Annotated in this window: 66 protein-coding genes and 1 tRNA gene (1 of these 67 running past the window's edge); 34 read left to right on the forward strand and 33 right to left on the reverse strand. The window is 34.9% G+C overall.

The window, feature by feature from the left end:
- Positions 1-129: the 5' portion of an SGNH/GDSL hydrolase family protein gene (locus tag J2W95_RS14215; RefSeq protein ID WP_310008157.1), read on the reverse strand. Its footprint begins 969 nt before the window's first position; 129 of the gene's 1,098 nt are visible here — the first part of the coding sequence; it begins with the start codon at positions 127-129; the stop codon falls past the left edge of the window.
- 167 nt (positions 130-296) lie between these two features.
- Positions 297-728, reverse strand: coding sequence for a DUF1573 domain-containing protein (locus J2W95_RS14220; RefSeq protein WP_310008159.1), 432 nt, complete (start codon positions 726-728; stop codon positions 297-299).
- A gap of 155 nt (positions 729-883) precedes the next feature.
- Between J2W95_RS14220 and J2W95_RS14225 the strand changes: the two genes are divergently transcribed.
- Positions 884-2,143, forward strand: coding sequence for a sensor histidine kinase (locus J2W95_RS14225; protein WP_310008160.1), 1,260 nt, complete (start codon positions 884-886; stop codon positions 2,141-2,143).
- Entirely contained in the window at positions 2,143-2,829 is a 687-nt protein-coding gene (locus tag J2W95_RS14230; RefSeq protein WP_310008162.1) for a response regulator transcription factor, read from the forward strand. Before J2W95_RS14225 ends, J2W95_RS14230 begins: the two co-directional genes overlap by 1 nt.
- 43 nt (positions 2,830-2,872) lie before the next feature.
- On the opposite strand, the gene J2W95_RS14235 is transcribed toward J2W95_RS14230, so the two are convergent.
- The 4 genes from J2W95_RS14235 to J2W95_RS14250 all read right to left on the reverse strand — a co-directional run bounded on the left by J2W95_RS14235 (position 2,873) and on the right by J2W95_RS14250 (position 8,946).
- Complete coding sequence (locus J2W95_RS14235; protein ID WP_310008164.1) at positions 2,873-4,414, reverse strand: acyl-CoA carboxylase subunit beta; 1,542 nt, start codon at positions 4,412-4,414, stop codon at positions 2,873-2,875.
- 3 nt (positions 4,415-4,417) lie between these two features.
- Positions 4,418-5,860: an acetyl-CoA carboxylase biotin carboxylase subunit gene (accC, locus tag J2W95_RS14240; RefSeq protein WP_310008166.1), complete on the reverse strand. Its 1,443-nt coding sequence runs from the start codon at positions 5,858-5,860 to the stop codon at positions 4,418-4,420.
- Between the two features lie 150 nt (positions 5,861-6,010).
- Positions 6,011-6,496, reverse strand: coding sequence for an acyl-CoA carboxylase biotin carboxyl carrier protein subunit (locus J2W95_RS14245; RefSeq protein ID WP_310008168.1), 486 nt, complete (start codon positions 6,494-6,496; stop codon positions 6,011-6,013).
- A 263-nt stretch (positions 6,497-6,759) separates the two neighbouring features.
- Entirely contained in the window at positions 6,760-8,946 is a 2,187-nt protein-coding gene (locus J2W95_RS14250) for a B12-binding domain-containing radical SAM protein (RefSeq protein ID WP_310008170.1), read from the reverse strand.
- Between the two features lie 159 nt (positions 8,947-9,105).
- Between J2W95_RS14250 and J2W95_RS14255 the strand changes: the two genes are divergently transcribed.
- Entirely contained in the window at positions 9,106-13,164 is a 4,059-nt protein-coding gene (locus tag J2W95_RS14255) for a DUF7948 domain-containing protein (RefSeq protein ID WP_310008172.1), read from the forward strand.
- Between the two features lie 129 nt (positions 13,165-13,293).
- On the opposite strand, the gene J2W95_RS14260 is transcribed toward J2W95_RS14255, so the two are convergent.
- Positions 13,294-14,577 (reverse strand): MFS transporter, encoded by a 1,284-nt coding sequence (locus tag J2W95_RS14260; protein ID WP_310008174.1) that lies wholly within the window; start codon positions 14,575-14,577, stop codon positions 13,294-13,296.
- A 108-nt stretch (positions 14,578-14,685) separates the two neighbouring features.
- Here J2W95_RS14260 and bshC point away from each other — a divergent pair, with 108 nt between their 5' ends.
- The 3 genes from bshC to J2W95_RS14275 all read left to right on the forward strand — a co-directional run bounded on the left by bshC (position 14,686) and on the right by J2W95_RS14275 (position 18,134).
- Entirely contained in the window at positions 14,686-16,299 is a 1,614-nt protein-coding gene (gene bshC, locus J2W95_RS14265; protein ID WP_310008176.1) for a bacillithiol biosynthesis cysteine-adding enzyme BshC, read from the forward strand.
- Between the two features lie 33 nt (positions 16,300-16,332).
- Entirely contained in the window at positions 16,333-17,604 is a 1,272-nt protein-coding gene (locus tag J2W95_RS14270; RefSeq protein ID WP_310008178.1) for an acyltransferase family protein, read from the forward strand.
- A 110-nt stretch (positions 17,605-17,714) separates the two neighbouring features.
- Entirely contained in the window at positions 17,715-18,134 is a 420-nt protein-coding gene (locus J2W95_RS14275) for a nucleoside-diphosphate kinase (RefSeq protein WP_035625955.1), read from the forward strand.
- A gap of 111 nt (positions 18,135-18,245) precedes the next feature.
- Here the strand turns inward: J2W95_RS14275 and J2W95_RS14280 are convergent, their stop codons facing one another.
- The 13 genes from J2W95_RS14280 to J2W95_RS14340 all read right to left on the reverse strand — a co-directional run bounded on the left by J2W95_RS14280 (position 18,246) and on the right by J2W95_RS14340 (position 28,564).
- The gene (locus J2W95_RS14280) at positions 18,246-18,542 is read right to left on the reverse strand and encodes a DciA family protein (RefSeq protein WP_077376378.1); all 297 of its coding nucleotides are present in this window, start codon (positions 18,540-18,542) and stop codon (positions 18,246-18,248) included.
- Positions 18,523-18,966, reverse strand: a complete 444-nt coding sequence (locus tag J2W95_RS14285; protein ID WP_310008181.1) for a lipocalin family protein — start codon at positions 18,964-18,966, stop codon at positions 18,523-18,525. The genes J2W95_RS14280 and J2W95_RS14285 overlap by 20 nt, the downstream gene beginning before the upstream one ends.
- Positions 18,967-19,596: 630 nt before the next feature.
- A complete protein-coding gene (gene ftsY / locus J2W95_RS14290; RefSeq protein WP_310008183.1) occupies positions 19,597-20,577 on the reverse strand; it encodes a signal recognition particle-docking protein FtsY in 981 nt (326 codons plus the stop codon).
- Positions 20,578-20,754: 177 nt separating this feature from the next.
- Positions 20,755-20,907: a DUF4295 domain-containing protein gene (locus J2W95_RS14295; RefSeq protein WP_100429907.1), complete on the reverse strand. Its 153-nt coding sequence runs from the start codon at positions 20,905-20,907 to the stop codon at positions 20,755-20,757.
- Positions 20,908-20,952: 45 nt separating this feature from the next.
- On the reverse strand, positions 20,953-21,135 hold the full coding sequence (rpmG, locus tag J2W95_RS14300) for a 50S ribosomal protein L33 (RefSeq protein WP_007805817.1): 183 nt from the start codon (positions 21,133-21,135) through the stop codon (positions 20,953-20,955).
- Positions 21,136-21,162: 27 nt separating this feature from the next.
- Positions 21,163-21,399: a 50S ribosomal protein L28 gene (rpmB, locus tag J2W95_RS14305; RefSeq protein WP_024980263.1), complete on the reverse strand. Its 237-nt coding sequence runs from the start codon at positions 21,397-21,399 to the stop codon at positions 21,163-21,165.
- A gap of 72 nt (positions 21,400-21,471) precedes the next feature.
- Positions 21,472-22,725, reverse strand: coding sequence for a CinA family nicotinamide mononucleotide deamidase-related protein (locus tag J2W95_RS14310; RefSeq protein WP_310008189.1), 1,254 nt, complete (start codon positions 22,723-22,725; stop codon positions 21,472-21,474).
- A gap of 99 nt (positions 22,726-22,824) precedes the next feature.
- On the reverse strand, positions 22,825-23,169 hold the full coding sequence (locus J2W95_RS14315; RefSeq protein WP_310008191.1) for an Hpt domain-containing protein: 345 nt from the start codon (positions 23,167-23,169) through the stop codon (positions 22,825-22,827).
- Positions 23,169-23,780 (reverse strand): fumarylacetoacetate hydrolase family protein, encoded by a 612-nt coding sequence (locus J2W95_RS14320; protein WP_310008193.1) that lies wholly within the window; start codon positions 23,778-23,780, stop codon positions 23,169-23,171. Before J2W95_RS14320 ends, J2W95_RS14315 begins: the two co-directional genes overlap by 1 nt.
- 48 nt (positions 23,781-23,828) lie before the next feature.
- Positions 23,829-24,599: an exonuclease domain-containing protein gene (locus tag J2W95_RS14325; protein ID WP_310008195.1), complete on the reverse strand. Its 771-nt coding sequence runs from the start codon at positions 24,597-24,599 to the stop codon at positions 23,829-23,831.
- Positions 24,600-24,732: 133 nt separating this feature from the next.
- Positions 24,733-26,043, reverse strand: coding sequence for a dihydrolipoamide acetyltransferase family protein (locus tag J2W95_RS14330; RefSeq protein ID WP_310008197.1), 1,311 nt, complete (start codon positions 26,041-26,043; stop codon positions 24,733-24,735).
- 83 nt (positions 26,044-26,126) lie between these two features.
- Positions 26,127-27,290, reverse strand: a complete 1,164-nt coding sequence (locus tag J2W95_RS14335; RefSeq protein ID WP_310008199.1) for a glycosyltransferase family 2 protein — start codon at positions 27,288-27,290, stop codon at positions 26,127-26,129.
- A gap of 83 nt (positions 27,291-27,373) precedes the next feature.
- The gene (locus J2W95_RS14340) at positions 27,374-28,564 is read right to left on the reverse strand and encodes a BamA/TamA family outer membrane protein (RefSeq protein ID WP_310008202.1); all 1,191 of its coding nucleotides are present in this window, start codon (positions 28,562-28,564) and stop codon (positions 27,374-27,376) included.
- 429 nt (positions 28,565-28,993) lie between these two features.
- On the opposite strand from J2W95_RS14340, the gene J2W95_RS14345 reads away from it, so the two are divergent.
- The 5 genes from J2W95_RS14345 to J2W95_RS14365 all read left to right on the forward strand — a co-directional run bounded on the left by J2W95_RS14345 (position 28,994) and on the right by J2W95_RS14365 (position 34,594).
- Positions 28,994-29,944: a T9SS C-terminal target domain-containing protein gene (locus tag J2W95_RS14345; RefSeq protein ID WP_310008204.1), complete on the forward strand. Its 951-nt coding sequence runs from the start codon at positions 28,994-28,996 to the stop codon at positions 29,942-29,944.
- A 324-nt stretch (positions 29,945-30,268) separates the two neighbouring features.
- Positions 30,269-31,669 carry a hypothetical protein gene (locus J2W95_RS14350; protein ID WP_310008206.1) on the forward strand — a complete coding sequence of 467 codons (1,401 nt, stop codon included), beginning with the start codon at positions 30,269-30,271 and terminating at the stop codon, positions 31,667-31,669.
- A gap of 150 nt (positions 31,670-31,819) precedes the next feature.
- Positions 31,820-32,719 (forward strand): toprim domain-containing protein, encoded by a 900-nt coding sequence (locus J2W95_RS14355; protein ID WP_310008208.1) that lies wholly within the window; start codon positions 31,820-31,822, stop codon positions 32,717-32,719.
- Between the two features lie 229 nt (positions 32,720-32,948).
- On the forward strand, positions 32,949-33,341 hold the full coding sequence (locus J2W95_RS14360; RefSeq protein WP_310008210.1) for a plasmid mobilization protein: 393 nt from the start codon (positions 32,949-32,951) through the stop codon (positions 33,339-33,341).
- On the forward strand, positions 33,326-34,594 hold the full coding sequence (locus J2W95_RS14365) for a relaxase/mobilization nuclease domain-containing protein (RefSeq protein WP_310008212.1): 1,269 nt from the start codon (positions 33,326-33,328) through the stop codon (positions 34,592-34,594). Before J2W95_RS14360 ends, J2W95_RS14365 begins: the two co-directional genes overlap by 16 nt.
- A gap of 579 nt (positions 34,595-35,173) precedes the next feature.
- Here J2W95_RS14365 and J2W95_RS14370 read toward each other — a convergent pair.
- Positions 35,174-39,211, reverse strand: coding sequence for a glycosyl hydrolase (locus J2W95_RS14370; protein WP_310008213.1), 4,038 nt, complete (start codon positions 39,209-39,211; stop codon positions 35,174-35,176).
- Between the two features lie 314 nt (positions 39,212-39,525).
- Between J2W95_RS14370 and J2W95_RS14375 the strand changes: the two genes are divergently transcribed.
- The 5 genes from J2W95_RS14375 (at position 39,526) to J2W95_RS14395 (ending at position 49,803) form a co-directional block, all read left to right on the forward strand.
- Positions 39,526-41,184, forward strand: coding sequence for an alpha-L-rhamnosidase-related protein (locus J2W95_RS14375; RefSeq protein ID WP_310008215.1), 1,659 nt, complete (start codon positions 39,526-39,528; stop codon positions 41,182-41,184).
- 254 nt (positions 41,185-41,438) lie between these two features.
- Positions 41,439-42,482: a GntR family transcriptional regulator gene (locus J2W95_RS14380; protein ID WP_310008217.1), complete on the forward strand. Its 1,044-nt coding sequence runs from the start codon at positions 41,439-41,441 to the stop codon at positions 42,480-42,482.
- Positions 42,483-42,656: 174 nt separating this feature from the next.
- A complete protein-coding gene (locus J2W95_RS14385; RefSeq protein ID WP_310008219.1) occupies positions 42,657-44,993 on the forward strand; it encodes a glycoside hydrolase family 3 N-terminal domain-containing protein in 2,337 nt (778 codons plus the stop codon).
- A 221-nt stretch (positions 44,994-45,214) separates the two neighbouring features.
- Positions 45,215-48,274, forward strand: coding sequence for a SusC/RagA family TonB-linked outer membrane protein (locus J2W95_RS14390; protein WP_310008221.1), 3,060 nt, complete (start codon positions 45,215-45,217; stop codon positions 48,272-48,274).
- Between the two features lie 26 nt (positions 48,275-48,300).
- Positions 48,301-49,803 (forward strand): RagB/SusD family nutrient uptake outer membrane protein, encoded by a 1,503-nt coding sequence (locus J2W95_RS14395; protein WP_310008223.1) that lies wholly within the window; start codon positions 48,301-48,303, stop codon positions 49,801-49,803.
- Between the two features lie 491 nt (positions 49,804-50,294).
- Here the strand turns inward: J2W95_RS14395 and J2W95_RS14400 are convergent, their stop codons facing one another.
- From J2W95_RS14400 to rhaT, 7 genes are all read right to left on the reverse strand, one after another.
- Positions 50,295-50,888, reverse strand: coding sequence for a LutC/YkgG family protein (locus J2W95_RS14400; RefSeq protein ID WP_310008226.1), 594 nt, complete (start codon positions 50,886-50,888; stop codon positions 50,295-50,297).
- Positions 50,881-52,275 carry a lactate utilization protein B gene (locus J2W95_RS14405; RefSeq protein ID WP_310008228.1) on the reverse strand — a complete coding sequence of 465 codons (1,395 nt, stop codon included), beginning with the start codon at positions 52,273-52,275 and terminating at the stop codon, positions 50,881-50,883. The genes J2W95_RS14400 and J2W95_RS14405 overlap by 8 nt, the downstream gene beginning before the upstream one ends.
- Positions 52,265-53,008 (reverse strand): (Fe-S)-binding protein, encoded by a 744-nt coding sequence (locus tag J2W95_RS14410; RefSeq protein WP_310008230.1) that lies wholly within the window; start codon positions 53,006-53,008, stop codon positions 52,265-52,267. The genes J2W95_RS14405 and J2W95_RS14410 overlap by 11 nt, the downstream gene beginning before the upstream one ends.
- 94 nt (positions 53,009-53,102) lie before the next feature.
- On the reverse strand, positions 53,103-54,473 hold the full coding sequence (locus J2W95_RS14415) for an FGGY-family carbohydrate kinase (protein ID WP_310008232.1): 1,371 nt from the start codon (positions 54,471-54,473) through the stop codon (positions 53,103-53,105).
- 2 nt (positions 54,474-54,475) lie between these two features.
- A complete protein-coding gene (locus J2W95_RS14420) occupies positions 54,476-55,750 on the reverse strand; it encodes a sugar isomerase (protein ID WP_310008234.1) in 1,275 nt (424 codons plus the stop codon).
- A gap of 136 nt (positions 55,751-55,886) precedes the next feature.
- Positions 55,887-58,028 (reverse strand): bifunctional aldolase/short-chain dehydrogenase, encoded by a 2,142-nt coding sequence (locus tag J2W95_RS14425; protein WP_310008235.1) that lies wholly within the window; start codon positions 58,026-58,028, stop codon positions 55,887-55,889.
- Positions 58,029-58,073: 45 nt separating this feature from the next.
- The gene (rhaT, locus tag J2W95_RS14430) at positions 58,074-59,123 is read right to left on the reverse strand and encodes an L-rhamnose/proton symporter RhaT (RefSeq protein ID WP_310008237.1); all 1,050 of its coding nucleotides are present in this window, start codon (positions 59,121-59,123) and stop codon (positions 58,074-58,076) included.
- An 811-nt stretch (positions 59,124-59,934) separates the two neighbouring features.
- Between rhaT and J2W95_RS14435 the strand changes: the two genes are divergently transcribed.
- The 4 genes from J2W95_RS14435 to J2W95_RS14450 all read left to right on the forward strand — a co-directional run bounded on the left by J2W95_RS14435 (position 59,935) and on the right by J2W95_RS14450 (position 64,446).
- Complete coding sequence (locus J2W95_RS14435) at positions 59,935-60,171, forward strand: MerR family transcriptional regulator (protein WP_310008238.1); 237 nt, start codon at positions 59,935-59,937, stop codon at positions 60,169-60,171.
- Positions 60,172-60,312: 141 nt separating this feature from the next.
- Positions 60,313-62,175: an ABC-F family ATP-binding cassette domain-containing protein gene (locus tag J2W95_RS14440; RefSeq protein ID WP_310008241.1), complete on the forward strand. Its 1,863-nt coding sequence runs from the start codon at positions 60,313-60,315 to the stop codon at positions 62,173-62,175.
- A gap of 271 nt (positions 62,176-62,446) precedes the next feature.
- Positions 62,447-63,706: a BamA/TamA family outer membrane protein gene (locus J2W95_RS14445; protein ID WP_310008243.1), complete on the forward strand. Its 1,260-nt coding sequence runs from the start codon at positions 62,447-62,449 to the stop codon at positions 63,704-63,706.
- A 257-nt stretch (positions 63,707-63,963) separates the two neighbouring features.
- Complete coding sequence (locus tag J2W95_RS14450) at positions 63,964-64,446, forward strand: FKBP-type peptidyl-prolyl cis-trans isomerase (RefSeq protein ID WP_310008245.1); 483 nt, start codon at positions 63,964-63,966, stop codon at positions 64,444-64,446.
- Positions 64,447-64,563: 117 nt separating this feature from the next.
- Here the strand turns inward: J2W95_RS14450 and J2W95_RS14455 are convergent, their stop codons facing one another.
- Positions 64,564-66,114: an SDR family NAD(P)-dependent oxidoreductase gene (locus tag J2W95_RS14455; protein WP_310008247.1), complete on the reverse strand. Its 1,551-nt coding sequence runs from the start codon at positions 66,112-66,114 to the stop codon at positions 64,564-64,566.
- 217 nt (positions 66,115-66,331) lie between these two features.
- Between J2W95_RS14455 and J2W95_RS14460 the strand changes: the two genes are divergently transcribed.
- The 8 genes from J2W95_RS14460 to J2W95_RS14495 all read left to right on the forward strand — a co-directional run bounded on the left by J2W95_RS14460 (position 66,332) and on the right by J2W95_RS14495 (position 76,173).
- On the forward strand, positions 66,332-67,111 hold the full coding sequence (locus tag J2W95_RS14460) for an O-methyltransferase (protein WP_310008249.1): 780 nt from the start codon (positions 66,332-66,334) through the stop codon (positions 67,109-67,111).
- 18 nt (positions 67,112-67,129) lie between these two features.
- Entirely contained in the window at positions 67,130-67,759 is a 630-nt protein-coding gene (locus tag J2W95_RS14465; RefSeq protein WP_310008251.1) for a carbonic anhydrase, read from the forward strand.
- Positions 67,760-68,629: 870 nt separating this feature from the next.
- Positions 68,630-69,346, forward strand: a complete 717-nt coding sequence (locus J2W95_RS14470; RefSeq protein ID WP_310008253.1) for an ABC transporter ATP-binding protein — start codon at positions 68,630-68,632, stop codon at positions 69,344-69,346.
- Positions 69,347-69,419: 73 nt separating this feature from the next.
- Entirely contained in the window at positions 69,420-70,277 is an 858-nt protein-coding gene (locus tag J2W95_RS14475; protein ID WP_310008255.1) for an ATP-grasp domain-containing protein, read from the forward strand.
- A 64-nt stretch (positions 70,278-70,341) separates the two neighbouring features.
- Positions 70,342-70,911 (forward strand): cob(I)yrinic acid a,c-diamide adenosyltransferase, encoded by a 570-nt coding sequence (locus J2W95_RS14480; RefSeq protein ID WP_310008258.1) that lies wholly within the window; start codon positions 70,342-70,344, stop codon positions 70,909-70,911.
- 182 nt (positions 70,912-71,093) lie between these two features.
- Entirely contained in the window at positions 71,094-71,315 is a 222-nt protein-coding gene (locus J2W95_RS14485) for a DUF2795 domain-containing protein (protein ID WP_007138072.1), read from the forward strand.
- A 95-nt stretch (positions 71,316-71,410) separates the two neighbouring features.
- A complete protein-coding gene (secA, locus tag J2W95_RS14490; RefSeq protein ID WP_310008260.1) occupies positions 71,411-74,752 on the forward strand; it encodes a preprotein translocase subunit SecA in 3,342 nt (1,113 codons plus the stop codon).
- 128 nt (positions 74,753-74,880) lie between these two features.
- Positions 74,881-76,173 (forward strand): DUF389 domain-containing protein, encoded by a 1,293-nt coding sequence (locus tag J2W95_RS14495; RefSeq protein WP_310008262.1) that lies wholly within the window; start codon positions 74,881-74,883, stop codon positions 76,171-76,173.
- A 252-nt stretch (positions 76,174-76,425) separates the two neighbouring features.
- On the opposite strand, the gene J2W95_RS14500 is transcribed toward J2W95_RS14495, so the two are convergent.
- A complete protein-coding gene (locus tag J2W95_RS14500; RefSeq protein ID WP_310008264.1) occupies positions 76,426-77,892 on the reverse strand; it encodes an aminoacyl-histidine dipeptidase in 1,467 nt (488 codons plus the stop codon).
- 147 nt (positions 77,893-78,039) lie between these two features.
- Between J2W95_RS14500 and J2W95_RS14505 the strand changes: the two genes are divergently transcribed.
- The 3 genes from J2W95_RS14505 to J2W95_RS14515 all read left to right on the forward strand — a co-directional run bounded on the left by J2W95_RS14505 (position 78,040) and on the right by J2W95_RS14515 (position 80,511).
- Positions 78,040-79,101, forward strand: a complete 1,062-nt coding sequence (locus tag J2W95_RS14505) for a DUF3810 domain-containing protein (RefSeq protein ID WP_310008265.1) — start codon at positions 78,040-78,042, stop codon at positions 79,099-79,101.
- Between the two features lie 256 nt (positions 79,102-79,357).
- Positions 79,358-79,861, forward strand: a complete 504-nt coding sequence (locus tag J2W95_RS14510; protein ID WP_111409049.1) for an RNA polymerase sigma factor — start codon at positions 79,358-79,360, stop codon at positions 79,859-79,861.
- Positions 79,858-80,511 (forward strand): hypothetical protein, encoded by a 654-nt coding sequence (locus tag J2W95_RS14515; protein ID WP_310008268.1) that lies wholly within the window; start codon positions 79,858-79,860, stop codon positions 80,509-80,511. The genes J2W95_RS14510 and J2W95_RS14515 overlap by 4 nt, the downstream gene beginning before the upstream one ends.
- Positions 80,512-80,541: 30 nt before the next feature.
- Here the strand turns inward: J2W95_RS14515 and J2W95_RS14520 are convergent, their stop codons facing one another.
- Together J2W95_RS14520 and J2W95_RS14525 are read right to left on the reverse strand one after the other, a co-directional pair.
- Positions 80,542-81,351: a lysophospholipid acyltransferase family protein gene (locus J2W95_RS14520; RefSeq protein WP_310008270.1), complete on the reverse strand. Its 810-nt coding sequence runs from the start codon at positions 81,349-81,351 to the stop codon at positions 80,542-80,544.
- A gap of 97 nt (positions 81,352-81,448) precedes the next feature.
- Positions 81,449-82,102: an NUDIX hydrolase gene (locus J2W95_RS14525; protein WP_310008271.1), complete on the reverse strand. Its 654-nt coding sequence runs from the start codon at positions 82,100-82,102 to the stop codon at positions 81,449-81,451.
- Positions 82,103-82,194: 92 nt separating this feature from the next.
- Between J2W95_RS14525 and J2W95_RS14530 the strand changes: the two genes are divergently transcribed.
- The 3 genes from J2W95_RS14530 to J2W95_RS14540 all read left to right on the forward strand — a co-directional run bounded on the left by J2W95_RS14530 (position 82,195) and on the right by J2W95_RS14540 (position 83,924).
- Positions 82,195-82,632: a DUF4268 domain-containing protein gene (locus tag J2W95_RS14530; protein WP_310008274.1), complete on the forward strand. Its 438-nt coding sequence runs from the start codon at positions 82,195-82,197 to the stop codon at positions 82,630-82,632.
- Positions 82,633-82,673: 41 nt separating this feature from the next.
- Positions 82,674-83,315 (forward strand): endonuclease III domain-containing protein, encoded by a 642-nt coding sequence (locus tag J2W95_RS14535; RefSeq protein WP_310008276.1) that lies wholly within the window; start codon positions 82,674-82,676, stop codon positions 83,313-83,315.
- Positions 83,316-83,393: 78 nt separating this feature from the next.
- Positions 83,394-83,924, forward strand: coding sequence for a 2'-5' RNA ligase family protein (locus J2W95_RS14540; protein ID WP_310008278.1), 531 nt, complete (start codon positions 83,394-83,396; stop codon positions 83,922-83,924).
- 79 nt (positions 83,925-84,003) lie between these two features.
- Here J2W95_RS14540 and J2W95_RS14545 read toward each other — a convergent pair.
- Positions 84,004-84,089, reverse strand: a tRNA-Leu gene (locus J2W95_RS14545).
- Between the last annotated feature and the right edge of the window lie 2 nt (positions 84,090-84,091).

Raw genomic sequence — 84,091 nt, forward strand, 5'->3', positions numbered from 1 at the left:
ATTATCCTGAATTTTTTCGACTCTTCCATGGTATTCAAAAAATGACTTGGTTTCAATCTTTTTTTGAGCAACCGAAACGAACGAAACGGAAACCAATAAAAATAAAAGACCTTTTTTTATATAATTCATAATCCTTTGGGGCTTTTCACAATAGTATAGATAGCAAATATAAAACGATTGCGATTTAAGATTAGATACTATTTTTTCAAACTATAATCAAAAATTTACATCGCTCTTATTACAAATAAAAAAAACCACCTTTTCAGGTGGTTCAATATCATTTAATGAATATGAAATTAGCTTTTCACGGCAGTAGATGCCGCAACAACTGTTCCTTTTATAGTTAAAACTTTAGGTGCAGTTTCAATATTAGTAGTTACTGATACTGTTTTGGTAAAAGCACCAGCATTTGCCGCATTGTAAGTAGCTGTAACCGTCCCTGATTTCCCTGGAGCGATTGGTGTTTTGGTATAATCTGTTGCAGTACACCCACAAGAACCTTGTACATTGGTAACTATAACAGTGGTTTTCCCAGTATTTTTAAATTCAAAAACAATAGGTTTTGGAGTATTTTGAGGAATAGACCCAACATCTATACTCTCACTTTTCCATACGATAGAAGAAGCAGTAGCAGCCACTTTTGATACTAAATTTTTCACGGGAGCAACAGCCGAAAATGACATTAATCCTAGAGTTAATGCCAACATTGAAATTTTAATCATTTTCATATTATTGTGTTTTAAAGGTTATCGTTTGAATAATCCAAAAGTAGATTAGAAACACGCACACCTTTGTTAAGCGGTATTCAATCTTTGTTAACGACTTGTTAATGCAAAAAAGACAGCTAAATTTTGATTAATATTACACTCAATAAATTGTTTTTATGAAACTAACCAAACTCAATAGTAGCATCTTAATTGGATTAATCGCAATTATAGGAATCCTGATAGCGCAATTGCTTTGGACTAAAGAAGCCTTTACTATTGAAGAAAAAAAGTTCAGCCAAAAAGCACACGTCGCCTTACTGGAAGTAGCAAAAAAATTATATCAGGGAACCAATCAAGAACTTCCCGGCAAAAATCCAGTACGAAAAATCTCCAATGATTATTATATTGTCAATATTGATAACGATTTTGAACCCGAAATTTTAGAATTTTATCTAATCTCCGAATTCAAAAAAATGAATATCACAACGGATTTTGAATATGCAATGTACAATTGCCAAAGCGACGAAATGGTGTATGGCAACTACATCTCACTGTCCGAAAAGAAACAAACCAAGCATTCCGTACATTTTCCCAAACACAAAAATCTTGTCTATTATTTTGCTGTTCGATTCCCTCATGAAACAGGGTATTTATTCAGTTCATTACGATTTTGGTTTTTGCTTTCGATAGCGCTTATTGTTATTTTGCTGGTCTATGTGTATTCAATTTTTACGCTTTTACAGCAAAAGAAATACTCCGATTTGCAACGTGATTTTATTAATAACATGACCCATGAATTCAAAACGCCTTTGTCATCCATACTAATTGCTTCCAATTACCTCATCAAGCAAAATCCAATTCAAGAAGATGAAAAACTGGAAAAGTACACCCATATCATTATTGACCAAAGCAACAAATTGAATCAACATATCGAGAAAATTTTAGCGGTTGCAAAATCTGACAATGCTCCTTTAGTCTTGAATAAAAGTCAACTGAATGTTTTACCAATTTTAGAATCTGTAATTGAAAACATTAAGCTAAAACATCCTGAAACCCAAATCGAAATTAAAACTGATTTAGCGTCTATCACTATTGAAGCTGATGAATTTCATTTCACCAATTTGGTTTACAACCTGCTCGATAATGCGATAAAATACTGCGAAAACAAACCTGAAATCATTATCGCTATTGCAAAAGTTGGAAAGCATTTACAATTAAACTTTACTGACAACGGCATTGGAATTTCTCCCAAAAACATATCTTTTATATTTGATAAATTTTACAGAGTTCCAAGTCAAAAAAGCAATGAAGTAACTGGGTTTGGGCTAGGTTTATACTATGTCAAGAAAATTTGTGATCTTCATCAATGGAAAATAACTGTAAAATGTAATCCAGAAAAAGGTTGTACCTTTTCACTACTAATTCCACAAAATTAATGAGCCCTGTTCGAATATTATATACCGAAGACGATGCAACCTTAGCATTTCTAACCAAAGATAATTTGGAACAAAATCATTATGAAGTAACGCATTGCGAAGATGGAAAATCTGGTTTTGAAGCTTTCAAAAAGGGAGCTTTTGACATTTGTATTTTGGATATAATGATGCCAAAAATGGATGGATTTGAATTGGCAACCGAAATCAGGAAACTCGATACCGATGTTCCGATAATATTTCTCTCTGCCAAAACCCTAAAAGAAGACCGCATCAAAGGACTTCGATTAGGAGCCGATGATTATCTCGTAAAGCCTTTTAGTATCGAAGAATTACTTCTTAAAATTGAAATATTTTTGAGGCGTTCCCGTAAGAATAATGCGATTGACAAATCAATTTACGAAATTGGGAAATACCAATTCGACACCAAAAATTTCACACTTTTTAATGAATCTGAAAAGATACCCCTCACCCAACGTGAAGCCGATCTCTTAAAATTATTTCTGGACAATAAAAATGTAGTCTTGAAACGAGAACAAATCCTAACCTCTCTTTGGGGTGACGATGATTATTTTATGGGACGCAGCCTTGATGTTTTTATTTCCCGCTTGCGAAAAATTTTGGCAAACGAAAAAGAAATTGCCATTGAGAATTTACATGGTATTGGATTTCGTTTTACTGTAAAATAAAAAACCACCGTCATCAGGTGGTTTTTCAATTCTTATAAAATAACTACAATGGTATATTCCCGTGTTTTCTATCAGGCGTTACACTTACTTTATTCTCTAACATACTAAACGCTTTTATCAATTTGCGTCTCGTGTCTTGTGGAAGGATAACCTCATCAACAAAACCACGTTGAGCAGCAGTGTACGGATTCGCGAACAACTCGGCGTACTCAGCTTCTTTTTCTAGAAGTTTGGCTTCATGGTCTTCGGCATCGTGAATTTCTTTTTTAAAGATAATTTCAGATGCGCCTTTAGCTCCCATTACGGCTATTTCTGCTGTAGGCCATGCAAAATTCATATCGGCACCAATATGTTTTGAATTCATTACATCATAAGCACCACCATAAGCTTTACGAGTGATTACGGTAACTCTTGGCACTGTAGCTTCGCTTAAAGCGTAAAGCAATTTTGCTCCATGAACAATGATTCCGTTCCATTCTTGGTCGGTTCCCGGCAAAAAGCCCGGTACATCCACCAATACTAATAACGGAATATTAAACGCATCGCAAAAACGAGTAAAACGTGCCGCTTTTATCGAGCTGTTTACGTCCAAACAACCAGCTAAAAACATTGGTTGGTTCGCTACAATTCCTATGCTTCTACCTCCCAATCGGGCAAAACCCACAAGGATGTTTTCGGCATAATTTTTATGGATTTCAAAAAACGAATCTTCGTCTATAATCCCTCCAATCACGCTGTGCATATCGTAAGGCTTATTCGGATTATCCGGAATAATATCGGCTAATTGCAAACGCACTTCATCTTTAAGTTCGTATGGCAAATTGCGTGCTGTTTCTTTGTTGTTTTGAGGTAAATAACTCAAGAGTCGTTTGAGGTCTTCCAGACAAACTACATCATTTGTCGAAGTGCAATGCGCCACACCCGACTTAGTAGAATGTGTACTTGCCCCTCCCAATTCCTCTGAAGTTACGGATTCGTTGGTTACTGTTTTCACCACATTTGGCCCAGTAACAAACATATAACTGGTGTCTTCAACCATCATCGTGAAATCAGTCATAGCAGGAGAATACACTGCTCCACCGGCGCAAGGCCCCATAATTGCTGAAATTTGCGGAATCACACCACTGGCTTGTACGTTTCTAAAGAAAATATCGGCATAACCACCCAACGAACGAACACCTTCCTGAATACGTGCCCCACCCGAATCATTCAGTCCAATCATAGGCGCTCCCATTTTGACAGCCATATCCATAATTTTACAGATTTTCTCAGCGTGTGTTTCAGAAAGCGAACCTCCAAAAACCGTGAAATCCTGAGCAAAAATATAAACCAATCTTCCATTGATGGTTCCGTATCCCGTGATAACACCATCACCGTAATACATTTCATTTTCCATTCCGAAATCGGTAGTTCGGTGTGTCACCAACATTCCAATTTCTTCAAAAGAACCTTCATCCATCAAATAATTGATACGCTCTCTTGCAGTCAGCTTTTTGTTCGAATGCTGTTTCGCAATACGCTTTAGTCCTCCACCCAAATGGGCTTCGGCAATTTTATCGTTTAGTGTTTTTATCTTGTCTTGCATAATTTACTGAATTGGTAAGCGTACGATTTTTTGATCTTCAAAATACTGTTTCAATGCCACCAAAGCAGCAATTTCGGCTTCCTGAGCCATTTGATTTTTCAACACATCAGCATTGTAATATTTCTTAACAAAATGTGTGTCGAATTTCCCCGAGCGAAACGCCTCGTGCTCAAAAACAAATTTCCCGAAAGGCAAAGTTGTATAAACACCTTCTACTTGATAACTTTCAATCGCTTTAATCATCAATTGGATTGCTTCTTCACGAGTTTGTCCGTAAGTGATTAATTTGGCCAACATTGGGTCATAATAAATCGGAATATCCATGCCTTGTTCAAAACCGTTATCTACGCGAATTCCTTCGCCAACTGGCAATTGATATACATCCAAATGACCTACACTCGGCAAGAAATCATTCATCGGATCTTCAGCATAGACACGCAATTCTAATGCATGTCCTTTTATTTTCAAATCTTCTTGTTTGATTGTCAACTCTTCTCCCCTTGCCACTCTGATTTGCAATTCAACCAAATCGGTACCGGTAATCAATTCCGTAACTGGGTGTTCTACCTGTAAACGGGTATTCATTTCAAGGAAGTAGAAATTATTGTTTTCGTCCAATAAGAACTCAACAGTTCCAGCTCCAAGATAATCACAAGATTTAGCTACCAAGACAGCTGCCTCACCCATTTTCTTGCGTAATTCCGGTGTTAAAACTGCCGAAGGCGCTTCTTCAACCACTTTTTGGTGACGACGCTGAATACTACATTCTCTTTCAAACAAATATAAAATGTTACCGTGACTGTCTGCCATCACCTGAATTTCGATATGTCGTGGAGAAGCCACATACTTTTCTATAAAAACCGAACCATCGCCAAATGCAGCAACTGCTTCACTTATGGCGCGATTCATTTGAGATTCAAAATCGGCTTCGCTTTCTACCACACGCATTCCTTTTCCACCACCTCCAGCCGAAGCTTTAATCAAGATAGGGAAACCAATTGTTGTTGCAGCTTGTTTCGCTTTTTCGATATCGGTAATCGCTTCATCAATACCGGGAACCATCGGAATATTGTATGCCTTAACAGCATCTTTGGCCGCCAGTTTACTTCCCATAATTTTGATGGCATGCGACTTTGGACCAATAAATACAATACCGTTTTTTTCGCATTCCAAAGCAAAATCAGCATTCTCACTCAGGAAACCATATCCTGGATGAATCGCATCAACGTTCAAAGATTTGGCCACTTCAATAATTTTACTTCCCAACAAATACGATTGGCTAGATGGAGCTTCCCCAATCCAAACGGCTTCATCAGCAAATTTTACGTGAGGTGCATTTCTATCGGCTGTAGAATAAACTGCCACGGTTTTAATGCCCATTTTTTGTGCGGTTTTCATCACCCTAATGGCGATTTCCCCTCTATTGGCAACTAATATTTTCTTCATATTTTAATAGATAAAAAGAGGAAAGACTTCAATAGATAAAAGAAGCAAGACCGTTTCACTACAAGAATCAAGACAAAATACTTCTATCTCTCTTCTTCCCTCTTGTTTCTTTCTTCTTGTCTCTTTCTTCTTGATTCTTACTTGTCCTCCTTATTCAAATTCAATTAATAACTGCCCTTTGTCTACCGCATCTCCCGTACTCACCGAAATGGATTTGATTACACCATCACGAGGCGAAAGAAAACTGTTTTCCATTTTCATGGCACCAAGAATAATTAAGTTATCATTCTCTTTCACAGTTTGCCCGACAACAACGCTAATTTCCAAAATTAATCCCGGCATAGGCGCCTTGATTGCATTAATCTGTTTGGTCAATCCAACTTCAAACCCCATTTCCTTAATCAAAATATCCAAAGGATTTGAAATGGCGACCGTATAATTTGTATTGTTTACCTTAACCGTATAGCTTTTATGATTGAAATCCGAAGTGATGATTTCCGCTTTATAAGGTGTGTTTTGATGCAGTATATGAAATTCATTAACTCCCGTAGGTATTGCATCCAGTTGAGAAATACTTTCCTTTTCAAAATCAAAATGGAAAGCATCGTTTACAGTTACTTTGTAATTATCACTCATTCTTGGTCTTTTTAGGGGAGTAAAAGTATGAAAAGAAAACGTTTTCGTAAACAAAAAAACAAATTCTAGACAAAATCATCCAAAGAGCATCAATTAGGGCGTGCCTCCAGTAGAAAATGGCCCTACTTTACTTTGCGCATATACGGCCCATTCTCTACTGGAGTCGGGCTATCCGCATTACTTCGGTAACTTGCTTCTATCCCTCACGCAAATCTGCTAGACAAGAAAATTAAGTGGTAAATTGTGATTCACACTAGAAAAACCTACAACACCAACAATCCAAATTCCCTCAAAGTATTCACAGGTTTTGAATACCAAAACAACTCAAAATCTTCTAGTTGCTGTTCAAAATCGGTTTTTACTTCCTGAAAAGAATAAGTTTTTGCATTCGAAACTGAGATTTTCTGAAGCATTTCAACAAGCCATTCTCCTTCCGCTTTATTGGTCTGAATAGTAAAACTTTCTTTTTTGTCGTGAAAAGTTAGAGCCATCATTTCCCAAGAATTACCTTTTTTGGATTTGGTAAAATGTTCTACAGTTGGTTTCCCTCCTAGCCAAACGATTTTGGCAGTAGGTTTAATATTAAAATTAGTTTCTTCCTGCAAGGCGTCAAAAATAAAATCAGCTCCAATTTTTGTCTTCGGAATTTTGAAATCAAACCAATCCTGCAATTCATAGTCAAAACAGATCCCATGCATAAAATTGAACAGCGATTTCTTGAGTCCAAAACTAAATTTATCGTGATCAATTCCTGTCGAATCAACAAAATTAATATCGTTATTAGCAAAAGTGCCAATGGCTTCCGTTTCTTTTACGGCTCCAAATTGCTCCGGAAACATTCCCACCGGGCTGTGTGCCGTCATCGCAAACTGATGCCAAAACCCCGATTGCAATACTCCCGCTTCAAACAATTGGCGCACCATTTCGAGGCTGTCAACCGTTTCTTGAATTGTTTGTGTTGGGTAACCGTACATCAAATACGCGTGTACCATTACGCCAGCTTCGGTAAAATTCCGAGTAACTTTCGCCACTTGTTCTACCGTTACGCCTTTATCAATCAATTTCAATAATCTGTCCGAAGCTACTTCTAGCCCTCCAGAAACGGCAATACAACCCGAAGCTTTGAGTAACAAACACAAATCTTGAGTAAAACTTTTTTCGAATCGAATATTTGTCCACCAAGTGACAGCCAATTTTCGGCGAAGGATTTCGAGTGCCAAAGCGCGCATCAATGCTGGTGGTGCGGCTTCATCGACATAATGGAAACCATTTTCTCCAGTTTGAGCAATCATTTCTTCCATTCGGTCGCATAACAAACTTGCTGCGACAGGTTCGTAAACCTTTATATAATCTAAAGAAATATCACAAAATGTGCATTTCCCCCAGTAACAGCCATGCGCCATTGTGAGCTTATTCCATCGGCCATCGCTCCACAAACGGTGCATCGGATTCACAATTTCGATAACCGAAATGTATTTATCCAAAAGCAAATCCGAATAATCGGGCGTTCCCACTTGGGATTGTTTGTAATCGTGTTGAGTGGAATTATTTTTATAAACTACTTTTCCTTCTTCTAGAAGAAATGTTCTTTTGTATGAATTGTGATTTGGATTTTCAATATTGACAATCAATTCTTCTATTGGTGTTTCGCCATCATCCAAAGTGATATAATCAAAAAACTCAAAAACTCGTGCATCCGAAAGCGAACGCAATTCAGTATTGGGGAAACCGCCACCCATTGAGATCTTGATATTTGGATAATGTTTTTTCACCCATTGTGCAGAACGAAAAGCAGAATATAAATTCCCCGGAAACGGAACCGAAATCAAGAATAATGTTGGCTGAATCGTTTCGATTCTTTCTTTCAAAATCGAAAGAAGAATGCTATCAATATATGTCGGTTCCTGTTGCAAGGCATCGTACAATTCATCAAAAGAATTGGCGCTTCTTCCCAGTCTTTCCGCATAACGGCTGAAACCAAAATTTTCATCAACACATGCGACTATAAAATCTGAAATATCCTCAAGATACAAAGTCGCCAAATGCTTGGCCTTGTCCTGCGTTCCCATCGTTCCGAAAGCCCAATCAAGTTCTTCCAATTGCGCAAATCGAGAAGCTTCCGGCAAGAAATCTTCCTGACAAATTTGAAGTGCCAAGGTTGGATTTTTTCCCTGCAAAAATGCAATAACCGAATCGATGGTTTTGATGTATTCGTCCTGTAAAGCTAGAATTCGTTTGCAGTTGTCCGTTGTTGGTTGTTGGTTGTTGGATTGAAATAAACTCTTCAACCCTTCTTTCGAAAACAATTTCAAAATCACTTCAATCCCTAAATCCCCCTGGACCGATTCAATATTTTTGGTATTTAGAAACCCTTTGATATAAGCCGTCGCTGGATAAGGCGTATTCAGTTGAGTAAACGGGGGTGTGATAAGGAAAAGTTTGGTTTTCAAGGGATATTATTTTCTACAAAAATAAGGGATATTTTTAGTTTCTCTCCATAAAAGCGAATTGCTATTTTTTATTTGTTGATTTATATCAAATTAAAAAACTGGATTGGATAATTTATAAATATTTAAATACATTTACAAAGTCATCCAAATTTGCATATAGTGAACCTAAAATTACTCTTCTTAATAGTATTAATTACAATTTCTTCATTTGCCCAAAATAAAAATAAGACTATTGGCTTTAAAGAAAATAAAGGTCAGATTATAGATCAAAAAGGCAAACCCAACAATGCCGTAAAATATCTTTTGAACTCTGGCGGATTAAATGTTCAGTTGAAAAAAAATGGTTTTTCGTATGATGTTTATGAAGCAAAAAAACATCCTATCAATCATTCTCACGACGAAAAGAAAAAACCTTTACCATTTCCATCAAAAGACAATGATAAACTTCCCGATTATACTTTAGAATACCAATTTCACAGAATTGACATTGATTTTGTAAATTCAAATCCAAAGGTAGAATTGACAACCGAAGAAAAATCTTTGGATTATGACAATTACTATAATGTACCCAACAAACCCGAAGGAGTTTTGATGGTGCATCAATACAAACAAATAACCTATAAAAATATTTATCCTAACATCGATGTGGTTTTCACGGTCCCAAAAGACACATTAAAAACGGTAGAATACAATTTTGTAGTTCATCCAAAAGGGAAAATATCAGATATTCAATTAAAATTCAGCGGAGCTCAAACAGAATTGATTGATAATAAAATCCGAATGAGTGTGCATTTTGGTGAAATGGTGGAAACCCTTCCAGCAAGCTGGACAGAAGATGGAGAAACCAAAAAGGAAATTGTGGTTGGATATACTCAAATCAAGAAGAATGTTTACGGTTTTGAAAGCTCGGAAAATGTTTCTAACAAAACGGTGATTATTGATCCTGTTCCTGTGAGACTTTGGGGGACTTATTATGGAGGAGAAAAATTGGACAGTCCATCTTCTGTTTTTGTCAAAGACGGTTTTGTTTATTGGGCTGGACAAACTTACAGCACTAACAATATTGCTTCAATAGGTGCTCATCAAGGTAACTACTCTGCAGAATGGGATTATGATAGTTTTTTTGCAAAGCTTAATTCTGATGGAACAAGAATTTGGGGAACTTATTATGGAGGAACTTATGCAGATGGAATTAGTCAAATTAAAGTTTCAAATAATGATAATATTTATATAGCCGGGACAAGTAAAAGCTATACTAACATCTCAACAAATGGAAGTTACCAACCTGTTAAGAGTGATTACTTTGACGGCTTTTTGGCTAAATTTGACACTAATGGTATCCGACAATGGGGGACTTATTATGGAGGATTAGACAACGACAAATTCTCTTCAATTATAATTGATTCTGATGAAAAAATATATGTTTCTGGTGAAACTGGTAGTAAGGAAAATATATCCTCAAATGGAGCATTTCAAACTAATTTTTTAACAACTATTTCAAACAATACTAACGGTTTAGTATATAATGGTATGATTATTAAATTTGATGCTAATGGAAATCGAATATGGGGAACCTATTATTATCCAGGAACCCTTTTTGATTCAAAAATAAATTCCAATGGAGAATTATTTTTTTTAGGAACATCTTTAGATTTATCGTTACCACAATCAGAATGGAGAAGAAAAGGGTTGCTAATAAAACTGGATCCAAATGGAAACAAAATTTGGGATAAGTTTTTTGGAGGTAACAGTGAGGATGTTTTTATTAACCTTGGAGTAGACGCAAATAATAACCTGTACTGTTCTGGGAATACTTATAGTAACTCAGGGATTGCAACTACTGGGGTTTATCAAGAAACTTATATACAAAATCATATATCTACTAATAGTGGATGTATTTTAAAATTTAATCCAAATGGAGACAAAATTTGGGGTTCTTATTTTTTTCCAGAAACACTTGGAGCATCCGTTTCTAAAAATGGTGACATTTATTTTACAGGAAGAGTAGAAAACGGATTTGTCGCTACTCCAAATTCATATCAAGAAATCCCTTTAAGTAATAATGCTGGCACCGATTCCTATTTAGTAAAATTTAGCACAAATGGACAAAGAGAATGGGCTACGTATTATTCAGGAGAAAGTGCTGATAATGCATACATTACAGCAGTTGACAATGATTCTTACATTTATTTGTCTGGTATGACAAATAGCCAAACAAATATAGCAACACCAAATACATATCAGCCAAACCTTTACCCTAGTAGTGTAAGTTATCTACCAAATGTAGCAGATGCTTTCTTGGTAAAATTTAAAGACTGTTATTCTTTAATTAAAGCCTCCTCCAACTCTCCAGTCTGTATTGGAAAATCTCTTGAACTAAAAGCATCTGGAGGAACAAACTATTTGTGGACAGGCCCAAACGGTTTCATCTCAATAGATCAAAATCCAACAATTCCAAACGCAACAGCTTTAAATAGCGGACAATACAGTTGTAACATTACAGGAACAGGAACTTGTGATGGTGTTCTTACTGTTGATGTAATTGTTGGCGATACAGTTGCTCCCATTCCCAATCTCACAACTCTCCCAACAATCATAGGAGATTGCCACACCTTAATAACAACAATTCCAACCGCCACAGATACTTGTGCAGGAGTAATTACAGCTACTACCTCAAGCCCACTTTTCTATAGTTTACCAGGAACTTATACAGTTGTTTGGAATTATGATGATGGAAATGGAAACTCGATTACTCAAAACCAAACCGTTACGATTAGCAGCCAACCATTACCTACGGCATTATCCCCGCAACCGTTCTGCATTCAACAAAATGCAACTTTAAAAGATATTACAATAACAACTGGCCAAAACATAAAATGGCATGATAAATTAACAGCTGGAATGTTTTTATCGAATACAACTCCTCTTCAAAACGGTATCTCTTATTATGCTTCACAAACAATAAATGGCTGCGAAAGCGAAAGAATCCCTATTGTCGTTAACATTCAAAACACAATCGCTCCAACAGGAGATGCTTCTCAAAGTTTTTGTTCCAGTCAGAATCCAACTTTGAGTACTATAGCAGTAGTTGGGTCAACTATAAAATGGCATGACAGCTCAACTCTTGGTAATCTTTTAGCAGATAACACGGCTTTAGCGAACGGTAAAACCTATTACGCTTCACAAACAGAAAACAATTGCGAAAGCGTTAGTAGATTGGCGGTAACTGTTTCTTTGATCAGCACTTTGCCTTCCAATAATTATGACTTCTCTGTTTGCGATGATTTGAATGATGGTACAGAATACGTAAAACTGGACGACTTTAATTCATTTTTAATTTCAAACAGTGCCAACTATAGTTTCAGTTATTATAAATCGCTGCCGGATGCCGAAAATGATTTGGTCGCTAATAAAATAAAAAATGCTCCCAATTACAAATTAACATTGGGAGAAAATAGAATCTACGTCAGAATCAATTCAAGTACGCCTTGCTATGCAATAGCCGTTTTAAAAATTTCTCTTTTTCCAAAACCAATTATTCCTATTCAGGATATTGTGCCTATTTGCGAAAACAAAAGTATTTTGATAGATGCTGGCTCGGGTGCCGACAGTTATTTATGGTCTAATGGGAAAACTGACCAAACCATCACCATAGACAACCCTGGAGATTTATCGGTAACTGTTACCAAAACTTACGGTGCTCTTTCTTGTTTCAGTGATAAAATATTTATGGTAAAAACATCCAATATTGCTAAAATAACTTCAATAGAAACCAAAGACTGGACAGACAATGATAACACGATTACGGTGTTTGTAACTGGATCCGGGGATTTTGAATATTCAATTGACGGAACTAATTACCAAAACAGCAACCAGTTCTCTGGTGTAAATAGCGGCGAATATACAGTACACGTAAGAGACAAAAATGGTTGTGGTACAGCAACCGAGGAAGTGTATTTATTGATGTACCCAAAATTTTTCACTCCAAATGGTGATGGATTCAATGATACATGGAAAATCAAAGCTTCGAACACTGAAAAGGATATTACGCTAAAAATATTCGACCGGTTTGGAAAATTACTCAAAGAACTGGATTCAAATTCCAATGGGTGGGACGGAACTTTTATCGGACAAACTCTCCCCTCCACTGATTATTGGTTTGTTGCTACACGAAAAAACGGAAAAGAATATAAAGGCCATTTTAGCTTAAAGAGATAAAAACATATTATAAAAAAAGCCCATTCATTGGACTTTTTAAAATATGAGAGTAAAACACTAAAGTTATAAATCAAAAAGATTTGCAAAACGTTTTTTGCAAATCTTTAATAAACTGTATTGTTATTTAATTTAAAATTTGTGCTCTTTCTTGCTAATAGCCAACAAAGAAAATAAAGAAATGCAAGCTGCTAATGTCAGATAAAAACCAACATAAGTCAAACTGTAAGTTGATGCAAGCCAAATAGCAATCATAGGTGCAAAAGCTGCCCCAATAATTCCAGCCATATTAAAGGTCAATGAAGCTCCCGAATATCGAACGGCAGTAGGAAATAATTCAGATAAAAACGTTCCTAAAGGCCCATAAGTGAATCCCATCAAAGCCATTCCAGTACACAAAAAGAAAGTTACCATTACTGTACTACCGGAATTTAAAAAATGGGAAAAGAAAAAACCAAAAATTGCAATGGAAATGGTAGCAATAATCAACATTTTGCGTCGTCCAATTTTATCTGCTACTATCGCTGAAACCGGAATAAAAAAAGCAAAAAACAATACCGAAAACAACTGGATCAATAAGAAATCTCTTTTCTCATAACCCAAATCTGAAGTAGCCCAACTCAATGTAAAAACGGTCATTAAATAAAACACCAAAAATGTGGTTATAGATGCCAAAGTTCCAAAAAGCAATTGGTTTTTATACGATTTAACCAAAGTAAGAAAAGGGATTTTAACTTCTTCATGTTCTTTTTTAGAATTTTCGAAAGAAGGAGTTTCTGTGATTTTAGTTCGGATATAAAAACCAACAACTACCAAAAGTGAGCTGGCAATGAAAGGAATTCTCCAACCATAATCCATAAAATCCTGATTATTCATTGAGTCTGTTAACAATAAAAATGTCCCTCCGGAAAGCAGTAAACCAATTGGCGCTCCTAATTGCGGAAACATTCCATACCAAGCGCGTTTGTTGGGTGGTGCATTTTCAATTGCCAATAAAACAGCTCCTCCCCACTCGCCTCCAAGCCCAACTCCCTGCCCGAATCGACACAACATCAATAACAAAGGAGCGACAACACCAATACTGGCATAACTTGGTAAAAAACCAATGGTCACAGTAGAAATCCCCATAGTCAGCAAAGCTGCTACTAAAGTAAATTTACGACCAATCTTGTCACCATAATGTCCAAAAAATGCTGAACCCAATGGACGTGATATAAAAGCTATCGAAAAGGTTGCCAACGATTGCAAGGTTGCCATCGTAGTGTCTGAACTTGGAAAAAACAATTGCGGGAATACCAAAACGGCAGCGTTGGCATAAATATAAAAATCAAAAAATTCTATTGTGGTACCTATTAAACTGCCAAAAAGAACATGTTTTAAAGAATTTACTTTGCCAGGTTTGCTTGTTTCTACCATGTGGATTTTATGTTGTTAAACTAATTAATAACTGAATTTAATTTTCAAAAGTAACAAAGATTTTGTTCCAATATTTTTTGGTAATTTAGCATCAAATAAACTTTGAATATGCCAACAGACTGTATTAGCTACCAAAACTCTGGATATTTCTCTCCTTTGATGAATGATTATTTAAACCAAAAAGAGCCTACACAGTTGTTTTACAATCGATTTCCAAATCTTGAAAATTTCGAAGAACAAATAAAGGAAAAAAAAGAAAATTTCGATTGTAACAGTATTAACAATTTCAACACAAAAAGATCTGTTTTAGTTACGGTTCTGAAAAACCAATATTCAAAAATTCCCACATCAGATCTGACGAAACAAAATATTGAAGCTTTGGCTAGTGCTGATACTTTCACAATTACCACAGGACATCAGCTGAATTTGTTTTCCGGCCCATTGTATTTTTTGTATAAAATTATTTCGACAATCAATCTGACTAAAGAATTAAAAACAAAATATCCTTCCCAAAACTTCGTTCCCATTTATTGGATGGCAACCGAAGATCACGATTTTGAAGAAATCAATTATTTTAGTTTTAAAGGGAAAAAATTCAACTGGAATAGAGAAAGTAAAGGACCTGTCGGAAGGTTATCTACAGAAGGTCTTGCAGAATTCCTAGAGATATATGCCCTTGAAATTGGCTCCAGCACCAATGCCAATACTATCAAAAAACTATTTAAAGATTCCTACATCAAGCATGACAACTTAGCCGATGCAACGCGATTTTTAGCCAATGCTCTTTTTGGAGCATCAGGTTTAGTTATTTTGGATGCTGATGATCAGAATTTGAAGCGCAATTTTATTCCTTATATAAAAGAAGAATTGCTTCAACAAACATCTTTCAAAACGGTAACCGAAACCATTGAAAAATTAAACGATTATTTCGTTCAAGTGAATCCGCGCGAAATCAATTTGTTCTTCATTGAAGACGATTTACGCGAAAGAATTATTCTCGAAAACGGAATTTATAAAGTCAACCACACGAAAATCGAATTTACCGAAACTGAAATACTGGCATTATTAGAAAGCAATCCAGAAAAATTCAGTCCCAATGTTATCATGCGTCCGCTGTATCAAGAAGTCATTTTACCCAACTTATGCTACATTGGTGGAGGAGGGGAAATTGCTTATTGGCTGGAATTAAAGTCTTTTTTCGCTTCCGCAAAAGTCACTTTCCCAATCTTATTGTTGAGAAACTCTGTTCTTTTGGCAACTGAAAAACAGAACAAGAAAGTCGATAAATTAAACCTGTCTTGGGCTGATTTATTTACCAAACAAGCAACTTTAGTAAATCGTATTACCCAAAAACTATCAGATTTTCCGATTGATTTTACTGAACAAAAGAAAGCTTTAAAAAAACAATTTGAAATGCTTTTAGAATTGGCTAACCATACAGACAAATCATTTTTGGGAGCTGTAAAAGCACAGGAAACGAAACAAATCAAAGGATTGGAAACTCTTGAAAAGAGATTATTGATTGCTCAAAAAAGAAAATATCACGATGAATTGAAACGCATCATTGACTTGCAAAACGAATTATTTCCTAATCAAAGTTTGCAGGAACGTCAAGCTAATTTTTCTGAATTTTATCTGGAAAACGGAGAACGCTTGATTCCTCAAATAGTGAGCCAACTTAAACCATTAGAACAAAATTTCAATACAATAGTTTTAGACTAAAATATAAACCACCCAAAACTAACCACAAAACCAATGACCAAAGACCGCCTTATTTCGCTTGATGTATTTAGAGGATTAACAATTTTTTTAATGACCATTGTCAATAATCCTGGTAGCTGGGCAGCAATTTACCCTCCATTAGAACACGCTGAATGGCACGGCTGCACACCAACCGATTTGGTTTTTCCTTTCTTTATTTTCATCATGGGAGCAGCAATTTCATTTGCAATGCCTAGTAAAACCTATGACAGTACCACTTTTAATAAAATATTCACTCGTTCGCTTCGTATGATATGTCTAGGAATATTTTTCAACTTTTTTAGCAACATACAACTCTTCGGAATAGAAGGTATCCCCTTAATTATTGGTCGTCTAGTAATTACCGCTTTAGTTGGTTATGCCTTAATGGGAAATTTTGATGCTAAACTAAAAACGTATTTGGCAGTTGCAATTTTTATCATTTACATGATTCTTGCGTATAGTGGCATCGAAGCGTATCAATCAGTTCGTTTGCCCGGTGTTTTGCAACGTATCGGAATTGTCTATTTTATTGCTTCTCTTTTGTATTTGAAAACTACCCAAAGAACACAATTACTCACAGCTATCGGAATTTTGCTAGGATATTGGGCAATCATGACACTAATTCCGGCACCTGGATTCGAAATTACAAACCTTGAAAAAGGAACCAATCTAGCGGCCTGGGTTGATAACATTTTCTTAAAAGGACACATGTGGGAATCCTCCAAAACCTGGGATCCAGAAGGAATACTGAGTACCATTCCTGCCATTGTAACTGGAATAATAGGCTTATTGATTGGACAATTGCTAAACAGTACATTATTAAAAACCGAAAAATTTAAAAAAATACTCTTTATAGGAGTAATTCTAATTGGTTTAGGACAAATTTGGAATATCTTTTTCCCTATAAACAAAGCACTTTGGACTAGCTCATATGTTTTATACACTGCTGGACTTGCTACACTTACATTATCAGCTTTATACTACATCATTGACATTGCCGATTATAAAAAAGGAACCAAATTATTCCTCATTTGGGGAGTAAACCCAATGATAGTTTTCTTCCTTTCTCAAATTGTTCCGCAGGCCATGGTTATGATTTCGCTTACAAACCCAAAAACACCAACAGAGCAAATTAACCTTTTGGACTATTTATATGCTTTTGGAGTTCAGCCTTTTTTCAGTAATCCAAAGACAGCTTCATTAATGTTTGCCTTACTTTATGCTGGTATCTGGTCTATACTCTTGGCGTATTTCTACAAAAAGAAAATGTACTTCAAAGTATAAAAAAAAGAAAAACAACAGTAATAACAGATTTTCATCATTAAATTGACGATTTGCTAAAATCATTCGATAAAAAAAGTATATTTTTGCACAAAATTTTAAAACACAGAAAAATGGCAACTAATAGAACTTTTACAATGATTAAGCCTGATGCAGTTCAAAACGGACACATCGGAAATATATTAGCAATGATTACAAACGGTGGTTTCAAAATCGTTTCTCTAAAATTAACTCAATTAACAGTTGCAGATGCTCAAGCATTTTATGCTGTACATGCTGCAAGACCTTTCTACGGAGAATTAGTAGAATTTATGTCTCGTGGTCCAATCGTTGCTGCTATTTTAGAAAAAGATAACGCTGTTGAAGATTTCAGAACTTTAATTGGTGCTACAAACCCTGCTGAAGCTGCTGAAGGAACTATCCGTAAAGCATATGCAACTTCAATCGGAGAGAATGCAGTTCACGGTTCTGATAGCGATGAAAATGCTGCTATCGAAGGTGCATTCCACTTTGCTGGAAGAGAACAGTTCTAGTATTCAGATTGCAGATTATATAAAAAATCCCATTCATTTTGAATGGGATTTTTTTTTTATAATCTATCGGGTCTTTACTCACTTTTTCTGCAATCTGCCTTCTTATTTCTGCTATCTGAGAACTACATCCCTTACCACATCTCTACGCAGTTCCTCATTAATCATTTTAATAATCTTAGATTTTCCGTGACTTAGCTCCTCTCGCAAAACCGCTGATGTCAACTGAACATACAAAGTCGAACCTTTTAAAACCACATTATTGGTATAACTGTTCACACCATTCCCCATCAAATTTCGCCAGGCATCTTTCACATCAATCTCATCCATTCCAGACTGCAGTTTATTGACCTCGATAATTTGCTTCAAAACGTCCCCTATCGAACTTTGATTATTTAGCCTTTTTGCCATAGTCATCTAGATTTATTGGTCCCGCTTTTTTATAATGATATTCCTTTTTCTCTGCATTCAAAACAACTAACTCTTTATCTGTCAAAGTCAGTATTTCCTCGCTCCATTTCATGTAAGGCGTACTGTAATCCAAAAAAATCTGGTCATCTGCAAAACGCACTTTCACATTTTCAAACGTATCGTTTACTAAAAAAGTACCGTCCAATTGCGGCATTACTTTTTTGCGAATCCCAACATTCTTTTTATCTATTTGAAAATAATCAAACGATTCATTCGCTCCATATTTTTTCTCATTTCCATCTTCAAAGACCACTTTTTCAATTTCCCAATAACCGCTGATTTTAGCAACGTCAGCAGGATTTATTTTTTGCTTGCACCCAACAAATAAAAGTGCAATTAGTAAAACACCAAATACTTTTTTCATAAAATAATTATTTTTTTAGGAGCTATTCCTGCTATCCGCTTGTATCTTTTTTGGTGAAGAAAAATCACCCAAAAAAGGATACCGCTGCTATCAGGGCTAGGGCATCCCGTTAATCTACATCTTCAACTAATACAACAAAGTTAAACTTTAAAAATCCAAAGAAAATAAAAAAAACTTCCCCTTTAAACTATTTTCAATTTTTTGAAAAAGAAAAATGACAACAATTATGTTTACAACAGTATACAAGAAATTATGACATATCTTGCCTTACTGAAGATCGATAAAGAAAAACGTAAGTTATCTATGCTTTTAAGTAAAAAAATATATGGTTCTCTACAAAAAATGAGATTCATACTAATCGAAGAGGTTACAGATAACGTAAACCTCGCTTTATACGATTTCGACGAAACATATAGTCAAAAATAAGTGCTTTACATTTGTAAAAACAGCTTTCTATTTCTTTTGAGTCCTTTTAATAATACCCAAAACAAAGAAAACAACACCAATAATCATTAAGAAATAATACAAGGGAATACTTTTCTCTCTAAAGATGTTAGCCAATACAAATGCAATAATACTAACAAAGTAAAAGTAGATAGGATTATATTTTTTCATAAAAACCCAACTCAATTATTTAAAAAAACTATCCACAAACTCGTATTTATTGAAAACCTGCAAATCTTCAATTCCTTCACCAACACCAATGTATTTAACCGGAATTTGAAATTGATCTGAAATACCGATAACGACACCTCCTTTGGCAGTTCCGTCCAATTTGGTAACCGCAAGAGAAGTCACTTCGGTAGCTGCAGTAAATTGTTTAGCTTGTTCAAATGCGTTTTGTCCTGTAGAACCATCCAAAACAAGCATTACATCGTGAGGAGCATCACCAACCACTTTCTGCATTACTCTTTTCACTTTTGAGAGTTCGTTCATCAGATTAATTTTATTGTGTAAACGACCGGCAGTATCAATAATAACAATATCTGCATTTTGAGCTACTGCGGACTGTAAAGTATCAAAAGCTACTGAAGCAGGATCACTTCCCATATCTTGACGAACAATAGGTACGCCTACTCTATCTGCCCAAATTTGCAATTGGTCAATGGCTGCCGCACGAAAAGTATCCGCCGCACCAAGAACCACTTTAAAACCTGCTTTTTTAAATTGATAAGCCAGCTTTCCAATTGTTGTTGTTTTACCTACTCCATTCACACCAACTACCATCAAAACATAAGGTTTGGTATTTACTGGAATAACAAATTCCGTTCCTTCCCCAGTGTTAGTTTCCGATAATAATCCTGCGATTTCGTCTCTCAAAATTTGATTGAGTTCGTCAGTTCCAAGATATTTATCAGCTTCTACTCTTTTTTCAATACGGGTAATAATTTTAAGGGTTGTATTGACTCCTACATCAGAAGAAACAAGAATTTCTTCTAAATTATCCAAAACATCATCATCTACTTTTGACTTTCCAGCCACTGCTTTGGTTAACTTGGAAAAAAAAGTAGATTTTGTTTTTTCTAAACCTTTATCTAATGATTGCTTCGCCTGTTCGCTTAGGTTCGAGTCTTTTTTCTCTGAGGAGAATATTTTTTTAAAAAAGCTCATGGAGTTTTATGATTTGGAATTTACATTTGTCAACTTAAACAAGAAAAATCAATTAAAAACAATCTATTTTGTCTTTAAAGAAATTCTCAAAAAGCATTTTAATTTCAAGGTGTAAATATAGAAAATAAAAAAGCTACTTCCGAATGAAAGTAGCTTTTCTATAAAATGTAATAGTTATTATTTCTTTTTCAAGAATTCATCAACTTCTTCAGGAGCCATAATAGATTCAACGAATGTATATGCGCCAGTTACTGGAGATTTCACCATTTTGATGGCTTTTGATAATCTCTTAGAAGATGTTTGTAACGATGCTACGGTTTTCTTTGCCATGATTCAAATGTTTTACAAAACTTTTACTTAAGTAAAAATCTCTAATTATTTAATTTCTTTATGAACAGTTACTCTTTTCAAGATTGGATTAAATTTTTTAATCTCTAATCTGTCTGGAGTATTTTTCTTGTTCTTAGTAGTTATATATCTTGAAGTACCTGCAACACCAGTAGTTTTGTGTTCAGTACATTCTAAAATTACCTGGATTCTATTTCCTTTCTTTGCCATCTTGCTATTTTTTTATTTTGGAAAAGATTATTTAATAAATCCTTCTGACTGCGCTTTTTTCAAAACTGCAGCGATTCCATTTTTATTAATTGTTTTTATCGTAGATGCTGCTACTCTAAGAGTAATCCATCTATCTTCTTCTGGAAGATAAAAACGCTTTTTAACTAAGTTTACAGAAAATTTTCTCTTAGTTTTGTTCATAGCGTGAGAAACGTTATTTCCTACCATCGCTCTTTTACCTGTAAGGTCACAAACTCTTGACATTATACTTATCTTTTATCGTTATTCAAAATCAGGGTGCAAAGAAAAGAAAAATAAACCTATAAACCAAAATATTTATTGTTCTTTTTTTGAAATTTCTTTAAGCAATATTTCGAGGCCTTTAACTGAAGCCCTATCTATCACTTTTTCACGTGGTTGACCAAAATTAAACTCCTCAACCAGAATTTGATTTGGCGTAGCCAATGCTATAAATACTGTCCCAACTTCTGCTGCTTCATCACCTTTTGAGGGACCAGCATTTCCTGTCGTTGCAATTGCATAATCCGTTTTTAGCAATGTTTTTACATTCAAAGCCATCGCTTTTGCAACTTCCGCACTCACAACACCATACTCATTTATTAAAGACTCAGAAACACCAAGTACATTTATTTTCACTTCAGTCGCATATGCCACAACACTTCCTTTAAAATAATTGGAAGCCCCAGGAACCGAAGCAATCATTTCGGCAATTTTACCTCCGGTACAACTTTCAGCAGTTGACAACGTAAGATTTCTCCTGGACAACATTCCTCCCAAAATCACTTCTATCGTTTCATCTTCCTCAAAACCAACAATTATATCATGAATAATAGCATCCAAAGATTTTACATATTCATCAATTGCTTCTTCTAACCTTAATTTATTTTTTCCTCGGCCAGAGATACGTAAACGCAATTTCCCGGGTGATGGCAAATAAGCCAATTTCAAAAACTCAGGCAAACTATTTTCCCATTCCTCCAAACGTTCAGCAACCAAGCTTTCGCCCTGCCCATAAGTCAATATAGTTTTATGCAAAATATAAGGTCGCTCGTATTCTTTTACCAACTTTGGAACAATTTCATTTTCAACCAAATATTTCATCTCGAAAGGAACTCCTGGAAGCGAAACAAAAACAGTATTTTCTTTTTTTATCCACATTCCCGGCGCAGTACCTACTTGATTATGAAGAACAGTGCACTTAGAAGGAACCAAAGCCTGATCTTTATTGATCTGAGTTATTTTTCTTTTGAAATACCCCTCGATGAGTTCCGTAACATGAGCTAAAACAACTTCATCAACCACTAAAACATCTTCAAAATAATCACAAAAAGTTTTTTTGGTAACATCATCTTTTGTAGGCCCCAACCCTCCTGTGATTACAACTAAATCCACTTTATTTTGAAGTTTAGAAAAAGTTTCCAATATATGTTCAGCCGAATCGCTGATCGAAATAATTTCATCTATTTCAATACCAATCTTATCCAATGATTTCGCTATAAAAGCCGAATTCGTATCTACTATTTGACCAATTAAAATCTCATCTCCAATAGTGATAATGCTTGCTCTCATATATTTATTGTTATTAAATAAAAAAATCCAACAACTGCACACTAATACAGTTGTGGATTATATGATTAAAATTCTTGTAACTATATAAAAAACTAAGGATTAAAGATCAAAATCTTTTCTCAACTCTTTAATAGCATCTTTAACCTGAGTCTTAACACTTTTGTAAGTCTCAATTATTTCTTTCTTTTTACCTTCTGCTTTCGTCCAAGCTTCTATTTGCAGAATTTCCTCGAAAGCCACATTTAACCCTAACAAATCTAATGTTGGTTTTAATTTATGGGCAAAGGCATAAGTATGTTTGTGATCTTTGTTCTTAATTCCCTCTCCAATTTGCATTAAATCTTCAGGAACTTCGGTAACAAATAAATTCAAAATTTCATTCACAAACTCTGGATCATTATCCGAAAGTGCGTACACTTTTGCTAAATTGTATTTTAAAGCCATTATTTTACTTGTATTCTAAATAGTTTTTGTCCTTCTAAAAATCCTTCTAAAACATCATCTGGTTTTACTGCCGCAACTCCTTCTGGTGTTCCCGTAAAAATAATATCACCAATCTTTAAAGTAAAAAATTGAGAAACATACGATACCAACTCATCAATATTCCACATCATCATGCTGGAATTCCCCTTTTGTACCGTAACATTATTGTTCGTTAATTCAAAAGTAACATTTTCTAACGAAACAAACTGGCTTTTAGGCAAAAATTCTCCAATAACCGCCGAACCATCAAATGCTTTGGCTTTTTCCCATGGAAGTCCTTTTGCTTTCAACTTCGCTTGTAAATCCCTTGCAGTAAAATCAATTCCAACACTAATCTCATCATAATATTTATGAGCAAACTTAGGCTCAATATACTTTCCTACTTTACTTATTTTCACAATAAGTTCAATTTCATGATGAATATCCTCCGAGAATTCTGGAATTACAAAAGGATGCTGTTTTAATAAAATAGCCGAATCCGGCTTCATAAAAACAACTGGCTCCGAAGGGCGCTCGTTCTTTAATTCTTCAATATGATTGGCATAATTTCTACCGATACAGATTATCTTCATTTTTTCTTTAAGTTGCTGAATTACTAAGATTCCAAGACCCTCAGTACCTTACTTTGTATTTAATTTTCTTAATTTTATGGCCGTCAAAACTTTTTTGGTGTACAGAGGAAAATCTGCATTCTGAATCCAACTAAAATAACCAGGCTCTGTTTCCAGAATTTTATCAACTTTGGCTCCTTTATGCTTTCCGAAAGTGAAAATTTCTTCATTATCGGCATCAAAAGCAATCATTCCTGCAAAATCAGCTATTTTTTTTCTAGTACTAAACTCTGATAAAGATTTCATATCGTTTTCCAATTCGGGATAACGATCCAGTTGCGCCATTAGGATTTCGTAGGTCGCCATCGTATCTGCTTCGGCTGAATGGGCATTTTCCAAACCTTTTCCACAGTAAAATTTTAAAGCTGCACTCAAAGTACGCTCTTCCATTTTATGAAAAATAGTTTGCACATCTACAGAAACTCTATTTTTCATATCAAAATCAACCCCAGCTCTCAATAATTCTTCAGCCAATAACGGAATATCAAAACGATCTGAATTAAATCCCGCCAAATCACTGTCCTTAATCATATTATAAACCTGCGGAGCCAACTCGTTAAAAGTAGGTTCATTAGCCACTTTTTCATTGCTGATCCCATGAATAGCCGTTGACTGTGCTGGAATTGGAATAGTTGGATTCACCAACCATGTTTTGCTTTCTTTATTGCCGTTTGGAAAAACTTTAAAAACTGATATTTCCACAATCCTGTCTTTTCCGATGTCAATTCCTGTAGTTTCAAGATCGAAAAAACAAATTGGCTTATTGAGTTTTAGTTCCATTTTTTGTATTTGAATTGGTGCAAATATAAAGATTTGACATTGATTTCATTTAAAGTCAAGACTAAAAATACCAAAAAAAGAAAACCCGAAAAACTATAAAAATTTGTCGGGTCTATTTTCAATTTAAACTGAATTAATAATCTCTATTTATATCAAATGCCTCAAGATATTCGGCTACTCTTTTCACAAATGCACCTCCCAACGCACCATCAACCACTCGGTGATCATAACTATGAGACAAGAACATTCTTTGACGGATACCTATAAAATCACCTTCTGGAGTTTCAATTACTGCAGGCACTTTACGAATAGCTCCCAATGCTAATATCCCTACTTGCGGCTGATTAATAATTGGAGTCCCAAAAACACTTCCAAAAGTCCCCACGTTTGTAACTGTATAAGTTCCTCCTTGAGTATCGTCTGGTTTTAGTTTACCCATTTTTGCACGGTTCCCTAAATCATTAACAGCTTTTGCCATACCTACCAGATTCAATTGGTCTGCATTTTTAATAACAGGGACGATTAAATTACCATTTGGCAAAGCTGCTGCCATTCCAAGGTTGATGTTTTTCTTTTTAATGATAAAATCACCATCAACAGAAATATTCATACCTGGATAATCTTTCAACGCCTTAGCAACTGCTTCCATAAATATAGGAGTATAAGTCAATTTTTCGCCTTCTCTTTTTTCAAAAGCGTTTTTAACTTTATCTCTCCATTTTACAATATTAGTCACATCAACTTCGATAAATGATTGTACGTGAGCCGAAGTTTGAACCGAAGCTACCATATAACCCGAAATCAACTTACGCATTCTATCCATTTCTACAATTTCATCACCACCATTTACAGAAACAGGAGAAACGGTTTGAGATGGAGTAACTACTGAAGCTTTTGGAGCTTCAACAGCTTTAACAGGCGTCGCCACTACAGTTCCAGGTTGAGAACCTCTATTTTTTACGTAATTCAATATATCTTCTTTAGTAACACGTCCTTCTTTCCCAGAACCATTGATACTTACTAATTCACCTAAAGAAATCCCTTCTTCTTTTGCAATGTTTTTCACCAATGGAGAAAAGAATTTATCACTTTCAGAAAAATCAACTGGAGTTGCAACCGATTCTTTGGCTACCTCAACCGTTTTTTGTATTTCCTCAATAATTGCTGGCGCTACTTCTGAACTTACAACCTCAGCATTTCCACCCTCTGTCTCTATAATAGCTATGGTTTGTCCCACTTGAACCAAATCGTCTTTTCCAAACAATTTTTCGACAAGAACACCTGAAACCTCCGATGGAACTTCAGAATCTACTTTATCAGTAGCAATTTCCAAAACTGCATCATCTGCTTCAATTTTGTCTCCAACTTCTTTTAACCAATTTGTGATGGTTGCTTCTGCAACGCTTTCTCCCATTTTAGGAAGCTTTAATTCAAATCTTGCCATATTGTTAATCTAAAAGGTGATTTTGATTTTCAGTTTGCGAAATTATTAAAAAATATCAATATAAATTTCACTAAATGTAATTTTTATTTGATTTTTACAATTTCACCTGTATCATTAAAAGAATCACTTCCAATGATAAAATTTGCCTTTTTGGGAATAATTCTAAATGTAATTCCTTTGTTTCTATGCTTTTCATGAATATTAATGCATTCTTTAAAGGAAACAAACTCATTATCCAGAATAATCTGTGACCCATTTCTTATTGAAATTGATGACAAATTTACCTCTTTTTCTGTTTTCAAATCGAGAAAATCAACCTTTTTTTGGACAAGTAGCGCTATTATTTTTACCAATGCATCAGATGCCGATACAAGCAAATAATTTTCAGGAATAGTTTTAGCTTTTGATCTGCCTTGAAATCTTTTTATTAAAGAAAAAAACACAATTCCAATTTTCATGAATACAGAGAAAAGATATGAAACACTAAAATGCTTTCTATAGAAAAACTCCATAGCTTCTTGAAAACGTTTCATATAAATACCGTCCTTAATTGTACTTTCACCTTTATAATGTATTATAGTTGTTTCATGAAAATAATAATTGATTTTTCCTTTCAGCAACACCCTATATGACAAATCAATATCATCTGAATACATAAAGCAGTTTTCATCAAAACCACCTACTTCCTTATACAATTCTTTTTTTAGAACCATAAAAGCACCAACTAAAATTTCCACTTCCCCTGTTTGGTTCTCGGATAGATCTTGGGCATAATATTTATTAAAAAATGGAGACTTTGGAAATATCTTATACAGACTCGTAATTTTGGTAAAGGCTACCCAAGGCGTGGGAATTCCTCTTTTGCTTTCAGGAAGAAAATTACCAGCTCCATCTATCAATTTTACGCCTACGATTCCTAAGTTTTTTTGTTTTCGGGCAAATGCTAGCACCTTTTCAAACGTATCTTCAGCAACGACGGTATCTGGATTCAAAATACAGACATAATCTCCTTTGGCTTCTGTAACGCCAATATTATTCCCTTTCGGGAAGCCTAAATTTTCATTATTTTGGATGAGTTTCACATTTGGAAAACAAGTTTTCAACATCTCACAACTATCATCTTGGGAATTATTATCAATGACAATTATTTCGGAATCTATGTTTTTCAAAGCGCTTTCTACGCTTAAAAGACACAGTTCTAAAAAAAAACGGACATTATAATTGAGAATGATTACGGATAGTTGCATTTTTCAAAGATATATTTTAAGCCGTAAAGTCACAAAGTTTCCTAACTACAAAGTAGCCCATGAATACAAACTTCTATAAAATCTTAAAAATTCTCTGAAAGAGCAACTCTAAAAGTCCAATCGTCTTTACTTACTCCATAATCTAAGACTAGATTACAGTCATTAACCTTGTTCCATTTTATCCTTAAACCGGTTCCGACAGCAGGTGTCCAATTGTCAAAACGATAAGAATCTAAATTGGATACAGAAGAAAGATTTCCATAAAAAACTGCTCCAAGGAAACCATTTTTAGTGATATCAGTACGATATTCTGCTTCCGTATATAACAAAGAATTACTGCGGTAACGGTTTCGAGTGAAGCCCCTTCCTGTTTTACCATATCGATCCCAACCAACACTTGGCAAATCCAAATAATGAGGTTTTCCATCAAAAACAGCCCAATAGAACACTCTGGTTGCCAAAATCTTATGACGCGTTTCACTAAACGAATGATACTTTCTCGCGTCTATATATATTGACTTCCATTCAGTGTCACTGCCAAAAGCCTTGGAATTGATGCGATAATCGGCCTCAAAATAATAACCTTGTTTGGGATTCAAAATGTTTTTCCGAGAATCATACAAAGCCTGAAAAGCTATTCCTGACGAAAGCTCATTAGAGTAGTCACCTCCTTGATATTTATTAAAATCTGTCTGCCCCTCTATTTCAACGTCTTCGGAAATATCTTGATAATTATCTAATTGAAAACCCAATCCCAAACCAAAATTTCCCTTTATTTTTCTAGTTGCAAATTGATAAAATCGAATTTGCTGATAATGAACTTCCGATTGCGGATTTTTGGAACTGTTCCCTCCCAACCCGTATGTAAACTGCGGATAGATCATATACCTGTAATCGCCAATGAAATTATATTTGTTGTCTTTGGTATAAATATAGGATTGTATAGGAAAAGAATATTGCCCCGAAAAACTCGTCGTTGGGGTAAAATAGACTTCTGACATTTTGGTAGTTTCATGATTTTCATCTAAAAAAAAAGTAGTTACAAATGAAACCACAAGTCCGCCTTCGGCGCTTTTCATATCGGGGGCGGGCATTAATGAAAAAGCAATTTTACCTGGTTCTTTATTCTTTACTGTATCATTTTTTACAAAAATACTTTTCAGAATGTGTTTCATATCCAAACTATCACTTCTGAAATCAATTTTCTGTGAAAACGAAGAAAATGAAGAAGTAACAACAAAAAACAGAAGTAAACTACGTTTAATAAAACCCATATTTTTTTGATTGGTATATAAGGAATACTATCTTTTAGCTTTTCAAATATAATGAAAAAACAAAGACACAGAACGCGACTTAAGCCCATTTAAATCAATACATTAATACTAAATTTGATTAAGATTGACGAGCTAGTTGTTGATGTTTCTTAACCAAACACAAACCCATAAAACCTATCTAGCCCTGATAGCAGTGGAAGTCCTCCCTATTTTTCCGGAAGATTGCTTCACTTAATTTTTTATTTTAAACAGAGTTCGATGAACTTCGTTTATACCAGATTACTCTGCCAGTTCGGCTTTCAGCCTCGTGTGCGGGAACTATGATTCCTAAAAAAAACAATCATTCGCTCAAAACCTTTTTATTTATCAAATTTAGGATTGTATGCTTTTGTTTAATATCTTTCATTTGATTTTCATTTGATTACGACTATGAAAAAATTTTTCATCCTTTTCTTTTTGTTTGTGTCAATTTCTTATGCCCAGACTAAGGGATGTTCGGATAGACTTGCCGAGAATTTTGATCCAAAAGCAACAGAAAACAACGGAGGCTGTGTTTATGCTTCCACTAAAATCAGAGTAAAATTCACTAAACAATTAAGTGATTCCATTGCAGAAACTTCGGGCTTAATTGCTTCCGAAAATTTATTGTGGACACATAATGATGATCAAAGCACTACATTATATGGGATGGACACCAAAGGAAAAATTAGAAAAAAAATCAACCTTGAAGGTGTGAAAAATAATGAATGGGAGGATATTTCACAAGACAGCCTCTATTTTTACATAGGTGATTTTGGCAATAATACCGCTGGAAACCGGAAAGATTTACACATTTTGAGAATTGAAAAAAAATCTTTGTTAACAACTGCCCCTGCAATTGATACCATTGCTTTTTCGTATGAAAATCAAACAGATTTTGAACCCAAAACTGCAAACACCACTGATTTTGACTGTGAGGCATTTGTGGTTTTGGAGGACAATATTTACCTATTTACCAAGCAATGGACAGCTGAAAAAACGAATATTTACCGCCTGCCCAAAAGTCCAGGAAAACATGTTGCTAAACTCAAAGAACAACTGAATGTAGAAGGGCTTATAACTGGAGCAACCTCAAGACCTCAAAAAAACGGAATTGTTTTGTGTGGATATTCTAGTTTAATGCAACCTTTTGTGTACCTACTTTATGGCTATAAAAACAATAATTTTTTAAACGGAAACAAACGAAAAATTAAACTTTCCCTCCTATTTCATCAGACAGAAGCGATTACTACAGAAGACGGTTTTCTGTTTTATCTGACCAATGAAGCCACAAAAAAACTCTTTATCGATAATCTGCAGGAACTACATACGATTGATTTGAGCCCGTATTTGAAAGAATAAAAAAGACTAAATCACTGAATCATTAAGCCGTTTAATAGTTGAATTATTAGATGTTAATTCACGTTTCAAAATAAACTATTCGCTAATAGTGTTATAATAGCTTACTTTTGCCAAAAAATTAGCGTTGTGAATTACCTATCAGTAGAAAATAAATAGCCTGATTTGCAAAATCAACAAAACAGTTAAAAAACGCACTAACATACTTACCTACAGCATATTGAAATCATATTTTCTTATCAAATAGTATCATTACTTATCTTCTTATAACAGAAAATTAGAGACCTAATTAGAGACCTATATATAAATTTTGTATCTTTGATTATCATGAAATCAATCACTTATCGATACAAATTAAAGGCCAAAAGCAATATTTTGGAAAACAGAGCTAATCCTGAATTAGTCCTGGCAGAAATTAGTGGTTCTTTCAAAAATAAAGTTGATGGCAAAGTTCAATACAAAAAATTCCAATACTCACTTGAAGTAACCGTCTTACCTAAATATTTTGGAAAAATTAGAGAAAAAAGAGGTGTGTGGAGTTTTGTCTATGATCCAGAGATCGTTAAAAAAAGTGAGAAGTTCAATAAATTATTCCGAAACAAAATGTCCGATTTTGAATCGAATATAGAAATAACTGCTGCCCATTTTAGAAATCAAGAACCAACTGCCGAAGAAGTTAAAAACTATTTACATTTTATTAGTGGTCGACAAAATAGAAAACCTCAAGAAACCTTTGCAATATTACCTTTTCTTAAAAACCACATTGAACATCTTGAAAGTCTGATTGGAACTGGTCGTAAAGATGAAGTTAAACAAACTACAATAAACTCATTTAGAAATCTAATACCAATCATAAAACGCTACGAAGAAGCAAAAAGCATTTTGACTTTTGAAAACCTCAGCGAGAAACTTTATCGTGAATTTTGGGAAATATCTATTAAAATCAAAATTGGCGAAATTAAAATTGACAGTTACAAAAACAAAGACCAAAAGACATTTGCTCCAAATACTTTGAAAGCATACCAAACCTACCTTTTACAGCTTTGTAAAGCTGCTAAAAAGAAGGAGATCAAAATAGCATTAGACATAGCCGACCCTAATTTAATTAACTCTGCAAATAAAAATAAATCACCAAAGACTGAAGCATTTCTAAAAGAAATTGATATTCTTAAAATAATTGATTACGTCCCTACTTCAAAACATTTAAAAATAGCAAAAGAATACATTTTGATAGCCAGCCAAACAGGAATGAGACTTCAATCAATGCAAGAAGCAAATGGTCGTACGATTCAAATTTCTAATGAAAGTAAAAATGCTTTTTTTTTCATACATACTATTCAAGGAAAAACTGGCACAGAATGTTATACTCCATTATTTACTACTGCATTAAAGATTATCAAAGACAATGAAAGCATGTTTCCTGATTTCACAAACATAACTTTGGCAAATCTTAATATCAATATAAGGAATATTTTAAAAGCTATTAAAATTGACAATAGTAATTTATTTAGCACGCATAACTTAAGAAGTAGTTTTGTTAGTAATTTATCTTTATTAGGTCTATCCGAAACAGTAATAAGTTATGTTACCCATCCATCAAAAAAAAGCAATACTTCAAGTGTGCATATTTATGACAGAAGAGATATGCTAGATAAAGCCCAAATGTTTACTGATGAAGTAAATAGAATAAACAAAACTAAATTTTCAAAACTTTATAGATTTGATTAAAATAATGATTCTGAAACTTGACTTTTCTTTCCAAAAAAAATATTTCTAAATAACGTCTATCCAATCCCCACTAAATTTCAGCTAGGTTAATCAACTTTTTTCTGATTAACTTTAATGCACACTGAATAATGAACTTGAAAATATGTGGATATGGATTTCAGAAAAAAAAGGCTCTCAACTGAGGAAGCAAAAAAAATTGACATGACCAATTATTTGTTATCACTAGGACACCAACCAGTTGAAATCCGAAATGCGGATTATTGGTATCGTTCCCCTTTAAGAGAGGAACAAGAACCCTCTTTTAAAGTCAATCAAAAGTTGAATTTATGGTTTGACCACGGGCTAGGCAAAGGAGGTAATCTGATTGATTTTGGGATACTCTATCATCGATGCACCGTCAGAGAGCTTTTGCAAAAGCTCAACACTGATTTTTCTCTTCAACAGCCAACTCTTTTGCCTTCAAATAAAAATATCGAATTAGAAAATAAAATCAAAATACTGGGAGATATTCCACTTACTTCTCCTTCGCTTTTACGATACCTCGAAGAGAGAAAAATCCCTCTTGAAATTGCTAACGAATTCTGTCGTGAAGTCCGTTATGGACTAGGCAAAAAAACATATTTCGGAATCGGTTTTAAAAACAATTCTGGAGGCTATGAAATTCGAAATCTTTATTTCAAAACCAGCAGTTCACCAAAGGACATTACCACCATAAATAATGCTACTGAAGAAGTTTTAGTTTTTGAAGGTTTTATAGACTTTTTATCCTTTAAAGCGACAACCAAAAACCTTCCCGAAAAAGGTCAGGATTTTGTTGTTTTAAATTCCGTTTCATTCTTTGAAAGAGCACGCCCTTTTATGGAAACCCACAAGCAAATTCGGCTTTATCTTGACAGGGATACTACAGGAATTAATTGTACCCAGCGTGCACTTTCAATGAGTCCAAAATACCATGACGAAAGTACTCTTTACAAAAATCACAAAGATTTTAACGACTGGATTATGAATCCTAATAAAGCTCCAAAAAAACATTTGGGACGAAAAATGTAAAAATCACTACAACTTATTTTAAGATTTTCAATTACTGTTACCTTTTTGGCAGTCAGTTAAAAATTGAAAGTTTTGAAGACTTATAAAAAGCTAAAAAGTTACAACGTTCCTGTAACGGCCAGATGAACGGTTGTCGGACAACCGGATCTGGCCACCCTATACCTCGGAACTCGGCGGTGGAGACAATGAAAGGATAAAAGAGTTTGATAAACAATGAAAATGAAAGATGATGGAAAGAGAAAATTCAAACAGATCACGCAGAATCACACTGCGCCTAACACCCGAAGAATACGCAAAAATCGAGCACAAATACAAAACCAGCACATGCCGTAAGCTGAGCGATTATGTTCGCAAGCATCTATTTGACAAGCCCATTACTACAACTTACAGAAATCAATCCTTGGATGATTTTATGGAAGAAACAGTAGTACTTCGCAATGAGCTGAGTGCAATCGGAAACAATATCAATCAGCTTGTAAAAAAGATGCACACCCTGCAACAAATTCCTGAATTCAGGGAATGGATTATACGCTACGAATTAGAGAAAAGACTTCTTTTCAATAAGGTAAATGACATTCAAAATCACATGCAAAAAATCACGGACAAATGGTTACAATCATAAAAACAAGCCATTCAATCCGTAGTATTTTAAACTACAATGAGAACAAAGTGAAAGCTGGTGTTGCGGAGTGTATCGGTGCAGGTAATTATCCCGTTGAAGTTGACAAAATGAGTGATACTATGAAGTTAAATCGCTTTACCAAGCGACTGGAATTAAACGAAAATGCAAAACGGAGCAGCGTTCATATTTCACTGAATTTTGACCCCTCAGAAAATCATTCCAAAGAAAAACTAATGCGTATTACTGATACCTATATGGAGAAAATTGGCTTCGGAAAGCAACCCTATTTAGTATACCAACATCACGATGCAGGGCATCCACATGTGCATGTGATCTCTGTAAATATCGAAAGGGATGGCAAGCGGATTGACCTACACCATTTGGGAATACGTAAATCAGAACCCGCTAGAAAAGAAATCGAAGAACTCTTTGGACTGGTTAAAGCTGAGGGACGAAAAAAGAAAGAGGAATTTAATTTGAAACCAATATCAATGGGAAAAGTTCAGTATGGAAAAATTGAGTCAAAAAAAGCCATTACCAATGTTTTAAACCAGGTGCTCAATGAGTATAAATATTCGAGTCTTCCCGAACTTAATGCGGTGCTGAAACAATATAATGTCATGGCCGACCGTGGCAGTGAGAATTCAAAAATATTTTTGGCAAATGGATTGGTGTACCGAATACTAAACGAACAGGGCAAACCCATTGGCGTTCCAATTAAAGCCAGTGATTTTTATTTTAAACCCACTTTGAAGTTTTTAGAGGAAAAAGTTAAGGGAAACGAAATTAGAAAAGTATCCGAGAAAACACGAGTAAAAAATGCCATTGACAAGGTTCTGCTAAAAGATCGGGGGATATCCATAAACGAACTGGCAAAGTTATTGGAAAAGGAAGGTATTCATACTGTATTTAGAAGAAGTTCAGAAGGTCAACTTTACGGAATTACCTATGTTGACCATACGACAAAAAACGTTTTCAATGGGAGTAACTTGGGAAAGGAATATAGTGCCAAAGCCATCGAGGAACGTTGTGGATTAAAAAGTGCTAGTGAAGAAAAAAGGAATCTGATTTATAAAAACCTTCCTTCTAAAGAATCGTTGATTGATAATCTTCAACAAAAAAAAGGCACCCTTACTATTCCTGATTTGGTAAAAGCACTGGATATGCTTTTACAGGCTGAATATTCTCCTAATTATTTACCTAATCAAATTAAGAACAAATTAAGAAAGAAAAAAAGAAAGCTCTTTAATTAATTTTACGTTTTTCTATTATTCGGCAAATGGTCATAAACTAAATTTTCATAATTACTGCTATAAGTTTTTTCTATTCTTTCTAACCATTGTCAAGATATTTAAATAACAAACCTTTAGTTGGATAATTCTTCAACCATTGTTTGTTGTTTCTAAAACTCTCCACGTCACCCACTCCCACTTTTGACAACTTCTCATTAAAAACAGAAGAGTAAAAAAACTGATAATTATTTTTGCTGCAATAATTGATGCAGATCATATGCATGTCCAATTTTAATCCTCAAATATTCGATTACGTTTTCTCCGTATGAAAATCTGACTAAGACCATTATTTTCCGCAAAGCATCCTTATAGACTCCAAGACTGGGCTTAAAATGGCTTAAACACTTTAACTTCAGTGGTATTGGCTTGCCCATTATTAATCTTAATTTAAAATAAAAAATCTTTTCAATAAAAATTTCATTGAGGATTTAAAAACGCAATATCCTTTTTTAACTAAAAAATTAAATGCAAAATTTACTTCACGTTATTAGTATTTATAGTAACTCAATTAAAAACAAGAAAATGATTCCGAATAATTCATTACACTTTCTCAAGAACAGTTGCGGTAATGCTAACAGGTCCAATCAAACCCGATTCCAGAAGTGGTGCATCTTTTTTATAATGCTTCCATGTACTAAAAGTAATTCTTCCTCCTTCTGGTTTTACCCTACCCTCCTGATACCAAGAAGGCAATTTCTGAATGGATCCCATCCCTAAAACCCAAAATTTATTTTCTATATTACCATTGGCATATTCATTTTCCTCTGGCAATTGTTCATCACCGATTAGTCTGTTTGGCCAAAGATTGCTAACCCTTACCTCAATGATGTTATTTCCTGTTTTTATACAATCCGTTATATCTACTTTATAAGGAGGTTTCCAAATAATGCCTAAACTTTTACTATTTAAAAAGACTTCTGCAATCACTTCTACTTTTCCAAGATCTAAAAATAATCTACGATTATCAAGAGGTTGATAATGCTTTAATTCGAATGATTTTTTATAACTCGCCGTTCCTGAAAAATACTTGACTCCCTCTAAATCATTTGTATGTAAAGAACTTAAAACTGGCAAAATGATGCTGTTTGGAGCGCCTAATTTTGGCGGAAATGAAACGGTCCAATTAGTATTTAAATTCAGTAGTTCGCCTGCAGTATCCACCTTCAAAGATTTCTCGCTCCCATCAAAATGCGATATGGTATAATTACCATTTTGACTAATACCAATGTTATTGCCAACAGCAAACGATAAAACACTACTTGTCAGTTGTTTCAAATTTGGACCGAAATTTACTATATCTATAATTTTCGCTAAAGAAAATGGAGATTCAACAAGCACAGGTGGAACACTATCACCATTATAGAAGCTAACTTCATAATCTTCGATTACCTTTCCAATCCCATGATGTACTTTTTTACCCGATGCTGCACCTTCTCCAAGCAAAACGCCATTTAAATACAATTTAGGTAAACCATTCAAATATTCAACAGCAATATGGCTCCAACCACTCAATGGCGTTTTAACGGATAATACATCTATAACTTCCTCGGCTTCCCTTTCAAAAAGCACTATACCATTACGACCTGCTGTGAGCCCTACTGTTGCATGTCCTTTACCAAATAACTTTTCCCCCTGAAAAGGAAAAATGGCATAATAATCTGTTTTGGTTGTTCCAAAAAATTCATCTTTGGTCAAGAATGCATCAATCTCAGGTTTAACCCATAAACTAATACAGAAAGTATTAACTGCATCTTCAAATAACATCGGTTTTTCTAAAGGGAAATCTACTACTTCAGCCAATAATTTCTTCTCTGTATAGATGCTTTTTACTGATGGTTTCCCAGCTTTTTTTCTAAAAACTACAAAAACGGAACCTACAGGAGGTAAATCAATAAAAACCTTCATTCGATTCCCTTCAATTTGATAAAGAGCTGCATCAACAGTCATTCCGGTATCGGGATCCCAAAATTCAGGAAGCATCTCAGAGATTCTAAAAGTGCATACCAATTTCTCTTCTCTTCTTCTTTTATTGGCAATGAAATAATAATCAGTCTGTTCTATTTTTTTATGAATATAGTTGATTGGAGCATCAACTGAGGCTGAAGTAAAATGAAAATCAGGCTGTATACTTAATTCCTCAAGTACTTTTTCCAACGAAGTATTGGCATAGACTTTTCCTTTACCATAACTTTTTCCAATAATTTTTCCTGTTTGTGAATCACCCCAAATCTTGTTGGTTAATTCTCCAAACAAACCCTCTTGTTCCTTATTTTTCGGCAAACTGGGATCTCTTAAAGGTTTTCTTCCTAACAACACTAACCCGTCCTGCAGTAATTTTTCAATCTGTACCAAACGGGATAAAACCATATTCTCTTCATTGGACAATACCAAGACTTTATATTTCATTCCATGATCCAAAATCAACTCCGAATTTAACACCGAAGCTTTCATTAAAGTCTCTGGAGCTATAAAATCATAGTCATAACCATAAGGAATTTCATGACTTAGCTGGCCTCTCATTGTTCTTAAAGAATGACCCGATTCCTCAGATGCCAAATACGCTACATCGGCAACAAAAGTGCCTTGCTGTAATATTGACTGAATGCGAGTTTGATAACTAATCCATGCCCTTCCTGCAGACCACCACGTATTGGTGCGCTCAAAGTGTATACCCCAAGGTCCCATGGTCATTCCTGGTACAGCCGTTGGATGGGGCTGATGGGCATATCGATGAAAAATAACTCTGTTAAGTCCTAAAGTATACATCCAGTCCCCCAATGCTTTCATAGAGTATGGATGTTGTTGCCATTTTCCTGAACCTGGCTCTGCTGTAAAAGCCTCAGCTCCTACTATTTTTTGCCCATTAGTATGCGCAATGGAACTCGCCAACTTTATGGTTCTTCGCATGTCGCGATTATCCCATAATCCTGTTAGGCCAGTCCAAAACTCCCCCATATTATTACTTATTTTAGAACCAACCTGCATTTCCTCAAATTGTCCTCCATAAGGTTCTGTATAGGATTCAATACCATTATTTTGACAGAGCGTATTAAAATGATCATAATAATTCGCAGCCATCAAATCCGAACAGGTTCTTTTAAAATCCCATAAAAAGCGATTAGTATTGTCAGTACTGTCAACGATCCTTCCCGTCAAGGCTGGTAAAAAACCGATAATGGAATAATTCCTCATTTTTTGAAACTCCTCCACCATTTTAGAGGTCCAATTTTGCTCGCTCATTTCATAACTGTCAATGAGCAATCCCACCTTGGCATCTTTACCCATAGCCTTAAACTGTGGCAACAACTTTTCAAACATTTTATTAAAATGAAAATCTAAAGCTTCTTTTGAAAATTTATCACATTCCAAACCGGTTCCAGTAGTGGGTGCTGAATGATTGTATTGCTTGGTGGTGGTATGTCCTAATCGCACTATCCTCCAATTCCCTTTAGGTGCTTTCCACGTTAACAGTCCATTCGCATCGACAAACTCAGTGATATCCAGTACCGAATTTGATGCAATGTAATCTGTTGAGTTATCTGAAACCTTAGAATCTCCCTGCCAACCCGACCCTCTAAAAAGGGCTTTACGAAGCCAATTTTGAGATTGAGATGCGTCTCTTAGCTGGAGATTTGAATAATGACGAGTTTCTCCTGAGCAAATACGGATAAAAGCAACTGTGGCCTTTTCAAAATTAGCATAAGCCGGTGTGTCACCATCCGAATCAAAATTATTTTGTCCTCCCATGAAATCAGCAATTTTAAAAAATTGTTGACCATCAGATGAAATTTCTACTATGAAATCAGTTGGTTTTGAATACGGATCTGACAATCTTGAAGTAAACACCAACAAACCCGATAAGGATATAGATTCAAAAAATTCTAGCTCCAATAAACCATAACCATCATTACTTTGCTGTTTTACAGTGAGTCCATCGTTATGAGTTCCATCAATTAAATCTATGGACACTGGCTTACTGTTTACTTTGACAGTTTTTATCAAATCTTTTAAAGTTTTAGCCTCAGCTCCTTTCGCAGGAAAAGCAATAATTTTGCTATCTTGATAAAAATCCATTAAAGCTACTGGCTTTGGCAATTGTACCGAAACCTTCTTTCCTCCTTTAATGGCAGTCTCTGACCATACGAGTTGTTGCATTGATAACTCAGGTGTGATCCATGGACCTCCACTGGATGACCAACCCGGACAATTGTGCATCGCAAATTCTAATTCTAAACGTTGCGATTCCGAAATAGTATGTTTCATCAGCGCAAACCAAGGCTCACTCAAATATTCTACTGGCCCTTTTACAATTCCTGTACCAGCATCAAACAATTGAAAGCCTCCAAGTCCAATCTCTTTCATTGCTTCCAAATCTAAGGTAATACCTTCCTTAGAAATATTGCCGTTCATCCAATGCCACCAGGTGAAGGGCGCAAAACGACGGGAAGGATTTAAAAAACCATCATCAAGTAATGAACCAAATGCGGGATGGGTAAAAGAATGTATTATGGAACTTGGGGTTATTAATGTAAATAATCCTGCCAAACCTGTATTTTTCAAAAATGTACGTCTTTCCATATGTATTTTTATTTATCTATAATAATGGTCATATTGTTTATTCATAATGGCGTATGCCCTTGTAATATTATAGCTAAAGCATAGAACTTGTATCCTGTGCAGTCCTGTTTTAATTATCGAAAAAAAATAACTTTTTATCAAAACAATCCATTTTTGCTAAACAATCCGCAAACTGAAACAGTATACCACAGGATACTCCATAAAAAACTATACCCTATATTTGATTAAAAATATATCACTAACTAAAACTACTGAGTTATAGAATATGTGCTTAGTTAGTTTCTCGTTCTCATTAATATCTAAAAACCAAGAATATGATTCAATCATTGAAAAAAATTTTCCAATTAGCTCTTCTATTAATTTTCTCAACACCCCTTCTTGCACAAGACTTTTATTCTACACAAAAGAGAGAACAGTGGCTAAAGATTGCTGAAGAAAACCAACCAAAACTTATAGAAACGATCAAACATCCCGTTTCATTAACCAATATTATCGCTGATCCAATAGCTTTTCAAGGATATAAAGCAAACCCAAATGGAAAACCAGAAGTTTTGTATACCGCTTCTTTAAAAAAGCAATCCGGTACAGTACTAGATTTTGGAGAACATTTAACTGGATATTTCACCTTCTCTTTGCAAACATTAAAAAGTACAGCCGATGCACCTGTTCGTCTAAAATTTACCTTCGGTGAAGTGCCTTCTGAAGTAGCGGTTCCTTTTGATCCCTATAATGGCGGATTAAGCAGAGCATGGCTTCAAGATGAAATAGTTACCGTGACTGAATTTCCTGCGACTATTACCATCCCAAGAAGATTGGCTTTTAGATATGTAAAAGTGGAAGTATTAGGAAGTTCACCATATTTTGATTTCGCTCTTACTGATTGTTTTGTAAAAGCGACCACCTCAGTATCGACTACACCAAGTCCTCTTGCCTCCACAACATCTGAATTAATTGCAAAGGTTGATAAAATAGGATTAAATACTCTTAAAGAATGTATGCAGACTGTATATGAAGATGGTCCTAAACGCGATCGAAGGTTATGGATTGGTGATTTATTTCTTGAATCGCAAGCAAACATTTACTCCTTCAAACAGCACAGTCTGACAAAACGATGCCTTTATTTATTAGCAGGATTAGCGCAGGAAGATGGATTCTTATACTGTAATGTATTTGAAACTCCTAAACCACATGCTCAAGTAGGTTCACCATTTTTATTCGATTATTCATTATTATATAATGTCGCTCTGAAAGATTATTTAGTCGCAACAAATGATAAACAAACTGCAAATGATTTATGGCCGGTTGCCAAACGTCAAATGGACAACATTTCCAAGTATCTTGATGTTAACGGAGTTTTTAATGCGGCCCAAGCAGCAAAAGATGGCTGGTGGCTTTTTGTTGATTGGAATGAAAAATTAGACAGACAGGCAGCATTACAGGGTATAATGATTTACTCTATGAAAGAAACACTTAGTCTTGCAAAATTACTTGGTAAAGAAAAAGAAGTTAACCAGCTTCCAGGATTAATATCAAAAATGTCTAGCGGAGCAAAATCTCAATTGTTTGATAAAAAACTAGGTTTGTTTACAAGTGGCGCAAGTCGTCAAGTTTCTTACGCTTCTCAATCTTGGTTAATTTTAGCGGGAGTTGTTAAAGACAAAGAAGCGCAAAAGGTCATGAAAGCATTGCAGCAATATAAAGATGCAGTAAAACCAGGCGCGCCTTATATGTATCATTTCTACGTACAGGCATTAATTGATTGTGGACTTACACAGGATGCAAAATCAATAGTGGAGAATTATTGGGGTGGAATGGTTAAAAAAGGAGCTGATACATTCTGGGAAGTTTATGATCCAACAAATGAACAGCTTTCTCCTTATGGTTTTTACCCTATGAACAGTTATTGCCATGCATGGAGCTGTACCTCTGTTTATTTTATTCGAAAATATCCAAATATTTTTCAAAAGGAATAAAACAGCTTCGTTTAATGAAAAATGAGATAAAAAACATAATAGACAATTTGTTTGAGTTAGTAAGTTTTTTTAGATTATGATCACTAAATTAACAAAGTATAAGCGGTTAAACCATCTTGGTAAAGCCGCTTTTCTTCGTTTAAATAATTTATAATAATTCTTGATATTGTTTTTAGCCGGGCTTAAATAATTAAATTATAATTTTGCATTTATGCCTTTTTAGCAACCACAAATTCATTTATGCAGCACGACTTATGAAATCAATTGAAATTAGAATAAATGAAGATTCCCGTATTCCAAAATACAAGCAAATTGTAGACTCCATTATTGCTGATATAGCTAAAGGTAAGATAAAGATAGGCGTAAAAATCCCTTCTATAAATGAACTGAGCGAATCCTGTTATTTATCACGAGACACCGTTGAAAAAGCCTATAAAAATTTAAAGGAACGTAAAATCATCGAATCTGTTAAAGGAAAGGGATATTATACCACCAAAACGGATCTGATTTCAAAACTTAATATATTTTTCCTGGTTAACAAGCCAAGCACCTACAAAATGGAAATCTACAATTCATTTGTTGATGCCATAGGCATTAATGCACATGTGAATATGTATATATATCATTGCGATGAATATTTGTTTATAAATGCATTGGAAAGAAATCTCGGCGCTTATGATTATTATGTTATAATGCCGCACTTTAGAGACATCAACTCAAATCATGTCAGCTATACAGATGATGTGATCAAAATTGTTGAAAAGATTCCTAAAGATAAACTTATTATGTTGGATAATACCAAGCCTATAATCAAAGGCAAATATGGGACGATTTATCAAGATTTCAAAAAAGACATCTATAACGCACTGAAAGAAGGACTAGAAAAAATAAGAAAGTACGAAAAGATAATCTTAGTTTACCCTACCAAATCAGCAAATCCATATCCCCGTCGAATTCTGCATGGCTTCCAACAATTCTGTCAAGAATACGATTTTGATTTTGAAATATTAGAGGAAATATATGAAGATATGGAATTGACAAGCAAGGATGTTTACATAGCCATTCAGGAAAGAGATTTGGTTAACTTAGTACGTCAAGTGCGTTCCAATAATTTAATTTTAGGACAAGACATCGGAATTATATCTTACAACGAAACCCCTTTAAAAGAACTTCTTGGCATTACAGTCATCAGCACTGATTTTAAAGCTATGGGCGAATCAGCCGCATACATGGTTTTGAAGAATAAAAAAGAAAGTGTCAAAAATGTTTTTAAATATATCGAAAGAAATTCACTCTGATTTGACTAACGCTTTTCAGACATCAGCCATCACAGCACACTACAGGATGCAGGTTCTTTAAGAACTAAATAAGTTTGGATAATTATTTTTTGGATTGTAACTCTATAGATTTTTAACAACTATGGAACTACAATCCAAATGTTTTATTAATTAACCCAATAAAAAATACTGATTATGATTAAAGCTAAGATAAAGACAATGGTCATCTTTGCCACATTTTTACAACTGCAAGTAAATGCCCAAAAAACTCCCCAACTTGGTAAAGCCCCAATAGACGTTGTTATCAACGCAATGACTCCAGAAGAAAAAGCAAGTATGTTACTCGGGGCAGAAATGCACGGCCCAGTGCTAAATGGAGAACCAAGATTGCGCGTGCCTGGTGCTGCAGGAGGTACTTTTCCCATTAAAAGATTAGGCATACCTGCCTTAATTCTAGCTGATGGACCAGCCGGAATAAGAATTGAACCCAAAAGACCTAATGACACCAAAACCTATTATGCAACTGCTTTTCCAGTCGGTACTGCACTTGCATCCACGTGGAATACTGAACTTATAGAACAAGTTGGTAAAGCAATTGGTAATGAGGTAAAAGAATATGGAGCTGATGTATTACTCGCTCCTGCAATTAATATCCATCGTAATCCCTTAAATGGAAGAAATTTTGAATATTACTCTGAAGACCCTCTTATTGCAGGTGAAATTGCAGCAGCCTATATCAAAGGTGTTCAATCAAATGGTGTAGGAACCTCAATAAAGCATTTCGCGGCCAACAATCAAGAAACCAACAGACTTTCTATAAATGAGCACATCAGCCACAGAGCTATGCGCGAAATCTATCTTAAAGGGTTTGAAATAGCTATAAAAAAAGCGCAGCCATGGACTGTAATGTCTTCATACAATAAGGTAAATGGTACTTACACATCCGAACGTAAAGATCTTCTAACAGATATTCTTCGTGAAGAATGGGGATTTAAAGGTTTTGTAATGAGCGATTGGTTTGGTGGATATGAAAGTTTTGAAAGTCTCGGAAACAGCGCCAGTAATGTGGTAGCACAGGTTGAGGCTGGCAATGACTTAATGATGCCCGGAATGCAACTGCAACATGACAAACTTGTTAACGCCATTAAAAATGGGAAAATTTCAAATGAAGCGGTACACAATAGCATTAAAAGAATCTTAAAAACCGTGTTGCAATCACCTGTTTTCAAAAAACAAAAATATTCCAATAATCCAGACCTTAAGGCTAATGCCGCTATAACCAGACAAGCCGCAACAGAAGGGATGGTTTTATTGAAAAATGAAAACAATGTTTTACCTTATTCTATTCATACTGCACCAGCAGCTGTATTCGGAATTACTTCTTATAACTTCATTTCTGGAGGAACTGGTAGTGGTGATGTAAATGAGGCTTACTCTGTTTCTTTACTTGATGGTCTAAAAAATGCTGGTTATGCCATTGACCAGAATCTGGCAGATTTGTATATACCATTTGTGGCAAATGAATTTAAAAAAGAAAATGATCGTCGTGAAAAATCCGGTGGAATATTGGCTACTCCAAAAAAAATGCCTGAACTGGAACTTGAAACTTCTTTAATTAATACCAAGGCAGCTTCATCCGACATTGCAATTATTACAATTGGAAGAAATTCAGGCGAAAATGCAGACCGTCAAATAAGTGAAGATTTCTACTTAGCACAAGACGAAATATCGTTAATTAACAAAGTATCAAAAGCATTTCATGCTCAAGGTAAAAAAGTAATTGTGATATTAAATATTGGCGGTGCGATTGAAACTGCAAGTTGGAAAGACAAAGTTGACGGTATACTTGTAGCATGGCTTCCTGGACAGGAAGGCGGTAATTCAGTTGCCGATGTATTATCCGGCAAAGTGAATCCTTCTGGAAAACTGCCTATGACATTTGTAGTTGATTATAATAATCATCCATCTGCGGCTAATTGGTTAGGAACACCAGCAGCCAATCCTAAAGATGTTTCATACGAAGAAGGAATTTATGTAGGATACCGTTTTTTCAATACTTTCGGGGTTAAACCTTCATACGAATTTGGTTTTGGAAAATCTTACACAGATTTCAAATACTCAAATATTAGTTTAAGCAGCAAAACATTTGATAAAGAAATTACAGTGAGTATCGCAATCACAAATTCAGGGCAGAAAGCTGGTAAGGAAGCTATTCAACTTTATTTATCTGCACCAGCGTTGAAAACTGACAAGCCATATTCTGAGCTAAAAGGTTTTGCGAAGACCAAAATACTTAACCCTGGTGAATCTCAAACCATAACATTTATATTAAAAGTAAGTGACCTATCATCATTTGTTGAGAGTCAGTCTGCATGGATAGCCGAAAAAGGCATTTACAATATACAAATTGGTAGCTCTTCAACAGATATAAGAGAGTCTGCATCCTTTGAACTTCAGACTGAAACAATTGGAGAAAAGGTTCATGATTCATTTAAGTTAGATATAGATTTGAAAGAAACGCATTCAAACTAAAAAGAAAAAAAAACTTTGAAATAATCGCCTTAGAAGAAATTCTGAGGCGATTATTTTTTTTTTAAAAAGCATAGAAATCCCTTTAAAAACCTACCATTTTTTGAGTTTTTAAGTTTTTTTTAACTTGGGCATAACAGTACAGGATAGCTTCTACATCGATTTCTTTTAATATTGAACTATAATTCAAAAAAAAACATTAATTAATTAACCATTTATTTATTATGCAAAAATTATTGCTAATCCCAAAGAAGTATTGTTTGTCATTGCTTCTTCTATTCTTTGTGGTCGCGTTAGCATCCGCTCAGAACAAAACTATTACTGGAAACGTAAAGGACAATTCAGGGCAAAATATACCTGGTGCAAACGTTATAATTAAAGGTAGTAATGTTGGTGCTTCAACTAGTTTCGACGGTGATTTCACAATTAGTGCTCCTTCGAATGCAACTTTGGTAATTTCATTTGTAGGCTATCAGGACAAAGAAGTTAATGTAGGCGACAAAACAAATGTAAAAGTAGTTCTTGAATCGAATACTAAGTCTCTTGAAGAGGTAGTTGTTGTTGCCTACGGTACACAAAGAAAAAAGAATGTGACAGGTGCTGTGCAAACTTTAAACGTAACTGGCTTAAGAGATTTACCTGTACCACAACTAGGTCAAAAACTACAAGGTAAGCTAGCCGGTGTGCAAATAACACAAAACACAGGTACTCCTGGAGCGGCCCTAACTATCAGAATTCGTGGTGCTGCATCAATCTCAGCTGGAAGTGATCCATTGTATGTAGTCGATGGTTTTCCATTACAAGGAAATCTTGCAAACATAAATCCTGATGAAATCGAATCTATATCCGTATTGAAAGATGCATCATCAACGTCACTTTATGGTTCTAGAGCTTCAAATGGGGTTGTTTTGATTACGACTAAAAGAGCGAAGTCTGGAAAAAGCCAATTATCCCTTTCTGTTTACACAGGAATGCAGTCAGTTCCAACCGAGAACATGACTGAGATGATGAATGCCAGAGAATTTGCACAATTCAAAAAAGAAGTTGCACTCGAAAGAGGGCAGTCTGTTCCAGAAATGTACGCCAACCCTGAACAATACGGAGAAGGTACTGACTGGTTTAAAGCAGTTACCCGTGACGCACCAATCACCAATTATTCACTTTCTTTTTCATCATCAGGTGACAAATTCAGCACTTCCGTTGTAGGAGGGTACAATAAAGTGGAAGGTGTATTACTGAACTCAAGCTATGACAGGATTTCCCTTAGAATGAATTCTGAATACAAATTTAATGATAGAGTAAAAGTAGGAGCAAACGTTGCTCCAACATACAGCCACAGTAAAGCGCCTCAAAGTGATGGTATCTGGTACAATTCTCCAAGTATAGTACAGTCAGCTTTATTGACTAATCCATTAGCTCCATACATAAATGAAGATGGTACTATCCCATTAAGTGTGGGTTGGGAATACGGTACTGCTGCTTCTCCTAACTGGTACAACCAGGTTAAGATTGTTAAAAATACTTCATCAAATTTAGGATTACTTACTAATGCTTTTGTTGAGATTAAGCCAATTAAAGATTTAACTTTTAAATCAACTGTTGGTGCTGACATGGGTAGTTCTGTAAGTGACTTCTTTTCTCCTTCAACTGCAGGAAGCATTTTCAACCCTCCAAATGAAGCTGATGCTACTCGTATCAATGGTTCTCACAGTAACCAATTCGCCTATTCTTGGCTTTGGGAAAACACTTTGGCATACGACAAATCTATTGGTGACCATAATTTTGATGTGCTTGCGGGTTACACTATCCAGGCAGCTCATTCAGAAAGCGGTTATTTTTCAGGAACAGGATATCCTGATAATAGAATAGAGTCTTTAAGTGCTGCAACAGTTATAACAAAATCGACAAATGTTCCTGGTAATCCTGAATGGATCCAAGATTGGAGCCTTGCTTCAATGGTAGCCAGAGTTAACTACAACTACAAAAATAAATACATTTTTTCTGGCGCTATTCGTCGTGATGGTTCCTCTCGTTTTGGTGCTGACAATAAATGGGGTAACTTCCCTTCCGCTTCTGTTGGATGGGTTGCCTCTGAAGAGTCATTCATTCCGAAAAATGATGTTGTTTCTTTTATTAAAATCCGTGGAAGTTATGGTGTAACAGGAAACAATAACATTGGAAATTACACACAGTACGCCAATATTGTACCGACAAATAACCCATTCAACAACCAATTATTAAATGGTAGCAGTCTAGCTGGACTTAATAATACTGATTTGGGCTGGGAAACTTCTACCCAGGCAGATGCTGGTTTAGACGTCAATTTCTTTCACGATCGTATCCGTATTAACTATGATTATTATAAAAAAGTTACCGATAATTTATTATACGCAGTTGACATCCCAATTTCATCAGGATTTTTCAATTACACAACAAATATCGGTAAAATAGAATTTTGGGGACATGAGTTCTCTTTATCTACAGTAAATTTTGATGGTAAATTCAAATGGATCACTGATTTTAATATTTCTTTTAATAAAAATAAGGCATTAGAATTAGGAACTGCTAACGCTTCAATTTATGGAGACCGAACTATTACAAAAGTAGGTGAGCCACTAGGTCAATTCTATGGTTTGGTATGGGACGGTATTTATGAAACGCAGGCAGAATATGATGCTTCTCCAAAACATGAAGGTGCCAGTTTGGGTAGTGTTAAATTTAAGGATGTCAATGGTGACGGAATTGTGACGAATGACTCCAGAGATCAGACTATAATAGGTAATTCTGCTCCTAAGTATAGTTTCGGTTTTACAAGTACTATGAACTATGAAGGTTTTGACCTTTCAATTGTATGTCAAGGTGCTGTTGGAAACAAAATTTTCAACACCATTCAGCAATTTAATGCAAATCTTGATGGGGCCTTCAATGTAAATACAGATGTTGCTAATAGATGGAAATCTGAAGCGGATCCTGGTGATGGTAAATATGGTACTGTTGTTGGAAACACGGGTCCAGAAAGAGATTGGACTCATTCATCATTCTTGTATGACGGAAGCTACCTAACCATTAAAAACATAACGTTTGGTTATAGTTTCAACGATTCTAATGTATCAGCATTGAAAGGTCTGAGAGTTTTCACAAGCATTCAGCAAGCGTATGTATTTACAAAATATCCTGGCAATAATCCAGAAGTATCTGCCGGTTCAGGTATGTTTACCGGTGTTGACAATACAACATATCCTGTACCAAGAACTTTTGCACTTGGAGTAAATTATAACTTTTAATAACAAATTTCTAAAATATAAATAGCATGAAAATTAAAATATTAACAGCAGTTTCGGCGATGGTACTATCAGTATCCTGCGCGGATGATTTTTTAGTCAAACTACCAGAAACGGTAGTGTCGGCTGAAAGTTTTTACAAGACCGATACTGATTTCAAATTGGCTACTGTTGGAATGTACGTACCATTAAGGAATTTGTATGGCGTTGGTTTAGCTGATAGCGGTGCATGGGCAATGGGTGAAATGAGATCTGATAATACTGTCTTCATTTATAATTTTGCCAATCGTGGATATGCTGACCGCGAATATGTTGATGAATTTATTGACGATTCAAATGGTGGAGCAGCAAGTAATAAATATCAAAATGATTACATCATCATCGGTCGTGCCAATCAAATCCTCAGCAAAATAGATGGTGCCGATTTTGATCAAGCCCAGAAAAACAATTATAAAGGCCAAGCATTGTTTATGCGTGCATTTGCTTACTTTGATCTTGTTCAGTACTTTGGTGATGTGCCGTTGACTTTGACACCTCCAACTTCATACGCAGAAGCTATTAAATCACAAAGTCCGAAAGAAGAGATATATGCACAAATTATTGCCGATGCAACTGAGGCAGGACAACTGTTGCCAACAAAGGCAGCTCAGGAACCTGGCTTTGTCGCTAATGGTGCAGCATACACCTTATTGGGGAATGCTCATATTATTTTAAAACAATGGGCTGAAGCTGAAGCTGCATTATTGAAGGTTCAGGGGTATTCATTACTATCAGATTATGCTGCAATTTATGATCCTGCAAACAAAAACCATGCTGAATCAATTTTTGAAATCCAATATTTTGATGCTCCAACGGCTAATTCAGCTAGTAATTTTGCCTACAACTTCTTGCCTATTTTACCGGACCCAGGTGTAATCCCAGGTTTTCCTAGCGGTAATACTAACAGTTATGCAGGCTGGAACACTCCAACTCCTGAAATGATTGCTGCCTACGAACCAGGTGACCTTCGTAAAGAGAAATCCATTGCTTTTTATACAGGCGATGTTTACACCAATATTCCTTATATTAAAAAGTATGTTACTAGCTCTGCAATAGCCCCGAATACAAACAACGACTGGCCTGTTTATCGATATGCTGAAGTATTGTTATTCTTAGCTGAAGCGGCAAATGAGCAAGGTAAACCGGAAGCGCTTACCTACCTGAATATGGTTCATGCAAATTCCCGTACTGGCTTGGCTCCTATAACAACTACTGGGCAAACACAATTGCGTGACTTGATTCAGCAGGAACGACGTGTTGAACTTGCATTCGAGAACAAAAGATGGATAGATTTAGTTCGTACGGGTAAAGCAATACAGGTTATGAATGCGCAGGGTATAAAAATAAAAGCTAACCCTCAGGATTATTATTTTCCAGCAAATGTAAATCCTCCTGCATCTGGTTATAATGTATCCGAGAAACACTTATTATTTCCAATTCCTGAACGTGAAATGAGGATCAATCCTAATTTCAAGCAGAACACTGGATATTAAGATAAATTAATTTTGAGTTAGAAGTCACTACAACCATTCGGTTGTAGTGGCTTTTTTTAGGCCATAATATTTTGTGCTTTTCAAGCACTATTAACTAAAAACCAATGCATTATGGAAATAAATTTTTCTAATTGCTATAAAACTAACCCTGGAGTTGCAGCTTATGACCTTTTAAAATGAAGCATTAAGCAGTAATCAAACCCTTTATCCGAATAGTCAATTTTAGAATACAGTATACCAGTAAAAAAACGCTTCATGGTCCAAACGATAAATATAGAGCAATTACCCACTAGAGTCTATTCAATTAAAATCCTCGGCGAAAATAGTAGGATTATTAAAAAACTAAAAATTAACTGAAAATAAAAATTAACTAAAAATAAAAAACAATGCCGCTTTCCTTTAAAGAAAGCGGCATTGTTTTTTATTGAGGAACCATTTTTTATTTATCCATCGCATCTATAACTGCGAATGACTTTTTTTGAATAAATTAATTATTTTAAATCCATTATAAATACTGTTAATCCTCTTGCTCCATGAGCACCTAAAACTAATGATTGTTCAATATCCGCAGTCTTCGATGGACCTGCAATAAAAGTCCCAAAACCATATTCTTGATTTCCGATGCGCTCATAGGCTTGATGCATAGTTGCCACGATGTCTTTTTTATTGACAACAATAGCTAAATATTGAGGTATAAACGTAGAAACTCTTTGTCCCACTATATCATCAGTAACCCAAAGTGCCGAGTTTTCGGCAACTCCAAAATGAGCTTTAACCAGCGTCAGTTCCACATCTTCCAAAGAATGCGGATCGACGTTTAACCAGTCTGTTTTTGCAATCTCCGCCAATTCGGGAATGGTCGTGATCATTCTTTTCTCAGCGGGATAATTATTCTTAACAAAGTCAATTATCTCTTGATAATCTGAAACCTCAACAAAATCCCCTCCAATACTTTTTAAAACGGTGTTGTATTTTTCGAGTATATCAAAAGATTCCAGACCCAAAACGCTCAAATCGGGCAATTCGCTGACAAATTCCGGCTGATTCTGTTTTACTTTTTGTAATATCTCGGCTTTACTACTCATTGTTTTTACCTTTTGATTCTCTTGAATTTTTCTTATACCAATCTCTAAATGATTCCTCCGGAACTTCAGGCATTTCACGCTGATCATACCACTTGTTTAAGCTATTATTAACCAAACCGGGAGCATTTTTCATCACAAATTTTCCCATTTTTCCAGCCGCATTAAATACAGTCGGACTTGCCAATACAGCTGCCATTGTATTCATCGCAACAGTTTTGGTCGTTGGGGTATGTCCTTCTTTTACCAATACCTGACGCCACTTATACAATTGGTCGTGAATATCAATTTTTACCGGACACACATTGGTGCAGGAACCGCAGAGCGTACTTGCAAACGGCAGATCTGCATTTTTAGCCATATCCAAATTAGGCGCCAAAATAGATCCAATTGGTCCGGCAACCGCATTATGATAACTATGCCCCCCACTCCTTCTGTAAACTGGACAAGTATTCATGCAGGCGCCACAACGAATGCATTTCAGCGAATTTCTAAAATCTTCTCTCCCCAATTGTGTTGTTCTGCCGTTGTCCACAATCACAATATGTATTTCTTTCCCGTCTCGGGGTTTTTTAAAATGACTCGAAAAAGTTGTGATAGGTTGCCCTGTTGCGCTTCGGGCTAATAATCTTAAGAAAACGCCTAAGTGCTTGCGTTGCGGAATAATTTTTTCAAATCCCATACAGGCAATATGTACATCGGCTAGATGAGCACCCATATCGGCATTTCCTTCATTGGTACATACTACAATTTCACCGGTTTCGGCAATGGCAAAATTCACTCCTGTCAAAGCCACTTTTCTGGTTAGGAAAGTATCCCTGAGGTCCAATCGTGCGGCTTCGGTTAAATATTGTGGGTCGTTGTTTCCTTTTTCAGTTCCAAGATGCTGATGGAAAGTTTCGCTGACATCTTCCTTTTTTAGATGGATTGCCGGCAAAACGATATGGCTGGGTGGTTCTTTTCTGAGCTGAACAATTCGTTCTCCCAAATCCGAATCGATCACATCAATTCCCTTTTCGGTCAGGTATTCATTCAAGTGGCATTCTTCGGTAAGCATTGATTTTGATTTCACCATTTGGGTAACCCCATGCTTTTCCATTATCGAATGCACGATCTCATTATGCTCTTTCCCATCGGCTGCCCAATGAACAATGATTCCGTTCTTGAGGGCATTCGATTCAAATTCCACCAAATAATTGTGGATATTTGAAAGTACATTATTCTTGATTTGAGAGGCCGTTTCCCTCAGTAATTCCCAATCTGGAGTCTGATGCGCCGATTTATCACGCTTTTCGCGAACAAACCAAAGTGTTTCGTCGTGCCAATCAACACGCTGTTTATCTTTATTAAATACTGCTGCAGCTTCGCTATGCTCTAAATTACTTTTCATAAGAAGAATTTAATATTTCAGCAATGTGAATGATTTTAATATCACTTTCTTGTCTTTTTAGAATCCCTTCCAAATGCATCAGACAGGACATATCTCCTCCTGTAATATATTCTACTCCCTGTTTTTTATGATCTTTTATACGGTCTTGCCCCATTTTTACGGAAACTGCTTCTTCGGTAACACAAAAAGTTCCGCCGAAACCACAACATTCATCTTTTCTGGATAATGAAACCAATTCCAATCCTCGAATTTTACTCAGTAATTGGTTTGGTTTTGAAAAGAAAGGTGCGTTTAATTCACTCATTTGCGAAAGCTTCAACCCTCGTTGCCCATGACAACTTTGATGCATGCCAACAGTATGAGGAAAACTCCCTTCTATTTCAGTGATCTTTAGAACATCAGTAATAAATTCTGTTAGCTCAAAAACACTTTTTCTCATTTTGAAAGCCAACTCTTCACGTTTTTCGTCATGTAAATGCTCTTTGACATGCAGCACACAACTTCCGGAAGGACATACAATATAATCATATGGAGAAAAATTGTCTATAAAATTTTTGTCACAGCCTTTGGTCAAATGCTCATATCCGCTATTGGCCATAGGCTGTCCGCAACAGGTTTGATCCAGCGGAAACTCAACAGTACATCCCAACTTTTGAAGTAATTCATAAGTGGCGATAGCTACTTTTGGATAAAATTGGTTAACGTAACAGGGTATAAAAAGTCCAATTTTCATATGTAGATATTTATTGTTTTTTATCGGTCATATACAATGAGCATAGCTGCTAATCGGTGCTTGCGACCAATTAACAGCTATGCTCATTACATAATTAAAATAATAAAGGAACCAACTTCTTCATTCTATAATTTTCTTTCAAAAAGCTGGATGTTATTTGTTTGTCCGAGATAACCATTGCCGCCCCCAAAGCAGAACCTAACGGAGAATGAGTAGATAAAACTTTGTATGAACTAAAATGATGAGCCATTAATTTCATAAAAACGTCATTATCGGTAAAACCACCATCAATGTAAATTCTCTTGATCTTGCTGTTTCCAATCGCTCTGTTAATGGTGTCAATTTGAAGTTCCATCAACTCAATCATCAATTGATGATAGGCCTCTTCAAAAGTATCAAAAGGTTCCAATTCTGTTTCATGAGGGAGGCGCTTCAAAGAGATTCCTTCGAATTTGAAATAAACGGCCGGCTTTTCAATTAGTCCTAGATAAATAGCTTGATCAAATTTGACATCACGATGGTATCCATATTCCTTGTGGTAAAACTCACAAAGCTTTTCTACTTGCAAACGGTACTCATTCCCCATAAAAAAACGAGAAGCCTTCACGCGCTTTCCATCAATTCTTAAATAATTTAAACAGTTATCGGCAATATCCTCTCTGCTCAAGCTTTCAGAATTAAAAGGATTAAGGGCGATACTCCAAGTACCTGTAGAAAGTAAAAGAAAAGGTTTCTTTTTACTCAAAATATAAGGCAATAAAGCCGAAGAACTGTCGTGTATTCCAACGCCTATTTTTATTTTTTTATCTTTGTAAGTGGTGTTAATACTAGCTGAGGAAGGAACAATTGGAGGTAAAATTTTATCGATTCCCTCGGCATGTACCCATCGATGATAATCCTCTTCGTTGAAGTTCCATAAATTAGTGTGGCATCCAATACTGGTATATTCACTCACGGGTATACCGGTAAACAAATACGAAAGATATTGTGGCAGATGCAAACTGTATTTTATTTGTGCAAATAGTTCTGGTTTTGTTTGTTTAAGCCAGTACAATTGCGTCCCTGAATTTAGCATTCCCGAAGACGGAGAAGCTGTTTCCGCTCCAATATCCAAAGGGTCTCCGTATTCCTTATAAAAAGCATCAGACACTTCCTGAGGCAGTTCTTTGATGTAATTATACAAAGGCGTTAAAGGCTTTCCTTTATAATCAAGATGTACCAAACTAGCACCATAAGAAGAAAAATTTAAAGTCTTTACATCAAAACGAGGATCCTCTAAAATACCGTCAAAAGTATCTTTTATCCAATGACGTAACATTTCAAGATTTTCCGTTTCGCATCCATCTTCATCAACTGTTAGAGGTAAATTCACATAATCACGATACACCTCATTATAGTCTTCATCAAATAGAAAAAACTTTTTATTCGTTTTTCCTATATCAAATACAGCATTTACTTTATTCATAATTATAGTCCTGTTGCCATTGTTTTTAAACCTCTTTCAGCAATAAGGCCATTTCTAACGGCAAGATCACGATACAGCCCTACTGGATTCAATGCAGCTCCTGAACGCAAACGAGCTTCGGCTACCAGAGCACGAACATCGGTACGGAAAGCGTTTTGCAAAATCTCCTGAGCTCTAACCACATCATTTTCATTTTGAGCAATTTCCAATGCTTTTCTATCAACTAAAAGCGCTTGTGCGTAAGCAATCATAATAGCTTCTACAGATTGTAATAAATCTTCTAAGGGATCTTTGATGTTATGAGAAGCATCAATCATCCAGCCTAAATCTTTGGCGTGATTCATTCCTCTTGCATCCATTCCTTCCACTAATTCATTAAAAATCAAAAACAATTGGTATGGCTTTAGAGAACCAGCTGTTAGATCATCATCACCGTATTTAGAATCATTGAAGTGGAAGCCACCCAATTTATCTTCCATCAATAATAAAGAAACAATTTGCTCAATATTAGCATTTGGAAGGTGGTGACCTAAATCAACTAAAGTCTTTGCTTTATCTCCTAATTTTTTAACGTATGAATACGATTGTCCCCAATCAGCAACTGTAGTAGAATAAAAATTAGGTTCAGCATTTTTGTATTCTAAGAATAATTTCCAATTTGATGGCAAGGCAGCATAAATTTCTTCTAAACTTTCTAAGGTGTTTTGGTATGCTTTTCGGAAGTTCAACTGTCCTGGAAAAGAAGAACCATCAGCCAGCCAAACTGTTAGAGATTCAGAGCCTAAAGCAATTCCTTGCTGAATTACTTCAATATTATGAGCAACCGCTTGTTTACGAACTGCTTTGTTTACATTTTGCAAAGAACCAAATTTATAGGAATGTTCCTGATTCGCTTGGTCTTGAAAAGTATTTGAATTGACTGCGTCAAATTTTAAATTATGTTGTGCTGCCAAACTTTTAATAGCATTATAATCTGTTGGGATATCCCAAGGAATGTGCAAAGAAATGGCACCGGAAGCATTGTTCAAAGCATGTAGCAAACCTACATCTTCGATTTTTTCTTCTAAAGAACGAGGTTCTCCTCCACCTGCAAAACGCCCAAATCGCGTTCCTCCCGTGCCTAATGCCCAGGATGGAATTGCAATTTGAAAATCAATTAGTTTTTGGACTATGTTTTCGGTTTCTCCAATTTCTGAAGCTAAGAAAACTAATTTATTGGCATGAGATTGTATTAAAATCTCATTATGTGTGTCTATTTTATTTGAATCAATTATCATGGTCTTTTTATTAAGTTAGTCAGAAAACGAAATACTTCAATTGTTTTATAGATTTTTTTTGTGTTTTGCAAAATCCTACACCCTAGATTCAGTAGGGCGTAAGATAATACAGTCTACAAAAAACCAACCAAAAAAACTATCTATAGAAGCCCATCGCTACTCCGCCGTCAACATTCAAGGCATTTCCGGTTGATTTATTCAACAGGCCACCCACAAATGCAAAACATGCGTTAGCAATATCTTCAGGCAATATAATTTCATTCAACAAAGTACGTTTCGCATAGTATGCAGGCAATTCTGCTACAGTAATGCCATAGGCTTTAGCGCGTCCTTCAGCCCAACCACCTGACCAAATATTCGAATCAGAGATTACAGCATCTGGATTAACAGTATTCACTCGGATTTTATCTGCTCCTAATTCAGCTGACATCAAACGTGTTAAGTGTGCTTGAGCTGCTTTGGCCGAACCGTAACCTGGGTTATTTGGACCTGCCACTACTGCATTTTTGGAAACAATATTCACCAAATCCCCTCCAAATCCTTGCTTGCGCATTACCTCAATTCCAGCTTTAGAAACAATAAATTGTCCTTTTACCAAGATATTATACAATTTATCCCAATCTTCTAAACTGTGTTCCGCTATCGATTTTGAGATGCTGATACCTGCATTGTTCACTACAATATCAACTCCTCCAAAGGCTAAACAAGTAGCATCAAAAGCGTATTCTGTATTGATTTCGTCTGTTACATTGAGTAACGTACTCGAAATAGAATCTTTACCAAAAGTCTTTATAAAATCTGCAGTAGCGCCTTCCAGACGTTCTTCGTTGATATCATTAATAACAACGCAAGCGCCTTCTTCGGCAAATTTCTTAGCGATAGCTTTACCAATCCCACCCGCAGAACCAGTAATCAAAGCGATTCTTCCTGACAAAGCTTTTGGTTTAGGCATACGCTGTAATTTGGCTTCTTCCAATAGCCAATATTCTATATCAAATGCTTCCTGACGAAGCAATGACGTATATTCTGAAACCGCCTCTGCTCCCTTCATTACATTAACAGCATTGATATAATATTCGGAAGCCAAACGAGCCATTGTTTTATCTTTTGCAAAAGTGAACATACCAACTCCTGGATATAAAATTACCACTGGGTTTGGATCACGCATTGCAGGTGAATTTGATTTTTTGCATGTATTATAATATTCTGAATACATGTTGCGGTAGGCTTCAAATGCAGGAGTCAATTTTGCTTTTATTGCTTCCACATCTGATAAATCTTCGTTTGGATCTAATTGCAAAACCAAAGGACTGATTTTGGTACGCAAGAAATGGTCTGGACAAGAAGTCCCAAGAGGTGCCAATTTTGCCAAATCATTTGAATTAATAAATTCCAAAACTCTGGCATCATCAGTATAATGACCAATCATTTTACGCTCTGAGGAACAGAAACCACGTAAAATAGGCGCCACTTTGGCCGCTTTCAACTGACGGTCACTTGCAGCAAGACTCTCAATTTTCTGACCACCAAAAACAGCACGTTTTTTTCCGTAATTACTTTCCAGATATTCTGCACACTTTTCGATTACTTCAAGCGTGTTGATATAACTTTCGTAAGCAGTATCTCCCCAAGTAAATAATCCATGAGAACCTAACATGATTCCACGTAATTTTTTTCCTTTTTTGGCTGCTTCTTCAAGACAAGATCTTAATTGAAGCCCCAAATCAAAACCTGGACGTTGCCATCCTACCCAACCAATTTCACCGTTGAATAATTCTTCGGTAATTTTCGCTCCATCTTTTGCGGCAGCAATAGCAATAGCAGCATCTGGATGTAAGTGGTCAATGTGTTTGAAAGGCAAGAACCCATGTAAAGGCGTATCGATTGAAGGAGCCTTTGAAGCTAAATCGAAAATACAATGATTGAACAATTCTACCATTTCATCTTCGAACTCTATGCCTCTGTATACTTTTTCAAGATTGTGAAGTCTCTCCAAATAAAGTGCAGCACATCCCGCTTTTGTTAATGTTCCAATATCTCCACCCGAACCTTTAATCCACATCACATCGGATTCATCACCAGTTAACGGATCTCTATCTGTTATTTTTACTGAAGTATTTCCTCCTCCATAATTCGTAAGTCTTAAATCGGCGCCCAATAAATTAGAGCGGTATATAAAAAGTGCTACCTCATCTCCTGCTAGAGTTGCTGCTTTAGTTTCATCCCAAAGGTAGCTTACATGGTTAAATTTCATATTATTTGTGTTAATAGTTGACATATGGTTATATTAAAAAATGATTTATAAAAGTTTATACACAGTCGATTAAAGAGAATTTCCAATTCCAACCAAAGCAATTGATGCAAGAATAAGACCTATTCCCCAAAGAAATGTTCTAAATGTTCTTTGGGATACACCAGACCATTCTTTCAAATAAAAGCCCCAAAAATTAGCAGTCAGAATAATGGTGGCCATGTGTAAAATCCAAGAACTTGCTCCGTTGCCCAATTTGCTTTCGCCCATTCCATAAAAGAAAAACTGCAAAAACCACATCGTCCCTGCTATCGCTGAAAACATAGTATTTTTGGCTATTGGAGCTTCGCCGTTTGTATAATCACCAAAAGTTTTGTTTTTGAAATTAAGATACATACACCAAACAAAGTTAGTAGTCAGACCACCCCAAAGCAGTACTACATAAGTCACATTATTTTGGAACAAAGGATTAAATCCCTGTCTCACAGCTTCATCCGCCATCGGCTTCCCGGCCTCAATTCCAAAATTGAAAAATGAACTAAGAATTCCAGAAATAACAGCAATGATAAGTCCTTTGACCAAACTAAAATCTTTATCCTTGTCTTCATGTCCCACTGAAAAATCCTTTTCTTTCAACATACCCGCTTTTCCCGAAATGGCAATTCCGATAAGGCAAACCAAAACCCCTAATAAAACAAGACGTCCACCTGTATTTGAAAGCATATCTGTAAACGATACCTTACCTGCAACTGGATAAAAAGTATAATAAATAGAAGGCACTAAGGCTCCAAAAGCAGAACAAAATCCCAATGTAATTGAGTTCCCTAATGACATTCCCAAATACCTAACTCCAAGACCATAAGTAAGACCTCCTATTCCCCAAACCAGCCCCATAGAATATGTAACTGCTTTTACCGATGGAATTGCTACGCTAATAATATCCGCAAAGTTTGGAACAGTCAAATAAGCCGCAATTGGAGGAACAATCAACCAAGAGAAAAAACCTCCCACAATCCAATAGCTTTCCCAAGCCCAATCTTTAACCTTTTTAAAAGGCATATAAAAACTCCCTGAAGAAAAACCTCCTATGGAATGAAAAATAATTCCGAATAATGCTTGCATATAATAATTTGGTTTAGTTTTAATAATTTGGTTTTGTAAAGTAAGAGAATATTCAACAGACAGGTATCCTGTACAATCCTTGTTAAAAGTTTTTTTTTACTTTTTTTTGTAAATTTATTAATTGGCTTACATAAATACTCAATAAAATGTGTAGAGTCAGTATTAAATAATCTATATAACTAATAATTATTCTTCTAATTTCTACATTAAAAAAAGCAGTATGTCAATTTTATTTTGGGATGAAAATAATCTTTAGGAGTAGTTAATTTAGGATCATAAGTTATCTCTTGTCTTTTGTTTTACTACTAAAAGCTACTATGAATAGTATTTTCTAAATTTTGAGGAGACAAAAAAGAGTGAGGAAAAAGTATGAGGGGAATTCGAAAAGATAACAAATACCAAATTATTCAAGATTCAAAAAAGTTCCAAAAAACTATAAATAAAAGTCACTATAAAAATTAAAACAATATTCAAAACCCAGACCTCACGGATTCAACTCCGTCTTCGCTAGAAAAAAAAGAGACTGTCCCACAACTAGTGTGATAGTTTTTTTGTTCAGATTCCTATCTGAGACTATGCCTCAAATATTCAATTTTCAAGGACTTATATTAGTAATGAGACTTCTTCTTACTTTTCTCCTTTTGAAAATTTTTTAAATTTCTCTGAGCTATTAATCTCTTAAAATTAATAACATTTTCCCAACCATATTTTGATTACAATGAAATGAAAATTATTTTTTATCTTTAAAATAAATGATGTAGAACTAAAAAGATCATTAATGGTCTCTTTAAAAATGTAAAGGATTGTAAAGATGAAAAATGAACAAACAAAATTAAAAGCTGAAGGAAACATAAACCTAATGCATTTACAAAGTCAGATTATAGAACAATATCTAAATACCAAAGAGGCAATGATTGTTCTAGGAATAAAAAGTCAAACCACAATAGGAAAATACGAAACGGAAGGAAAACTTAAAGCGTATAGGCCATTTAGCAATCGGAAAAGATACAAGCTTAGTGAATTATTAAAAATCCAAAGTAAAAGATAGCGTAATGCTATCTTTTTTTGTTTGATTCAAAAAAGTATCTTTGCTGAGTCATAATAAAGTTCTATTTAAAATTAGAGACCTAATTAGAGACCTTTAATTTTAAGAACACTATAAAAGCCTTATTTCAGGCACTTTTTTAACATGAATTATTTATCAGTAGAGAATATATCAAAATCTTTTGGAGAGCGCACGCTGTTCAAAGACATTTCCTTTGGGATTAACAAAGACCAAAAAATTGCCTTTATCGCCAAAAACGGTTCGGGTAAAACCACTATTATGAACATCATCAATGGTTTTGATGAACCCGATACCGGACAAGTGGTGCTTCGAAAAAGCATTCGAATGGCTTTTTTGTCACAGGACAATAAACTTCAGGATGAATTGACGATCGAGGAAAGCATTTTTGCTTCGGACAATGAGAGTTTAAAAGTGATTGAGGCTTATGAAAAAGCATTAGAAAACCCTGAAGACGAAGAAACTTACCAAAAAGCTTTTGACGCAATGGATCGTCATAATGCTTGGGATTTTGAAACACAATACAAACAAATTTTGTTCAAATTGAAGTTGGAAGACTTCAAACTAAAAGTAAAAAGCCTTTCGGGTGGACAGAAAAAAAGATTGTCTCTTGCCATCATTTTGATCAACCGTCCCGATTTATTGATTCTGGATGAGCCAACGAATCACTTGGATTTGGAAATGATCGAATGGCTAGAAAGTTATTTTGCTAAAGAAAATATCACGTTGTTTATGGTAACGCACGACCGTTTCTTTCTGGAGCGTGTTTGTAACGAAATCATTGAATTGGACAACGGAAAAATATACCAATACAAAGGAAATTACTCTTATTATTTAGAGAAAAAGGAAGAACGCATTGCATCTGAAAATGCGAGTGTTGATAAAGCGCAAAACTTGTTCGTGAAAGAATTGGAATGGATGCGTCGCCAACCGAAAGCCAGAACGACCAAATCGAAATCGCGTCAGGACGATTTTTATGATATTAAAGAAAAAGCACAGAGTCGTCGTAAAGAAAATGTGGTGGAACTGGAAATTAATATGGAGCGAATGGGAAGCAAGATTATTGAGCTTCACAAACTTTCCAAAAAATTCAAAGATCATGTTATTCTGGATAATTTCAGTTATGATTTCCAACGTGGAGAACGCATTGGAATCATTGGCAAAAATGGAACCGGTAAATCTACTTTTCTGAACCTTTTGACAGGAACTATGCCATTAGATAGTGGAAAAGTAGTTATAGGAGAGACCATAAAAATAGGTTATTATACTCAAAGCGGAATTAACCCAAAACCGGGTCAGCGAGTTATTGATGTTATAAAAGAATATGGAGAATTTATTCCGTTAACGAAAGGGAGATTGATTTCAGCTTCTCAATTGTTAGAGCGTTTTCTTTTTGATGCCAAAAAACAATACGATTATGTCGAAAAACTGAGCGGTGGCGAGTTGAAACGTTTGTATTTGTGTACCGTTTTGATTCAGAATCCAAACTTCCTGATTCTCGATGAACCTACGAATGATTTGGATATCGTGACTTTGAATGTATTGGAAAGTTTCCTTTTGGATTATCCTGGATGTTTAGTGGTGGTTTCGCACGACCGTTATTTTATGGACAAAATTGTGGATCAGTTATTCATTTTTAGAGGACAAGGCGAAATTGAAACATTCCCTGGAAATTACTCGGACTTTAGAGCCTACGAAGACAGCGCCGATGTTGCCCAAAAAGAAGACAACAAAACGGAGAAAAAAGAATGGAAGCAAAACAATCCGACAGGAAATCTAACTTTCAACGAGCAAAAAGAATTTCAAAAAATCGAGAGAGAAATAAAAGATTTAGAAATCGACAAAACCAAAATTGAGCAATTGTTCTCGGATGGAAAAGTAGCTGATGTCGACATCGAAAAGAAAGCCAAAGAATTGGAAAATATCATCAAGAAAATTGAAAATAAAGAAGAAAGATGGTTTGAACTTTCTGCAAAGCTTGAAGGGTAGTTTTTTGGTTTGCTGTTTACAGAATTTCGTATTCAGCACTTTTTCAAAAATAGTACTAAAAGTCACAACAAAATCTAATTCTGTTGTGGCTTTTCTGCTTTAATTCTACATCGTTTTAATTGGAAAATTGTTTAATTGAAATAATGATAAAACACATTTATTACCATAATTAAATCTTCGAAAGAAATTTTGTTTAGTTTTATACTTTATCTCTAAATAATTGATTTGCAAAATCAATTTAAAAAACTTGATTACAGCACAGATCTTCGTTATGAATTTTAAACCTATTTTGAAATCGAAAATCATATTTCTACTAATCCTTTTTTATTCTCATACTATTCTTTCCCAAGATGGTGAAAAGAATGAAGGAGAAAAAAAATATCCACTGCGCTCCATAGTTGATTTATTTACAAAAGAAGATACCTTACAAATAAGCAAACCGGACTCCAAAACCAATTTAATTGCATTCCCCACACTGGGTTATCAACCCGCAAATGGTTTTACTTTTGGATTCATTAGCCAATTTAGTTTCAAAATAAAACCAGAAAACAAAATTTCATTACTCTCGGGAGGAGCTTCTTATAGTACGCAAAAACAAGTTTTGACCTACCTAAAAAACAATATGTATATCAATAATGACCGAATATTTTTTAGCGGTGATTTTCGATATTATGTTTTCTCACAATCCAATTATGGCCTAGGAACTGACATTATCCCTTGGGGTTCTGAATTTCAAGACTTTGATTTCAATACCATAGAACAGCCGATGAATTACAATTATTTCAAATTTCACGAAACAGCATCCTATCGCATTTTTTCTCATTTTTTTATTGGAACAGGAATCCATTTTGACAGTTATACCAACATCAATGATAAACTTTTGGATGTTGCCAATGGACAATACACCTACCATTATAATTATTCAAAAAAATATGGATTCAGCGACAAGAATTATGCCGTCAATGGGATGAGCATAAATTTGATTTATGATACTAGAGACAATTTGATAAACACCAATAATGGCCTATTCCTTAATATGAATTACCGTTATAATCCCCAAACTGATCTTAACAGACACAACAGTTCCACTTTATTGCTTGAAACCAGATATTTTATTCCCATCAGTAAAACTAACAAACAGCATGTTCTAGGTATTTGGGCTTATGGCCAATTTTTGGTAACTGGTAAACTCCCCTATTTGAATCTTCCCGCCATTGGTTGGGATCAAAACAGCCGTAGCGGAAAAGGGTATATCCAAGGACTTTTTAGAGGCACAAACCTAATGTATTTTGAAAGCGAATATCGTTTTCCGATTACCAAAAACCAAATGATCAGCGGAACCGTATTTGCCAATGCCACAACAACAAGTGATGTTGACAAAAACCTCGGATTGTTCGAATCTATTCAGCCTGCAATTGGAGTAGGATTAAGAATCCTACTAGACAAAGATACTCTGACCAATTTTATTGTCAATTTTGGACTAGGGCGCGATTCCCAGACTTTCTATTTTAATGACGGAGAAGGATTTTAATAACCTGAACCTGATTATTATTTTTTTGAGCAGAAAGATTGTGGCATTTTTTGAAATATCGTCCCGCTTTCCGTTACAATCTTATAAGCCGAACCCCGGCTTATAAGGATTTTCACTTCAATCGGGGCTAAAGGAGAGATTGTACTTTTTAGCCATTATTTAAAAAAAGAGAAAGCATTAATAATCGAATACGGCCTTTAACAAAAATCGCTATCGGTTTTTACTATATTTGCGATCTTAAAAAAGAACCCATTTCTATGAAACACTTATTATCTGCCCTAGTGGCCTTGACTCTTCTAATTTCTTGCAACAAAAACAAAGAAGTAACAAACGAAGTAAAAACAGAAGCTCCAGTTGATTACGTTGCCAAAAACGACAAAGAAATCACCGATTACTTAGCCAAAAATAATTTAACTGCCGAAAAAAGCGAATCTGGTTTGTATTATATAATTAAAGATCCTGGAACTGGAGCGCAACCAACCGCAACATCAAATGTAACTGTAGCTTACAAAGGGTATTTTACTAACGGCAATGTATTCGATGAAAGTACTCCTGAAGGAATTTCTTTTGGTTTAGATCAAGTTGTAAAAGGTTGGACGGAAGGTATTCCTCATTTCAAAACTGGAGGTAGTGGTATTCTTTTCGTACCTGCTCATTTGGGATATGGAGATAACACTATGGGACCTATTCCTGGAGGTTCGGCACTTATTTTTGACGTAAAATTAATTTCGGTTAATTAAGGATAACACTCCAATTAAAGTAATAATAAAAACCACAACGGAATCTAATTTTGTTGTGGTTTTATTTTTTATCTAATAAAAGATTTTTAAACTAAAAATTGATTCTGAAACAAAAAGCTACCAAGCAATCGGATTGTAATCTTTCAAAAATTTACCGCACCAGTGTTTTCCTGTATTAATCCCATCAAACAAAGGATCCATAACTCTTGCCGCACCATCAACAATATCTAGCGGTGGCTGAAAATCCTGTTCTTCCTGTTTTCTTTTCGCTAATTCAGCAGGATCTTCATCGGTTACCCAGCCTGTATCTACGGCATTCATAAAGATTCCGTCTTTCGCTAGTGTTCCTGCTGCAGTGTGCGTGAGCATATTCAAAGCGGCTTTGGCCATATTGGTATGTGGATGACGGTCTTCTTTGAAATCACGGTAAAATTTCCCTTCCATAGCCGAAACGTTAATGATGTGTTTTTTACCTGTTTTGTCTTTCTTCATCACTTCCGAAAGGCGATTGCACAACACAAATGGCGCAACGGAATTCACCAATTGTACTTCTATCATTTCGGTAGTTTCGATTTGACCTAATTTCAATCGCCAACTGTTTACTTTTCTCAAATCAACTTGTTGTAAGTCGGCATCGAGTTCTCCTTCTGGAAAAACTTCTTGTGCAACCAACGTATTATCAAAAGAATATGGGATCTGCGATAATTTGGCGGAAGCCCTCAAACCAATTCCTGGTTCGGGTCCGTGCCAAGTCACCGGCATATTTTGATTCGGAGAAGCTCCCGAAGTCAATACTTTTAATTCGTCGAGACAATTGGTATGATCTAATAGTAATTCTTGTACTTGTTGTGGCAAAGATCCAATTGGACGCTCTTCATTTTCCATCAGATGCGTATAGAATCCTGCTGGTCTTCTCACCGTTTGCGCCGCATTATTGATCAGAATATCCAATCGACCGTATTTTTGTTCAATAAAATTGCAAAAAATCTCCACACTTGGAATATGCCGCAAATCTAATCCGTGAATTTTCAGGCGGTGTCCCCATTCCATAAAATCATCTTCCTTAGAAAAACGCAAAGCCGAATCCACTGGAAAACGAGTCGTGGCAACAACAGTCGCTCCTCCACGTAAAAGCATCAACGTAATATGATATCCAATTTTCAGACGAGAACCTGTAATTACAGCAATTTGTCCTTTCACATCTGCAGTTTGGAAACGTTTCGCATAATTAAAATCACCACAATCCGAACACATCGAGTCATAAAAATGGTGCATTTTCGTAAACTCAGTTTTACACACATAGCACTTTCTAGGCGTTTCGAGTTCTAACTGCTCTTTGCTGGCAAGATCATTTTGAGCCAAAAGTTTTGGAGCAACAAAAATACTTGCTTCACGGGCAGAACGAATTCCAGTTTCCTTTCGAGCCGTTCTATCTTTCTTTTCCTGTTTACGTTTGGCTAGTGCTTTTCCGTCCTTTTTTCTTTTAGCAAACTCATCCCTGTCGGGACGTGAAAATTGTCCAGCTGCTTTGATTAAAGCTATTCTTTCTTCTTTTGGTATTTCAAAAATCTGATCGGTATCGGCATTCAATTGTGTCAAAATAGCAATACACTGGTTTATTTCTTCCAATGTTATTGTAGTTCTATCCTCTATTACTTCCTTCATCATTATAAAAATTCTGTTTCTTTTCTTGGGGTAAATTCCAAGGCCGCAAAGATAGTCTTTTTAAAGTCTTAATGCTTCAAAGTCATAAAGTCGAAAGCCTAAACCTTTTCAATATTCCTAAAACTTCGACTCTTAATAACTTTCGACTTTATGACTTTGGACTTTGAACTATTATCTTAGTATCTTCGCCAATACTTTGCAAAACCCTGATTAATCTTTTATGTTATTCCAAATAAAATCCTATCTCAAATTCCTTTGGCACTCCAAAAACGAACATGCCGTTCATTCGCCATTTGTTTTTAATTTATTGACAAAATGCTTTTATGATAAGAAATTCAATTCGGAATACATTGTTTTGAAAAACTACCGAAATGAACTTTTGCAAAACAAAAACACAATTAATGTTACTGATTTTGGAGCAGGTTCCCGTGTTTTTAAATCCAACTCGAGGCAAATTGCTCAGATTGCCAAAACTGCAGGAATTAGCCCAAAACGTGCAGAACTATTGTTTCGAATTACAAATTATTTCAAACCTGAAAATATTTTAGAAATTGGAACTTCCCTTGGATTAGCCACTTCTTCCCTATCATTGGGAAATCCAAAAGCATCAATTACAACTTTGGAAGGTTGTCCAGAAACAGCCAAACAAGCTCAATTGCAATTGCAAAAATTCAATTTCAAGAATGTAAATTCAATAGTAACAGAATTTAATAGTTACCTAAAAACTGATAATCTAAAATCCGAAAACTATCAACTAATCTACTTCGACGGTAACCATTCCAAAAAAGCGACCTTAGAATATTTTGAATTACTTTTGCCAACGATAACCAACCAAACAGTATGGATATTTGATGATATTCACTGGTCAGCCGAAATGGAAGAAGCATGGGAGATTATAAAAAACAATCCAAAAGTGACCGTAAGTATTGATACTTTTCAATGGGGATTGGTTTTCTTTAGATACGAACAACCCAAACAGCATTTTATAATTAGAATCTAAAAAATTTAAAATCGCAACATGGATATCAAACAAATTTTTGAGAACAATAAAAAATGGGTTGTCAAACAACTCGAAATGGATGAGCATTATTTTGAAAAACTCTCAAAAGGCCAAGCTCCTGAATTTCTCTATATTGGCTGTTCAGATAGCCGAGTTTCTGCTGAAGAGCTTATGGGACTGGAACCAGGGGAGGTTTTTGTGCATCGCAACATAGCCAATATGGTTCCAAATACGGATCTAAACTCAATGTCTGTTATCAATTATGCAGTTGTGCAATTAAAAGTGAATCACATTGTAGTTTGTGGACATTACGGCTGCGGTGGTGTACTTGCTGCCATGCAACAATCAGATTTGGGAATATTAAATCCTTGGCTAAGAAACATTAGGGATGTTTACCGAACACACCAAAAAACACTTGATGCCATAACCAATGAAGAAGAAAAATATAAAAAACTAGTTGAATTGAACGTACAAGAACAATGCATCAATGTTATCAAAACTGCAGAGGTCCAAAAAGCATTCAAAAAAAGAGGCTTAAGAGTTTATGGATGGATTTTTGACATTCACAGTGGCAAATTAATTGACCTGAACATCAATTTTACCGAAATATTAAAAGACATTACCAAGATTTATAAAATATCAAACTAACAATCATCTTAATTTATTCAAAACGTCTTATTATCAGGGCGTTTTTTTTTGAACAAAAAAAACGCCAAATTGAAACCATTTCGATTTAGGTAAAAAAAAATAGCAGTCACCCCCATGACTGCTAATTTTCATTTTGAATAATCAAATTTAAAATTCTATAACTAATAGAAAATATACCTTCAAAATTTAAACTTTGAATTAGATAACCTACTAAATAATTCTTATGATTTCATAGTACAAACGTACATCATAAAAATCGAAATACAAAATAAAAATCTGTTTAAATTCTTATTTAATCGATGAAATACATTTTTATTTAAATTTAACATTATTTTATTTATAAATTTTATATTATAATAATTGCAAAATCTAAAAAAATATGAGAGCAAAAAAAAGACAGTCACCCCCATGACTGTCATTTTTCATTTTGATTAAATAAATCATAAATTCTATTCTTATGATTAATAGAATATAAATCATCAAAATATTAAGTTTTGAATTCGATAACCTACCAACTAACTTATAAACTTACAGTACAAACGTACCAATAATAATTTAAAATAAAAATTAAAAAAACGTTAAAATTCAATTATTATCGATGAAATACATATTTTAAAATATTTAACAAACTTATATTTACAATAATTAATAACCAAATTTTGTTTTAAAATTGCAATTATCAATAGAAGTCAGCATTTCAATTTCTAAATTTTCTAAAACAATAAAAACATCAGACCTATACAGCCAAAAAAGCTCCTTAAAACAAAAAACGAACTGTAACAAAATTCCCGCTATAACTACTTATCATAAATCAAAAAGTCTTTTGTACTTTTAAAACCAAAAATCAACAATCTGCAATCCAATATTCTAATGAAAAACCCACTTATAAAAATCACCAATATCAAGCGAGACTTTATACTAGGAAATGAAACCGTATATGTTTTAAAAGGCATTGATTTAGAAATCAATAAGGGTGAATATGTAGCCTTAATGGGACCTTCAGGATCTGGAAAATCAACATTAATGAATTTATTGGGTTGTTTGGATACACCTACATCTGGAACTTACATATTAAATGGAAAGGATGTTAGCCACATGAAAGACGACGAATTAGCCGAAATTAGAAACAAAGAAATTGGTTTTGTTTTCCAAACATTCAATCTTTTACCTAGAACAACAGCACTTGATAATGTAGCATTGCCAATGATTTATGCAGGTTATTCAAAATCTGAACGCAACATCCGCGCCACAGAAGTTCTAAAACAAGTTAATCTAGGCGACAGAATGGATCATCAACCAAATCAGCTTTCAGGAGGGCAACGTCAACGTGTTGCTGTCGCAAGGGCTTTGGTCAACAAACCCTCTATCATTCTTGCCGATGAGCCAACAGGAAATTTGGACAGTAAAACCTCATTGGAAATCATGAAGCTTTTTGGAGATATTCATGCCTCAGGAAACACAGTGATCTTGGTAACTCACGAAGAAGAAATTGCAGCTTATGCACATCGTGTTATCCGTTTACGAGATGGACTTATTGAGAGTGATACCGTGAAGGAACAGTATCGTAATGAAACGGTATATAAATAACAGCATTCAACATAACACTTTTAGAATTATCTTATTATAGATAATTCTAAAAAATCTTAGCACCTAAAAGCAAATGACAATTGGTTTACTTACCTGTGAAAAACTTCCTGATTTAACAATTTCAGATCAACAATTAATTCCAGAACTAGCCAAACACAACCTCATTGCAAAAGCGGTGATTTGGAATGACAAAACCATCAATTGGAGTGATTTTGATTATTTAATCTTTCGCAATACTTGGGATTATTTTGAGGAAGAAACCGAATTCAATCTTTGGCTTGACCAAATAGAACAATTGGGAATCAAAACGCTCAATCCAATTGATATCATTAAGCAGAATAAGCATAAATTTTATTTACGCGAAATGGAAAAGCAAGGAATATCAATTCTTCCCACTATTTTCATTGACAAAACCGAAAATCTAAATCTTCCCGGAATAACTCCAAAACATTGGAAAAAAGCAGTTTTAAAACCTGCTTTCTCTGCGGGCTCCTATCAAACATCCGTTTTTGATGTATCAAATATCAAAAAAGCAAATGATGATTATACAAAAATAGCTCAAGAAAAAGAATTGCTTTTACAAGAATTCATACCAGAAATCCAAACATTGGGAGAAACCTCTTTTATCTTTTTTAATAAAAAATTCTCTCATGCCGTCAATAAAAAACCAATTGATGGTGATTTTAGAGTACAATCGCAATTTGGAGGAAAATATACTTTGATACATCCAAATCAGAAGTTAATAGAGAAAGCACAAAAAGTCGTTAATACTTTTCATGACAAATTATTATATGCCCGAGTTGATGGGATCGTTATTGATGGTGAATTGTATTTAATGGAAATAGAATGTATCGAACCCGATTTGTATTTTGATATTAGTGAGGGAGCATTGGAACGGTTCGTTACTTCAATAATCGAATTAATAAAGTAATTTTGTTTTTAAATCTAACTTGAGATTTCTGATTTAGGTCAGAAGTCTACAATCAAAAATTCAGATGAAAGTATATACAAAAACTGGAGACGGTGGAACTACTGCCCTTTTTGGAGGAACTCGTGTACCAAAAGACCACATTCGCATAGAAAGTTACGGAACTGTAGACGAATTGAATTCTTATATTGGATTGATTCGTGACCAAGAAATAAATAGTCATTACAAAGAAATCTTAATTGAAGTACAAGACCGACTTTTTACTATTGGTGCTATTCTGGCAACTCCACCCGAAAAAGAAGTAATGAAGAACGGCGAACTTCGATTAAAAAAACTTGGAATAACAGAAACCGATATCGAATTATTGGAAAATGAAATAGACACTATGGAAGAAATTCTTCCTCCAATGACCCATTTCGTTTTACCGGGAGGACATCAAACTGTGTCATATTGTCATATAACCAGATGTGTTTGTCGTCGCGCAGAACGCCTAGCTGTGCATTTAAGTCATAATGAACCTGTTGCAGAAATAGCTATTAAATACCTGAACCGACTTTCTGACTATCTTTTTGTATTGGCACGAAAGTTGTCTGTTGATCTTAAGGCTGATGAAGTGAAATGGATACCGAGGAAATAAGTATTCAATTTGAAGATAGCAGGATACAGTATTTGAGAATAGATTTTCATTTTAAAAATCTGAAAATTTTTACCTTAAATCTGCTGTCTGAAAATACGTTCTTAACTTTATAAAAAATAAATCATTTTTTACTTGTCTTTTTCAGTAAAAAATTTATTTTTGCACAAACTAAATCGACAAATATGTATTGGACATTAGAATTAGCATCATATTTAAGCGATGCGCCGTGGCCTGCTAACAAAGACGAACTTATTGACTACGCTATTAGAGCAGGAGCTCCATTAGAAGTAGTAGAAAACCTTCAGTCTATCGAAGACGAAGGCGAGATATATGAATCAATGGAAGAAATTTGGCCAGATTATCCAACCGACGAAGATTATCTTTGGAACGAGGATGAATATTAAAAAAGTAAACCAAGAAAAAGTCTCAAAAGAGGCTTTTTTTTTGTTTAATTTTACACAGATACACAAGTTACATTAAATAGAAATAAAAATAAATCATGAGTTTCATAAACAGTATCATTAAAATCTTTGTTGGAGATAAATCTGAGAAAGATGTCAAAGCTTTACAACCGTATTTAAACAAAATAAAGACTTTTGAAAGTGCTTTACAATCTTTGTCAAATGACGAATTAAGAGCTAGAACTGCTTTTTTTAAAGAAAAAATTAAACAGGCGCGTGCTGAAAAAGATGCCAAAATTACTGCTCTTCAACTTGAAGTAGAAAATATTGAAGACATTGACAAACGTGAAGATATTTATATCGCTATTGATGCTTTAGAGAAAGAAGCTTACGATATATCTGAGAAAATATTAATGGAAATTCTTCCTGAAGCTTTTTCTGTAGTTAAAGAAACAGCAAGACGTTTCAAAGATAACTCACAAATAACAGTTACTGCTACCGCAAAAGACAGAGAACTTTCAGCTACAAAAAGCTACATCACTCTTGATGGAGATAAATCTATTTGGTCAAACACATGGAATGCAGCTGGAAAAGAAATTACTTGGGACATGATTCACTATGACGTTCAATTAATTGGCGGAATGGTATTGCACGAAGGTAAAGTTGCCGAAATGCAAACAGGTGAAGGAAAAACATTGGTAGCTACTTTGCCGTTATACTTGAATGCTTTGACTGGAAACGGTGTGCATTTGGTAACTGTGAATGATTACTTGGCGAAACGTGATAGTACTTGGAAAGCTCCACTATTCGAATTTCATGGAATGACTGTAGATTGTATTGATAATCACCAGCCAAACTCTGAGGGAAGAAAAAAAGCTTATGATTCTGATATTACTTACGGTACCAATAATGAATTTGGTTTTGATTACCTAAGAGATAATATGGCACACTCGCCAGAAGATTTAGTTCAAAGAAAACACAACTACGCTATTGTCGATGAGGTCGATTCAGTTTTAATTGATGATGCTCGTACTCCTCTTATTATTTCTGGACCTGTTCCTCAGGGAGATCGTCATGAATTTAATGAATTGAAACCAAAAATCGAAAATTTGGTGGCATTACAACGTCAATTGGCAAATGGTTTTCTTGCTGAAGCTAAAAAATTAATCAAAGAAGGAAATACCAAAGACGGTGGTTTCTTATTATTGAGAGCATACAGAAGTTTACCTAAGAACAAAGCGTTGATTAAATTTTTGAGTGAAGAAGGAATTAAACAATTGCTTCAAAAAACCGAAAATCAATACATGCAAGACAACAACCGCGAAATGCCAAAAGTGGATGAAGCTTTGTATTTTGTGATTGAAGAAAAAAACAACCAAGTTGGTCTTACAGATAATGGTATCAAATTCCTTTCAGGAGATACTGACGCTGACTTTTTCGTACTTCCAGACATTGGAACTGAAATTGCCGCTATTGAAAAGAAAAAATTAGACAAAGATGCCGAAGCGGAAGAAAAAGAAAGATTGTTCCAAGATTTCGGAGTAAAAAGTGAGCGTATCCATACTTTAACACAACTTCTGAAAGCGTATAGCCTTTTTGAAAAAGATGTTGAATATGTAATCATGGACAATAAAATCATGATTGTCGATGAGCAAACAGGACGTATAATGGATGGTCGTCGTTATTCTGACGGTTTACACCAAGCCATTGAAGCCAAAGAAAATGTAAAAATCGAGGCAGCTACTCAAACATTTGCTACAATTACATTGCAGAACTACTTCAGAATGTACAACAAATTGGGAGGTATGACTGGAACAGCTGTAACTGAAGCAGGTGAATTATGGCAAATCTACAAATTGGATGTAGTAGAGATTCCTACCAACAGAGGAATGGCACGTATTGACAAAGAAGATTTTATATACAAGACAACCCGTGAGAAATTTAATGCTGTTATTGAAGATGTAACTGAATTATCAAAAGCAGGTAGACCAGTTCTTATTGGAACAACTTCTGTTGAGATCTCAGAATTATTGAGCAGAATGTTGAAAATGCGTGGTGTAGAGCACAACGTATTGAATGCAAAAATGCACAAACAAGAAGCACAAATTGTTGAAGAAGCAGGAAAAGCAGGTGTAGTAACGATTGCTACTAACATGGCCGGTCGTGGTACCGACATTAAATTATCTCCTGAAGTAAAAGCCGCTGGAGGTTTGGCAATTGTAGGTACAGAACGTCACGATTCACGTCGTGTTGACCGTCAGTTACGTGGTCGTGCAGGACGTCAAGGTGATCCAGGAAGTTCTCAGTTTTATGTTTCTCTTGAAGATAACTTAATGCGTTTATTTGGTTCTGAAAGAGTTGCCAAAGTAATGGACAGAATGGGATTGCAAGAAGGTGAAGTAATCCAACATTCGATGATGACCAAATCTATCGAACGTGCTCAGAAAAAAGTAGAAGAAAACAACTTTGGTGTTCGTAAACGTTTATTGGAATATGATGACGTAATGAATGCTCAACGTGAAGTAGTTTACAAACGTCGTCGCCATGCTTTATTTGGTGAGCGTCTAAAATTAGATATCGCAAACATGCTTTATGATACTTGTGAACTAATTGTCGATGAAAATAAAGCCCGAAATAACTTCAAAGATTTTGAATTTGACATTATTCGTTATTTCTCATTTACTTCACCAGTATCACAAGAGGATTTTTCTAAATTAACCGAAATTGAAATCACAGGTAAACTTTATAAAGCAACCCTTGAATTTTATACTCAAAAAACAGAAAGAAGTGCTAGAGAAGCTTTTCCTATCATCAAAAATGTTTATGAAGACAGAAACAATCAATTTGAACGTATCGTAGTTCCGTTTACAGATGGAATAAAAATGTTCAATGTGGTTACTGATTTGAAGAAAGCCTACGAAACTGAAGGAGCTCAACTAGTTGCTGATTTCGAAAAGAACATCACTTTATCTATTGTTGACGAGGCTTGGAAAAAACACTTACGTAAAATGGACGAATTGAAACAATCTGTTCAATTAGCAGTTCACGAACAAAAAGATCCATTGCTTATTTACAAATTGGAAGCGTTCAACTTATTCCGTGGTATGCTTGAGAATGTAAATAAAGAGGTGATTTCATTTTTATTCAAAGGTGATTTACCAGCTCAAAACGCTCCAGTAATTGAAGAAGCTAAAATCGAACGTCAGGTAGAGGATTACAAATTAAGCAAAGACGAAATTCCAAATAGCGAAAGTGCTAATCGTGAAGCTGGAGAAACTCAGCAACGTCAAGTAACTGAAACTATCGTTCGCGACCAACCAAAAATCAATCGTAACGATACGGTAACTATCCAAAATGTAGCCAATGGGCAAACACAAGAAATGAAGTACAAGAAAGCCGAAAGTTTAATCGCAAGCGGAGCTTGGGTTTTGGTTTCTTAATAAAGAATAAATTTGATTTTAATCCCCAATTACGAAAGTAGTTGGGGATTTTTTATTCCAAAATCCTAAACAACCAATATTGATTTAATTCCCTAAATTTACTTATCCAATAAATAAAGTGATACCTTATGAATATATTAATCAGCAAACTGATCAATTTCATTGACCTACACAAGGGAGAAGAGGATAAAAAAAAAGTACTGGAAAACATAATTGGCAATATCTCGTTTAGAGGTTCCAATTTATGGATTTTGGCCTGTGCTATTGTTATTGCTTCGGTAGGGCTAAATGTTAATTCTAATGCGGTGATTATTGGGGCAATGTTGATTTCACCCTTAATGGGGCCTATCGTTGGAGCAGGTTTTGGATTAGGAATGTATGATTTTGAATTGGTGAAGAAATCAATCAAAAATATTTTGATTGCAACGGTTGTCAGTTTGGCCGTTTCAACATTTTACTTTTATATCAGCCCGTTCAAAGAAGTTCAATCAGAACTTTTAGCTCGTACTTCACCAAATATATACGATGTTTTGATTGCATTTTTTGGGGGATTAGTTGGTGTTATTGCAGTTACTAGAGTCGAAAAAGGAAATCCTATTCCGGGAGTAGCAATTGCCACCGCACTGATGCCTCCTTTATGTACTGCAGGTTACGGATTAGCAACCGGAAATTATTTATTTTTTGGTGGTGCTCTGTATTTGTACACCATCAATTGTGTTTTTATATGCATTGCCACTTTTATTATTGTGAAGTTCTTAAAATACCCAATTGCCAAACAAATTGATTTGAAACATCAAAAGCAGGTAAAACAAGGAATTACAGTACTTCTTTTAATCATGATTATCCCAAGTGTATATTTTGCTTATCGCTTATTTGATGAAAAAAAATACATACAACGAACAGAAGAATTTATTGAAAATGAGTTTCCTCAAAAAAAGTACACTCTTATTTATAAAAAAACAGATTATAATACCAATCCAAAAATTATACAATTGGCTTTTTTGTCCAAAAAATTCAGCACTGCAGAAATTAAATCCATCAACCTGAAATTAAAGGAATATGATTTAATGAATACACAACTCTTAATCAAACAGGACACTTTTGATTTAAAAAATGATATTCTAAATACCATCAATAGCCATAAAAAATCTGGAGCCGATAAAGATGAACTGATAAATAATTTACAAAAAACTATTTCAAATTATCAAGCCAACAATACAAAAGTCAGTAATGAGGTCGCTATTCTATTTCCTGAAATTAGACCAATTGCCATCACACAATATGCTAGCAAAAACAAAACAATTCCAGTACTTTTATACAAAAGCAAAACTGAATTGAAATTAGATTCTAAAAGAAAATTAATGAGTTGGCTCAAGCAAAGACTAGAAAAAGATAGTGTCGAAGTGTACAGACAACAGTAATAACCTAAATGAAATTAAAAAAAGATGTACCTTTACTAGAATAGAATTAAAAACAAACAAAAAAAAATAGAATCATGTCAAAAAGCCAAGACGCCAAGAAAACGGTAAAAAAAGAGCCTCTTAAAACCGCTAAAGAAAAAAAGGAAGAAAAGAGAGAAAAGAAAAACAGCCCGAAAAGGGATTAATTATTGATATTGAAAAAACCCTCGCTTATTTCTAAACGAGGGTTTTATGTTTTAATTTAATTATCTCTTAATTCTTCGCTGGAATATTTTCTAAAATTTCCAATACAAATTTCCAGTATTTTTGAGCAGAAGAAATACTTGCTCTTTCATCTGGCGAATGCGCACCATGAATAGTTGGCCCAAAAGAAATCATATCCATGTCAGGATAATTAGTTCCTAGAATACCACACTCTAAACCGGCGTGACAAGCAGCTACATTTGGTTTTTCCCCATTTTGTTTTTCATAAATGGAAACCAAAACATCTAATATTTCAGACTTAGGATTTGGTGACCAACCTGGGTATGAACCTGAGAATTCCACTTCACAACCCATTAATTCAAATGCAGAACGCAAAGCATTGGCCATATCAAATTTTGATGATTCTACTGAAGAACGTGTCAGGCATTGAACAGAAAGTTTTCCCTCTCCCAACGTTACTTTTGCAATATTATTAGAAGTTTCAACCAAATTATCAAAATCCGCACTCATTCTATAAACTCCATTGTGAGCAGTATACATCGCTCTAACGAAATAAAACTGTGCAATTGTTGGCATTACGGTTGCCGGAACAGTGTCCAATTTTTCGAAAACTACTTCCAAGTTAGGTTCAGTAGTTTGAAACTCCGATTTGATTTCGTTTACAATTTGTTGCATATCAAACACAAAAGCTTCGTCGTAAACTGCTGCAATGATTACTTTCGCTGTACTTTCGCGCGGGATTGCATTACGAAGACTACCTCCGTTGATTTCAGAAATTTGCAATCCAAAATTATCAAAACCGTCAAATAATAAACGGTTCATAATTTTGTTAGCATTACCCAAACCTTTGTGAATATCCATTCCAGAATGTCCACCATTCAATCCTTTTACCTTAATGCTATAACCAACAGAACCTTCTGGAGTTTCTTCTTCATCATACTCTGCAGTAACGGTAACATCCATTCCACCAGCACATCCAATACCTATTTCATCATCCTCTTCGGTATCTAGATTCAATAAAATGTCTCCTCTAAGAATCCCACCTTGCAAATTCAACGCTCCAGTCATTCCAGTTTCTTCATCTATCGTAAACAAAGCTTCGATTGCTGGATGCGGAATGTCTTTACTTTCTAAAATTGCCATAATAGTTGCAACACCGAGACCATTATCGGCCCCAAGAGTAGTTCCTTTGGCACGAACCCAATCCCCTTCTACATACATATCGATTCCTTGAGTATCAAAATCAAAAACAGTATCGGCGTTTTTTTGATGAACCATATCCAAATGTCCTTGCAAAACAAGTGCTTTTCTGTTTTCCATTCCTGGAGTGGCAGGTTTGCGGATAATTACGTTTCGGATTTCATCTTCAAAAGTTTCTAGTCCCAAACTGGTACCGAAGTCTTTCATAAACTCAATTACACGTTCTTCTTTTTTGGAAGGGCGAGGTACCGCATTCAAATCGGCAAATTTGTTCCAAAGTACTTTTGGTTCTAGATTTCTTATCTCTTGACTCATTCTGCTGTATATTTTTTAATTAAAAACGTTTAAAATAATAAAACCTCAAAGTTACAAACTCCTAAAGCTAGTTTTATAAAAGTTTTAATTTATTTTAAAATAAATAATCCACCAAAATTTGTTTCTTTACAATACAATTTATAAAAAATGAAACGAAGTTACATTCTCCCCTTATTCTTGTTGATACAAATTGTAATCCTAAAAATCATCCGATTTTTTCCTGAAACTATAGAACATATTTACAGCAATGGGATTTATGTATATATATCTAAATTTTCGAGAATTGTATTAGGAAAAATCCCTTTCTCTATCGGTGATTGTCTCTATTTTTTTTTAATTATATTACTTACAAAATGGATTTGGAACAAAAGAAAGTCTTGGAAAACAGAATGGAAAAACAATCTATTAACCGTTTTGAGTGCTCTTTCCGTGTTTTATTTCTTCTTTCATTTTCTTTGGGCATTGAATTATTATCGTGAACCGTTGTTTGAAAAAATGAGTATTGAAAGAGATTATACCGATGCCGATTTATTGGCTTTCACCAAAAAGTTAATTGCAAAAACGAATGCAATCCAAAGTCAAATCACCAAAAATGACAGCTTGAAAGTGGTATTCCCCTATTCACAAAACCAAGTTTTTGAAATGAATCAGAATGGATATAAAAACCTGTCTAAGGAATATGTTTTTTTTACCTATTCGCATTTGAGTATTAAGAAATCTCTCTTTAGTTTACCACTCACTTATATGGGGTTTGGAGGTTATCTGAATCCGTTTACCAATGAAGCACAGGTCAATTATTTGGGTCCAATGTACAGTTTTCCAATGACTACAAATCACGAAATGGCCCATCAGATGGGATATGCCAGCGAGAGTGAATGTAATTTTATTGGCTTTCTGTCTTCTATAAAAAATGATAATCTGTATTTTCAATATTCGGGATATAGTATGGCTTTGCGCTATTGTTTAGGGAATTGGCAAGTGCGAGACGAAGAAACATTAAAACAATTACTCAAAACCGTCCACCCTGGTATTTTGAAAAATTATAAGGAAAGTCAAGACTTTTGGAAACAATACCAAACTCCAATCGAAACTGGATTCCATGCTTTTTATGATCGTTTCCTAAAAATCAACCAACAAAAAGACGGTATGGACAGTTATAGCAAGTTTGTGAATTTAATGGTGAATTATTATAAAGTAAGGCCGTTATAAATTATGAATTACTCTTGCCTTCTTTAAAAAGGTCTTATGAAAAACAAAATTTCCGGATTAGCCCAGATGGAAGGGAAAATCCTTTTTGAGAACTTTGTCAAAGTTTTGAACTTTGACAAAGTTCTCAAAAAGATTGGAATGACAGCGGGAGGAATATTGTTATGAATGATTGATTTGTGCTCCTAATTATTATGTTTATTTAAAATTAAAAAGTGCTGTTTTGTAACAAAATGTGCGGGTGTCGTACTAATGGAATATGAGTGAAAATCTAGAACCTTCTTTTGTCAAGCAACTGCAAGAAAACCAGAATATAATCCACAAGATTTGTCGATTGTACACTGCTGGTGAGGATGCTCATAAGGATTTGTTTCAGGAAATCACGATTCAGTTGTGGAAAGCTTTTCCAAAATTTAGGGGAGAAAGTAAATTTTCAACTTGGGCTTATCGAGTCGCCTTGAATACGGCAATTACTTTGTATCGAAAGAGTAAGCGCAGCATTGCAACCGTTGAGTACGAAGGAAGACAACATTTTACGCATGACATAGAATATAATTATGAAGAAGAGGAGCAGTTGAAATTGATGTACCAAGCAGTTTATCAGCTGAATGATATTGAGAAAGCGTTAGTGTTTATGTATTTGGAAGACAAGGATTATACCGAAATATCGGAAACTTTAGGGATTAGTGAAGTGAATGCAAGGGTAAAAATGAATCGTATAAAAGGGAAATTAAAAAAAATATTAAATCCATTAGGCGTATGAAAGAGTTGGATTTATTAAAAAAAGACTGGAAAAAGAACGCAGCTTCTTTTGAGCAGATATCGGAAAATGAAATTTACAAAATGATCCATAAAAGGTCGTCTTCGGTGGTGAAGTGGATTTTTATAATAAGTATCATTGAACTTGGTTTGGGACTTGTATTGGGACTGATTTTGTCCTTTACCAAATACGACGAGAAAAACGTAGAATTAATTAAACATTTGGGTGTTTATGGCTATTATATAGCTGCAACTGTCCTACTGTATGCTGTTATTCTATATTTCATTTTCAAGTTTTATACGATGTATCGTAAAATTGCTGTTGATGATAATACCAAAAAACTCATTTCCACAATATTAAAAACCCGAAAAGTGGTGAAGCAATACATTGCTTTTAACCTGAGCTTTTTTGCTGTGTTTTTCATTATTTTTGGAGGCTATTTGTTTTACGAAGGCTACTTGGAAGGAGCTTCAAAAAATGGAGCCGTACATCCCGAAATGCCTTTAAATATTGCTTTGATATCGTTCATCGTATTAATTTTGGCCACAGCGATTTTCACTTTCGCATTCTGGTTGATTTACAAATTAATCTATGGTATTTTATTAAAACGTTTACAGAATAACTTCGAAGAATTGAAGAAAATTGATTTATAAAAAAAGAGGCATTTGCCTCTTTTTTTTATTTTAATATTCCCATTGTCTCTTTTTATTTAACTCTTCTTGCTCCTGTAATTCCTCTAGTGGAATAACTTTGAGGAAAGATTGATGCTGTTCTATAGCATATTCTACTTTTTCAACAATTTCTTCGATTGTATCATTATCATAGTCAATATCCAATGGTTCTTTTATGACAAGTGACTGAAGAATTCCTTTCTTTTTCATATACAAACCTTTCTTGCAAAACGAGCGTCGGAATCCATCAATTACAATAGGAACAACTATAGGTCTGTGTTGTTTTATGATGTGCGCTGTTCCTTTTCGAACCGGCTTAAACGATTTGGTCGTTCCTTGCGGAAAAGTAATTACCCATCCATCAGCCAAGGCAATCTTAATATTTTCGGTGTCATTTGGATTTACATCCTTTTTTTCGGTTACATCCTGTCCTTTAGCACGCCAAGTACGTTCAACGGTAATTGCGCCCGCATAAGCCATGATTCGCGGTAATAAACCCGCTCTCATAGTCTCTTTGGCAGCTACATAATAAATATTCAATTTTGGACGCCACATATACCAAACATTTTTTATCGAATCTTCACGCCCACTTAAACTCGCATTAAATACATGAAACATGGCAGTCACATCTGCAAAATAAGTTTGATGATTGGAAATAAAAAGAACGTTTGTATCAGGGAGTTTTTTAATTATTTCAGAACCTTCAATTTGTAGTTCATTAAAACCACGGTAACGCCTGTGGCTAATAAATCCGAAGATTCTAATCAACCATTTTTTTATAAATAAAATATGTCCAAAAGGATTTCGTTTAAATAATCCCATAAGATTGTTTGTTTGTTTTTAGATTTGGGATTGCAAAATTACGATTATTTTTCCTCTTTTTATATCAAAAGACAATGCTTTTAACAAAACAGACCATTCAAAAACTGATTTTTTCCAAAACAGAATTCAAAACAATTTTCAATTCGCTTAACATCATAGCTGTAGCACCCCAAACAATATGCCCGTCAATTTTAAAAGCAGGTACAACAATGGAATCAGAATAAGAAGTTGTCATTTCGGCATTAATCACAATGGAATCGCTTAAAAACGATGCTAATGGCAATTCAATTATGCCAGCCACTTCAATAGGATCGGGATTAAAAACTATTTCATCTCTACAAATACCCAAAAAAGGATAAACCATAAAATTGCTTGGTAAAATGTATAAATTGGTAAAAGCTTTCAACACCTCAATTTTATCTCGGTGAATCCCAATCTCTTCACACGTTTCCCTTAATGCCGTCTGCATAAAATTGACATCTTCCTTTTCATATTTTCCGCCTGGAAAAGCTATTTGGGAAGAATGAACTCCTTTATATGAATTCCGAACAATCAAAACCAAATGTGTTTCACCCTCTTTGGGATAAACCAGCATCATCACTCCGGCATTTTTTGGCGTTATCTGTGCAAAATCCATTTTTTTAAAAATCTCAAGTCGTTGACTTGGAACCATAATGTTATGAGCCACTTCTCCCGGAAGATTTACAGCATCCAAATGAGGAACTATTTGTAAAAAATCTTGAAAATCCATAATCAAAGGTTATTTTTGCAAATAAAATAATATCTAAATATACTTTAGAAATTAGTGCCAAACAAATTTTTAAACATTCAAAACCCAACAATATGTACAGTAAGGAAGAAAATCAAAAACTAAAACACGAATTTTGGGTCGAATTTGCTCAAAAATATCCTAGAAAATGGGTCTTGTATGATACGAAAATAAAAGATTTCTCTTTTAAATTCTATGTCCAAAACACCAAGGCTCAAGTCCATATCGATATTGAAATGAGAAATGCAGAATTGCGCATGCAATATTTTGAAAAACTTCAAGCATTAAAAAATATACTAGAAGAAGAATTCATCAAGGATTTGGTTTTTGAAAAAAATCACACTTTAGAAAACGGAAAAACCATTAGCCGAATTTGGGTCGAAAAAGGTAATGTAAGTGTAAGCAATCGCAAGTATTGGGATGAAATATTTGATTTTTTCTATGAAAAAATGAATGCATTGGAATTATTTTATTTGGAGTATGATGAATTTATAAAAAATATTGAAAAATAGGCTTTTATATTTCGTAAATTGTTTATCAAAAATTGTTTAAAATGGATTTATTTAGAGAAACAAATGATTGGGAAGCTAAATTAGCCCCAATTTTAGAAAGATATAAAGACCGAAAACATCCGCTAGATTACCAAAACCTTTATCAATTAGTCGTTATGGTAGTCCTTTCTGCCCAAGATTCGGATGCCAATATTAACAAAATAGCACCAGCCTTGTTTGAAATTTTCCCGAACATGGAAAGTCTGGCTGCTTCGAATATTGATGCATTAATACCACATATTTCCAAAGTTAGAAATTTTGGAACCAAAGCTAACTGGTTAATTGAGATTGCACAAACTGTTCAAAAAGACGAAAATATCCCTTTAACAATGGAGAATTTAATCGCTTTAAAAGGAATAGGTAGAAAATCTGCCAACGTTATTATGCGAGAAGCAGGAATTCCAGCCGAAGGAATAATAGCTGATTTACACGTGATTCGTGTCTCTCCAAGAATTGGACTAATCCAAGAAACAAAAGACGGTATCAAAGTTGAAAAATTACTCATGCAAGTTTTGCCAAAAAACATTTGGGGTGAAATTGGTATGGCTATTTCGTTTTTGGGCAGGGAAATTTGTCGCCCGACACCAAAATGCCCTGAATGTCCAATACTAAAAGATTGTCAATATCCATTAAAAACGATTTAAAAAACATACCAAGTCCCACGAATCAGTTGTTACTGTGCTTCGTAGACTACTGCTCTCTCATTCAAGCAAACTTGAATTATGAAAAAAATTCCACTTTATTCTTTGGTCATTTTTCCCAATTCCGAGCAATCGACTTTAATTAAGTCCTATAAAGAATTACTCAAAAATCATATTAAATGGTTTGGCAGTGCTAATTCAATGGCTCATATTACAGTAATCAACTTTGAAAACGAACTATCACTCCAACTTTACATTGACAGAGTTAGGGAATTCTGTAAGACTGCCATTCAACAAAAAGTAACATTAAACGCTTGGGATTCTTTTGGAGAAGAAACCTTTTTCATTGCACCAGATCAAACATCAAAACATTATCTCAATAATCTTATTATAGATTTACATCTGTATTTAGGTTTTAAAATTAAAAATGCTCATGCTCATTTAAGCATTGCTCGTGGACTCGATGAAAAAAAAATGAAAACAGCCTACGAACTCTTCAAAAACATACCAATAAATCTAAAATTTAACTGTAATTCATTTTATCTGAGGAGGTTTAACTATCAGACTCAACAATATTCTGACATCGTAGAAAAAATTGATTTCGGGAATTAGTTGCTACATTAATAGTCTTTCAAACGGGAGTGATTAAAATAAAAAAACTCCATTTGCATAAGCAAATGAAGTTTTCTTGTACTCAGAGCGGGACTTGAACCCGCACGAACATTGCTGTTCACTGGATTTTAAGTCCAGCGTGTCTACCAATTTCACCATCCGAGCAT

The organism is Flavobacterium granuli (assembly GCF_031456055.1).
Taxonomy (GTDB): domain Bacteria; phylum Bacteroidota; class Bacteroidia; order Flavobacteriales; family Flavobacteriaceae; genus Flavobacterium; species Flavobacterium granuli_A.

Excerpts from the sequence above, each read along its gene's own strand:
- J2W95_RS14220 (WP_310008159.1), bottom strand. The coding sequence starts at position 728 with ATGAAAATGATTAAAATTTCAATGTTGGCATTAACTCTAGGATTAATG.
- J2W95_RS14225 (WP_310008160.1), top strand. The coding sequence starts at position 884 with ATGAAACTAACCAAACTCAATAGTAGCATCTTAATTGGATTAATCGCA.
- J2W95_RS14230 (WP_310008162.1), top strand. The coding sequence starts at position 2,143 with ATGAGCCCTGTTCGAATATTATATACCGAAGACGATGCAACCTTAGCA.
- J2W95_RS14235 (WP_310008164.1), bottom strand. The coding sequence starts at position 4,414 with ATGCAAGACAAGATAAAAACACTAAACGATAAAATTGCCGAAGCCCAT.
- accC (WP_310008166.1), bottom strand. The coding sequence starts at position 5,860 with ATGAAGAAAATATTAGTTGCCAATAGAGGGGAAATCGCCATTAGGGTG.
- J2W95_RS14245 (WP_310008168.1), bottom strand. The coding sequence starts at position 6,496 with ATGAGTGATAATTACAAAGTAACTGTAAACGATGCTTTCCATTTTGAT.
- J2W95_RS14260 (WP_310008174.1), bottom strand. The coding sequence starts at position 14,577 with ATGGTAGAAACAAGCAAACCTGGCAAAGTAAATTCTTTAAAACATGTT.
- bshC (WP_310008176.1), top strand. The coding sequence starts at position 14,686 with ATGCCAACAGACTGTATTAGCTACCAAAACTCTGGATATTTCTCTCCT.
- J2W95_RS14270 (WP_310008178.1), top strand. The coding sequence starts at position 16,333 with ATGACCAAAGACCGCCTTATTTCGCTTGATGTATTTAGAGGATTAACA.
- J2W95_RS14275 (WP_035625955.1), top strand. The coding sequence starts at position 17,715 with ATGGCAACTAATAGAACTTTTACAATGATTAAGCCTGATGCAGTTCAA.
- J2W95_RS14280 (WP_077376378.1), bottom strand. The coding sequence starts at position 18,542 with ATGGCAAAAAGGCTAAATAATCAAAGTTCGATAGGGGACGTTTTGAAG.
- J2W95_RS14285 (WP_310008181.1), bottom strand. The coding sequence starts at position 18,966 with ATGAAAAAAGTATTTGGTGTTTTACTAATTGCACTTTTATTTGTTGGG.
- ftsY (WP_310008183.1), bottom strand. The coding sequence starts at position 20,577 with ATGAGCTTTTTTAAAAAAATATTCTCCTCAGAGAAAAAAGACTCGAAC.
- J2W95_RS14295 (WP_100429907.1), bottom strand. The coding sequence starts at position 20,907 with ATGGCAAAGAAAACCGTAGCATCGTTACAAACATCTTCTAAGAGATTA.
- rpmG (WP_007805817.1), bottom strand. The coding sequence starts at position 21,135 with ATGGCAAAGAAAGGAAATAGAATCCAGGTAATTTTAGAATGTACTGAA.
- rpmB (WP_024980263.1), bottom strand. The coding sequence starts at position 21,399 with ATGTCAAGAGTTTGTGACCTTACAGGTAAAAGAGCGATGGTAGGAAAT.
- J2W95_RS14310 (WP_310008189.1), bottom strand. The coding sequence starts at position 22,725 with ATGAGAGCAAGCATTATCACTATTGGAGATGAGATTTTAATTGGTCAA.
- J2W95_RS14315 (WP_310008191.1), bottom strand. The coding sequence starts at position 23,169 with ATGGCTTTAAAATACAATTTAGCAAAAGTGTACGCACTTTCGGATAAT.
- J2W95_RS14320 (WP_310008193.1), bottom strand. The coding sequence starts at position 23,780 with ATGAAGATAATCTGTATCGGTAGAAATTATGCCAATCATATTGAAGAA.
- J2W95_RS14325 (WP_310008195.1), bottom strand. The coding sequence starts at position 24,599 with ATGGAACTAAAACTCAATAAGCCAATTTGTTTTTTCGATCTTGAAACT.
- J2W95_RS14330 (WP_310008197.1), bottom strand. The coding sequence starts at position 26,043 with ATGGCAAGATTTGAATTAAAGCTTCCTAAAATGGGAGAAAGCGTTGCA.
- J2W95_RS14335 (WP_310008199.1), bottom strand. The coding sequence starts at position 27,290 with ATGCAACTATCCGTAATCATTCTCAATTATAATGTCCGTTTTTTTTTA.
- J2W95_RS14340 (WP_310008202.1), bottom strand. The coding sequence starts at position 28,564 with ATGGGTTTTATTAAACGTAGTTTACTTCTGTTTTTTGTTGTTACTTCT.
- J2W95_RS14345 (WP_310008204.1), top strand. The coding sequence starts at position 28,994 with ATGAAAAAATTTTTCATCCTTTTCTTTTTGTTTGTGTCAATTTCTTAT.
- J2W95_RS14350 (WP_310008206.1), top strand. The coding sequence starts at position 30,269 with ATGAAATCAATCACTTATCGATACAAATTAAAGGCCAAAAGCAATATT.
- J2W95_RS14355 (WP_310008208.1), top strand. The coding sequence starts at position 31,820 with ATGGATTTCAGAAAAAAAAGGCTCTCAACTGAGGAAGCAAAAAAAATT.
- J2W95_RS14360 (WP_310008210.1), top strand. The coding sequence starts at position 32,949 with ATGGAAAGAGAAAATTCAAACAGATCACGCAGAATCACACTGCGCCTA.
- J2W95_RS14365 (WP_310008212.1), top strand. The coding sequence starts at position 33,326 with ATGGTTACAATCATAAAAACAAGCCATTCAATCCGTAGTATTTTAAAC.
- J2W95_RS14370 (WP_310008213.1), bottom strand. The coding sequence starts at position 39,211 with ATGGAAAGACGTACATTTTTGAAAAATACAGGTTTGGCAGGATTATTT.
- J2W95_RS14375 (WP_310008215.1), top strand. The coding sequence starts at position 39,526 with ATGATTCAATCATTGAAAAAAATTTTCCAATTAGCTCTTCTATTAATT.
- J2W95_RS14380 (WP_310008217.1), top strand. The coding sequence starts at position 41,439 with ATGAAATCAATTGAAATTAGAATAAATGAAGATTCCCGTATTCCAAAA.
- J2W95_RS14385 (WP_310008219.1), top strand. The coding sequence starts at position 42,657 with ATGATTAAAGCTAAGATAAAGACAATGGTCATCTTTGCCACATTTTTA.
- J2W95_RS14390 (WP_310008221.1), top strand. The coding sequence starts at position 45,215 with ATGCAAAAATTATTGCTAATCCCAAAGAAGTATTGTTTGTCATTGCTT.
- J2W95_RS14395 (WP_310008223.1), top strand. The coding sequence starts at position 48,301 with ATGAAAATTAAAATATTAACAGCAGTTTCGGCGATGGTACTATCAGTA.
- J2W95_RS14400 (WP_310008226.1), bottom strand. The coding sequence starts at position 50,888 with ATGAGTAGTAAAGCCGAGATATTACAAAAAGTAAAACAGAATCAGCCG.
- J2W95_RS14405 (WP_310008228.1), bottom strand. The coding sequence starts at position 52,275 with ATGAAAAGTAATTTAGAGCATAGCGAAGCTGCAGCAGTATTTAATAAA.
- J2W95_RS14410 (WP_310008230.1), bottom strand. The coding sequence starts at position 53,008 with ATGAAAATTGGACTTTTTATACCCTGTTACGTTAACCAATTTTATCCA.
- J2W95_RS14415 (WP_310008232.1), bottom strand. The coding sequence starts at position 54,473 with ATGAATAAAGTAAATGCTGTATTTGATATAGGAAAAACGAATAAAAAG.
- J2W95_RS14420 (WP_310008234.1), bottom strand. The coding sequence starts at position 55,750 with ATGATAATTGATTCAAATAAAATAGACACACATAATGAGATTTTAATA.
- J2W95_RS14425 (WP_310008235.1), bottom strand. The coding sequence starts at position 58,028 with ATGTCAACTATTAACACAAATAATATGAAATTTAACCATGTAAGCTAC.
- rhaT (WP_310008237.1), bottom strand. The coding sequence starts at position 59,123 with ATGCAAGCATTATTCGGAATTATTTTTCATTCCATAGGAGGTTTTTCT.
- J2W95_RS14435 (WP_310008238.1), top strand. The coding sequence starts at position 59,935 with ATGAAAAATGAACAAACAAAATTAAAAGCTGAAGGAAACATAAACCTA.
- J2W95_RS14440 (WP_310008241.1), top strand. The coding sequence starts at position 60,313 with ATGAATTATTTATCAGTAGAGAATATATCAAAATCTTTTGGAGAGCGC.
- J2W95_RS14445 (WP_310008243.1), top strand. The coding sequence starts at position 62,447 with ATGAATTTTAAACCTATTTTGAAATCGAAAATCATATTTCTACTAATC.
- J2W95_RS14450 (WP_310008245.1), top strand. The coding sequence starts at position 63,964 with ATGAAACACTTATTATCTGCCCTAGTGGCCTTGACTCTTCTAATTTCT.
- J2W95_RS14455 (WP_310008247.1), bottom strand. The coding sequence starts at position 66,114 with ATGATGAAGGAAGTAATAGAGGATAGAACTACAATAACATTGGAAGAA.
- J2W95_RS14460 (WP_310008249.1), top strand. The coding sequence starts at position 66,332 with ATGTTATTCCAAATAAAATCCTATCTCAAATTCCTTTGGCACTCCAAA.
- J2W95_RS14465 (WP_310008251.1), top strand. The coding sequence starts at position 67,130 with ATGGATATCAAACAAATTTTTGAGAACAATAAAAAATGGGTTGTCAAA.
- J2W95_RS14470 (WP_310008253.1), top strand. The coding sequence starts at position 68,630 with ATGAAAAACCCACTTATAAAAATCACCAATATCAAGCGAGACTTTATA.
- J2W95_RS14475 (WP_310008255.1), top strand. The coding sequence starts at position 69,420 with ATGACAATTGGTTTACTTACCTGTGAAAAACTTCCTGATTTAACAATT.
- J2W95_RS14480 (WP_310008258.1), top strand. The coding sequence starts at position 70,342 with ATGAAAGTATATACAAAAACTGGAGACGGTGGAACTACTGCCCTTTTT.
- J2W95_RS14485 (WP_007138072.1), top strand. The coding sequence starts at position 71,094 with ATGTATTGGACATTAGAATTAGCATCATATTTAAGCGATGCGCCGTGG.
- secA (WP_310008260.1), top strand. The coding sequence starts at position 71,411 with ATGAGTTTCATAAACAGTATCATTAAAATCTTTGTTGGAGATAAATCT.
- J2W95_RS14495 (WP_310008262.1), top strand. The coding sequence starts at position 74,881 with ATGAATATATTAATCAGCAAACTGATCAATTTCATTGACCTACACAAG.
- J2W95_RS14500 (WP_310008264.1), bottom strand. The coding sequence starts at position 77,892 with ATGAGTCAAGAGATAAGAAATCTAGAACCAAAAGTACTTTGGAACAAA.
- J2W95_RS14505 (WP_310008265.1), top strand. The coding sequence starts at position 78,040 with ATGAAACGAAGTTACATTCTCCCCTTATTCTTGTTGATACAAATTGTA.
- J2W95_RS14510 (WP_111409049.1), top strand. The coding sequence starts at position 79,358 with ATGAGTGAAAATCTAGAACCTTCTTTTGTCAAGCAACTGCAAGAAAAC.
- J2W95_RS14515 (WP_310008268.1), top strand. The coding sequence starts at position 79,858 with ATGAAAGAGTTGGATTTATTAAAAAAAGACTGGAAAAAGAACGCAGCT.
- J2W95_RS14520 (WP_310008270.1), bottom strand. The coding sequence starts at position 81,351 with ATGGGATTATTTAAACGAAATCCTTTTGGACATATTTTATTTATAAAA.
- J2W95_RS14525 (WP_310008271.1), bottom strand. The coding sequence starts at position 82,102 with ATGGATTTTCAAGATTTTTTACAAATAGTTCCTCATTTGGATGCTGTA.
- J2W95_RS14530 (WP_310008274.1), top strand. The coding sequence starts at position 82,195 with ATGTACAGTAAGGAAGAAAATCAAAAACTAAAACACGAATTTTGGGTC.
- J2W95_RS14535 (WP_310008276.1), top strand. The coding sequence starts at position 82,674 with ATGGATTTATTTAGAGAAACAAATGATTGGGAAGCTAAATTAGCCCCA.
- J2W95_RS14540 (WP_310008278.1), top strand. The coding sequence starts at position 83,394 with ATGAAAAAAATTCCACTTTATTCTTTGGTCATTTTTCCCAATTCCGAG.